The 115,343-nt window shown below is 59.3% G+C and carries 103 protein-coding genes and 4 pseudogenes (2 of these 107 running past the window's edge); 52 read left to right on the top strand and 55 right to left on the bottom strand.

All coding sequences use genetic code 11. The annotated features are described in order from the left end of the window. From lepB to lptF, 4 genes are all read right to left on the bottom strand, one after another. Positions 1–268: the start of a signal peptidase I gene (gene lepB, locus LOY68_RS05430; RefSeq protein ID WP_054054781.1), read on the bottom strand. Its footprint begins 587 nt before the window's first position; only the first 268 of its 855 coding nucleotides appear in the window; it begins with the start codon at positions 266–268; its stop codon lies beyond the left edge, outside the window. Positions 269–273: 5 nt separating this feature from the next. Beyond that, positions 274–2,073: a translation elongation factor 4 gene (gene lepA / locus LOY68_RS05425; protein WP_054054783.1), complete on the bottom strand. Its 1,800-nt coding sequence runs from the start codon at positions 2,071–2,073 to the stop codon at positions 274–276. 171 nt (positions 2,074–2,244) lie between these two features. After that, the gene (lptG, locus tag LOY68_RS05420) at positions 2,245–3,306 is read right to left on the bottom strand and encodes an LPS export ABC transporter permease LptG (protein ID WP_163908611.1); all 1,062 of its coding nucleotides are present in this window, start codon (positions 3,304–3,306) and stop codon (positions 2,245–2,247) included. After that, on the bottom strand, positions 3,299–4,417 hold the full coding sequence (gene lptF, locus LOY68_RS05415) for an LPS export ABC transporter permease LptF (RefSeq protein WP_163908609.1): 1,119 nt from the start codon (positions 4,415–4,417) through the stop codon (positions 3,299–3,301). Before lptF ends, lptG begins: the two co-directional genes overlap by 8 nt. A gap of 307 nt (positions 4,418–4,724) precedes the next feature. Between lptF and LOY68_RS05410 the strand changes: the two genes are divergently transcribed. The 5 genes from LOY68_RS05410 to rlmF all read left to right on the top strand — a co-directional run bounded on the left by LOY68_RS05410 (position 4,725) and on the right by rlmF (position 11,401). Next, positions 4,725–6,215, top strand: coding sequence for a leucyl aminopeptidase (locus tag LOY68_RS05410; RefSeq protein ID WP_163908607.1), 1,491 nt, complete (start codon positions 4,725–4,727; stop codon positions 6,213–6,215). A 60-nt stretch (positions 6,216–6,275) separates the two neighbouring features. Further along, positions 6,276–6,704 carry a DNA polymerase III subunit chi gene (locus LOY68_RS05405; RefSeq protein ID WP_265043463.1) on the top strand — a complete coding sequence of 143 codons (429 nt, stop codon included), beginning with the start codon at positions 6,276–6,278 and terminating at the stop codon, positions 6,702–6,704. 8 nt (positions 6,705–6,712) lie between these two features. Continuing rightward, the gene (locus LOY68_RS05400; protein ID WP_054054794.1) at positions 6,713–7,096 is read left to right on the top strand and encodes a hypothetical protein; all 384 of its coding nucleotides are present in this window, start codon (positions 6,713–6,715) and stop codon (positions 7,094–7,096) included. Positions 7,097–7,295: 199 nt separating this feature from the next. After that, positions 7,296–10,142, top strand: coding sequence for a valine--tRNA ligase (locus tag LOY68_RS05395; RefSeq protein WP_265043459.1), 2,847 nt, complete (start codon positions 7,296–7,298; stop codon positions 10,140–10,142). 239 nt (positions 10,143–10,381) lie between these two features. After that, on the top strand, positions 10,382–11,401 hold the full coding sequence (gene rlmF / locus LOY68_RS05390; RefSeq protein WP_163908603.1) for a 23S rRNA (adenine(1618)-N(6))-methyltransferase RlmF: 1,020 nt from the start codon (positions 10,382–10,384) through the stop codon (positions 11,399–11,401). 201 nt (positions 11,402–11,602) lie between these two features. On the opposite strand, the gene LOY68_RS05385 is transcribed toward rlmF, so the two are convergent. After that, positions 11,603–11,884, bottom strand: a complete 282-nt coding sequence (locus tag LOY68_RS05385) for an HU family DNA-binding protein (protein WP_007905514.1) — start codon at positions 11,882–11,884, stop codon at positions 11,603–11,605. A 486-nt stretch (positions 11,885–12,370) separates the two neighbouring features. Here LOY68_RS05385 and yejK point away from each other — a divergent pair, with 486 nt between their 5' ends. Together yejK and LOY68_RS05375 are read left to right on the top strand one after the other, a co-directional pair. Then, the gene (gene yejK / locus LOY68_RS05380) at positions 12,371–13,375 is read left to right on the top strand and encodes a nucleoid-associated protein YejK (protein ID WP_054049670.1); all 1,005 of its coding nucleotides are present in this window, start codon (positions 12,371–12,373) and stop codon (positions 13,373–13,375) included. After that, a complete protein-coding gene (locus LOY68_RS05375) occupies positions 13,375–13,725 on the top strand; it encodes a glutaredoxin family protein (RefSeq protein WP_265043446.1) in 351 nt (116 codons plus the stop codon). Before yejK ends, LOY68_RS05375 begins: the two co-directional genes overlap by 1 nt. Positions 13,726–13,839: 114 nt before the next feature. Here the strand turns inward: LOY68_RS05375 and LOY68_RS05370 are convergent, their stop codons facing one another. From LOY68_RS05370 to LOY68_RS05350, 5 genes are all read right to left on the bottom strand, one after another. Continuing rightward, positions 13,840–14,775 carry a glutathione S-transferase family protein gene (locus tag LOY68_RS05370; RefSeq protein ID WP_265043444.1) on the bottom strand — a complete coding sequence of 312 codons (936 nt, stop codon included), beginning with the start codon at positions 14,773–14,775 and terminating at the stop codon, positions 13,840–13,842. Between the two features lie 84 nt (positions 14,776–14,859). Next, positions 14,860–15,168: a GIY-YIG nuclease family protein gene (locus tag LOY68_RS05365; protein WP_054049676.1), complete on the bottom strand. Its 309-nt coding sequence runs from the start codon at positions 15,166–15,168 to the stop codon at positions 14,860–14,862. Positions 15,169–15,208: 40 nt separating this feature from the next. After that, positions 15,209–15,679 (bottom strand): nuclear transport factor 2 family protein, encoded by a 471-nt coding sequence (locus LOY68_RS05360; protein WP_054616063.1) that lies wholly within the window; start codon positions 15,677–15,679, stop codon positions 15,209–15,211. Between the two features lie 111 nt (positions 15,680–15,790). Continuing rightward, positions 15,791–17,098, bottom strand: a complete 1,308-nt coding sequence (locus tag LOY68_RS05355; RefSeq protein WP_265043439.1) for a CynX/NimT family MFS transporter — start codon at positions 17,096–17,098, stop codon at positions 15,791–15,793. Next, positions 17,088–17,747 (bottom strand): FadR/GntR family transcriptional regulator, encoded by a 660-nt coding sequence (locus tag LOY68_RS05350; RefSeq protein ID WP_265043437.1) that lies wholly within the window; start codon positions 17,745–17,747, stop codon positions 17,088–17,090. The genes LOY68_RS05355 and LOY68_RS05350 overlap by 11 nt, the downstream gene beginning before the upstream one ends. A 166-nt stretch (positions 17,748–17,913) precedes the next feature. Between LOY68_RS05350 and LOY68_RS05345 the strand changes: the two genes are divergently transcribed. Further along, positions 17,914–18,225 (top strand): type II toxin-antitoxin system MqsR family toxin, encoded by a 312-nt coding sequence (locus LOY68_RS05345; protein ID WP_163908592.1) that lies wholly within the window; start codon positions 17,914–17,916, stop codon positions 18,223–18,225. Next, a complete protein-coding gene (locus tag LOY68_RS05340; RefSeq protein WP_265043435.1) occupies positions 18,222–18,704 on the top strand; it encodes a type II toxin-antitoxin system MqsA family antitoxin in 483 nt (160 codons plus the stop codon). The genes LOY68_RS05345 and LOY68_RS05340 overlap by 4 nt, the downstream gene beginning before the upstream one ends. 58 nt (positions 18,705–18,762) lie before the next feature. Here LOY68_RS05340 and LOY68_RS05335 read toward each other — a convergent pair whose 3' ends face one another. The 4 genes from LOY68_RS05335 to LOY68_RS05320 form a co-directional block, all read right to left on the bottom strand. Continuing rightward, positions 18,763–19,527, bottom strand: a complete 765-nt coding sequence (locus LOY68_RS05335; RefSeq protein WP_003171943.1) for an amino acid ABC transporter ATP-binding protein — start codon at positions 19,525–19,527, stop codon at positions 18,763–18,765. Between the two features lie 10 nt (positions 19,528–19,537). Further along, complete coding sequence (locus tag LOY68_RS05330; RefSeq protein ID WP_265043393.1) at positions 19,538–20,635, bottom strand: amino acid ABC transporter permease; 1,098 nt, start codon at positions 20,633–20,635, stop codon at positions 19,538–19,540. Positions 20,636–20,645: 10 nt separating this feature from the next. After that, positions 20,646–21,827, bottom strand: coding sequence for an amino acid ABC transporter permease (locus LOY68_RS05325; RefSeq protein WP_054049690.1), 1,182 nt, complete (start codon positions 21,825–21,827; stop codon positions 20,646–20,648). A gap of 65 nt (positions 21,828–21,892) precedes the next feature. Then, positions 21,893–22,924 (bottom strand): amino acid ABC transporter substrate-binding protein, encoded by a 1,032-nt coding sequence (locus LOY68_RS05320; RefSeq protein ID WP_163908588.1) that lies wholly within the window; start codon positions 22,922–22,924, stop codon positions 21,893–21,895. Between the two features lie 468 nt (positions 22,925–23,392). Here LOY68_RS05320 and LOY68_RS05315 point away from each other — a divergent pair, with 468 nt between their 5' ends. From LOY68_RS05315 to LOY68_RS05295, 5 genes are all read left to right on the top strand, one after another. Continuing rightward, entirely contained in the window at positions 23,393–24,049 is a 657-nt protein-coding gene (locus tag LOY68_RS05315) for an alpha/beta hydrolase (protein ID WP_163908586.1), read from the top strand. 84 nt (positions 24,050–24,133) lie between these two features. Further along, positions 24,134–25,621, top strand: coding sequence for an ATP-dependent RNA helicase RhlB (gene rhlB, locus LOY68_RS05310; RefSeq protein ID WP_054049698.1), 1,488 nt, complete (start codon positions 24,134–24,136; stop codon positions 25,619–25,621). A gap of 126 nt (positions 25,622–25,747) precedes the next feature. Beyond that, on the top strand, positions 25,748–26,695 hold the full coding sequence (locus tag LOY68_RS05305) for an ornithine cyclodeaminase family protein (RefSeq protein WP_265043390.1): 948 nt from the start codon (positions 25,748–25,750) through the stop codon (positions 26,693–26,695). 150 nt (positions 26,696–26,845) lie between these two features. After that, the gene (locus LOY68_RS05300) at positions 26,846–27,973 is read left to right on the top strand and encodes an NAD(P)/FAD-dependent oxidoreductase (protein WP_265043389.1); all 1,128 of its coding nucleotides are present in this window, start codon (positions 26,846–26,848) and stop codon (positions 27,971–27,973) included. Between the two features lie 89 nt (positions 27,974–28,062). After that, positions 28,063–28,689 carry a transcriptional regulator gene (locus LOY68_RS05295; RefSeq protein ID WP_054049704.1) on the top strand — a complete coding sequence of 209 codons (627 nt, stop codon included), beginning with the start codon at positions 28,063–28,065 and terminating at the stop codon, positions 28,687–28,689. A gap of 108 nt (positions 28,690–28,797) precedes the next feature. Here the strand turns inward: LOY68_RS05295 and LOY68_RS05290 are convergent, their stop codons facing one another. The 6 genes from LOY68_RS05290 to LOY68_RS05265 all read right to left on the bottom strand — a co-directional run bounded on the left by LOY68_RS05290 (position 28,798) and on the right by LOY68_RS05265 (position 34,179). After that, positions 28,798–29,574, bottom strand: coding sequence for an ABC transporter substrate-binding protein (locus tag LOY68_RS05290; protein ID WP_265043386.1), 777 nt, complete (start codon positions 29,572–29,574; stop codon positions 28,798–28,800). 304 nt (positions 29,575–29,878) lie between these two features. Then, the gene (gene moaE / locus LOY68_RS05285) at positions 29,879–30,331 is read right to left on the bottom strand and encodes a molybdopterin synthase catalytic subunit MoaE (protein ID WP_265043385.1); all 453 of its coding nucleotides are present in this window, start codon (positions 30,329–30,331) and stop codon (positions 29,879–29,881) included. A 3-nt stretch (positions 30,332–30,334) separates the two neighbouring features. Further along, on the bottom strand, positions 30,335–30,577 hold the full coding sequence (gene moaD / locus LOY68_RS05280; protein WP_265043383.1) for a molybdopterin converting factor subunit 1: 243 nt from the start codon (positions 30,575–30,577) through the stop codon (positions 30,335–30,337). After that, entirely contained in the window at positions 30,574–31,047 is a 474-nt protein-coding gene (moaC, locus tag LOY68_RS05275) for a cyclic pyranopterin monophosphate synthase MoaC (protein ID WP_054049711.1), read from the bottom strand. The genes moaD and moaC overlap by 4 nt, the downstream gene beginning before the upstream one ends. A 266-nt stretch (positions 31,048–31,313) precedes the next feature. Continuing rightward, a complete protein-coding gene (locus tag LOY68_RS05270; RefSeq protein ID WP_123405490.1) occupies positions 31,314–32,708 on the bottom strand; it encodes a PhoH family protein in 1,395 nt (464 codons plus the stop codon). 346 nt (positions 32,709–33,054) lie between these two features. Continuing rightward, the gene (locus tag LOY68_RS05265) at positions 33,055–34,179 is read right to left on the bottom strand and encodes a polysaccharide deacetylase family protein (RefSeq protein ID WP_265043380.1); all 1,125 of its coding nucleotides are present in this window, start codon (positions 34,177–34,179) and stop codon (positions 33,055–33,057) included. Between the two features lie 275 nt (positions 34,180–34,454). Here LOY68_RS05265 and yaaA point away from each other — a divergent pair, with 275 nt between their 5' ends. The 13 genes from yaaA to LOY68_RS05200 all read left to right on the top strand — a co-directional run bounded on the left by yaaA (position 34,455) and on the right by LOY68_RS05200 (position 52,735). Next, positions 34,455–35,234 carry a peroxide stress protein YaaA gene (gene yaaA, locus LOY68_RS05260; RefSeq protein ID WP_163908572.1) on the top strand — a complete coding sequence of 260 codons (780 nt, stop codon included), beginning with the start codon at positions 34,455–34,457 and terminating at the stop codon, positions 35,232–35,234. 803 nt (positions 35,235–36,037) lie between these two features. Then, complete coding sequence (locus LOY68_RS05255; RefSeq protein WP_163908570.1) at positions 36,038–37,354, top strand: nucleotide sugar dehydrogenase; 1,317 nt, start codon at positions 36,038–36,040, stop codon at positions 37,352–37,354. Between the two features lie 183 nt (positions 37,355–37,537). After that, positions 37,538–39,019, top strand: a complete 1,482-nt coding sequence (gene alg8 / locus LOY68_RS05250) for a mannuronan synthase (protein WP_413787172.1) — start codon at positions 37,538–37,540, stop codon at positions 39,017–39,019. A gap of 36 nt (positions 39,020–39,055) precedes the next feature. Next, on the top strand, positions 39,056–40,225 hold the full coding sequence (locus tag LOY68_RS05245; protein WP_265043378.1) for an alginate biosynthesis protein Alg44: 1,170 nt from the start codon (positions 39,056–39,058) through the stop codon (positions 40,223–40,225). A 15-nt stretch (positions 40,226–40,240) separates the two neighbouring features. Then, on the top strand, positions 40,241–41,746 hold the full coding sequence (gene algK, locus LOY68_RS05240; RefSeq protein ID WP_163908564.1) for an alginate biosynthesis TPR repeat lipoprotein AlgK: 1,506 nt from the start codon (positions 40,241–40,243) through the stop codon (positions 41,744–41,746). Continuing rightward, positions 41,743–43,230, top strand: coding sequence for an alginate export family protein (locus LOY68_RS05235; RefSeq protein ID WP_265043376.1), 1,488 nt, complete (start codon positions 41,743–41,745; stop codon positions 43,228–43,230). Before algK ends, LOY68_RS05235 begins: the two co-directional genes overlap by 4 nt. Before the next feature lie 26 nt (positions 43,231–43,256). After that, a complete protein-coding gene (gene algG / locus LOY68_RS05230; RefSeq protein ID WP_163908560.1) occupies positions 43,257–44,843 on the top strand; it encodes a mannuronan 5-epimerase AlgG in 1,587 nt (528 codons plus the stop codon). Between the two features lie 10 nt (positions 44,844–44,853). Next, positions 44,854–46,314, top strand: coding sequence for an alginate O-acetyltransferase (locus tag LOY68_RS05225; protein WP_054049730.1), 1,461 nt, complete (start codon positions 44,854–44,856; stop codon positions 46,312–46,314). A gap of 11 nt (positions 46,315–46,325) precedes the next feature. Beyond that, positions 46,326–47,459 carry a mannuronate-specific alginate lyase gene (locus LOY68_RS05220; protein WP_082356679.1) on the top strand — a complete coding sequence of 378 codons (1,134 nt, stop codon included), beginning with the start codon at positions 46,326–46,328 and terminating at the stop codon, positions 47,457–47,459. A 193-nt stretch (positions 47,460–47,652) separates the two neighbouring features. Then, positions 47,653–49,218, top strand: a complete 1,566-nt coding sequence (locus tag LOY68_RS05215) for an MBOAT family O-acyltransferase (protein WP_054049733.1) — start codon at positions 47,653–47,655, stop codon at positions 49,216–49,218. An 11-nt stretch (positions 49,219–49,229) separates the two neighbouring features. Continuing rightward, on the top strand, positions 49,230–50,405 hold the full coding sequence (locus LOY68_RS05210) for an alginate O-acetyltransferase (protein WP_163908554.1): 1,176 nt from the start codon (positions 49,230–49,232) through the stop codon (positions 50,403–50,405). A gap of 14 nt (positions 50,406–50,419) precedes the next feature. Continuing rightward, on the top strand, positions 50,420–51,073 hold the full coding sequence (locus LOY68_RS05205) for an alginate O-acetyltransferase AlgF (RefSeq protein ID WP_054049737.1): 654 nt from the start codon (positions 50,420–50,422) through the stop codon (positions 51,071–51,073). A gap of 210 nt (positions 51,074–51,283) precedes the next feature. Then, complete coding sequence (locus tag LOY68_RS05200; RefSeq protein ID WP_054049739.1) at positions 51,284–52,735, top strand: mannose-1-phosphate guanylyltransferase/mannose-6-phosphate isomerase; 1,452 nt, start codon at positions 51,284–51,286, stop codon at positions 52,733–52,735. Between the two features lie 182 nt (positions 52,736–52,917). Here LOY68_RS05200 and LOY68_RS05195 read toward each other — a convergent pair whose 3' ends face one another. Beyond that, positions 52,918–55,569: an RHS repeat domain-containing protein gene (locus LOY68_RS05195; protein WP_265043368.1), complete on the bottom strand. Its 2,652-nt coding sequence runs from the start codon at positions 55,567–55,569 to the stop codon at positions 52,918–52,920. A gap of 163 nt (positions 55,570–55,732) precedes the next feature. Here LOY68_RS05195 and LOY68_RS05190 point away from each other — a divergent pair, with 163 nt between their 5' ends. From LOY68_RS05190 to LOY68_RS05175, 4 genes are all read left to right on the top strand, one after another. Next, complete coding sequence (locus LOY68_RS05190; protein ID WP_163908550.1) at positions 55,733–56,197, top strand: multidrug transporter; 465 nt, start codon at positions 55,733–55,735, stop codon at positions 56,195–56,197. A gap of 32 nt (positions 56,198–56,229) precedes the next feature. Continuing rightward, positions 56,230–57,054 carry an SDR family oxidoreductase gene (locus tag LOY68_RS05185; RefSeq protein ID WP_163908548.1) on the top strand — a complete coding sequence of 275 codons (825 nt, stop codon included), beginning with the start codon at positions 56,230–56,232 and terminating at the stop codon, positions 57,052–57,054. Between the two features lie 320 nt (positions 57,055–57,374). After that, complete coding sequence (locus LOY68_RS05180; protein ID WP_265043365.1) at positions 57,375–58,397, top strand: sel1 repeat family protein; 1,023 nt, start codon at positions 57,375–57,377, stop codon at positions 58,395–58,397. A 152-nt stretch (positions 58,398–58,549) separates the two neighbouring features. Then, complete coding sequence (locus LOY68_RS05175; RefSeq protein ID WP_265043363.1) at positions 58,550–59,548, top strand: hypothetical protein; 999 nt, start codon at positions 58,550–58,552, stop codon at positions 59,546–59,548. Positions 59,549–59,639: 91 nt separating this feature from the next. Here the strand turns inward: LOY68_RS05175 and LOY68_RS05170 are convergent, their stop codons facing one another. Further along, positions 59,640–60,521 carry a LysR family transcriptional regulator gene (locus tag LOY68_RS05170; RefSeq protein ID WP_265043352.1) on the bottom strand — a complete coding sequence of 294 codons (882 nt, stop codon included), beginning with the start codon at positions 60,519–60,521 and terminating at the stop codon, positions 59,640–59,642. A 111-nt stretch (positions 60,522–60,632) separates the two neighbouring features. Here LOY68_RS05170 and LOY68_RS05165 point away from each other — a divergent pair, with 111 nt between their 5' ends. Both LOY68_RS05165 and LOY68_RS05160 read left to right on the top strand, forming a co-directional pair. Continuing rightward, complete coding sequence (locus LOY68_RS05165) at positions 60,633–62,003, top strand: MFS transporter (protein ID WP_265043351.1); 1,371 nt, start codon at positions 60,633–60,635, stop codon at positions 62,001–62,003. Then, complete coding sequence (locus LOY68_RS05160; RefSeq protein ID WP_265043349.1) at positions 62,000–62,395, top strand: DUF4440 domain-containing protein; 396 nt, start codon at positions 62,000–62,002, stop codon at positions 62,393–62,395. Before LOY68_RS05165 ends, LOY68_RS05160 begins: the two co-directional genes overlap by 4 nt. A 94-nt stretch (positions 62,396–62,489) precedes the next feature. Here LOY68_RS05160 and LOY68_RS05155 read toward each other — a convergent pair whose 3' ends face one another. The 5 genes and pseudogenes from LOY68_RS05155 to LOY68_RS05140 all read right to left on the bottom strand — a co-directional run bounded on the left by LOY68_RS05155 (position 62,490) and on the right by LOY68_RS05140 (position 67,397). After that, positions 62,490–63,353 carry an HlyD family secretion protein gene (locus tag LOY68_RS05155; RefSeq protein ID WP_265043348.1) on the bottom strand — a complete coding sequence of 288 codons (864 nt, stop codon included), beginning with the start codon at positions 63,351–63,353 and terminating at the stop codon, positions 62,490–62,492. A 10-nt stretch (positions 63,354–63,363) separates the two neighbouring features. Then, positions 63,364–63,564 carry a DUF1656 domain-containing protein gene (locus tag LOY68_RS05150; protein ID WP_007896379.1) on the bottom strand — a complete coding sequence of 67 codons (201 nt, stop codon included), beginning with the start codon at positions 63,562–63,564 and terminating at the stop codon, positions 63,364–63,366. After that, positions 63,554–65,746, bottom strand: a complete 2,193-nt coding sequence (locus tag LOY68_RS05145) for an FUSC family protein (protein WP_265043340.1) — start codon at positions 65,744–65,746, stop codon at positions 63,554–63,556. Before LOY68_RS05145 ends, LOY68_RS05150 begins: the two co-directional genes overlap by 11 nt. 23 nt (positions 65,747–65,769) lie before the next feature. Beyond that, positions 65,770–65,889: pseudogene (locus LOY68_RS32215) on the bottom strand (metal ABC transporter ATP-binding protein); the annotation flags it as partial. Next, on the bottom strand, positions 65,886–67,397 hold the full coding sequence (locus LOY68_RS05140) for an efflux transporter outer membrane subunit (RefSeq protein ID WP_265043338.1): 1,512 nt from the start codon (positions 67,395–67,397) through the stop codon (positions 65,886–65,888). The pseudogene LOY68_RS32215 and the gene LOY68_RS05140, both read right to left, overlap by 4 nt. Positions 67,398–67,711: 314 nt before the next feature. On the opposite strand from LOY68_RS05140, the gene LOY68_RS05130 reads away from it, so the two are divergent. From LOY68_RS05130 to LOY68_RS05110, 5 genes are all read left to right on the top strand, one after another. Continuing rightward, on the top strand, positions 67,712–68,680 hold the full coding sequence (locus tag LOY68_RS05130; protein WP_123405442.1) for a LysR family transcriptional regulator: 969 nt from the start codon (positions 67,712–67,714) through the stop codon (positions 68,678–68,680). A gap of 332 nt (positions 68,681–69,012) precedes the next feature. Beyond that, positions 69,013–69,261 carry a DUF6124 family protein gene (locus LOY68_RS05125; RefSeq protein ID WP_265043336.1) on the top strand — a complete coding sequence of 83 codons (249 nt, stop codon included), beginning with the start codon at positions 69,013–69,015 and terminating at the stop codon, positions 69,259–69,261. 399 nt (positions 69,262–69,660) lie between these two features. Continuing rightward, positions 69,661–70,113, top strand: a complete 453-nt coding sequence (locus LOY68_RS05120; RefSeq protein ID WP_265043334.1) for a hypothetical protein — start codon at positions 69,661–69,663, stop codon at positions 70,111–70,113. 184 nt (positions 70,114–70,297) lie between these two features. Further along, a complete protein-coding gene (locus LOY68_RS05115; RefSeq protein ID WP_265043332.1) occupies positions 70,298–71,272 on the top strand; it encodes a 2-hydroxyacid dehydrogenase in 975 nt (324 codons plus the stop codon). A gap of 169 nt (positions 71,273–71,441) precedes the next feature. Next, on the top strand, positions 71,442–71,951 hold the full coding sequence (locus tag LOY68_RS05110) for a DUF2165 family protein (RefSeq protein ID WP_163908524.1): 510 nt from the start codon (positions 71,442–71,444) through the stop codon (positions 71,949–71,951). Positions 71,952–71,980: 29 nt separating this feature from the next. Here LOY68_RS05110 and LOY68_RS05105 read toward each other — a convergent pair whose 3' ends face one another. Continuing rightward, a complete protein-coding gene (locus LOY68_RS05105; protein WP_265043330.1) occupies positions 71,981–72,883 on the bottom strand; it encodes a DMT family transporter in 903 nt (300 codons plus the stop codon). A gap of 139 nt (positions 72,884–73,022) precedes the next feature. Between LOY68_RS05105 and LOY68_RS05100 the strand changes: the two genes are divergently transcribed. Next, entirely contained in the window at positions 73,023–73,898 is an 876-nt protein-coding gene (locus LOY68_RS05100; RefSeq protein WP_265043329.1) for a helix-turn-helix transcriptional regulator, read from the top strand. 135 nt (positions 73,899–74,033) lie between these two features. Here the strand turns inward: LOY68_RS05100 and LOY68_RS05095 are convergent, their stop codons facing one another. From LOY68_RS05095 to LOY68_RS05070, 6 genes are all read right to left on the bottom strand, one after another. Further along, complete coding sequence (locus LOY68_RS05095) at positions 74,034–76,463, bottom strand: TonB-dependent siderophore receptor (RefSeq protein ID WP_265043327.1); 2,430 nt, start codon at positions 76,461–76,463, stop codon at positions 74,034–74,036. Positions 76,464–76,663: 200 nt separating this feature from the next. Further along, a complete protein-coding gene (locus LOY68_RS05090; protein ID WP_265043325.1) occupies positions 76,664–77,653 on the bottom strand; it encodes a FecR family protein in 990 nt (329 codons plus the stop codon). Further along, a complete protein-coding gene (locus LOY68_RS05085; RefSeq protein ID WP_152981027.1) occupies positions 77,650–78,213 on the bottom strand; it encodes an RNA polymerase sigma factor in 564 nt (187 codons plus the stop codon). The genes LOY68_RS05090 and LOY68_RS05085 overlap by 4 nt, the downstream gene beginning before the upstream one ends. Then, positions 78,213–78,536, bottom strand: coding sequence for a DUF3325 domain-containing protein (locus LOY68_RS05080; protein ID WP_163908513.1), 324 nt, complete (start codon positions 78,534–78,536; stop codon positions 78,213–78,215). Before LOY68_RS05080 ends, LOY68_RS05085 begins: the two co-directional genes overlap by 1 nt. Next, positions 78,537–80,117 (bottom strand): PepSY-associated TM helix domain-containing protein, encoded by a 1,581-nt coding sequence (locus tag LOY68_RS05075; RefSeq protein ID WP_265043323.1) that lies wholly within the window; start codon positions 80,115–80,117, stop codon positions 78,537–78,539. Continuing rightward, the gene (locus LOY68_RS05070) at positions 80,114–80,419 is read right to left on the bottom strand and encodes a DUF3649 domain-containing protein (RefSeq protein WP_163908505.1); all 306 of its coding nucleotides are present in this window, start codon (positions 80,417–80,419) and stop codon (positions 80,114–80,116) included. The genes LOY68_RS05075 and LOY68_RS05070 overlap by 4 nt, the downstream gene beginning before the upstream one ends. A gap of 178 nt (positions 80,420–80,597) precedes the next feature. Here LOY68_RS05070 and LOY68_RS05065 point away from each other — a divergent pair, with 178 nt between their 5' ends. From LOY68_RS05065 to fecA, 3 genes are all read left to right on the top strand, one after another. Next, the gene (locus LOY68_RS05065) at positions 80,598–81,086 is read left to right on the top strand and encodes a sigma-70 family RNA polymerase sigma factor (protein ID WP_265043321.1); all 489 of its coding nucleotides are present in this window, start codon (positions 80,598–80,600) and stop codon (positions 81,084–81,086) included. Further along, entirely contained in the window at positions 81,083–82,012 is a 930-nt protein-coding gene (locus LOY68_RS05060) for a FecR domain-containing protein (RefSeq protein ID WP_265043319.1), read from the top strand. Before LOY68_RS05065 ends, LOY68_RS05060 begins: the two co-directional genes overlap by 4 nt. A gap of 165 nt (positions 82,013–82,177) precedes the next feature. Continuing rightward, the gene (gene fecA, locus LOY68_RS05055; RefSeq protein ID WP_265043317.1) at positions 82,178–84,511 is read left to right on the top strand and encodes a TonB-dependent Fe(3+) dicitrate receptor FecA; all 2,334 of its coding nucleotides are present in this window, start codon (positions 82,178–82,180) and stop codon (positions 84,509–84,511) included. Between the two features lie 234 nt (positions 84,512–84,745). Here fecA and LOY68_RS05050 read toward each other — a convergent pair whose 3' ends face one another. Together LOY68_RS05050 and LOY68_RS05045 are read right to left on the bottom strand one after the other, a co-directional pair. Beyond that, positions 84,746–85,153 (bottom strand): HPF/RaiA family ribosome-associated protein, encoded by a 408-nt coding sequence (locus tag LOY68_RS05050; RefSeq protein ID WP_054049780.1) that lies wholly within the window; start codon positions 85,151–85,153, stop codon positions 84,746–84,748. A gap of 213 nt (positions 85,154–85,366) precedes the next feature. Beyond that, positions 85,367–86,314 carry a LysR substrate-binding domain-containing protein gene (locus LOY68_RS05045; RefSeq protein ID WP_054049783.1) on the bottom strand — a complete coding sequence of 316 codons (948 nt, stop codon included), beginning with the start codon at positions 86,312–86,314 and terminating at the stop codon, positions 85,367–85,369. A gap of 135 nt (positions 86,315–86,449) precedes the next feature. Here LOY68_RS05045 and LOY68_RS05040 point away from each other — a divergent pair, with 135 nt between their 5' ends. The 3 genes from LOY68_RS05040 (at position 86,450) to LOY68_RS05030 (ending at position 89,858) form a co-directional block, all read left to right on the top strand. Beyond that, positions 86,450–87,826: an L-serine ammonia-lyase gene (locus tag LOY68_RS05040; protein WP_265043312.1), complete on the top strand. Its 1,377-nt coding sequence runs from the start codon at positions 86,450–86,452 to the stop codon at positions 87,824–87,826. Between the two features lie 202 nt (positions 87,827–88,028). Then, positions 88,029–89,330 carry a serine/threonine transporter gene (locus LOY68_RS05035; RefSeq protein WP_054049786.1) on the top strand — a complete coding sequence of 434 codons (1,302 nt, stop codon included), beginning with the start codon at positions 88,029–88,031 and terminating at the stop codon, positions 89,328–89,330. A gap of 210 nt (positions 89,331–89,540) precedes the next feature. Further along, entirely contained in the window at positions 89,541–89,858 is a 318-nt protein-coding gene (locus LOY68_RS05030; RefSeq protein WP_054616099.1) for a DUF3509 domain-containing protein, read from the top strand. Here the strand turns inward: LOY68_RS05030 and LOY68_RS05025 are convergent. Next, a pseudogene (locus LOY68_RS05025) lies at positions 89,855–90,118 on the bottom strand (phosphate-starvation-inducible PsiE family protein); the annotation flags it as partial. The gene LOY68_RS05030 and the pseudogene LOY68_RS05025 sit on opposite strands and share 4 nt — an antisense overlap. A gap of 209 nt (positions 90,119–90,327) precedes the next feature. Between LOY68_RS05025 and LOY68_RS05020 the strand changes: the two are divergent. After that, positions 90,328–91,458, top strand: coding sequence for a hypothetical protein (locus LOY68_RS05020; protein WP_265043310.1), 1,131 nt, complete (start codon positions 90,328–90,330; stop codon positions 91,456–91,458). A gap of 196 nt (positions 91,459–91,654) precedes the next feature. Here the strand turns inward: LOY68_RS05020 and LOY68_RS05015 are convergent, their stop codons facing one another. From LOY68_RS05015 to LOY68_RS05005, 3 genes and pseudogenes are all read right to left on the bottom strand, one after another. Continuing rightward, on the bottom strand, positions 91,655–92,518 hold the full coding sequence (locus tag LOY68_RS05015) for an RES family NAD+ phosphorylase (protein WP_265043309.1): 864 nt from the start codon (positions 92,516–92,518) through the stop codon (positions 91,655–91,657). 7 nt (positions 92,519–92,525) lie between these two features. Beyond that, positions 92,526–93,008: a phosphate-starvation-inducible protein PsiE gene (locus LOY68_RS05010; protein ID WP_265043307.1), complete on the bottom strand. Its 483-nt coding sequence runs from the start codon at positions 93,006–93,008 to the stop codon at positions 92,526–92,528. Positions 93,009–93,122: 114 nt separating this feature from the next. Further along, a pseudogene (locus tag LOY68_RS05005) lies at positions 93,123–93,371 on the bottom strand (phosphate-starvation-inducible PsiE family protein); the annotation flags it as partial. Between the two features lie 317 nt (positions 93,372–93,688). Here LOY68_RS05005 and LOY68_RS05000 point away from each other — a divergent pair. Continuing rightward, positions 93,689–93,943, top strand: a pseudogene (locus LOY68_RS05000) (YebG family protein); the annotation flags it as partial. 186 nt (positions 93,944–94,129) lie between these two features. Here the strand turns inward: LOY68_RS05000 and LOY68_RS04995 are convergent. Beyond that, positions 94,130–95,149, bottom strand: coding sequence for a Leu/Phe/Val dehydrogenase (locus LOY68_RS04995; RefSeq protein ID WP_265043303.1), 1,020 nt, complete (start codon positions 95,147–95,149; stop codon positions 94,130–94,132). Between the two features lie 183 nt (positions 95,150–95,332). Here LOY68_RS04995 and LOY68_RS04990 point away from each other — a divergent pair, with 183 nt between their 5' ends. Continuing rightward, entirely contained in the window at positions 95,333–96,136 is an 804-nt protein-coding gene (locus LOY68_RS04990; protein ID WP_265043301.1) for a SirB1 family protein, read from the top strand. A 67-nt stretch (positions 96,137–96,203) separates the two neighbouring features. On the opposite strand, the gene LOY68_RS04985 is transcribed toward LOY68_RS04990, so the two are convergent. The 4 genes from LOY68_RS04985 to hmgA all read right to left on the bottom strand — a co-directional run bounded on the left by LOY68_RS04985 (position 96,204) and on the right by hmgA (position 100,981). Continuing rightward, positions 96,204–97,559 carry an MFS transporter gene (locus tag LOY68_RS04985; RefSeq protein WP_265043299.1) on the bottom strand — a complete coding sequence of 452 codons (1,356 nt, stop codon included), beginning with the start codon at positions 97,557–97,559 and terminating at the stop codon, positions 96,204–96,206. A gap of 161 nt (positions 97,560–97,720) precedes the next feature. Continuing rightward, positions 97,721–98,356 carry a maleylacetoacetate isomerase gene (maiA, locus tag LOY68_RS04980; protein WP_265043298.1) on the bottom strand — a complete coding sequence of 212 codons (636 nt, stop codon included), beginning with the start codon at positions 98,354–98,356 and terminating at the stop codon, positions 97,721–97,723. A 12-nt stretch (positions 98,357–98,368) separates the two neighbouring features. Further along, a complete protein-coding gene (gene fahA / locus LOY68_RS04975; RefSeq protein ID WP_265043296.1) occupies positions 98,369–99,673 on the bottom strand; it encodes a fumarylacetoacetase in 1,305 nt (434 codons plus the stop codon). Positions 99,674–99,676: 3 nt separating this feature from the next. Beyond that, the gene (hmgA, locus tag LOY68_RS04970; protein WP_265043294.1) at positions 99,677–100,981 is read right to left on the bottom strand and encodes a homogentisate 1,2-dioxygenase; all 1,305 of its coding nucleotides are present in this window, start codon (positions 100,979–100,981) and stop codon (positions 99,677–99,679) included. Between the two features lie 165 nt (positions 100,982–101,146). Between hmgA and LOY68_RS04965 the strand changes: the two genes are divergently transcribed. After that, on the top strand, positions 101,147–101,935 hold the full coding sequence (locus LOY68_RS04965; protein WP_163908483.1) for an IclR family transcriptional regulator: 789 nt from the start codon (positions 101,147–101,149) through the stop codon (positions 101,933–101,935). A gap of 11 nt (positions 101,936–101,946) precedes the next feature. Here LOY68_RS04965 and LOY68_RS04960 read toward each other — a convergent pair whose 3' ends face one another. The 8 genes from LOY68_RS04960 to LOY68_RS04925 form a co-directional block, all read right to left on the bottom strand. After that, complete coding sequence (locus LOY68_RS04960) at positions 101,947–104,496, bottom strand: LuxR C-terminal-related transcriptional regulator (RefSeq protein WP_265043291.1); 2,550 nt, start codon at positions 104,494–104,496, stop codon at positions 101,947–101,949. A 233-nt stretch (positions 104,497–104,729) separates the two neighbouring features. Beyond that, positions 104,730–106,097, bottom strand: a complete 1,368-nt coding sequence (locus LOY68_RS04955) for a DUF1329 domain-containing protein (protein WP_163908480.1) — start codon at positions 106,095–106,097, stop codon at positions 104,730–104,732. 23 nt (positions 106,098–106,120) lie between these two features. Beyond that, positions 106,121–107,914, bottom strand: a complete 1,794-nt coding sequence (locus tag LOY68_RS04950) for a DUF1302 domain-containing protein (protein WP_265043289.1) — start codon at positions 107,912–107,914, stop codon at positions 106,121–106,123. Between the two features lie 683 nt (positions 107,915–108,597). Next, complete coding sequence (locus LOY68_RS04945; RefSeq protein ID WP_054049821.1) at positions 108,598–109,509, bottom strand: SDR family oxidoreductase; 912 nt, start codon at positions 109,507–109,509, stop codon at positions 108,598–108,600. Between the two features lie 201 nt (positions 109,510–109,710). Continuing rightward, positions 109,711–110,613, bottom strand: coding sequence for an alpha/beta fold hydrolase (locus LOY68_RS04940; RefSeq protein WP_163908477.1), 903 nt, complete (start codon positions 110,611–110,613; stop codon positions 109,711–109,713). Beyond that, positions 110,613–111,395 (bottom strand): class II aldolase/adducin family protein, encoded by a 783-nt coding sequence (locus LOY68_RS04935; RefSeq protein WP_054049827.1) that lies wholly within the window; start codon positions 111,393–111,395, stop codon positions 110,613–110,615. The genes LOY68_RS04940 and LOY68_RS04935 overlap by 1 nt, the downstream gene beginning before the upstream one ends. A 134-nt stretch (positions 111,396–111,529) precedes the next feature. Further along, the gene (locus tag LOY68_RS04930; RefSeq protein WP_054049829.1) at positions 111,530–112,216 is read right to left on the bottom strand and encodes an LrgB family protein; all 687 of its coding nucleotides are present in this window, start codon (positions 112,214–112,216) and stop codon (positions 111,530–111,532) included. Continuing rightward, the gene (locus tag LOY68_RS04925; protein WP_265043285.1) at positions 112,206–112,592 is read right to left on the bottom strand and encodes a CidA/LrgA family protein; all 387 of its coding nucleotides are present in this window, start codon (positions 112,590–112,592) and stop codon (positions 112,206–112,208) included. The genes LOY68_RS04930 and LOY68_RS04925 overlap by 11 nt, the downstream gene beginning before the upstream one ends. Before the next feature lie 96 nt (positions 112,593–112,688). On the opposite strand from LOY68_RS04925, the gene LOY68_RS04920 reads away from it, so the two are divergent. Continuing rightward, positions 112,689–113,585, top strand: a complete 897-nt coding sequence (locus LOY68_RS04920; protein WP_163908471.1) for a LysR family transcriptional regulator — start codon at positions 112,689–112,691, stop codon at positions 113,583–113,585. Here LOY68_RS04920 and LOY68_RS04915 read toward each other — a convergent pair. Further along, on the bottom strand, positions 113,566–114,021 hold the full coding sequence (locus tag LOY68_RS04915) for a flavodoxin (protein ID WP_163908469.1): 456 nt from the start codon (positions 114,019–114,021) through the stop codon (positions 113,566–113,568). The two genes, LOY68_RS04920 and LOY68_RS04915, sit on opposite strands and share 20 nt — an antisense overlap. A gap of 151 nt (positions 114,022–114,172) precedes the next feature. Between LOY68_RS04915 and LOY68_RS04910 the strand changes: the two genes are divergently transcribed. Continuing rightward, the gene (locus LOY68_RS04910; protein WP_163908468.1) at positions 114,173–114,649 is read left to right on the top strand and encodes a PAS domain-containing protein; all 477 of its coding nucleotides are present in this window, start codon (positions 114,173–114,175) and stop codon (positions 114,647–114,649) included. A gap of 54 nt (positions 114,650–114,703) precedes the next feature. After that, the gene (locus LOY68_RS04905) at positions 114,704–115,309 is read left to right on the top strand and encodes a hypothetical protein (RefSeq protein WP_054616118.1); all 606 of its coding nucleotides are present in this window, start codon (positions 114,704–114,706) and stop codon (positions 115,307–115,309) included. 3 nt (positions 115,310–115,312) lie between these two features. Here the strand turns inward: LOY68_RS04905 and LOY68_RS04900 are convergent, their stop codons facing one another. Further along, positions 115,313–115,343 carry the 3' end of a MerR family transcriptional regulator gene (locus tag LOY68_RS04900; RefSeq protein ID WP_163908466.1) on the bottom strand. The gene runs 929 nt beyond the window's last position, so 31 of the gene's 960 nt are visible here — the last part of the coding sequence; the start codon falls outside the window, past its right edge; the stop codon is at positions 115,313–115,315.

The raw sequence follows: 115,343 nt of genomic DNA, 5'->3' as shown, positions 1-115,343 counted from the left end.
AGCCGGAAGGAATCTGGAACGGTTCCACCAGGAACGAACGCAGTACCAGCACGATGAACAACACCGGGAAGAACGACTTGCCGTATTCAACCAGCAGCGGCTCTTTGTTCAGTTTCTCGACCACCACCCCATCAGGCTGGCTGACGCTGCCCTGATAGGAGGCAATGGCGGCACGCCGACGCGGCGCCAGGAAAACCAGATCGAGCAACGCCAACAGGCCGCAGACGAACACGGCGATGACCAGCAACAGCGGGAAATTTAGTGACATAGGACCTAACTATCCAACCTGAGCACTGCAAGGAAGGCTTCTTGTGGAATTTCCACGTTACCGACTTGCTTCATGCGTTTCTTACCGGCCTTTTGCTTTTCCAGCAGTTTTTTCTTACGGCTAACGTCACCGCCGTAGCATTTGGCCAATACGTTCTTTCTGAGTGCCTTGACGGAGGTCCGCGCAATGATCTGCCCGCCAATGGCGGCCTGGATCGCGACGTCGAACATCTGGCGCGGAATCAGTTCTTTCATCTTCTCGGTCAACTGGCGACCTTTGTAGTGCGCGTTATCCTTGTGCACGATCAGCGCCAGGGCGTCGACCTTGTCACCGTTGATCAGCACATCCAGTTTCACCAGATTAGCTGATTGATAACGATCGAAATGATAGTCCAGCGAAGCATAGCCGCGACTGGTGGACTTCAGACGGTCGAAGAAGTCCAGGACCACTTCGTTCATCGGAATATCGTAGGTCACCTGGACCTGGGACCCGAGGAACAGCATGTCGTGCTGCACGCCACGCTTCTCGATGCACAGGGTAATGACGTTGCCCAGGTGCTCTTGCGGCACAAGAATATTGGCCCGCACGATCGGTTCACGCATGTCTTCGATCGAGGACAGGTCTGGAAGCTTCGACGGGTTATCGACGTAAATCGTTTCACCGGTTTTCAGCAACAGCTCGAAAATAACCGTCGGCGCCGTGGTGATCAGGTCCAGGTCGTACTCGCGCTCAAGGCGCTCCTGGATGATTTCCATGTGCAGCATGCCGAGGAACCCGCAACGGAAGCCGAAGCCCAGTGCGTCGGAGCTTTCCGGGGTGTACTGCAGCGACGAATCGTTGAGGGTGAGCTTTTGCAGGGCTTCACGGAAATCTTCGAAGTCGTCGGAGCTGACCGGGAACAGACCGGCGTAGACCTGCGGCTGAATGCGTTTGAAGCCGGGCAGCACGTCAACGTCGGGGGTGGAGCTCAAGGTCAGGGTGTCACCGACCGGTGCACCGTGAATGTCCTTGATACCGGCGATGATGAAGCCCACTTCGCCGGCCTTCAGGTCAACGGTGGCGGTGTGTTTCGGGTTGAATACACCGACGCTGTCCACCAGGTGGATCTTGCCGGTGGACTTGACCAGGATCTTGTCGCCCTTACGCACGCGACCGTGGCGCACACGTACCAGGGAAACAACGCCCAGGTAGTTGTCGAACCAGGAGTCGATGATCAACGCTTGCAGCGGATCTTCGTAGTTGCCGGTCGGCGCAGGAATGGTGTGAACCAGGCGTTCGAGAACTTCGTCGACGCCCAGGCCAGTCTTGGCGCTGCACTCGACCGCATCGGTGGCATCGATGCCGATGATTTTTTCGATTTCTTCTTTGACGCGGTCCGGATCGGCCTGTGGCAGGTCGATCTTGTTCAGGACCGGCATGACTTCCAGGCCCTGCTCGATCGCCGTGTAGCAGTTGGCAACCGACTGCGCTTCAACGCCCTGACCGGCATCGACCACCAGCAATGCACCTTCGCAGGCCGCCAGCGACCGGCTGACTTCATAGGTGAAGTCAACGTGGCCCGGGGTGTCAATGAAGTTCAGCTGGTACTTGATGCCATCGCGAGCGGTGTAATAAAGGGTGACGCTGTGGGCCTTGATGGTGATCCCGCGTTCACGTTCCAGGTCCATGGAGTCCAGCACCTGGGCTTCCATTTCGCGCTCGGCAAGGCCGCCGCACATCTGGATGAAGCGATCGGCCAGCGTCGACTTGCCATGGTCAATGTGGGCGATGATGGAGAAATTGCGGATATGACTCAAATCACTCACGGATCAACACTCAAAAAGGCTGCAGGCATAGCCCGCCGAAAAATAGCCGGGAATTGTACCTGATCCACGGCGCAAGCGTCACGTTCGCAGGTCAGACGGCTAATACAAAAACGCCCCGGTCTTGCGACAAGGGCGTTTTTTACGAGCGGCAAGGTCAGGAAAACCCCCGAATCAACCGGCTCGACGCAACAACCAGACCCCGGCCAAGGCACAGACACTGGCCGGCACCAGCACCGCGAACAGCGGCGAGAAACCGAACACCAGGCTCGAAGGACCGAGCAGATCCTGCACGATACGGAAGGTGAAGCCCACCAACACACCGGTAAACACCCGCTGACCAAGGGTCACCGAACGCAACGGGCCGAAGATAAAGGAAATCGCCATCAGCACCAACGCGGCGGTCACCAGCGGTTGCAACACCTTGACCCAAAATGCCAGCCAGTAGCGACCGTTGGCCAGCCCTTGGTCAGCCAGGTAATGGATGTAGCCCCACAAGCCGCTGATCGACAGCGACTCTGGCGCCATTACCACGGTGCTCAGCAACTGCGGGCTCAAGGCCACTTCCCAGCGCTCGACCGGCGTGTTGACCACTTCAGTATTCTTTTCATGGAACAGCGTGGTCGTCACTTCGCTCAGTTGCCAGTGATCCTTGTCGAACTCCGCGCGCTTGGCGAAGCTCGCCGACAGCATGTGGCGCTCTTTGTCGAAGTGGTAACGGGTTACGCCATACAACAGGCCATTAGGCTGCACGGAGTTGACGTGAATAAACTCGTCACCCTGGCGGTGCCACAGGCCGTGCTTGGCGCTTTGCGCATCACCACTGCCCTGGGCCAGCGAACGATTGGCCTGAGCGGTGACCTCGGTGGCCGGCGCCACGTACTCGCCAATCAGCACACCGACCACCATCAGGATCAGCATCGGCTTCATGACCGCCCAGACAATCCGCCCGATCGACACGCCAGCGGCGCGCATGATGGTCAGTTCGCTGTTGCTGGCCAGGCTGCCGAGGCCGATCAGGCAGCCGATCAGCGCCGCCATCGGCAACATGTCGTAAAGACGCCGCGGTGCGGTGAGCAGCACGTAGCTCAGGACATCCAACAAGGTGTAAGTGTCGCTGGCGTCGCCCATTTCATCGATGAAGGCAAACAGTGTCGCCAGACCGAGAATAATCCCCAGCACTGCCAGGATCGCGACAAATACGCTGCTACCAATGTAGCGATCGAGCTTAACCACGAGCCACCTCCAGCGCGTCGCGGCGACTCGCCAGCTTCAAGCGCATCGGCTCCCAGTAGAGCAAGACCAGGCCAATGGCCAGGAAGATCCCGTGCACCCACCACAAGCCCAGCGCAGCCGGGATCTTGCCCTTTTCGAGGGCGCCGCGAGCGGCAATCAGGATGGTCAGGTAAGCCATATAAAGAAGAATCGCCGGCAGCAACTTGAGGAAACGGCCCTGACGCGGGTTGACGCGCGACAGCGGCACCGCCATCAGGGTCACGATGAAGACCAGCAACGGCAGGGACAGGCGCCATTGCAGCTCGGTGCGCGAGCGGATGTCATCACTGCCCACCAGGGAGCTGGTGGTCATGGCATCACGGTCGGTCACTTCGTCACTGACGTCAGGCTTGGGCAGCAAAACCCCGTACTCGTCGTACTTGATCTTCCGGTAGTCGGCCTGCCCCGGATTACCATCGTAGCGGTAGCCATTGTCGAGAATCAGGTAGCGGTTGCCGTCAGGGCGGATTTCCTGACGGCCCTTTTGGGCCACCAACACGGAAATCCCGCGATCCTTCTGGTCGGACGAAATATTCTTTTGCGAAATGAATACGCCACCCAGGTTGACGCGGTCATCGGTCAGGGTTTCGGTGTAGGTCACACGCGTACCGTCACGCAATGCCTGGAAGCGACCTGGCTCCAAAGTATCGAATTCGGTCAGGGCGTCCTGCTTGTTCAGCAACAACTGGAACTGATTGGCCCCTTGCGGTGCCAGACTCAGGCTCAGCCATGCAACCACCAGCGCCACCAGAGTGGCCGGAAACAGGGTGATACGAAACAGGCGCTGCTGGCTCATGCCGGTGGCCGACAGCACGGTCATTTCGCTTTCCAGGTACAACCGGCCATACGACAACAGGATCCCGAGGAACAGGCCCAATGGCAGGATCAGCTGAAGGAAGCCCGGCAGGCGAAAGCCCATGATCAGGAACAAAGAACCCGGGTCCAGTTGGCCCGAAGCCGCCTGTGCGAGGTATTTGATGAAGCGACCGCTCATGATGATGACCAGCAGCACGGCGCTGACGGCACTCAAGGTCAACAGGACTTCGCGGGATAGATAACGGAAGACAATCAAACCAGACACTCCAGGGTTGTCAGGCTAAGGCGGCCAAACAAACAAACGTATCAGCCGGCCCGCAAGGCAGGGCCGCCGAAAAAGATGGCGCATTATCCTGTGATTGGGTGCGCCTGTCACTGCGCAAGCTCAAGCGCGTGCCCAAAGCACCGAAGATCGTACAACCGAGGGTTGTCAGGCGCCGGTAGCGAGGTTCAAACTGCGGCCTTTGTCGCGGGCCGTGACCTGCGTCTTTACATCTATATAAGCAGGCGTTTGCGCACACTGTCGAACGCCGCGTGTTGACCATTAATTCAGGGACCCGGACATGGAACTGGTTGTAAAAAGCGTTAGCCCAGAAACGTTGAAAACCGCCACTCTGGTGGTCGCCGTCGGCGAAGGCCGCAAACTCGGTGCCGTCGCCAAACAACTCGACGAACTGAGCGGTGGCGCCATCAGCGCCGTACTGAAGCGCGGCGACCTGGCCGGCAAAGTCGGCCAGAGCCTGTTGCTGCACAGCCTGCCGAACCTCAAGGCCGACCGCGTGTTGCTGGTGGGCGTGGGCAAGGATGAAGAGCTGGGCGACCGCCCGTTCCGTAAAATCATCGCTGGCATCCTCAATACGCTCAAAGGCCTGGGCGGCAGCGATGCCGTACTGGCGCTGGACGAAGTCGTGATCAAAGGTCGCGACAGCTACGGCAAGACCCGCCTGCTGGCCGAAACCCTGGTAGACGGCGAATACACCTTCGACCAGTTCAAGAGCCAGAAAGCCGAACCTCGCGCCCTGAAGAAAGTCACCCTGGTGACCATCAAGGCAGCACAAGCAGAAGTTGAGCGCGCCGTGGCCCACGCCACCGCAATCGCCAACGGCATGGCGTTTACCCGTGACCTGGGCAACCTGCCGCCGAACATCTGCCACCCGACGTTCCTCGGCGAACAAGCCAAGAACCTGGGCAAGGAATTCAAAAGCCTGAAAGTCGAAGTCCTCGATGAGAAGAAGATCAAGGACCTGGGCATGGGCTCGTTCTACGCTGTGGGCCAGGGCAGCGCCCAGCCACCGCGCCTGATCGTCATGCAATACAACGGCGGCAAGAAATCCGAGAAGCCGTACGCACTGGTCGGCAAAGGCATCACGTTCGACACCGGCGGCATCAGCCTGAAACCGGGCGCCGGCATGGATGAAATGAAGTACGACATGGGTGGCGCCGCCAGCGTGTTCGGTACATTGCGCGCCGTGCTCGAACTGAAACTGCCGATCAACCTGGTGTGCATCCTGGCTTGCGCCGAGAACATGCCGAGCGGCAACGCTTCGCGCCCTGGCGACATCGTCACCACCATGAGCGGCCAGACCGTGGAAATCCTCAACACCGACGCCGAAGGCCGTCTGGTGCTGTGCGATGCCCTGACCTACTCCGAGCGTTTCAAGCCACAGGCCGTGATCGACATCGCGACCCTGACCGGCGCTTGCGTAGTTGCTTTGGGCGCTCACACGTCCGGCCTGCTGGGCAACAACGACGAACTGATCGGCCAACTGCTGAGCGCCGGCCAATCGGCTGACGATCGCGCCTGGCAACTGCCGCTGTTCGATGAGTATCAAGAACAGTTGGACAGCCCGTTCGCCGACATCGCCAACATCGGCGGCCCAAAAGCCGGGACCATCACCGCTGCCTGCTTCCTGTCGCGCTTCACCAAGAACCTGAACTGGGCGCACCTGGACATCGCCGGCACCGCCTGGACCAGCGGCGGCAAGGACAAGGGCGCCACTGGCCGTCCGGTTCCATTGCTGACCCAATACCTGCTGGACCGCGCCAAAGCCTGAAACCGATGACCCTGGGCGGCGTTGCTCTCGGGCAACGCCGCTCATGGCTCAGGAACCGCAATGACCAAAGTCGACTTCTATATCCTGCCCAGCGCCGATCCGTCAGCGCGGCTGGATTTTGCCTGCAAGCTCACCGAAAAAGCCTGGCGCATGGGCCACCGCATCTACCTGCATTGCAGCGATGTCGCCCAGCGTGAGGACCTCGATGCGCGGCTGTGGGCATTCAAGGGCGAAAGTTTCGTGCCCCACGGTCCCGCCGAAAGCGAACCGGACAGCTTGATTGTCCTGGGCCTGGGTGATGACTGCGGTCCGCATCAGGATCTGCTGGTCAATCTGGACCTGAAAATCCCGGCCTTCGCCAACAAATTCGCCCGGGTGGCGGAAGTGGTGGTGGAAGATCCGACGATCCGGGCGGCTGCGCGGGAGAGTTTCCGTTTCTACCGCGAACAGGGCTATCCTCTGCAAGATCACCGTTTACAGCGACTCTGAGCATTCCGATGGACACTCCAAAACCGCCACAAAAGTCCGCGCACCTGCTGGATGACCTTGAGTCGATCCGCCAACTGCTCGGTGATGACAACCTGCAACCGCCATTGTTGACCGACACGGTCAATGAAGACGAACAGGAACAGATTCCGATGCTGTTCGAAACGGCAGGCGCCACGCCTGACGCCGTCGAACCGCCTCCCGCCCCTGCCGCACAACCGGCAGCGGCCGCCAGCAAGGGCCCCGACGCCCTGCTGCACCTGGACAGCGAACTGCGCGCCGCCGCGCAATTGATCATGCAAGACGTGATCGACGACTTCGCCCCGCACATCGAAACCGAGATCAAGCGTCGCCTTGATGCGCGGATGGAGCGGTTGCTCAGCCAGTACGAGTAACCCTGGTATGCCTGTGTAGGAGCTGCCGCAGGCTGCGATCTTTTGATCTTGTCTTTTAAAAAGCAAAGTCAAAAGATCGCAGCCTTCGGCAGCTCCAACATTTAGATCTCCGCCCAGCCTGCCCTGCTCGCCCTCGGCCCCATGCCCCGCTATACTCGTCGGCTTTTCCTGAATTGATGCCAATAGGGTCCCGCCGCGCATGGATAAGACCTACCAGCCGCACGCCATTGAAACTTCCTGGTACAACACCTGGGAGTCCGAGAACTACTTCGCCCCGCAAGGCGCGGGCGAGTCCTACACCATCATGATCCCGCCGCCGAACGTCACCGGCAGCCTGCACATGGGTCACGGCTTCAACAACGCGATCATGGACGCCCTGATCCGTTTCCGCCGCATGCAGGGTCGCAACACCCTGTGGCAGCCGGGCACCGACCACGCCGGTATCGCCACGCAAATGCTGGTGGAACGCCAACTTGAAGCCCAGGGCCAGAGTCGTCACGACCTGGGCCGCGAGAAATTCCTCGAGAAAATCTGGGAATGGAAGGATCAGTCCGGCGGCAACATCAGCCGTCAGATCCGCCGCCTCGGCTCGTCCGTCGACTGGAGCCGCGAGCGCTTCACCATGGACGACGGCCTGTCGGAATCGGTGAAAGAAGCCTTCGTACGCCTGCATGAAGACGGTTTGATCTACCGCGGCAAGCGCCTGGTCAACTGGGACACCAAGTTGCACACGGCGATTTCCGACCTCGAAGTGGAAAACCACGACGAGAAAGGTTTCCTGTGGAACCTGAAGTACCCGCTGGCCGACGGCGCCAAGACCGCTGAAGGCAACGATTACCTGATCGTCGCGACCACTCGCCCGGAAACCATGCTCGGCGACGCCGCCGTGGCCGTTAACCCGAACGATGAACGCTACAAAGCCCTGATCGGCAAATTTGTCGAGCTGCCGCTGGTCGGCCGCCGCATCCCGATCATCGCCGACGATTATTGCGATCCTGAATTCGGCACCGGCTGCGTGAAAATCACCCCTGCCCACGATTTCAACGACTACGAAGTCGGCAAGCGCCACAACCTGCCGCTGCTGAACATCTTCGACAAGAACGCCGCCGTACTGCCGGCCTGTCAGGTGTTCAACCTCGACGGCACGCTGAACGAAAGCATCGACGGCAAGATCCCTGCCGAATACGCCGGCCTCGACCGTTTCGAAGCACGCAAGCAAATCGTTGCTGCGTTCGACGCCGCCGGCCTGTTGGTCAGCGTTGACGATCACGGTTTGAAAGTACCGAAGGGCGATCGCTCCGGCACCATTATCGAGCCGTGGCTGACCGACCAGTGGTACGTATCGACCAAGCCATTGGCCGAGCCTGCGATTGCCGCCGTTGAAGACGGCCGTATCCAGTTCGTGCCAAAACAGTACGAAAACATGTACTTCTCGTGGATGCGCGACATCCAGGATTGGTGCATCAGCCGTCAACTGTGGTGGGGCCACCGGATTCCGGCCTGGTACGACGAGTCGGGCAAGGTCTACGTCGGTCGCGACGAAGCCGAAGTGCGCGCCAAGCACAACCTCGGCCCGGACGTTGCGCTGCAACAGGACAACGACGTTCTCGACACCTGGTTCAGTTCGGGTCTGTGGACGTTCTCCACCCTGGGCTGGCCTGAGCAGACCGAATTCCTGAAGAAATTCCACTCCACCGACGTGCTGGTGACCGGTTTCGACATCATTTTCTTCTGGGTCGCCCGGATGATCATGCTCACCATGCATTTGGTGAAGAACGAAGACGGCACGCCGCAGGTTCCGTTCAAGACCGTTTATGTTCACGGTCTGGTGCGCGATGGCCAGGGCCAGAAGATGTCCAAGTCCAAGGGCAACGTCCTGGACCCGCTGGACATCATCGACGGCATCGAGCTGGAAGAACTGGTGCAGAAGCGCACCTCCGGCATGATGCAGCCGAAACTGGCGAAGAAGATCGAGAAGCAGACCCGCGACGAGTTCGCCGACGGCATCGCCAGCTACGGCACCGACGCCCTGCGCTTCACCTTCTGCTCGCTGGCGTCCACCGGTCGCGACATCAAGTTCGACATGGGCCGCGTCGAAGGCTATCGCAACTTCTGCAACAAGATCTGGAACGCTGCGCGTTACGTTCTGGACAAGGGCGAAGACTGCGGCCAGAACGGCGAAGCCTACGAGCTGTCGCTGGCGGATCGCTGGATCATCTCGCAGTTGCAACGCACTGAAGCCGAAGTCACCCGTCAACTCGACCAGTTCCGTTTCGACCTGGCGGCGCAAGCCTTGTACGAATTCATCTGGAACCAGTATTGCGACTGGTACCTGGAACTGTCCAAGCCTGTGCTGTGGGATGAAAATGCTCCGGTTGAACGTCAGCGCGGCACTCGTCGCACGCTGGTTCGGGTGCTGGAAGTCGCGTTGCGCCTGGCGCACCCGTTCATGCCGTTCATCACCGAAGAAATCTGGCAGCGCATCGCGCCGCTGGCCGGCATCGAAGGCAAGACGATCATGCTGCAACCTTGGCCAGTGGCCAATGAAGCGCGCATCGATCAGGGCGCTGAAGATGACATCGAATGGCTGAAGACGCTGATGCTCGGCACGCGCAACATTCGCGCCGAGATGAACATCGGCCCGGGCAAACCACTGAACCTGTTCCTGAAAAACGTCAGCGCCGAAGACCAGCGTCGTCTCACCGAGAACGAAGCGCTGTTGAAGAAGCTGGCGCGTCTGGAATCGATCACTGTATTGGCTGCCGGCCAAGAAGCACCGCTGTCCGCTACCGCTCTGGTGGGTGAGATGGAAGTGCTGGTGCCGATGGCCGGTCTGATCGACAAGAACGCCGAACTGGCACGCCTGGACAAGGAAATCCTGCGTTTGCAGGGCGAAGTCCAGCGCGTCGGCGGCAAGCTGTCGAACGCCGGTTTCGTTGACAAGGCCCCGGCCGAAGTCATCGACAAGGAACGCGCCAAACTGGCCGAAGCTGAACAGGCTTTGGGCAAGTTGGCCGAGCAGCACGCGCGGATTGCCAGTCTGTAACGGCACATCGCAATGAAAAAGGGAGGCCAGATGGCCTCCCTTTTTTTGTGCCACTGTCCCGTCCTGTAGGAGCTGTCGAGTGAAACGAGGCTGCGATCTTTTGATTTTGTTTTTAAAAAGCAAAGTCAAAAGATCGCAGCCTCGTTTCACTCGACAGCTCCTACAGGGGATATGCGTCATCGGGGAGCTAATGTGGGACAATGCCCCCACTTTCAGCCATACCCGAATCGATCACACCCATGAACGCCCCCCGCACACCCCGCCCTGCGCGCAAGAAGCCTGACTCCGCCACCCCGGCCAAAGCCGTGGAACCACGTCCGAAGGCCAGCCTGCACCCGCGCAACCGCCACCAGGGTCGCTACGACTTCCCGGAGCTGATCAAAAGCACGCCGGAACTGGCGAAGTTTGTGATCCTCAACCCGTACGGCAAGGAAAGCATCGACTTCGCCAGCCCCGACGCGGTGCGGGTGTTCAACCGGGCGTTGCTCAAGTCGTTCTACGGCGTGGCTCACTGGGATATTCCGGCTGATTACCTGTGCCCGCCGGTTCCGGGGCGTGCCGACTACGTGCACTTCCTGGCTGACCTGCTGGCCAGCGTCAACGACGGCGAAATCCCGCGCGGTGCACCGGTCAAGGTGCTCGACATCGGCATGGGCGCCAACTGCGTTTATCCGCTGATCGGCTACAGCGATTACCGCTGGCACTTCCTCGGTTCGGAAATCGATCCGACCGCCGTGGCCGCCGCCAAAGCCATCGTCCAGTCCAACGGACTGAACAAGGCTATCCAATTGCGCCAGCAGAGCAATCCCAAGCACATTCTGCTGGGCCTGCTGGAACCGGGTGAACGCTTTGACCTGACCATGTGCAACCCGCCGTTCCACGCCTCGATGGACGAAGCGACCAAGGGCAGCGAGCGCAAATGGCGCGCCTTGGGCCGAGCCGACCCGAAACGCAAACTGCCAGTGCTGAACTTTGGCGGGCAATCGGCAGAATTGTGGTGTGAAGGCGGCGAAGCGCGTTTTGTGACGCAACTGATCGCCGAGAGCGCGAGCTTCCAGCACAAAGTGTTGTGGTTCAGCACCCTGGTGTCGAAAGCCTCGAACTTGCCGGCGATCCAGACTGCACTGAAAAAGGCTGGCGTGCTGGAAAGCCAGGTCGTGGAAATGTCCCAGGGGCAGAAGCAAAGCCGCTTCGTGGCCTGGACCTTCCAGACCAAGTCCGAACAGCAAGTGTGGCGCGAGCGCTGGGTTCGCAAGTAACTGATAGATACAGATCAAAAAATGTGGGAGCGGGCTTGCTCGCGAATGCAGTGTGCCAGTCAACTTAAATGGTGACTGATTCACCGCTTTCGCGAGCAAGCCCGCTCCCACATTGGTTTCGAGGTGTCTGAAAGACCAAATCACAGACACAAAAAAGCCGTGCCCGGATTGCTCCGGAGCACGGCTTTTTGTTACTGCGTCTTACTTGTTAACAGCGTCGGTCAGGCCTTTGGCCACAACCAGCTTGATAACTTTCTTGGCAGCGATTTCGATGGCAGCGCCAGTCGAAGGGTTACGGCCGGTACGGGCAGGACGCTCGGTCACTTTCAGTTTGCCGATACCTGGCAGAGTGATTTCGCCGCCGTTTTCCAGCTGATCGGCAACGATTTGGCCCAGTTGGTCCAGAGCGTTACGCGCGGTGGTTTTTGGCGCGTCGATAGCTTCAGCGATGTCGGCGATCAGTTGGTCTTTAGTAAGAGCCATGTAGTGTTCCTTCCCTATCAAATTCATATGGATTGCAGAGTGCAGTGTCAGCCATCGAGCCCGATCTTCTGGATCTGGCACCCTCGGCCATAACCGCGACGAGTCGGGGTAATAGATACCGAAATCAGGGTTTGGTTCGACCTGACAAATGCTGAATGCACGCTTAACGCAGTGACTTCGCGTAAGACCGGGCAAAACTAGCACAGAGACGGGGAAATATCCGCCTCTAGCTACCCATTTGGTCAGCTTTATTGCTCTAAACCGGGAAAAAACTGCATAAGGGCCGTTCTACACCGGCGTTTTTGCCCTCCCACCCCTACAGGAGCTGCCGAAGGCTTCGATCTTTTGACTTTGATTTTAGAAACAAGATCAAAAGATCGCAGCCTTCGGCAGCTCCTACAAAGGGGGGCGTGCCGGCTTGGTTGCGGTACACTTGGCACTTTTTGGGGGAGCACGCCCTCCTCTCTTCAATCAGCCGAGAAGCCCATGCCGATCCGTCATTGCATCGTCCACCTGATCGACAAAAAACCCGACGGCACACCTGCAGTTCTCCACGCTCGCGACTCCGAATTGGCGGAGTCCACAGCCATCGAGAACATGCTTGCCGACCTCAACGAGAGCTACAACGCCAAACAAGGCAAGGCCTGGGGTTTCTTCCATGCCGAGTCCGGGGCGCATCCGTTCAGCGGCTGGCTGAAGGAATACCTCGACGGCGGCAAGGATTTCACGGCGTTCAGCCGTGTGGCGGTGGAACACCTGCAAAAGCTGATGGAAGAGTCGAACCTCTCTGTGGGCGGTCACGTGCTCTTCGCGCATTACCAGCAGGGCATGACCGATTATCTGGCCATCGCGCTCCTGCACCACAGTGAAGGCGTTGCCGTGACCGAAGAACTCGACGTGACCGCCTCGCGTCACCTGGACCTCGGCCAGTTGCACCTCGCGGCGCGGATCAACGTGTCCGAGTGGCAGAACAACAAGCAGTCCAAGCAGTACATTTCCTTTATCAAAGGCAAGAACGGGAAAAAGGTTTCGGAGTATTTCCGCGACTTCATTGGCTGCCAGGAAGGTGTCGACGGCCCCGGCGAAACCCGCACTCTGCTCAAGGCCTTCAGCGATTTCGTCGAAAGCGAAGATTTGCCGGAAGAATCCGCTCGCGAGAAGACCAAGACCCTGGTGGATTACGCCAGCAGCCAAGCCAAACTCGGCGAGCCGATGGGCCTGGAAGAACTCTCCGAGCTGATCGACGAAGAACGGCCGAAGGCGTTCTACGATCACATCCGCAACAAGGATTACGGCCTCTCCCCGGAGATTCCGGCGGATAAGCGCACCCTCAACCAGTTCCGCCGCTTTACCGGGCGCGCCGAAGGCCTGTCCATCAGCTTCGAAGCGCACCTGCTGGGCTCGAAGATCGAATACGACGAAGAAGCCGGCACGCTGATCATCAAGGGCTTGCCGACCCAGCTCACTGACCAGCTCAAGCGACGCAACTGATGCTCAACGGCATCCTGAAGAAATTCCTGCTGATCCTGCTGGTGGTCGTGGTTTACCAGAACTGGGGCAAGATCGAGCGCTACCTCCACCCGGCGCAGGTGGTGTCCGAGCAGACCCAGGCAAAGGCCAATGTCGTGCTCTACGCCACCGACTGGTGCGGCTACTGCAAGCTGACCCGGCGCTTTCTCGACCAGAAAGGCATTCCGTACAAGGAATTCGATATCGAGAAGAATGCCGAGGCGCGCAAGGCCTATGAAGCGCTGGGCGGGCGCGGGATACCGTTGATCGATGTGAACGGGACGCTGATTCGCGGGTATGACCCGGATGAAATCCTCGCCGCATTGAAATAAATCATTGCTTCACATCAAACCTGTAGGAGCGAGGCTTGCCCGCGAAGGCGTCCTCACTGGCGCTAAAAGCTTCGCGGGCAAGTCGGATCGCCGCACCGCTCGCTCCTACAGATATCACTGAGCCTCGATACGGAACCCAAATCGCGGAAAGTGCACATGCACCACACCCGCACGCTCATCCTCACGCCGCAAAATCAATTCCTCACGCCCCGCAAACACCAGCTCACCGGCCACCGGGTCGCAGCCATAATCGGTCGCCGCAATCACCACCTGCTGCCCCGCCTCAAAACCGTTAGGCTCGTCGAACGCTTCATCCGGCAACGCAGCGGGCGTGGCATTGCGCGACACCTCCAGTGCCTCTTCGGCGGTCATCTCGCTGAACGCGCCATGACCAAACCCCATCACTCGCCCGAACCACGCAGACACCGCCGGATACGCATCAACCAACGGCGCAGTGACAGGCGTTGCCTTGAGAAACCACAAACAATGCGCCAGGGAAAAATCGGCAATCGATGGCTCGCCGAACAGGAAATCACCCTGCTCACGTTGAAGCTGCAATTCGAGGCGCCCCATGATCGTCGGCCACTGGTGCAACGCCTGTTCCGCCGACAACTTCGTCGCACTGCCACCGCTGAACAACCCGGCGCGATCGGCCAAGAATGCCTTGATCGCTTCCGGCGGCAACTTGCCGAAGCGCACCGCGACTGATTCCGGCTGGAACACCAGGCTCACCGCATGCTGAAACACCACCGAATCCACCCAAGTCGCGAAGGTCGCAGCGATCATTTCCTGACCTTCCGGGAAGAACGCCGGCAAGGCTTTTTCCTGCTCCAGACGCCGGGCGATCAATGCGGTATCGCAATAAATATCGGCACCGATCTGCAACACCGGCGTCTTGCGGTAGCCACCGGTCAGCGCCGTCAGGTCAGGTTTCGGCATCACCGGCGAGATCTTCACCGAGCGCCACGACAGCCCTTTGAAGCCCAGCAGCAAGCGGGCCTTTTCGGCGAAGGGGGACGTCGGGTAGTTGTGAAGAATCAGCTCTGACATGCTCGGCTCCGCCGCTCGGATAAGGAGCTGGCAGCTTAGCGCGCAATCGGCGGGCGGCCTACGGCTGCGCCTGATGGGAACTTATCAGTCAGATTGATAAGTCAGCACCAGGCATTCCTTGGCGCTTTTCTTGAGCTTCTTGATCAACCGTTCCTGGCGCAGCGCTTCACTTTTATCGCGACAGACTTCGGTGTAGACCAGCGCCATGGCCGGGCTGGAAAGGAAAAACCGCGCGCCCTTGCCGCTTTGGTGCTTGGCAAAGCGGCGCACCGGATCGTCGCTGATCCCGCAATAGAGCGAACCATTGGCCGCGCGAACGAGGTAGACGAACCAGGGTTTGCTGGCAGGCATCGGTTCGACGGCAAGGACGGGAGATTCGCTCAGGGTGTTCATGTGACGATCAAGGCTTGAAAGGAAACAAGCCGCGATCTTATCAGCGACTGGCCTGGAATGCCTTCAGCCCCTTCAAGGCCTGGGCGCGAACGGCGTTGCGCACCAGCGGCGTCCAGCCCAACAACAGACCTTTGGTGCCCAGCGCCTGACGCGACCAGCGCCACAGGTCGAAGCTGTCGTGGTGCTCGCAGATCTTGCCATCGCGAAACACAAAACGCGCCTGGATGTCGTTGACCACGGTGTTGCCGGTCTGGCTGAACAGATACGTCGCCACCCAGTGGGCGCCGCCCGTGCGCTCGTCGCTGCGCACATTATCGAAAGTCAGGGAAAAGTCTTTCGCACGGGTCGTGAGCATGCGCCACATGTCACCGGCATCGCGGCCGCGCAACTCACCGAACGCCGGATCACTGAACACCACATCGTCGGTGTAGCAAGCGGCCATCGCCTCGGCATCCAGGCGCTGGAAGGCCTGGTAGAAACGGGTGATCAAGGCGTTGTGGGCATCGCTCATGGGCAGGCTCCCTGCATTTTCAAAATGGCTACAAAAGATTGCCTGCACGATAGTCTGCAAATACACACAAGGCCACTGGCATTCGTGGGCCGAATGCCAGCAGTGCGAAAATCAGACTTTTTCGCTGTTCACCTGAACGTACAGCGAACGCCCGGCGCCGAGGCCGGCGATGATCGCGCCGAGACCGATGATGCCGAAGATCCAGCCCAGCGCATTCCAGCCGCCGGTCAAGTCGTGCACGATGCCGACGGCAAACGGCCCCATGGACGCCAGTGTGTAGCCGAAGCCCTGGGCCATGCTCGACAGGTTGGCGGCCACGTGGGAGTCCCGCGAGCGCAACACGATCAAGGTCAACGCCAGACTGAACGTGCCGCCCTGCCCCAGGCCCAGCAGGATTGCCCAGCCCCACAGACCTTCGATCGGTGCGTAGAGGCAACCGAACAAGCCGCCGAGGGTCAGCAACATGACGATGACAATCGCCAGTCGCTGGTCTTTGCCGCGCGTTGCCAGCCACGGCGCAGCCAACGAGCTGGCCAACTGGATGATTACCGAACCCGAGAGTACGAGACCCGCCTGGGTCGGCGTCAGTCCACGGCCGATCAGGATCGACGGCAACCAGCCGAACACGATGTAGGCCAGGGACGATTGCAGGCCCATATAAAGCGTCACTTGCCAGGCCAAAGGATCACGCAGCAGACCGCGAACCCGATAGGCAACATTATGCGAGCCGTGTTTCTGCCCCACTTGCGGCAACCAGAAAATCGCCGCGACCACTGCCGGCACCGCCCAGAAACCCAGGCCCAGCACCCAGCTCTTGTCGAAATGTTCACTCAACGGCACGGTCGCCCCCGCCGCCATCGCCGCGCCCAGGCACAGGGCCATGGTGTAGACGCCGGTCATGGTGCCGGCCTGTTTCGGGAAGTCGCGTTTGACGATGCCAGGCAGCAACACGCCAATCACACCGATGCTGGCCCCGGCCAACACACTGCCGGCAAACAGGCCGATTTCACCGAAGGAACTGCGCAGGATGATCCCGCCGGCCAACACCAGCAAAATCCCCAACACCACGCGCTCAGCGCCAAAGCGCCGGGCCAGGAGCGGCGCCAGTGGCGCGAACAAACCGAGGCAGAGCACCGGCAACGTGGTCAGCAAGCCGGCCTCGGCCGCCGATAAACCGAGGGTCTTCGACACCTCGCTGAGCATCGGCGCCATGCTCGACAGCGCCGGGCGCAGGTTCAGCGCCACCAGGATCAGCCCCAGCAGCAACAGCCATGGTCGTCGCAGAATCGGGTGACTTTGCTGGACCTGTTCGTCATCGGCCTCGGCATCGATCAGCAGCTCTTCGAGCTCCGCCGTGCGCTTGGGTTGCGGGAGGTTGCTGGGATTGGCAGGCATGGATTTCTCGGTTTCAAGGTTCATTGATCAACTGCCTCGACAGGGCTTTGGCCCGTTCCGGGTCGCGTTGCTCGACGGCATCCAGCAGCTCGATATGCAGATCGAACACCTCTTGGCGTCGCGGGAAAATGTTCAGGCTCTGGCGCAATTGCGCGCCGACGATGCTCGAGAAATAGCGATACAACTCGCTGAGGGTCGGGTTGTGCGCGGCGTCCACCAGACGGCGGTGGAACACCAGGTCACAGGCGATGTAGCTGTCGAGATCGCCGTGGTAATGACTGCCGCTGACGCCCAAGGCTTCGCGCAATGCGACCAAGTCTTCGTCAGTACGGCGCAACGCAGCCAGGCCAATGGCCTCGACTTCCAGGATGTGCCGGGTTTCCCGGGCTTGTTCATGCGTGCATTGCGACAAGGCTTTCATGGTGTCGAGCGGATCGATCACCGCCCGCAGGTAACTGCCGTCGCCCTGGCGGATTTCGATCAACCCGGAAAACGCCAACACGCGCATGGCTTCGCGCACGGTATTGCGGCTGATGCCGAGCTCGGCGGACAGCTCCGGCTCGGTGGGTAAACGCTGGCCGACGGCCCAGACGCCTTGGGTAATGCGCAGGCGCAACTGGTCCAGGGCCTGATCGACCAGGGATCGCTTAACGAGTGGAGAAATGTCTGACATGGGATTCGCCCTTTCATCCAATCATAGGATGAATTTTCTGACATGTTAGTCAGCTCCGTGTAGGACGGCAACCGCCTACCGTCAAAGCAGCAACATTCAGAGGGATTTTCGATTGGTCAAAATTACCCTTTAAGGGTAATTTCAGGGATAGGGTTTACGGCTTCTTATGGAAAAGAACACACCCCACTACAACTTGGCGGTGATCAAGGAGGACGTCAGGCGGCGTGGAAAAAACGCTTTCACCATGACCGCACGCAGAAACGGCAGAGACCTGGGTTTCACCCTCGAGGAAATGCAGGACGTCATTTTCGAATTACACAGCAGGATGTTGTACAAATCGATGACGACCTATAGCAATCATCGGGTTTGGCAAGACGTTTACCACATCACTTCGCACGATCAGGAGATTTACATCAAGGTCACTTATTGCTCAGGCAGTGAACCTCCGGTGATCTCCTTCAAGGAGAAAAACCCATGAACACCAAACAATGTTTCAGTTGCGGGGCACCTGAAGGCATGCGGCACTTCGAAGGCCGCGCTGAAACCATGAGCGTGAAAGGCATGGAGCGCCGCGTTGATGATTTGTCTGGATGGGAGTGCCAGGCATGCGGGGAGGTCATACTCGACCCCGACTGCTCGGAGCGCTATTCGGATGCCTGCGACGAGTTGGTTCTTGCTGGCAGACAAATGATTGGCAGCGAGATGAAGCGTATCCGCCGCAAACTGCACCTGTCGCAAAAAGAAGCGGTTCTGCTGTTGTCCGGAGGCGGACACAACGCGTTTTCTCGTTATGAACGCGGCGAACTGCTTCCCCCCAAGGCATTGATGGTGCTGATGCGCTTGCTTGATCGCTACCCGCATTTGCTCACCGACGCGCGAAGCTTGGGCGAAGGCGCAGACTTGAGAGGTTTCAAGGACATCGTTCACAAAGAGCATGAAACGCTCACTGTGTCCTGAACAACGCACATAAAAAACCCGGCGCGTGGCCGGGTTTGTCTTACCAGTCAGCCTTGCATCAATGCAAAATCTGGCTCAGGAACAACTTGGTCCGATCATTCTGCGGATTATCGAAGAAGTCGTTCGGCGCCGCTTGTTCAACGATTTCGCCTTTGTCCATGAAGATCACGCGATTCGCCACGGTGCGAGCGAAGCCCATTTCGTGTGTCACGCAGAGCATGGTCATGCCGTCTTCGGCCAGGCCGATCATGGTGTCCAACACCTCTTTCACCATCTCAGGGTCGAGTGCCGAAGTCGGTTCGTCGAACAGCATGATTTTCGGTTTCATGCACAGCGCACGGGCAATCGCCACACGCTGTTGCTGACCGCCGGACAGTTGGCCCGGGAATTTATGCGCCTGCTCCGGAATGCGTACGCGCTCCAGGTAGTGCATGGCGATTTCTTCGGCCTTGCGTTTCGGCATCTTGCGCACCCACATCGGCGCCAACGTGCAGTTCTGCAGGATGGTCAGGTGCGGGAACAGGTTGAAGTGCTGGAACACCATGCCGACTTCACGGCGGATCGCTTCGATCTGCTTGAGGTCGTTGGTCAGTTCCACGCCATCGACCACGATGCGACCCTGCTGGTGTTCTTCCAGGCGATTGAGGCAACGAATGGTGGTGGATTTGCCGGAACCCGACGGGCCGCACAGGACGATACGCTCGCCCTGCTTGACGTTCAGGTTGATGTCTTTCAACACGTGGAACTGGCCGTACCACTTGTTTACACCCTGCATCTGAATAATGCCTTCAGGGCTCACAGGCTGTTTGATCGCTTCGCTCATCACTTAACTCCTAACGCTTGTGGCCAGTGTCCAGCTTACGTTCCAAATGCATGGAGTAGCGGGACATACCAAAACAGAAAATCCAGAACACCAGGGCCGCGAACACATAGCCTTCGGTCGCCATGCCCAACCATTTCGGGTCGGCGGCGGCTTGCTTGACGCTGTTGAGCAGGTCGAACAGGCCGATGATGATCACCAGGCTCGTGTCCTTGAACAGCGCAATGAAGGTGTTGACGATGCCGGGGATCACCAGCTTCAGGGCTTGCGGCAAAATCACCAGGCCCATGCTGCGCCAGTAACCGAGGCCCATTGCTGCGGCCGCTTCGTACTGACCTTTAGGGATCGCTTGCAGACCACCGCGCACCACTTCGGCCACGTAGGCCGACTGGAACAGGATCACGCCGATCAACGCCCGCAGCAGTTTGTCGAAGTTCATGCCTTCAGGCAGGAACAACGGCAGCATTACCGATGACATGAACAGCACCGTGATCAACGGCACGCCGCGCCAGAATTCGATGAAGGTCACGCAGACCACACGAATCGCCGGCATGTTGGAACGACGACCCAGCGCCAGGACGATCCCCAGCGGCAACGCACCGGCAATACCGACGGTGGCGATCACCAGGGTCAGCATCAGGCCGCCCCATTGACTGGTCGCCACCTGGGTCAGGCCGAAGACGCCGCCGTGCAGCAGGCACCAGGCAATGATCGGGTACAGCACCAGGAAGCTCAGGCCATACACGGCTTTATGGTGAAAGCGCGAGATGAACAACGGTGCCACGCCGATGACCGCCAGCCACACGGTCAGGTCCACGCGCCAGCGCAGGTCCACCGGGTAGTAGCCGTACATGAACTGGCCAAAACGCTGCTGGATGAACACCCAGCAGGCGCCTTCCTTGGTGCAGTCGGCGCGGGTGGTGCCGACCCAGTTGGCGTCCAGGATCGCCCAACTGAGGATCGGTGGAACCACCAGGTAAATCAGGTAGAACGCGAACAGGGTCAGCAGCGTGTTGATCCAGCTGGAGAACATGTTGGCGCGCATCCATGCCACGACACCGATGCTACTGCTCGGTGGAGGCATGTCAGGCTTGAAAGTATGAGTACTCATGCGCTTTTCCTTACCGCTCGATCAGCGCAATGCGCTTGTTGTACCAGTTCATCAGCAGGGAAATGCTGATACTGATCGCCAGGTACACGCTCATGGTGATCGCAATCACCTCGATCGCCTGCCCGGTCTGGTTCAGCACCGTACCGGCAAACAACGAGACCATTTCCGGATAACCGATACCGGCCGCCAGCGAGGAGTTCTTCGCCAGGTTCAGGTATTGGCTGGTCAGTGGCGGGATGATCACGCGCAGGGCTTGCGGGATGATCACCTTGCGCAGGGTCGGACCGTTGCGCAGCCCGAGAGAGCGCGCCGCTTCGGTCTGGCCGTGGCTGACCGACTTGATGCCCGAACGCACGATCTCGGCGATAAACGCCGCGGTGTACACGGTCAGGGCCAGGGTCAACGCCAGCAATTCCGGGATCAGCACCCAGCCACCGACAAAGTTGAAGCCTTGCAGCTTCGGCAATTCCCAATGCAGCGGAGCACCGAAGACCAGCGCGCACAGCGCCGGGATCACCAGGAACAGCGCCAGGCCGACCCAGAACTTGTGGAACGGTACGCCGGTCGCTTCGAAGCGCTTGTTGGCCCAGCGCGCCATCAGCACGATAGCGACGATAGCCACCACGACACTGACCACGAACGCCCAGAACCCGTCCGCCATTTGCGCGGCCGGCATGTTCAGGCCACGGCTGCTGACGAAGAAGGTGTCGCCGAAGTTATGGCTGGCACGCGGCCCCGGCATGGTCAGGAACACCGCGAAGTACCAGAACAGGATTTGCAGCAGCGGCGGAATGTTACGGAAGACTTCCACGTAAACCGTCGCCAGCTTGCTGATGATCCAGTTCGGCGACAGCCGTGCCACGCCGACGATGAAGCCGAGGATGGTTGCCAGGACCACGCCGATGACAGTCACCAGCAGGGTGTTGAGCAGACCGATGACAAACACCCGGGCATATGTGTCCGATTCGGTGTAGTCGATCAGGTGTTGAGCGATGCCGAACCCGGCACTGCGATCCAGAAAACTGAAGCCGGAGGTAATGCCCCGGTGTTGCAGGTTGGTTTGCGTATTGTCGAACAGATACCAGCCCATCGCGACGACCGCGACAATCGTGATGATCTGAAATAGCCACGCACGCACTTTCGGATCGCTGAGGCTGAGCCTCTGCTTTGGTGCGCCGATTGATTTTTGCATGAAGTGCCCCGGAAATAATGGAACAGAACATCACCCGGTGGTTGGCCCACCGGGTGACAGAACCATCAGCGCACTGGTGGTGCGTATTGAATGCCGCCGTTGGTCCACAGGGCGTTCAAGCCACGGTCGATTTCCAGCGGAGTGCCTTTGCCGAGGTTTTTCTCGAAGATTTCGCCGTAGTTACCGACTTGGGAAACGATCTTGACGACCCAGTCCTTCGGCAGCTTCAGGTCTTTGCCGTATTCGCCGTCAGCACCCAACATACGGGCAACGTCCGGGTTCTTGGTGGACTTGGCTTCAGCCAGAACGTTTTTCGAAGAGATACCGGCTTCTTCGGTGTTCAGCAGTGCGTAGCCAACCCAGCGAACGATCGCCAGCCACTCGTCGTCGCCGTTACGTACGACTGGACCCAGTGGTTCTTTGGAGATGGTTTCTGGCAGAACCACGTAGTCTTTTGGCGAGGCCAGTTTGCTGCGCTGTGCGTACAGCTGCGATTTGTCGGAGGTCAGCACGTCGCAACGACCGGATTCCAGCGATTTAGCGCTTTCATCGGAGGTGTCGAAAGTGATCGGGGTGTATTTCAGGTTGTTGGCGCGGAAGTAGTCGGAAACGTTCAGCTCGGTGGTAGTACCGGCTTGAATGCAGATGGTTGCACCGTCCAGTTCCTTGGCACTTTTCACGCCCAGCTTGCTGTTGGCCAGGAAGCCGACGCCGTCGTAATAAGTAATGAAGCCAGGGAATTTCAGGCCCATGCCCGCGTCACGGGAACTGGTCATTGTGGTGTTACGCGAAAGAATGTCGATTTCGCCGGACTGCAGCGCGGTGAAACGCTCCTTGGCGTTCAACTGGCTGAACTTGACCTTGGTGGCGTCGCCGAAAACAGCGGCTGCCACAGCGCGGCAGACGTCAGCGTCGATCCCGAGGATCTTGCCGGTGGCGTCCGGAACCGAGAAACCCGGCAGACCGTCACTCACGCCGCACTGAATGAAACCTTTTTTCTGCACTGCATCCAGGGTTGCACCCGCCTGAGCGAACCCACTGACACCGAGCACTGCGGCTGCAGTCACGATAGCCAGGGTGGATTTCAACATTTTCATTCAAACCTCCAGTTTTGCTCTTGTTGTGTCGGAGCGAGAGTCCCGTCGCACCCTTTTGAGGCGTTGTTGACCCGTGTTGGCTTTTTTTGGGGTCAACCGACGTAGGACCTTAGCTATGAGTCTAGTAGGAGAAAATCCACATCATGGACAACTCACTTCCCACCAATCGGCCGAACGGGCTGTAGCCCTTTCACGTTCGCTAAGCCCGTAACGGCCACTGGCGAACATCCATCACCGGATTCTTTGCTATCCCGTCGTCAGCAGTACACTGATAGTGTTACCGCCAGGCGCGAGATTGGTTGCACAGGTTTCCCCATAGCAAACCCCGTACCACACCGCTCGCTCAAGCGATTCAGCGACAGGTCAATAGCAAAACTTGTAGCCTTGCGACATCTTCTTAACTGATCAACCTGACGCGCACTCGGACCACGCACTCAATGAGAGCGCACGCACAAAATTGGAGCAGACATGACCCAGCCCTTGATTCTCCAGCCCGGCAAGCCCGTAGACGCCTGCGTTATCTGGCTGCACGGCCTGGGCGCCGATCGCTATGACTTTCTGCCGGTGGCCGAAGCGCTGCAGGAAACCCTGCTGACCACCCGCTTCGTCCTGCCCCAGGCGCCGACCCGCGCGGTCACCATTAATGGTGGCTACGAGATGCCGAGCTGGTACGACATATTGGCCATGAACCCGGCGCGTGCCATCAGCCGCGAGCAGCTGGACGAGTCGGCAGAAATGGTTATCGAGCTGATCGAAGAGCAGAAGGCCAGCGGAATAGACACCTCGCGCATCTTTCTCGCCGGTTTCTCCCAAGGTGGCGCCGTGGTGTTGCACAGCGCTTTCCTGAAATGGCAGGGAGCGCTGGGTGGGGTACTTGCTCTGTCTACTTATGCACCGACGTTCAGCGATGAACTGGAGCTTTCAGCCAGCCAGCAGCGCATTCCTGTGCTATGCCTGCACGGTCAGTACGATGACGTTGTGCAAAACGCCATGGGTCGTAGCGCTTATGAGCATTTAAAGCAGCGTGGTGTCACCGTGACATGGCAGGAATACCCAATGGGCCACGAAGTGTTACCCGAAGAAATTCGCGATATCGGCACCTGGCTCGCCGAGCGCTTGCGTTAAAACCTATCCTTTGATCATCCCGCTACGCCGCGCCTGATTCTTGCATTACACTGGCCGGCGTACATTCCTTAACCAATTGATGAGATGACCGTGCTCAAAGCACTCAAAAAAATGTTCGGTAAAAGCGAGACTGAGCAGCTCGCGCCAGTCGCCAGCGCTCCGTCTCACACCCCCAGCCACCGCACCGACGGTCGTCAGCCTGGCCGGACCGCAGCCGCAGCGGCACCGAAACAAGAGCCCGTGACCACACCGGCCGCCCTACCTGTTGAGCCAATCGCTGCCGAGCAACCGCTCAGCGAAGCGCCGAAACCTGCAAAACCGCGTCGCGAACCGAAGCCAAAGGCCCCGGTCATTCCCTGGAAGCTCGAAGATTTCGCCGTCGAGCCGCTGGAAGGCAAAACCCGTTTCCACGATTTCAAGCTTGCCCCTGAACTGATGCACGCCATCCAGGACCTGGGCTTTCCGTACTGCACGCCGATCCAGGCGCAAGTCCTCGGTTTCACCCTGGCCGGCAAAGACGCCATCGGTCGCGCCCAGACCGGCACCGGCAAAACCGCCGCGTTCCTGATTTCGATCATCACCCAGTTGCTGGAAACCCCGCCGCCCAAGGAACGCTACATGGGTGAACCGCGGGCGCTGATCATCGCGCCGACCCGCGAACTGGTGGTGCAGATCGCCAAGGACGCCGCGGACCTGACCAAGTACACCGGCCTCAATGTCATGACGTTTGTTGGCGGCATGGACTTCGACAAGCAGCTCAAGCACCTCGAAGCCCGCCACTGCGACATCCTCGTCGCCACCCCGGGCCGTTTGCTGGACTTCAACCAGCGCGGCGACGTGCACCTGGACATGGTCGAAGTCATGGTCCTGGACGAAGCCGACCGGATGCTCGACATGGGTTTCATCCCACAAGTGCGTCAGATCATTCGCCAGACCCCGCCGAAGAACGAGCGTCAGACGCTGCTGTTCTCCGCGACCTTCACCGAAGACGTGATGAACCTGGCCAAGCAATGGACCACCGACCCGTCGATCGTCGAGATCGAGTCGCAGAACGTGGCCAGCGAAAACGTCGAGCAACACATCTACGCCGTGGCCGGTGCCGACAAATACAAACTGCTCTACAACCTGGTCACCGACAACGGTTGGGAGCGGGTGATGGTCTTCGCCAACCGCAAGGATGAAGTGCGCCGTATTGAAGAACGCCTGGTGCGCGATGGCGTCAACGCCGCGCAATTGTCTGGCGACGTGCCGCAGCACAAGCGCATCAAGACCCTGGAAGGTTTCCGCGAAGGCAAGATCCGCGTGCTGGTGGCTACCGATGTTGCCGGTCGTGGTATTCACATCGACGGCATCAGCCACGTGATCAACTTCACCCTGCCGGAAGTCCCGGACGACTACGTGCACCGCATCGGTCGTACCGGTCGCGCAGGCGCCGATGGCGTGTCCATCAGCTTCGCCGGTGAAGACGACTCCTACCAGCTACCGTCTATCGAAGCGCTGCTGGGTCGCAAGATCAGCTGTGAAACGCCACCGACGCATCTACTGCGGGCGGTTGAGCGTAAGCGCCCTTAAATCAGGCGCATCAAAAAGAGGCGCAGCCGGCAACGGACTGCGCTTTTTTTACGTCTGGAGATTGCTCAAGACAACTAAAAGTCCATAATAGACAAATTAGTTTACTTTCAGCGCCCGGAGCCGAACATGTCCAGTACGCCTTACGTGATCAATCAACTTCAGGCCCGTGAGTTGCTGGCACAGGTCGATGTGCCGCAGATCCTGCGCAAGCTGTTCCGTGACCTGGCCGCCGGGCAAGCCGTGCAACCGGCGCAACAACTGGTGGAATTCCCTCAAGCTGCCGGCGATTTCATCAACTACTTGGGCGTACTGGCCGAGGACGGCGTGTACGGGGTCAAGACTTCGCCTTATATCGTGCGCGAGCAAGGTCCGCTGGTGACGGCGTGGACACTGTTGATGTCGATGCAAACCGGCCAGCCGCTGTTGCTCTGTGATGCCGGCGAGCTGACCACCGCCCGCACCGCCGCGACCACCGCAGTGGCGGTCGATGCCCTCGCCCCGTTGAACGCCCGGCGCCTGGCGATTATCGGCAGCGGCAAAGTGGCCCAGGCGCACGTGCACTACGTCAAGGATCTGCGGGACTGGCAGAGCATCAGCCTGTACTCGCCAGGGCTGAGCGAACTGGCCCCCGAAGCATTGGCGCAAATCAAAAGCCTCGATTCGCGACTGACCTTCGTCGACAGTCGCGAAGCGGCGATTCAGGATGCGGACGTGATCATGCTCTGCACCTCGTCCGCAGGACCTGTGATTGATCCATCGACGCTGAGCAAACCGGCACTCATCACCTCGATCAGCACCAACGCGCCACGGGCCCACGAAGTGCCGCCCCAGAGCCTCAACAACATGCAGGTGTTCTGCGACTATCGTCAGACCACCCCCGGCTCGGCAGGTGAAATGCTGATTGCCGGCGAACAACATGGCTGGGACAAGAACGCGATCATCGGCGACTTGCCCGACCTGCTCAGCGAAAAAGTGCAACGCCCCGGTTATGACCGCCACGTATTCTTCCGCTCCATTGGCCTGGGCCTGGAAGACATTGCGCTGGCGAATGCCCTGTATCGCCTACAGCCCTGACACCACAATTCCCATGTGGGAGCGGGCTTGCTCGCGAAAGCGGTGTGTCAGTCGACATCAAGGGTGAATGTCAGACCGTATTCGCGAGCAAGCCCGCTCCCACAAGGGGATTTTCAACATTTTGGTATTTACGCCCCACAGGAGACGTTCATGAGCCAGGCAGACTTCATCATCATCGGCGGCGGGATTGCCGGCGCCTCCACCGGTTACTGGCTGTCGCAGCACGGGCGCGTCATTGTGCTGGAGCGCGAAACCCATCCGGCTTATCACTCCACTGGACGTTCCGCCGCGCTGTTCACCGCCGCCTACGGCACGCCGCAAGTGCGCGCGCTGACCCAGGCCAGCCGCGACTTCTTCGACGCGCCGCCCAGCGGTTTCTGCGATCACCCGCTGCTGACCCCGCGCGGCGAGATGACCGTGGATTTCACCGGCGACCCGGCCGAACTGAACAATCAATACCTGAGCGCCAAAGCCACGGTGCCGGAAATGCAATTGCTCAGCGCCGAAGAAGCCTGCGCGCGCCTGCCGATCCTGCGCCGGGAAAAAGTCCATGGTGCGCTCTACGACCCGACCGCTTGCGACATCGACACCGACGCCCTGCACCAGGGTTATCTGCGTGGCATCAAGCGCAATAAAGGCGAAGTGCATACCGACAGCGAAGTGCTGAGCCTGAGCCGTGACGCCGAAGGCCAATGGCAGGTGCAAACCAACGGACGGACTTTCACCGCACCTGTGATCATCAACGCCGCCGGCGCCTGGGCCGACAAGATCGGTGAGCTAGCCGGTGCCACGCCTTTGGGCCTGCAACCGAAGCGCCGTGCAGCCTTTATCTTCGCCGGCCCCGAGGGCGTGGACATCCATCATTGGCCGATGCTGGTGGCGCTCGACGAATCCTTCTATATGAAGCCCGATGCCGGCATGTTCCTCGGTTCGCCCGCCAACGCCGACCCGGTGGAGCCCCACGACGTGCAGGCCGAAGAACTGGACATTGCCATGGGCATCTACCAGATCGAAGAAGCCACCACCCTGTCGATCCGCCGCCCGACCCGCACCTGGGCCGGTTTGCGCAGTTTCGTGGCTGACGGTGATTTGCTCTCCGGTTTCGATACCCAAGTGCCGGGGCTGTTCTGGGTCGCGGCGCAAGGTGGCTACGGCATCCAGACGTCGCCGGCCATGGGCCAGGCCAGCGCTGCGCTGGTGCGCGGTGAAGCCTTGCCGGAACAGCTGAGCCGTTTCGGCCTGGACGCCGCGATGCTCTCTCCGGCGCGCCTGGCTTGAGCGCGGACTTGGGTGACGTGCCGCCACGATTGCGGCAAACTTCCAGCGCCCTGCCTGATGGGGCGCTGACGTTGCCTGGAGCTCCCTGTATGAATGCACCTGAAAAAGATCCGGCGCTGGACAACTTCCGAGCGATCGCCGACGCCATCGCCACGCTGTTCTTTCCTCACGCCGAGGTGGTGCTGCACGATCTGCGCACGCAAAAAATCGACTACATCGCCAACAACCTGTCGAAGCGGGAAATCGGCGATGACGCGGCGCTCGAGGACATGCTCAGCGATGATGTCAGCGAACGAAATATCGGGCCGTACGAAAAGCTCAATTGGGACGGTCAGAAGATTCGCAGCCTCAGCAGCGTGCTGCGCGACAGCGACGGGCATCCGCTGGCGGTGCTGTGCATCAACCTGAATATTTCGCTGTTCGAGAATGCCAAGGCGGCGCTGGATCTGTTCCTGTCGCCGACCAAGCTGATCCCGCAACCGGACTCACTGTTTCGCGATGACTGGCAGGAGCGGATCAACACGTTCCTGCATGCCTGGCTGCGCGAACGCCAGTTGAGCCTGAATGTGCTGAGTCGCGACCACAAACGCGAGCTGGTGCTGGCGCTGCACGCTGAAGGCGCGTTCAAAGGCAAAAGCGCCTCCAACTATGTGGCCAACGTGCTGAACATGGGGCGGGCGACGGTGTACAAGCATTTGAAGGAATTGAAGGGTTAGGCTTTTAGATGTGTGTTGTTTGAGCGGGCCTCTTCGCGGGCAAGCCTCGCTCCTACATTGGAATGCATTTTTCCTGTAGGAGCGAGGCTTGCCCGCGAAGGCGATTGATCAATCGCCGTAAATGTCCGACTTGAAATACTTGTCGGAAATCTTCTGATACTCGCCATTCGCGCGAATGCCATCAATGGCTGTGTTCAGCTCACTGACCAACTCCGTATTACCCTTGCGCACCGCAATCCCGGCGCCCTCGCCCACGTATTTCGGGTCCTTGAGCTCAGGCCCGACAAACGCATAACCAGCGCCGCGCGGCATCGACAGGAAATCATTCAGCGGGATGGTGTCGGCAAAAATCGCATCGAGACGGCCGGCGGCCAGGTCCATATAGATTTCTTCGTTGTTGCCGTAGCGCTTGACGTTGATGCCCTTCGGTTCGAAAACTTCAGTGGCGTAACGATCGGTGGTGGTGGCGCGCTGCACGCCAATGGTCTTGCCCTTGAGGCTGGCGTATTGGTCATCCACCACCGCGCCTTGCTTCATGACCAGGCGTGACGAGGTGAAGTAATACTTGTGGGTGAAATCCACCGACTTCTTGCGGTCTTCGTTGATGGTCATGGACGACAGGGCCATGTCGATTTTCTTCACTTTCAGGGAAGGAATCAGGCCATCGAACTCACCTTCGACCCAGACGCACTTGACCTTCATCTGCGCGCACAGGGCATTGCCGATGTCGTAGTCGAAACCGACGATCTCGCCCTTGTCGGTCTTGGACGCGAACGGCGGATACGCTGCTTCGATGCCGATGCGCAGGGTTTTATCGGCGGCGAACGCTGAGCTGCACGCCAACAGGCTCAGGGCCAGACCGGTGATGAGGGAGAATTTCTTCATGTTCGTTTTCTCGCGGTTGTTGTTGGTTTGGCAAGACAGAAGAAAGAACGGAAACGGGAGGGACGCCTTTTTTGTACTTATAATTCCATACTGGACTTTTATGTATAAACCGTCAATCGGGCGTGAGAGGATCTTCCGAGCCTCTGGTCGGGCGGTGAGTCTGGGAGATTTTATGGGTTGCGAATGGCCTCTTCGCGGGCGAGCCTCGCTCCTACAGGGGAAACGTCGACCACGTATTTGTGGACGACTTAACCCTGTAGGAGCGAGGCTTGCCCGCGAAGGCGATCTTGAGCGCACTGAATAATTACGCCTTCCAACGATCCGCCGCCGCATGATCGCTGTCCCGCCCTTCCACCCAACGCGGGCCGTCGCTGGTGTTTTCTTTCTTCCAGAACGGCGCACGGGTTTTCAGGTAGTCCATGACAAACGCGCAGGCATCGAACGCGGCCTGGCGGTGGGCGCTGGCGGCGCCGACGAAGACGATCGGCTCACCTGGCTTCAGCGCGCCGATGCGGTGCAACACTTCAAGCTTGAGCAGCGGCCAGCGCTGTTCGGCCTCGACCGCAATCTTGCCCAACGCCTTTTCGGTCATGCCCGGGTAGTGCTCGAGAAACATCCCGGCGACGTCGAGTCCGTCATTGAAGTCGCGCACATAGCCGACAAAACTCACCACCGCGCCAACGCCGACATTGGCGGCGTGCATGGCGTTGACTTCGGCACCCGGATCGAACGCCGTGGATTGCACGCGAATCGCCATGGCTCAGCCCCCGGTCACGGTCGGAAAGAACGCCACTTCATCGCCATCGAGCACCGGCTCGTCGAGTTGGCAGAGGTCTTCGTTGCGCGCGCACATCAGGTTCTGTTCGCTCAACACATCAGCGCCATCGCGCTGGGCCAGCAGAGCACGCACGTCATCCACGGTGGCGAAATGGCCTTCGACCTTGATGGAGTCCACGCCCAGCGCCTCACGGTAGCGGGCAAAAAACCTAACCGTAATGTTCATGACGGGTCCGCCTGGAAATGCCCGCTCTTGCCGCCGAGTTTCTCCAGCAGGCGCACGCTTTCGATGGTCATGCCGCGGTCAACAGCCTTGCACATGTCGTAGATGGTCAGCGCCGCGACGCTGGCGGCGGTCAGGGCTTCCATCTCGACGCCGGTCTGCCCGGACAGCTTGCACTTCGCGACGATGCGCACGGTGTCGTCGCCTTCGGCACTGAGCTCGACTTTGACGCCGGTGAGCATCAGCGGATGGCACAGGGGAATCAGGTCGCTGGTTTTCTTAGCGGCCTGGATACCGGCGATGCGCGCCACGGCGAACACGTCACCTTTTGGGTGACCGCCGCTGACGATCATCTGCAGGGTTTCGGGCAGCATGCGCACCAGCGCTTGGGCCGTCGCCTCACGGAACGTCACGGCTTTTTCAGTGACGTCGACCATGTTGGCGCGACCTTGGGAATCGAGATGAGTCAGCACAGGTTTACTCCTGATCAGGAGCGTCGATTGTAAACCTGCGGGTCAATTTTCCGCACGTTTGATTATGTGTTCACCGCAGAACCCATGTAGGAGCTGCCGAAGGCTGCGATCTTTTGATCTTCGCCCCTTTAAAGACAAGATCAAAAGATCGCAGCCTTCGGCAGCTCCTACAGGGGATATTTGCCAGGCACAGAAATGGATGGAATGTGTGTTGGCCATAAAAAAACCGGGCGACCTGAGAAGGCCGCCCGGTTTGTCTGATGCGGTTACAGATGCGATTCGGCGTATTCGGCCAGGATCGAGCGAGGCACCCCTTGCAGGGTGATGTGCACACCATTCGGGAAATCTTTGAAGCGTTCAGTCAGGTAGGTCAGCCCGGAGCTGGTCGCGGACAGGTAAGGGGTGTCGATCTGCGCCAGGTTGCCCAGGCACACCACTTTGGAACCGGCGCCGGCACGGGTGATGATGGTTTTCATCTGGTGCGGCGTAAGGTTCTGGCATTCATCGATCAAAATCAGGCTCTGCTGGAAGCTGCGACCCCGGATGTAGTTGAGGGATTTGAACTGCAACGGCACTTTGCTGAGGATGTAGTCGACGCTGCCATGGGTGTTTTCGTCATCCATGTGCAAGGCTTCGAGGTTGTCGGTGATGGCGCCCAGCCAAGGCTCCATTTTTTCCGCTTCGGTGCCAGGCAGGAAGCCGATTTCCTGGTCCAGGCCCTGCACGCTGCGGGTGGCGATGATCCGGCGATAGCGTTTGCTGACCATGGTCTGCTCGATCGCAGCGGCCAGGGCCAGGATGGTTTTACCCGAACCGGCCGCGCCAGACAGGTTGACCAGGTGAATGTCCGGATCAAGCAAGGCGTAGAGCGCCAGGCTCTGATAGATGTCGCGCGGTTTCAGGCCCCAGGCTTCCTGGTGCAACAGGGGTTCCTGATGCAGGTCGAGAATCAGCAGACGATCTTCTTCAATCTCCTTGATCCAGCCGACAAACCCTTGTTCGTCGATGATGAATTCATTGATGTGCACCGCCGGCAGGTTGTCGATCAGCTTCACTTGGTGCCAGGTGCGGCCGTGGTCCTGACGGGTTTCGACCTTGCTCACGAGGTCCCAGAAGGAGCCGGTCATGTTGTGGTAGCCGTTAGGCAGCAGCGAAACGTCGTCGACCAGTTGGTCGGTGCTGTAGTCCTCGGCCGCAATCCCGCACGCCCGGGCCTTGAGGCGCATGTTGATGTCTTTGGTCACCAGCACCACGGGCAATTTTGGCTCGCGTGCGTGCAGGTCGATCAACTGGTTGATGATGATGTTGTCGTTCAGGTGCTCGGGCAGAATGATGTTCGGCTCAGCGCGCTTGCTCATCAGAATTGACAGCAAACCCTTGGGCCCACTCTTGCCGCGCTGGATCGGCACACCGAGTTCGACGTCCTCGGGGCTGGCATCGCCCAGGGTCTTGTCGATCAGGCGGATCGCCTGACGGCATTCGGCCGCAACGCTGTGATGCCCGCTCTTGAGCTTGTCCAGCTCCTCAAGCACGGTCATCGGGATCGCAACGTGGTGTTCTTCGAAGTTAAGCAGGGCGTTTGGATCGTGAATCAATACGTTGGTATCGAGTACATAAAGGATTGGCTGGTTGGAAGAAGAACTACGTCCGTGATCATCCATACTCGGTCACCTTTGTGGGAGCCATTCGACGCAATACCGTGACAGTGCTGCGCCTCGAAGTGGCCACCGAATTCACCTGTTGGGACTCAAGTGAACTGCTCACAAATGGGTCTTGGAAGACGCCACCTGTGTTGCAGGTTTCGGCGGTCTGTCTTCGTAATACTCCAAAACCCATGACAGAAAAAAGTACTTTGACGTTTTTTTGAAGTTTATTTTTCAGAGTGACGAATAGCCCTTGGCGTGCAGGCATTGTGCCGTTAAAGTCGGAAGTCCGCCTGCATCGAAATTCCTTTCAAATTCGCCCCGCCCTGCCCTTTGCCCCAATGATTGCGGGCTTTTGCGTATTTCAGCGAAACGCTACCTGACAGTCCTCCCAACCGATCCCGCTTTGCGCCGTTTGGCCGATCAGCCAGGGCATCGAGGTTTTCACCGCGTCCTGCTTCACATTGAAATTGATCACGCCGTGACGCCACAACAGCATCAGCGTCAGCACTCGTTGGGCGCTCTGGCTGCCCTTGAGCTTGCCCGCGCCGTCCTGGGGATCGATGTCCCACAGCGCCACCTGCAAACCCTGCGACTCAAAGAAGCCCTGCGCATCGGAACGACGCTGGCCATCCGGCGGGCGGAACAGCGGCACATAGTTTTCCGGCAGTTTGCTCTTCACCAGTTCGGCGCTGCGTTTGACCGAGTCCTGCCAGTCTTGCCAATGGCTGTGGGAGCGGAACTCCCAGCCCTGCACGCCGAGGCATTGCTGTGAATACATTGCTTGCAGACTGGCCACTGACCCGTCGGCCAGACGCGCCTGGACGTCCTTGCCGAGCACGAAGAACGTGCCGTTGATGTTCGACTTGCGCAGGTACTCGGCGACCCACCCGGTGTTGTCCGGAATGGCATTGGCCGCGCTGTCGAAGGTCAGCAGAAACAGCCGGTCATGCATCTCGTCGCCGTTGCGTTCATAGTCGCCGAAACGATCGACTTCGCTGCTGGTTTGCGGAAACAGCGCGGCTTTGCGCAATTGCTCATCTAGATACTGGGCATGGAACAGGCGGCTCGGCTCCGACCACTTGATATAGAAGCTGTCGTCACTGACCTGGAACTTGGCCGCTTGCTCGCGCAGGGTCGGCAGGTCTTCAACCAGGAAGCAGAACGACGCATCCTGATCGCAGCTCTGCTGGGCGAAGTTGTAGTTGGTCAGCAGGCGTTGCCACATCCGCTCGCGCAGGCTGTTGACCGCGTCCAGATTGATCGTGCGCAGGCCCAGGCGTCGTGCCAGGCTGACTTCATCCAGGGACTCGCTGGCCAGCAGGACGCGGGCGAACATGAGGATTTCGGCGCGCGACGCGACGTCGAACAGCGTCGGGCTGGTGAGTTGTTCCGGCCAGGTGCCGCGATCGAGCGTCGCCACATCGCCAGGCGCCGCCAGGGCACCGAAGCTCAAGAGCCAGGCCGAGAATAAAAAAACGATACGCAAAGGGATGTCTCCATAACAAAACCCGCGCGGCACTATATATCGCGATATCGCAGTGGGGCTAAAAGATCGCAGCCTCGTTTCACTCGACAGCTCCTACACAGCACCTACAAATCCGATTTCACGCCAATCTCGCGCCAACTCGGTCCGTAGGAGCTGTCGAGCGCAGCGAGGCTGCGATCTTGTTCCATGACACCACCGATCACCTATGACACCCATAGCTGGAGTCAACACGAACAACCCCCTAGAATCGCCCCACGATTAAAGGAGACGACTTCATGCTGATGGTGATTTCCCCCGCCAAGACCCTCGATTACGAAACACCGCCGGCCACCCAGCGTTTCACCCAGCCGCAATACCTGGACCATTCCCAGGAGCTGATCATGCAGTTGCGCGACCTCACGCCGGCGCAGATCAGCGAGTTGATGCACGTCTCCGACAAGATCGGCGGGCTCAACGCCGCGCGTTTCGGCAGCTGGACACCCGCGTTCACCCCGGAAAACGCCAAGCAGGCGCTGCTGGCCTTCAAGGGTGATGTATACACCGGCCTGAATGCCCAAACCTTCAGCGAAGCCGATTTCGATTACGCCCAGCAGCATTTGCGCATGCTCTCCGGTCTGTATGGCCTGCTGCGCCCGCTCGACCTGATGCAGCCTTATCGGCTGGAGATGGGCACCAAACTGGCGAATGCCCGTGGCAAGGACCTGTATGCCTTCTGGGGCACGCGGATCAGCGAATGGCTGAACGAAGCGCTGGCCGACCAAGGTGACGACGTGCTGCTGAACCTGGCCTCCAACGAGTACTTCTCGGCGGTCAAACGCAGCGCCTTGAACGCGCGCATCATCAATACCGAGTTCAAGGACCTGAAGAACGGTCAGTACAAAATCATCAGCTTCTACGCGAAGAAAGCGCGCGGGATGATGAGCCGGTTCGTTATCGAAGAACGCATCAACAACCCGGACGCTCTCAAACAGTTTGATATCCAGGGTTATCGTTACAGTACCGAACAGTCCAAACCGGACAACTTGGTATTCCTGCGCGATCACACTCCCGAGTAACGCACTCCTACAGCGCACGACCGTCGGTCGTGCGCACTGTTTAATCGTCCGACAATTCCCCGCCTGTTTCGCCATTCTCTTGGCGCCAAAAATACATCATCCAACTTCCTAACTTTTCTTTCACTCGACATTCATGATTTTTTTCAGTAGTGGCACCGAAAATTTTTATCGGTAGTGGCACATACACATCCAATTCAATAATTACCCTATATATAAAGGGCGAAACGGCAAGTGCTATCAATCTGAAAGCAGTGCCATCTTTTTCAATATTTCAGGAAATTTCAGGATTCGCGATGGGCGGACAGGAACTATGTCCAAATGCGTCGCTCATACCACCGGTAACTATTTTCCTTAAGCTTGTAGGAAATAACTTACGCAGAGACGACAACCATGTAGCGAAGTTGTCACACGAACTTCCGCTTAATGGCCTCTGATTCGGGCAGTACCGATAGGACAGGAGATACGCACCATTACTATCCCCTATACGGCCAAGGCAGCGCCCCTATAAACGTGCTCCTCCGAGCACCCAACCGCTTGATTTACGGGCCCTCAGCCTGACATCGAGCGCGCATGACCTTTGCACGATTGTCCTCTGAACAGGGGGCAGGATGCATAACAGGGCATACATAATAATAAGGCCTAGTTGCGCACATCTTGAGTGCACTTATTTAGTCACTCGGAACTTTGTTTGCCTGCACGCTGCATTGTGGCGCCTGTAAGCACGCACTTGCGAGTGCACTACGACCGCTGAACACCATTAACTCCGGCCATTTAATGGCTTGATAATTACAGAGGTAAATGCGATGCGCATCAGCATATTTGGTTTGGGTTACGTCGGTGCAGTATGTGCCGGTTGCCTGTCTGCACGTGGCCATGACGTCATTGGCGTCGATGTTGCCAAAGACAAGATCGATATGATCAACGCCGGCAAATCGCCCATCGTTGAACCGGGTCTGGGTGAACTTCTGCAGAAGGGTATCGAGACGGGCAAACTGCGCGGCACGACCAACTTCGCCGAAGCGATTCGTGACACCGACCTGTCGATGATCTGCGTCGGTACGCCAAGCAAGAAGAACGGCGACCTGGAACTGAACTACATCGAAGCCGTGTGCCGCGAGATCGGTTTTGTCCTGCGTGACAAGACCACCCGCCACACCATCGTGGTTCGCAGCACCGTTTTGCCGGGCACGGTCGCAAACGTTGTCATCCCGATTCTCGAAGACTGCTCGGGCAAGAAAGCCGGCGTCGACTTCGGCGTGGCGGTCAACCCTGAATTCCTGCGTGAAAGCACCGCGATCGCCGACTACGACTTGCCACCGATGACCGTCATCGGCGAGTTCGACAAGGCCAGCGGCGACGTGCTGCAAGCCCTGTACGAAGAACTCGACGCGCCGATCATCCGCAAGGACATCGCCGTCGCCGAGATGATCAAGTACACCTGCAACGTGTGGCACGCCACCAAGGTGACCTTCGCCAACGAGATCGGCAACATCGCCAAGGCTGTCGGCGTCGATGGTCGTGAAGTGATGGAAGTGGTCTGCCAGGACAAAACCCTGAACCTGTCGCAGTACTACATGCGCCCAGGCTTCGCGTTCGGCGGCTCTTGCCTGCCGAAAGACGTGCGTGCACTGACCTTCCGTGCCGGTTCCCTGGACGTCGATGCGCCGCTGCTCAACTCGCTGATGCGCAGCAACGTGTCGCAAGTGCAGAACGCCTTCGACATCGTGTCCAGCCACGACAAACGCAAAGTCGCCCTGCTCGGCTTGAGCTTCAAGGCCGGCACCGATGACCTGCGCGAAAGCCCGTTGGTTGATCTGGCGGAAATGCTGATCGGCAAGGGTTACGACCTGAGCATCTACGACAGCAACGTCGAGTACGCCCGTGTCCACGGCGCGAACAAGGACTACATCGAGTCGAAGATCCCGCACGTTTCGTCGCTGCTCAACTCCGACTTCGACGATGTGATCAACAACTCCGACGTGATCATCCTCGGTAACCGTGACGAGAAATTCCGCGCCTTGGCGGAACAGGCTCCACACGGCAAGCAAGTGATCGACCTGGTTGGCTTCATGTCCCAAGCCACCAGCGTTAAAGATCGCACCGAAGGTATCTGCTGGTAACAAGCAGCCCTCTGTAGGAGCCAGGCTTGCCGGCGAACCAGACGACGTGATGTGTCAGGTACGCCGTGTTCGCGGGCAAGCCTCGCGCCTACGGGTCCGAGGGAATTGACCTGGTTTTTTCGCCTGCCTTAACCCCATCGGGCCACCCCACAGGCTCGCCCGAGATAGAGACGGATGCAGATTATGCACAGGCTAAAGCACGGCCTTTTACAGGCCGCCGGTTGGCTGTTTTACCTAAGTTTATTGATGGGCATCGCCATGGCGTTGCCTTCGTCCACGTTCGACTCCGAGTCGAAGGACTTTATTTTCCTGATCGGTTTCATCGGGATCTGGCGTTACTCGATGGGTGCCACGCACTTTCTGCGCGGCATGCTGTTCCTGTACGTGGTCTACCCGCACCTGCGGCGCAAAGTGCGCAAGCTGGGTAAAGCGGCAGACCCGTCGCATGTGTACCTGATGGTCACCAGTTTCCGTATCGACGCCCTGACCACCGCCCAGGTTTATGCCTCGGTGATTCGCGAAGCGATCGACTGCGGCCTGCCGACCACCATGGTCTGCTCCATCGTGGAAATGTCCGATGAGAAGCTGGTGAAAAGCCTGTGGACCAAAATGAATCCACCGGCTCGCGTCAAGCTCGACTTCGTGCGCATTCCCGGCACCGGCAAGCGCGATGGCCTGGCCTACGGTTTCCGCGCCATCTCCCGCCACTTGCCGGATGACCGCGCAGTGGTTGCAGTGATCGATGGCGACACCGTGCTCGCTCCTGGCGTCGTGCTCAAGACCGTGCCGTGGTTCCAGCTGTTCGGCAATGTCGGCGGCCTGACCACCAACGAGTTCTGCGAAGTACGCGGCGGCTACGTCATGGCTGAGTGGCACAAACTGCGCTTCGCCCAGCGCCACATCAACATGTGCTCGATGGCCTTGTCCAAACGCGTCCTGACCATGACCGGCCGGATGTCGGTGTTCCGCGCAACCGTGGTGACCGACCCGGACTTCATCGCCGACGTGGAAAGCGACTCGCTGCAACACTGGCGCCTGGGCCGCTTCAAGTTCCTGACCGGTGACGACAAGTCGAGCTGGTTCAGCCTGATGCGCCTGGGTTACGACACTTTCTACGTACCGGACGCAGCGATCCACACCGTGGAACACCCGCCGGAAAAAAGCTTCATCAAGGCCAGCCGCAAACTGATGTTCCGCTGGTACGGCAACAACCTGCGTCAGAACTCCCGTGCCCTGGGCCTGGGGATGAAACGCCTCGGCCTGTTTACCTCGGTAGTGCTGTTCGACCAACGCGTGTCGATGTGGACTTCGTTGCTCGGCCTGACCGTAGCGATCATCGCCAGCTTCAAGTACGGCGGCGCGTTCATCCTCGCTTACCTGCTGTGGATCGGCATCACCCGCCTGATTCTGACCCTGCTGTTGTCTTGCTCCGGTCACCGAATCGGTCCTGCCTACCCGATGATTCTCTATTACAACCAGATCGTCGGCGCGCTGGTGAAGATCTATGTGTTCTTCCGCCTCGACCAACAATCCTGGACTCGCCAGGACACCAAATTGACCCGTGATCTCGCCAGCTTTCAACGTTGGTTCAACACCTGGTCGTCTCGGACCATGACCTTCTCCGCCGGCAGCGTTTTCGTCGCCGTGCTGCTGATGATGGTCTGACCGCCCCCTTATTGAATTAACCAGGAAATTGCCCCTATGAATACCGCCGTCAATGCCAACGTAGTGCACGAATCCGAAGCCCAGCGCCAACACGCCCGAGTGAAAATCCCGGCCAAGCTGCGTTTCTTCGGTCCAGACCGTACGCCGGTCGATGCCCGGGTCCTCGACCTGTCCGCTGGCGGCCTGGCGTTCAACGCCGGTCAACTGCCGCTGAAGATCGGCGACGTGCACAAGGCTCGCCTGCAATTCGTCATCGATAACCTCGGCCTGGCCATGGACGTGGAGTTGCAGATCCGCTCCTTCGATCGCCAGACCGGTCGCGCCGGTTGCCAGTTCCAGAACCTGGAAGCGCAAGACATCTCGACCCTGCGTCACCTGATCACCTCTCACCTGTCCGGCGACATCGTCAGCATGGGTGAAGTACTGGCGACCCTGCAGCGCGACAACTTCACCAAGGCGCGCAAGGTCAAGGATGGCGGCCACGGCATGACCCCGTTCGGTCGTCTGCGTGCGGTGACCTTCAGCTTCGCGATTTTCCTGGTCGGCCTCGCGGCGTTCGGCTTCATTTTCAAGTCGGTGTACAGCATGTACTTCGTCAGCCACGCCCAGGCCGGCATCGTCAGCGTACCGGGCATGAACATCACCATGCCGCGCGACGGCACCGTGCAGAGCCTGATCAAAGACGACGGCATTGCCGCCAAAGGCGCACCGCTGGCGACCTTCAGCACCAGCATGCTCGACGTACTCAAGGGCCATCTGGACGAAGACCAGTTGCAACCGGCCAAGGTTGAAGAACTGTTCGGCAAGCAAATGACCGGCACCCTGACTTCGCCGTGCGATTGCACCGTAGCGCAGCAACTGGTCGGCAACGGTCAGTACGCCAGCAAGGGCGACGTGATCTTCAATCTGGTGCCGCGTAACAGCGAAGCCAACATCGACGCGCGCTTCACTTATCGCCAGTTCGCCGACGTGCGTCCAGGCGCGCCAGTGACCTTCGAAATCGCCGGCGAAGACAAGGTCCGCACCGGCAAGATCGTCAGCAGCACCAGCCTGAAAAGCGCCGACCTGTCCTCCGACATCCGCGTACAGATCAAGCCTGACGAGCCGCTGGACACCACCTTCGCCGGTCGCCCGGTGGAAGTGAACAGCGATCGTGGCCCGAGCTTGAACTGGCTGATCGACAAAGCCATGGCCGCCGGTATTTAAGTCGAGGACATGCCTGTGACGATTATCAGTCTCCTGAAAACACCGCAAACCTTGTGGGAGCGGGCTTGCTCGCGAAGGGATCAGCGCGGTCTGCCTGATGCACCGCAGCGCCTGCTTCGCGAGCAAGCCCGCTCCCACATGGGTTTTGCATTCTGCTCGCTGGCCCTGGCAGTCAGCCTCAGCGGTTGCGCCGGCCTGCCCGACCAACGCCTGGCGAACGAAGCCCTGAAGCGCGGCGACACCGCGCTGGCGCAGCAGAACTACCAGCAACTGGCAGACCTGGGTTACAGCGAGGCCCAAGTGGGCCTGGCCGATATCCAGGTCGACAGCCGTGACCCGGCGCAGATGAAACAGGCCGAGGCGACTTACCGCGCCGCGGTCGGCGTTTCGCCGCGAGCCCAGGCTCGCCTCGGTCGCCTGCTGGTAGCCAAGCCCGGTTCTACTGAAGCCGAACAGCACGAAGCCGAAGGCCTGTTGAAAAAAGCCTCGGCCAATGGCGAAGGCAATACGCTGATCCCGCTGGCGATGCTGTACCTGCAATACCCGCACAGTTTCCCGAACATCAACGCCCAGCAGCAGATCAGCCAATGGCGCGCCGAAGGCAAACCGGAAGCAGGCCTGGCCCAAGTGCTGCTGTATCGCACCCAAGGCACTTACGACCAGCACCTGGATGAAGTCGAATCCATCTGCAAAGCCGCGTTGAACACCACCGACATCTGCTACGTCGAACTGGCCACGGTTTACCAGAAACAAGCCAAGCCAGAACAGACCGCCGAGCTGATCAAGCAGATGCAAGCCGCCCATGCACGCGGCACCGTTTCCGCTCAACGCGTGGACAGCGTCGCTCGCGTCCTCGGTGATGCGACCCTGGGCAAGACTGACGAGAAAACCGCGCAGTCGCTGCTCGAAGAAATCGCCCCTGGCTACCCTGCTTCCTGGGTCAGCCTGGCGCAATTGCTTTACGACTTTCCGGAACTCGGCGACGTCGACACGATGATGAAGTACCTGGACAACGGTCGCGCCGCCGATCAACCCCGCGCCGAACTGTTGCTGGGCAAGCTCTACTACGAAGGCAAATGGGTGCCGGCTGACGCCAAGGTCGCCGAAGAACACTTCCAGAAAGCCGTCGGCCGTGAAGTCGCCGCCGATTACTACCTCGGCCAGATCTACCGCCGTGGTTACCTGGGCAAGGTCTACTCGCAAAAAGCCCTGGATCACTTGCTGACCGCTGCGCGCAACGGCCAGAACAGCGCCGACTTCGCCATCGCCCAGCTGTTTTCCCAAGGCAAGGGCACCAAGCCCAACCCGGTCAACGCCTACGTCTTCAGCCAGTTGGCCAAGGCTCAGGACACCCCGCAAGCCAATGAGCTCGCGACAACACTCGAAGCCCAACTGCCGCCTGCCCAGCTCGCCGAGGCCCAACGCCTGTTGAAACAAGAACAGGCCGTTCGTGGTTCCTCGAGCCAGAACAAGCTGGATTTGCATGCCCTGCAAGAAGAAGACGGCGAGGAAACCCTATGAAGCTGAATCCATTCGTCAAGGCAGGTATTGGCCTGACATTCGCCCTGCTGTGGTCGTGTCCGACCCTGGCCGCGATGACCGATGCCAAGAACTACGGCCTCGAAGTTAAAGTCACCGGCCAGTCCGAAGATGACGCCGACCTCGGCACCGCCAAGGGCGGCGACGTCAATGGCCTGGGCCTCGACCTGCGTCCATGGGTCTACGGCGAACGCGGCGCGTGGAGCGCCTATGCAATGGGTCAGGCGGTGACGTCCACCGACATCATCGAAACCGACACCCTGCAACAGTCCGACAGCGACGGCACCCAGGCCACCGACAACGGTGATCGCAAGTCCAAGAAAAACTACTTGGCCATGCGCGAATTCTGGGTTGGCTACAGCGGCCTCACGCCTTACCCGGGCGAGATGCTCAAGCTCGGTCGCCAACGCCTGCGCAATGACGACGGCCAATGGCGCGACAGCAACATCGAAGCCCTGAACTGGACCTTCGACACCACCCTGTTGCGTGCCAACGCCGGTGTTGCCGAACGCTTCAGCGAATACCGCACCGACTTGAAAGAGCTGGCGCCAAAAGACAAGGATCGCCTGCACGCCTACGCCGATGCGGCGTATCAGTGGACCCCGGGCAACTGGGTCGGGATTCGCGGTCATCACACCCACGATGACGGCAAGCTCGACTACCCGGAACCGGGTGTGGCCGGCGATTCGCTGGACAAAAAACAGAATGGTGACATCAGCTGGCTCGGCCTTACCGCTGACAGCGATGCCTACAACTGGCGCAACACCAACACCGTCAACTACTGGGGCAGCATCACCGGTATGAGCGGCGACACCGACACAGTCAACGCGCTGAATGCCGACGGCACCCGCCCGACCGAAGCCAAGACCGGTGAAGACCTCAACGGCTGGGCTACCGATGTCGGCGTGCGTCTGCGCCTCGATCCGCAATGGCAAGTCGGTGCAGCGTATGCCCGCGCCAGCGCCGATTACGAACAGAACGGCCTGGAAAGCAACCGCTCGAACTACACCGGTACTCGCTCGCGGGTTCACCGTTTCGGCGAAGCCTTCCGTGGCGAAATGAACAACATGCAAACCGCGACCCTGTTCGGTTCGTGGATGCTCAACGACGAATACGACGCCAGCCTCGTGTACCACAAGTTCTGGCGCGTGGACGGCAGCAAACCGGTGGGCAGCAACGGTATCAACGCCGTCGAGAACAACACCGACGACGCCACCGGCGCGATCCTCTCCAGCACCTCGCTGCCGCTGCAGGATGGCAACAAGGACCTCGGTCAGGAAATGGACCTGGTGGTCACCAAGTACTTCAAGCAAGGGCTGTTGCCTGCCGCTTTGAGCCAGTCGATCGATGAGCCTTCGGCCCTGGTGCGTTTCCGTGGCGGTGTGTTCAAGCCCGGCGATGCCTATGGCAAAGAAGTCGATTCGTACATGCACCGCGCGTTTATCGACGTGATCTGGCGCTTCTGATGCGAGCCGCGAAAGGAGTGCCCGACATGACCTATCCGAAGAGAGGTTCGATCACGTTGCTGGCCGGTGCCATGCTGCTGGCCAGCTCGGTCGCCTTCGCCAATGCGGAGCCGGTTGCGCCTGCACAAAAAGGCCAGCCGGCCACCCTGGCCAAAGGACTGCAACAAGCCAAGACCTACACCGTCACCAGCGCACCGACTGCGCCGCTGGAGCTGGCCAAGCCGAAGCTGCCGGATACTTCCGGCTACACCGCCGAAGCCATCGCCGCGAAAATCGTGCGGACCAAACCGGGCAAGGTCAGCGTGCGCCGGATGATGCAGGAAGACGCCTTGAAGGACTTCATCGGCGGCGACAACAAGATGGCCGAGTGGGTAGTGCGTCAGCACGGCATCCCGCAGGCGATCTTCGTCGACGACGGCTACATGAACCTGAAAGACCTGGCCAAGAAAGAACCGAAGTACATCAGCGAAACCTCGCCGGGTGTTTACCTGGCGAAGTTGCCGATCGTGGTTGGCCGCAAGGGCATCCTCGAAATCGACCAGCAGACCCAGGAATTGCGCCTGTCCCAAGAGGCCGGTTCGTTCATGGTCAACGACGGCCAGTTGTTTGTGCGTGACACCAAGATCACCGGGTGGAGCGAGAAGGCCAATGGCCCGGCGCTGTTCAAGACGCCGAAGGAATTCCGTCCGTTCCTGCTGTCCTGGGGCGGCACCGAGACCTACATCGCCAACAGCAAGATCGCCAGTTTCGGCTACGCCAACAGTAAGTCCTACGGTGTGAGTATTTCCCAATACACGCCGAACATGGCCAAGGTGCTCAAGCGTTCTGAACCGACTGGCTGGATCGTCGGTTCCGAGTTCTCGGACATGTGGTACGGCTTCTACTGCTACGAAGCTCGCGACTTTGTGGTCAAGGGCAACACCTACAAAGACAACATCGTCTACGGCATTGACCCGCATGACCGCTCCCACGGTCTGATCATCGCGGACAACACCGTATACGGGACCAAGAAGAAGCACGGGATCATCATTTCCCGTGAGGTCAACGACAGCTTCATCTTCAACAACCGCAGCTACGACAACCACCTCTCGGGGCTGGTGATCGACCGTAACAGCGTGAACAACCTGATCGCCTACAACGAGATCTACAAGAACCACACCGACGGCATCACCCTCTACGAGAGTGGCGACAACCTGTTGTGGGGCAACAAGGTGATCAGCAACAAGCGCCACGGCATCCGGATTCGTAACAGCGTGAACATTCGCCTCTACGAAAACCTCGCCATGGCCAACGGCCTGACCGGTGTCTACGGGCACATCAAGGACCTGAGCGATACCGACCGGGACATCAAGCTCGACCCGTTCGACGCCCAGGTGTCGCTGATCGTGGTCGGTGGCGAACTGGCCGGCAATGGCAGCGGACCGCTGTCCATCGACTCGCCGCTGAGCGTCGAGTTGTACCGCGTGTCCATGCTCGCGCCGACCAAATCCAGTGGCATCAGCTTCAACGGGATTCTTGGCGAGCGCCAGGATGAAATTCTCGACCTGCTGGTACGCCAGCAGAAAGCCGTGCTGATCGACCCTGTCGAACGCCAGACCGAAATGCAGGACTGAGGATAATTTTATGCACCCACACTTGATCAAATTACTCAGCCTGTCGGGCCTGACACTCGGGATTCTCGCGGCCAGCGCTGGCGCCCGTGCCGACGATGCAACTGCCAGCGCAACCGCGCCGAAGTTCACCGCCGACCCGTGCTGCAACCTGTGCCCGGAAGCCCACGACGCGAAGAATTACACCACGCGCTATCAACAGAACTTCACCACGCTGGTGCAGGCCCAGGGTGATTGGTTGTTCCGTACGCAAGAAGACTTGCGCACCGAGTTCGACACCTCCCCTGCCGGCTACAAACGCATGAAAGAACTGCACGATGCGTTCAAGAGCAAAGGCGTGGAACTGGTGGTCGTCTACCAGCCGACCCGTGGCCTGGTGAACCGCAACAAGCTGAATCCGGAAGACAAGGCCAAGTACGATTTCGACAAGGCCCTGAAGAACTACAAGACCATGCTCGGCCGCTTCGCCGCCATGGGCTACACCGTGCCGGACCTGTCGCCGCTGACCAACGAGACGCTGCCCGACACCCTGCCGGCCCACGATTTCTACTTCCGCGGTGACCAACACTGGACGCCATACGGCGCACAGCGCACAGCGAAAATCGTTGGTGAGCAAATCAAGAAAATGCCGGCCTTCGCCGACGTGCCGAAGCGCGAGTTCGAGAGCCATAAGTCGGGTCGCATGGGCAAGACCGGAACATTACACAACATGGCCGGTCAACTCTGTGGCACTAGCTACGCGATCCAGTACATGGATCAGTTCACCACTGAGCCAAAAGGCGAAGCGGACGATGGCGACCTGTTCAGTGACTCCGGCAATCCGGAGATCACCCTGGTCGGCACCAGCCACAGTGGCAAGAACTACAACTTCGCCGGTTTCCTCGAAGAGGCTATCGGTGCCGACATCCTCAACGTGGCATTCCCTGGCGGTGGCCTGGAAGGTTCGATGCTGCAGTACCTGGGCAGCGAAGAGTTCCAGAAGAAACCGCCGAAAATCCTCATCTGGGAATTCTCGCCGCTCTATCGCCTCGACCAGGAAACCATCTACCGCCAGATGATGGCGCTGCTGGACAACGGTTGCGAAGGCAAGGAAACACAAATGACCGGTAGCACCACATTGAAGCCGGGCAAAAACGAATTAATGGTCAACAGCAAGAACCTGAACCTGCAAAACGGCAGTCACCAGGTCGACATCCAGTTCGCCGATGCGTCGGTGAAAGTCCTGCAAGCCACCCTCTGGTACATGAACGGTCGCCACGAGGACATCAAAATCGAAAAACCGGAAACCTCCGACACCGACGGGCGTTTTGCCTTTGAGTTGCGTACGGACGAAGACTGGGCCACGCAGAATCTGCTGGCCGTTGAAGTCCAGGGCCCTGAAGCGGGTGCCGCGCCACAAAAAGTCGAAGCGAAAATCTGCAAACGCAACGTGTTCTCCGGCAATGAGCAGCGCACCGCTCAAGCCGGACAATGAGGCTACCTCTTATGACATGCATGCAAACCCGAACTTTGAAAAAGTTGCTCGCTCCTTCCCTGCTGACGCTGGCGATGTTCGCCGGCGCCACCCAGGCCGCCGCGCCACTGCGTCCGCCCCAGGGTTACTTCGCGCCGATTGAAAAAGTCAAAACCGGCGACAACAGCGAAGGCTGTGACGCGATGCCGACGCCTTACACCGGCGCCCTGCAATTTCGCAGCAAATACGAAGGTTCCGACAAGGCCCGTTCGACCCTGAACGTGCAATCGGAAAAAGCCTTCCGCGACACCACCGCCGACATCACCAAACTGGAACGCGGCACCAGCAAGCGCGTCATGCAGTACATGCGTGACGGTCGCCCGGAACAACTCGAATGCACGCTCAACTGGCTGACGGCCTGGGCCAAGGCCGATGCCTTGATGTCCAAGGACTTCAACCACACCGGCAAATCGATGCGCAAATGGGCGTTGGGCAGCATGGCGTCGGCGTACATTCGCCTGAAGTTCTCCGACTCGCATCCGTTGGCCAATCACCAGCAAGAGTCGCAGTTGATCGAAGCCTGGTTCAGCAAAATGGCAGACCAGGTCGTCAGCGATTGGGACAACCTGCCGCTCGAGAAAACCAACAACCACTCGTACTGGTCCGCCTGGTCGGTGATGGCAACGTCCATCGCCACCAACCGCCGCGACCTGTTCGACTGGTCGGTGAAGGAATACAAAGTCGGCGCCAATCAGGTGGATGCCGATGGCTTCCTGCCGAACGAGTTGAAGCGCCAACAACGTGCCCTCTCCTATCACAACTACGCCCTGCCGCCACTGTCGATGATCGCCAGTTTTGCGTTGGTCAACGGTGTGGATTTGCGTCAGGAAAACAACGGCGCGCTGAAACGCCTGGGTGATCGAGTGCTGTCCGGTGTGAAAGATCCGGAGGAATTCGAGAAGAAGAACGGCAAGGAACAGGACATGAAAGACCTCAAGGTCGATTCGAAATTCGCCTGGCTTGAACCGTTCTGCACGCTCTACACCTGCTCGCCGGATGTACTGGCGCAGAAGCACAAGATGCAGCCGTTCAAAACCTTCCGCCTCGGTGGGGATTTGACCAAGGTCTACGACCCGGCCAATGAAAAAGGCAACAAGGGTTCTTAGGACAGATGCAATCCCCTGTGGGAGCGAGCCTGCTCGCGAATGCGGTCTGACATCCAATAAAGATGTCGACTGAAACACCGCTTTCGCGAGCAGGCTCGCTCCCACAATGAAGTGATGTTGCCCTCTAGATTTTCGTGGGGGGTTCGGGGGGGCCGTTGGCCCTTGACTGTTGGTTAAACATGGAGAGACCGGGATGGTATTTTCATCCAACGTATTCCTGTTTTTGTTCCTGCCGATCTTTCTCGGCATGTACTACTTGAGCGGAATACGCTATCGCAACCTGCTGCTGCTGATCGCCAGTTATGTGTTCTATGCCTGGTGGCGCGTCGACTTCCTTGCGCTGTTCGCCGCTGTCACGCTGTGGAACTACTGGATCGGCCTCAAAGTCGGCGCGGCAGGCGTTCGGACCAAACCGGCCCAACGCTGGTTGCTCCTGGGCGTGGCCGTCGACTTGTGCATTCTCGGCTACTTCAAGTACGCCAACTTCGGCGTCGACAGCATCAACGCGATGATGACTTCGGTCGGTCTGTCGCCGTTCATCCTGACCCACGTGCTGTTGCCGATCGGGATCTCGTTCTACATCTTCGAGTCCATCAGCTACATCATCGACGTCTACCGGGGCGATACCCCGGCAACCCGCAACCTGATTGACTTTGCTGCATTCGTGGCGATCTTCCCGCACCTGATTGCCGGCCCGGTCTTGCGTTTCCGCGACCTCGCCGACCAGTTCAACAACCGCACCCACACCCTCGACAAGTTCTCCGAGGGTGCCACGCGGTTCATGCAGGGTTTCATCAAGAAAGTGTTCATCGCCGACACCCTCGCGGTGGTGGCCGACCATTGCTTCGCCCTGCAAGCACCAACCACCGGTGACGCCTGGCTCGGCGCCCTGGCCTACACCGCGCAACTGTATTTCGACTTCTCCGGCTACAGCGACATGGCCATCGGCCTGGGCTTGATGATGGGTTTCCGCTTCATGGAAAACTTCAAGCAGCCGTACATCAGCCAGTCGATCACCGAGTTCTGGCGTCGCTGGCACATCAGCCTGTCCACCTGGTTGCGTGACTACCTGTACATCACGCTGGGCGGTAACCGCAAAGGCACGTTGATGACCTATCGCAACCTGTTCCTGACCATGCTGCTCGGTGGTCTGTGGCACGGCGCGAACATCACCTACATCGTCTGGGGTGCATGGCACGGCATGTGGCTGGCGATCGAGAAGGCCCTGGGCCTGAACACTTCGCCACGCAGCATCAACCCGATCCGCTGGGCACTGACCTTCCTGCTTGTCGTCATGGGCTGGGTGATCTTCCGCTCGGAAAACCTGCACGTTGCCGGTCGCATGTACGGCGCGATGTTCAGCTTCGGCGAATGGTCTTTGTCGGAACTCAACCAGGCCAGCCTGACCGGCCTGCAAGTCGCGACCCTGGTGGTGGCTTACATGACCCTGGCGTTCTTCGGCATCCGCGATTTCTACACCAATCGTCCGCCGGAAAAAACCAAGCCTGTGGTGAACGTCGAGGCCGATGGCCCGGCCACCGCAACGCCTGGAATGATCAAAGCCGTACCGGGCGATAACCCGGGCAGCATCCACCAGCCGGGTTACACCGTGGGCGTTGAAGCCACCGTGCAACCGGCCTACTGGTCCGCTGACTGGCCGCGCTACCTGATGCGCACGCTGGTGCTGGTGTTGTTCATTGCCTCGATTTTCAAACTCTCGGCGCAAAGCTTCTCGCCGTTCCTTTACTTCCAGTTCTGAGGGATCTGACCATGACCCGCTCATTACGCATCCTCTACATCGCCCTGTTCCTGGTGACGCTGTTGGTCCTGGGCCTGTGGTCCACGCGCAGCTTCTTCGGGTTCAGCACCAGCGCTGAAACCACGGTGCTGAATGGCCGTTGGACCAAAGCCGTGGAGACGCACTACGACGCCGAGTTCCCGATCAAGCGCCTGGGCACCAACCTCTGGGCCGCGCTGGATTTCAAACTGTTCAACGAAGGTCGTCCGGGCGTCGTGCTCGGTCGCGATCAGTGGTTGTACAGCGATGAAGAATTCAACCCGATCGTCAACGAAGAGCTGAACCTGCAAGGCAACTACGCGCTGGTCGAAGGCGTACGCCAGGAACTGAAAGCCAAAGGCGTGAAACTGGTCATGGCCATCGTGCCGGCCAAGACTCGCCTGTACCCGGAACACTTGGGCGAAGTGAAGCCTTCGAGCATTCACGCCAACCTCTATGAAGACTTCCACGCTCGTGTGGCAGCCGACAAGATTCTCGCCCCCGACCTGTACGGCCCGATGCTGAAAGCCAAGCTGGACGGTCAGCAAGTGTTCCTGCGCACCGACACCCACTGGACTCCGGAAGGCGCGCAAATCGCCGCCGAAACCCTGGCCAAGACCATTGCCGAGAAAACCCCGCTCAGCGGCGAACCGCAAAACTTCGTCACTGCCCCAGCGGAAAAAGTCACCCACAAAGGCGACCTGCGACTGTTCCTGCCGCTGGACCCGCTGTTCGAAAACATGATGCCGGCCACCGAGCCGCTGCAGAAGCGCAACACCGTGGCGGCTGATGACCAGCCTGCTGCTGACGACGCGCTGTTCGCCAACAACGAAGTGCCGGTGGCCCTGATCGGCACCAGCTACAGCGCCAACCCGAACTGGAACTTCGTCGGTGCGCTGAAACAAGCGCTGAAAAGCGACGTGGTCAATTACGCCGAAGACGGCCACGGCCCGATTCTGCCGATGCTCAGCTACCTGAAAAGCGATGCTTTCAAGAACAGCCCGCCACAGGTGCTGATCTGGGAGTTTCCTGAACGTTATCTGCCTGTGAACAACGAAATCGGTGACGCCGACCCGCAGTGGGTCGCAGAGCTCAAAGAAGCTGGCGTGCGCCAACAAAACGTAGCCGCAAACACTAAATCCGAGACGCCCGACCGGGCGCAAAACTGAAAGAGAGGTACACCATGACTTTCACTACTACTCCTCGCCGTCTCGCCAAGACCTTCGCACTCGTTGCAGGCATGAGCGTGTTGTCGATGTCCGCCTTCGCTGGCGACGCCGCACTCTATGGCCCGACCGCACCGAAAGGCTCGTCCTTCGTACGGATCTACAACGCCGGTAACGCTGAAGTCAGCGCCACCGTCGGCACCACCAACCTGAGCGATGTTGCGCCACTGGCCAGCAGCGACTTCAGCTTCATGCCGGGCGGCGACTACAGCGCCAAGGTCGGCAGCCAGACCCTGCCGGTCAAACTCGCCGGTGACCACTATTACACCTTGGTCAACAACGCCAGCGGCGCGCCACAACTGATCGAAGAGCCGCCGTTCAAGAACAAGCAGAAGTCCCTGGTTCGCGTACAGAACCTGAGCGACAAGGCCCTGACCCTGAAAACCGCCGATGGCAAGACCGAAGTGGTTCCGTCGGTAGCGGCCAAGGGTCGTGGCGAGCGTGAAATCAACCCGGTGAAAGTCAGCCTGGCCCTGTATGACGGCGCCACCAAAGTCGGCGACGTGAAACCGGTTGCCCTGGAACGCGGTGAAGCGGCCGTGCTGTACGTCACCGGCAAAGGCAGCAGCCTGTCGCCAGTGTGGGTGAAACGTCCGGTTTCGACGCGCTAATAATTTTTCTGGATTGAACCGTTTCCATGTGGGAGCGGGCTTGCTCGCGAAAGCGGTCTGACATCCACCCATGATGTCGACTGATACACCGCCTTCGCGAGCAAGCCCGCTCCCACAGTGGACCGAGGTGTCATCCGGATACGGAACAAGAACAAGAGTGAAACGACAGAACGCAGTAGCTCTAACCAATCGATTTTAAGGAGTAACAACATGATTCCGGTAATCTTGTCAGGTGGTAGCGGCTCACGTCTTTGGCCGCTTTCGCGCAAACAGTTTCCAAAACAGTTCCTGGCCTTGACCGGCGAACACACCCTGTTCCAGCAAACCCTGGAACGCCTGGTGTTCGAAGGCATGGACTCCCCGATCGTGGTCTGCAACAAGGACCACCGCTTCATCGTCAACGAGCAACTGAGCAATCGTAAGCTCGAAGTTCAGCGCATCCTGATGGAACCGTTCGGCCGCAACACCGCGCCGGCCGTGGCCTTGACCGCGATGATGCTGGTCAACGAAGGTCGCGACGAGTTGATGCTGGTGCTGCCAGCCGACCACGTCCTGGAAGACCAGAAAGCCCTGCAACGCGCGTTGGCCCTGGCCACCGTTGCGGCGGAAAACGGCGAGATGGTGCTGTTCGGCGTACCGGCCACCAAACCGGAAACCGGCTATGGCTACATCAAGTCGACCAATGATTCGCTGCTGCCTGAAGGCGTCAGCCGTGTCTCGCACTTCGTCGAAAAACCTGACGTCAAGCGCGCCACCGAATACGTCGAGTCCGGCGGTTATTTCTGGAACAGCGGCATGTTCCTGTTCCGCGCCAGCCGCTTCCTCGAAGAACTGAAAAAGCACGACCCGGACATCTACGACACCTGCCTGCTTACCCTTGAGCGCAGCGAGCAAGATGCCGACACCATCACCTTCGACGAAGCGACTTTCGCCTGCTGCCCGGACAATTCCATCGACTACGCCGTGATGGAAAAAACCCAGCGCGCCTGCGTCGTACCGTTGACCGCTGGCTGGAGCGATGTCGGTTGCTGGGCGTCGTTGTGGGAAGTGAATGAAAAAGACGCCAATGGCAACGTGTCCAAAGGCGACGTGGTCATCCAGGACAGCAGAAACTGCATGATCCACGGCAACGGCAAACTGGTGTCGGTGATCGGCCTGGAAAACATCGTGGTCGTCGAAACCAAGGACGCCATGATGATCGCCCACAAGGACTCGGTCCAAGGCGTGAAACAAATGGTCAACACCCTCAACGAGCAGGGCCGCAGCGAAACCCAGAACCACTGCGAAGTCTATCGTCCGTGGGGTTCCTACGACTCGGTGGACATGGGCGGCCGCTTCCAGGTCAAGCACATCTCGGTCAAACCGGGCGCGTGCCTGTCGCTGCAAATGCACCACCACCGCGCCGAACACTGGATCGTGGTCAGCGGCACGGCTGAAGTGACCTGCGACGAGAACGTGTTCCTGCTTTGCGAGAACCAGTCGACCTACATCCCGATCGCCTCGGTCCACCGTCTGCGCAACCCGGGCAAGATTCCACTCGAGATCATCGAAGTGCAATCGGGCAGCTACCTGGGTGAAGACGATATCGAACGGTTCGAAGATATCTACGGTCGCTCGACCCCGATCGAACGCGGCGTTTCGGTGAAAACCATCGCGCAGTGATTGATCTGTAAAACAAGAAGCCCCCGTCCAGCCCGCTGCGTTTTTCCCTATCCGCAGCGGGTTGGTCGGGGGCTTTTTGTTGTCCGTAGATTCGTCTGGAAGTGGCTTTCTGTGGATTTCCTTAACGTTTGAAGGCGTCGGGGTCTGCGGGTGAACTGACATTGATTTCACCCGTGGCCTGGTCAGATCACCGCACGCTGTGTCGCGCGAACCTGGGGCCCGTGCCAGGCAGTACGTGCAGGAGCGGCATCGGCATAACGTTGCGTTTCACCGTGGCGCAGGACTCGGCTGACCCGCTCACTGTTTTCACCCGTCCTGTACTGCAAAGGAATATCAAACGGTGTTTCGACGTAAAAAACATGCTCGTTGTCCCGACTTTTTATGACATTCAATCCCGACGTATTGATTTCAAAATAGTGGGACATTTTATCCAGCGCATTGCCGTAATAACGCCTGCCAAAAATCAGTTCCGAGGTTCGTTGAAGTGGCTGATAGGATGGATTCAGGTTCGTGAAATAATGCCGAGCCATTCCCTGTGGCAGCCGATTTCCAAGCACATTTTTTTCTGACGGCTTCAACGCCTGTGTCGCCAGTATGGCGGCATGAGCGTTTTTACCGGTGTAATGAAAAAATACATTCTTGCCCGTCTCGCCAGGACTCAGAGGACTTTTTTCTCCAGGAAAGGTCTCCACCAATCGCGGTCTTTTTTGACCACCGAAAGTGCTTGGAGCAGGTTGTTCCATACGATCCGATAACGCGCCCTGAGAAACACTGCTACGAAATACCTGTTTGCTGGGTGAAGACAAGCCCGCTTCGCCAACTCCCAGCGTTGCCGAACTGAATGATCTCTTGAAAGCCACCTTGCGCTGCACCTCTGATGCCGCCTCGGATTTTGGCTGATGGGCGATGCGTCGCCTGGGCGCGGGCGACTCTGTCTCAGAGTCTCCGTTCAATCCCCATCGATCCCTGTTGATCAGCGGACCGTTACGCACCATGGCATAGACGTTCAATCCGTCTACCTCTCCCGCCGGATCCGGATTCAACCAGCGCTGCCACTGCGGCAAGTAATACCGATACCCGTAGTAATAAAGCCCCGTCGCATCCCGTTCCTTGCCCGAATACCGCACAGTCTTGTAACTGACCTGCACCGCCTCGCCGCTCGACCAGGCCGTGCCGCCAAACGGGTAATAGCGTTCCTGCGTGATGATGTTGGCATCCTGATCCAGCTCCAGAGTGCTGGACCCCAGGTGATCCGTCAGGCTGTAGCGCTGTTGATGGTTGGCAATCTGCGTCGGACGCCCAGACTCCCAATGCAACACCCGCACGCTACCGCGCCCGGTCTGGATATCGATCACATGCAGTTCTTCGCCGGTGCCGCTATGGGTGCGGATTTCCAGGCCTGGCAAGTAACGGGCTTCAAGGGTGTTGGTTCGGGCGCTGGTTTGCAGTGAGCGGATCTTGCGCACGCGCATGCCCTCGGCATCGTAGATGTAACGCTCGTTGTCATCCGGACCAGCCTCGCGCTCCACCGGGCGCACTTCGCGAAGCTGATTACGCAGGTCCCAACTCAACGCCTGACCCGGTTGCAGGTTCAGCAAATTGCCGTTGGCGTCGAAACCGCTACGAAAGTCTCCTTCATCCGGTTCCACACCACCGCGTACGGGCAGGCACCGATTGCTGTGTGCAGCGGCGACCAGCCGATGGCCAGGGTTTTGCGCGCCGATGTGGATCAATCCGAGCAGGTTGTTGCCGTCGTCGTAGCGATAGGTCTGGCGGTAATTGGCGAGGCTTTCCGAATACTCGGACAAGGGCCCCTGCTTGACGGTCCCGGCCTCCCAACCGGTGGCCTCTATCAGTTGCGACAGGCTGTCATAGGCATAGCGATTGATCGGCTCGATGCGCTGATTGGCGAAGTAGCGAATGGGCAGCGCCGCGTCTTCGATGCTCAGCACATTGCCGGTTGGATCGTAGGCGTAACGCAGGTCCTGCAATGGACCTTCTTGTCCTGCTCGGGATAACAAGCGCTTCAGTCGTCCGTCTTCGGCGGTGTACTCAAGGACAGTGACCACGCCATTTCCCGCCACTTCCTTTTCGACCTGACCGTGGGCGCTGTAGGTGATGGCGCTGACCATCGGCAACCATTCAGTGGCATTGCTCAGGCGCAGATCTACTGCGCGTAACCGGCCATCGAGGGTCTGACGCCAGCGCTGCTGATTGCCCTGAGCATCGACCCGGAACAGCCGTTCTGCCAGCGGATTAAAGCGAGAGTACGTGATCGCGCCTGACGGTGACTCTGCCGTGAAACGCCGCTCCTGCTCATCTATTGAGCCAGTCAATCCGTAGTTGCTGAACAGCAAAACACCCGCCGGATCATCGTGACGAACCAATCGCCCGCACTGATTGCGCTCACTGAGCGACTTATCCCCATAAGCCAACTGCTCCGTACACTCGCCGTTCTCGAACACCGCAACCGGTCGCCACTGTTCGTCATAGCGAATCTGTCGTCGAGTGCCCCGCCCGTCCCATTGTTCCAGTTGTTGTTCGCCCTCCCCCCATAGACCCAACCGCCATCCGGCATCGACACTGTCCGTGCCGAGCACCTTGGCGGAGAGGGAATACACCGTCGCCAGATTGGCCTGTGCCGTTCCCCATAAACGCGGGTCCCACTGTGCAACCACTCGCCCGAACGGGTCGCGCGTCGTGTGATTGATCCGGGCCTGCGCAAGCCTGCTGTCCTCGTCGCGCCAGTAGCTCACCGCGCGAACCCCTAGCCCCCGCGAATCCAGGGCCGTCACGGTCGGGGTATGGCGGTGTACAGACAATGTGGTCGACATTGACGGGCCTTCCTTGAACAGTCCGTCCATCTAATACTGGCGACGGAATAGTTGGCTACTGTCAGAAATTACAGGGTGGACGAACGGTAAGCTGCGCCTGGCCATCGCCAACCGCACCTACGCTTAGGTAGGATGACCTTCTCCCTTCCCGAGGTTGTGCGACATGTTCATCGGCGTCCTGCTGGTCATCACCTGGCTGATCCTGTTGTTGCGCTACCCGGCCAAAGCCTTGCCGGTGTCCGTGGCTGCCGCCGTGGGTTTGGGCCTGGTCGCCACGTGGGTGATCTGGCTGGACAACCGCGAGGTCAAGCAACTGGCGCGCCTTGAATTGCGCATTACCTACGCGCCGGAACAGTGCCCGGCGGACCGTCCGTTGCAGTTAACGATGAACAACGGCAACGACGTGCCGCTCACCGAATTGCGCTGGCGCATCGCCGCTTACGCGCCCGGCGACACGGTCAACCTGGCCGACAATCAATACGCCGCCCCGCGTTATCGCGGCCCCGGCGAATTGCAGGCCGGCGCCAATTGGGAAGACTGTTTGCCGCTGCCACCGTTGCGCCCCGGTTACCGTCCGCAAACCCTGGAGTTTCGCGCCGAGCGTTTGCAGGGTAGTTTCTCCGACTGATCCCCCACTTCTTATTGCACAAGGACCGCGCCATGCCCGTTGCGTTGATTACCGGTTGTTCCAGCGGCATCGGCCGCGCCCTGGCCGACGTGTTCAAAACCGCCGGCTACGAAGTCTGGGCCAGTGCCCGCAAGGCTGAAGACGTTTCCGCTCTGGCGGCCGCCGGGTTCACGGCGGTGCAACTGGACGTCAACGATGGCGCCGCACTCCAACAGCTGAGCGAACGCATCAACCAGCAACATGGCGGCCTCGATGTGCTGATCAACAACGCCGGTTACGGCGCCATGGGGCCGCTGCTCGATGGCGGCGTGCCGGCGATGCAACGCCAGTTCGAAACCAATGTGTTTGCGCTGGTCGGCGTCACTCAGGCGTTGTTCCCGGTGTTGCGCCGGGCCAAGGGTCTGGTGGTGAACATCGGCAGCGTGTCCGGGGTGTTGGTCACGCCGTTCGCCGGCGCCTACTGCGCCTCGAAAGCCGCGGTGCATGCCTTGAGCGATGCGCTACGCATGGAATTGGCGCCGTTCGGCATCCGTGTGATGGAAGTCCAGCCCGGCGCTATCAACACCAGTTTTGCCAAGAATGCCGGGCATGAAGCCGAACAACTGATCACCGAACAATCCCCGTGGTTTCCATTGCGCGAGGGTATTCGAGCGCGGGCCAAGGCGTCGCAGGACAAACCAACGCCATCCAGTGAGTTTGCCGCTGAGCTGCTCAAAGCAGTGCAACAGAGCAAACCGCCACGGCTGATCCGCATCGGCAATGGCAGCCGGGCATTGCCACTGCTGGCAACATTGCTGCCCAAGGGGTTGCTGGAGTCGACCTTGATGAAGCGCTTCGGTTTGAATCGCCAACTCTGAGCGTGGCAAACCGGTCTATTGGCGCCAGACCGTCACGATCATCATCAGACTGAGCAGCGCCATGGTGCCCATGGCGAGGCTCAGGCCCAGAGACATCGCAACAACAACTCGATCACACCGCCGGCGCCGCATCCATACAGGTTTGTATACCCGGGTGCTTTCAGTAGAATGCGCGCACTTGAGACATTCGACGCGTTTACGCCGACTCAAACAGCATGGAATCGCTGGCATTAAAACTGAAGCACGGATTGCTTGCCTTCCCGCTCTTCCCCTGCTCGTTCCATGCGACCTTTATTCAATCGCAGATCAGGGAATATCCATTGAACATTTTCAACGTGCTGCCACTGGCCTTTGTTGCCTTGTTGGCCGGCTGCAGCGCCAGCTCCGAACAGACCGCCAGCAAAGAGCCCTCCCTCAACGACACGCTGCCCAAGCTGACCTTGCAAAGTGTGCTGCCGTCACCGTCCAGCAATGAACAGTGCAATGCGCAAATGGACAGCGACATTTTGTTCGGCCTCGGTTTTCAACTGTACGGCGATCAGGAATGGGACACCGCCAAAAGCTGCCTGGAACTGGCCGCGCCGAAACACCCTCGCGCCTTCTGCTATCTGTCGATGATCGCCGGCCAGGACGAAAGCAAAAACCCGGATCAACGCAACAGCGACGCCTTCAATTACATGGCCTATTCGGCGATGCAGAATGACTGGTGCGCAGAATTCGGTCTTTATCAGGCCTACCAATACGGCAGCAGCGGAGCCAGGCAAGATCATGCGCTGGCCAGCCGTTGGCTTGAGCGCTCTTCGGTGCATGGTTACCCCGAGGCTCAGAAGGAACTGATCGAGCAGTACGAAGAGCAAGGCAACCTGGTCGCCGCCTACGCCTGGACAAAGATCATGGCCAAGGACGATGACTCGACTGCTGCCGATGCCCTGAAAACGAAGATGACCGCCGCGCAAATCGCCGACGGTGAAAAGCGTTATACCGAGCTCGCTGGCCAGGTCACCAGCAAAAAAGCCATGTTCGCCGAAGCGCGGGAAGAAGACGTCGGCCGTTACTCCGCCGAAATCTATCAAGACTATCCGGACACCTTCAAAGGCCTGTCGTCTGCCGAGCGCTACGACTACGTAAAGCAGTCGATGTACAAAGCCATGGACCTGCCGTTCACCAAGAGCCGTGGTCACGTGCTGAGCTATATCGTGATCAATCGCGCCGCTCTGCTGAAAAAACCTGACGCGAATATCGCGAATGACCAGCGGATCGTCTCCCTTATGGAAGATAAGGAGTTGTCGGTCGCTGAAACCATCGAGCATGGCCTGCTGGTGGTCAACAAGTTCTACAGGTAAATCGATACGACGGTGGCGAGGGAGCGTGCTCCCTCGTTCCATGCTCGCGGCCGAGTCGCTGGTCATCCTCGGCAAGAGCCAGTAACAGCCTTTGACCCACGCCGTGCCTGCGCCACGGACGTAACGCCTCAACCGCGATCAAGGAATATCCAATGAAATGCAAACACCTGCTGCCGCTGGCATTGGCCGCCGCGCTTGTCGGCTGCGGCACGCCATCGCCAGACGAGGCGCTGAACGCCACCCTGCCCAAGCTCAGCCTCAAGGAACTGTTACCGCAAGCCGTCGCCAACGAGTATTGCAACCTCAACATGGACAGCGATCTGCTGTACGGCATCGGCTACCAGTTGTACAACGACGAAAAGCCCGAGCAAGCCCGCAGTTGCCTGATCATGGCCGCGCCCACCCATGACCGGGCCTTGTGTTATCTGGCAAGCATCGCGGAACACGACACGAGCAAGGACAGCGCCCAGCGCGATCAGGAAGCCTTCAGCTATATGGCGTATTCCGCAGTCAGAAATGACTCGTGCGCCGAGTTCAGCATGTTCCAGAACTTTGCCTATGGCATGCGCGGACAGACGCCGGACACCGACCTCGGTTTACGTTGGCTGGAACGCTCCGCACGCCATGGCGATCCGGACGCCCAGCAAACCATGATTCGTGTACACACCAACAAAGCCAATCTGCCCGTAGCCTACAGTTGGGCCAGAGTCCTCGACGACAAGGCACAGATCGACTCGCTGAAACAAAGAATGAACCCGCAGCAACTCAGCGAAGGAGAAAAAGGTTACGAGCAACTGAGCAAGAAAGTGACCAGCAACGACGAGGTGCGTAAAGAGGCGCGAGAGGAAAACATCGCGGTGTACTCGGCGAACCTCCATATGCAGTTCCCCGACACCTTCAAGGGATTGTCGCCGATAGATCGCCATGCCTTTATGGAGAACGCACTGGCCACAGTGAGTGCTCGTCCCGAGTTCACCACCCGTGATCAGCTTTACGCGTATGTGATCATTTCACGACAGGCTCAGTTGCACAGCAGCAATGCCGACGTCCTGAAAAATCCGCAGGTCATGGCGCTGCTCAGTGACAAAGAACTGGACGTGGCAGATGCAGTGAAGAAGGCCGAAGTCATCCTCAGCCAGGCGCAACTGTAAGACGCCTTACCAACGAAGAGACCCGGGCAAACACAAACCCTGTAGGAGCGAGGCTTGCCCGCGAAGAGGCCAGAACAATCACCACAAAACCTCAACTCCACCCCTTCATAAAATCAATAAACGCCCGCACCTTCAGCGGCAGATGCCGGGTGTCCGGGTACAACGCATACACCCCTTGTTGCGCGAATCGATGATCCGCCAACAAGCGCTGTAACCGCCCCGCCTCCAGATCTTCCTGAATCAGCCATTGCGGCAGAATCGCCACACCCTGCCCGGACAACGCAAAGGCCCGCAGCGTCGCCGAGTTGTCGGCGACAATCGCGGTTTTCCCCGGTTTGGGTTGGTACAGATACTCCGTCCCGGCCGGATCGTTCACCGTCAGTTCAGGCACTCGCCCATGCCCCAGCGTCGGCAGCGACTCCAACGCCGCCAGCGTATCGACCGTCCCGAAACGCTCGACCAACCCCGGCGCCACCACCGCAAAAATCTCGAACGTCGACAACTGCACCGCTCGCAGATTGGAATCAAGCATCCGCCCCAGACGAATCGCCACGTCGAAACGCTCGGAAATCAGATCGGCGTGGGTCGAGGAGGTGGACAGGTGAATGTTCAACTGCGGATGCTGCTCACGAAACACACCGAGCGCGGGCACCACTTGGGCCAGGGCAAACTCCACCGTGGTGGTAATCCGCAAAGAACCCTTGAGCTGCGAGTGCTCGGAACGGGCCTCCTCAATGGCCAATTGGGCCTCGTCCAGGGTGCGCAAGCAGCGCCGATAAAAACGCTCGCCAGCATCGGTCAACGCCAATTGCCGGGTGCTGCGGGTCAGCAAAGTCACGCCCAGCTCTTCCTCCAGACGCTTGAGGTTGAAACTCACCACCGCGCGGGTCTGCCCCAACGTCTCGGCCGCTGCGGTCAACGACCCGGCCTCGACCACGGCTTTGAAAGTGTCAAAACGGTCCAGGCTGACCATGCTCGCGGCGCTCCCTTGTCAAAATAATTTTGACAAACTAGCAGCCAAACCAGCGTTTTCCTAACGTCGCCAGCGCTCTACCCTGCACCTCTCATTACAGGGAAACTGGCCATGGCCTATCGCTCGAAAGTCGCGCTGGTGTATTTATTGGGGTTCGCCCTCGACCTGCTGAACATGTTCGTCGCCACCATCGCCTACCCCGACATCGCCCGGGAACTGCGTGCGTCGGTGACCGAACTGGCGTGGATCAGCAACGCCTACATGCTCGGGCTGACGTTGATCATTCCGATGAGCGTGTGGCTGGCGGCGCGGCTCGGTGAACGACGGTTGATCCTCGGTTCGCTGCTGGTGTTCGGGATCGCTTCGGCATTGGTGGCGCAGGCAGGATCGATTGAAAGCCTGATCGGCTGGCGATTGCTGCAAGGGCTCGGTGGCGGGTTGCTGCTGCCGGTCGGCCAGGCCCTGGCCTATCGACAATTTCCACCGGCCCAGCGTGCGCATTTCACGGGTGTGGTGTTGCTGGTGGCGCTGATGGTACCAGCGCTGTCACCGGCGGCCGGCGGATTGATCGTCGAGGCATTGTCCTGGCGCTGGATTTTCTACCTGAATGTGCCGGTGGCACTGCTCGCACTCGGCCTCGCCGCGCTGTGGCTGAAACCCGATCAAGCCTCCAGCGAACGCCCGACACTCGATGCTCGCGGCCTGCTACTCGCCGTCTCGGCCCTGAGTCTGTTGTTGATTGCCCTGAGCCTGTTGAGTGAGCCGGACACTCGTCTTCTCGGCGTGCTCGGACTGATCGCCAGCGCGGCAATGGCGGCGCTATACCTGCGCGACGGCTGGCGAAAACCCGCGGCAATCCTCGACCTGCAACTGATCAGAAATCCATCACTGCGCGCGGCGATGCTGATCTACCTCTGTGTGCCCGGCATTTTTACCGGCACCCACCTGATTGCCGTGTTGTACCTGCACGACCTCGGTCTCGGCGCAGCGCAAATCGGCGCGTTGATGTTGCCGTGGGCGGCGGGCTCAGGGGTGGCGATCCTGCTGGGCAAACGCAGTTTCAACCGCATCGGACCCAAACCGTTGCTGATCACCGGCATGCTGTTGCAGTGCCTGGGCATCCTCTTGCTGACACGCGCCGCACAGCCCGTCGGCCCGTTGCTGATCATCGCTTACGCAGTGATGGGCCTGGGCGGCAGCCTGTGCAGCGTCACCGCCCAGACCTTGGCGTTCGTCGGTATCGCACCGGAAAAAATGGGCCACGCCAGCGCCCTGTGGAACATCAATCGCCAACTCGGTTTCTGCCTGGGCGCGGCGCTGTTGAGTTCGTTACTCGGTGCGTTGGGCGCACAAGGTTTCAACTACTGCTTCCTCGCAGCGGCACTGCTGACCGTGATGCCAATGGCCGCCGTCCTGCGCCTCGACTCGAAGAAAATCCTCGCCCTGCTCACCTCACCAGCCCTTCAGGAAAAATCCGTATGACTGACTACACCGACTACTTTGACGAAGTGATCCAGGCCCACGTGGCGATCGAAAAATGGTTTGCCCAGGTACAGGACGAAGCTGCGCTGGACAGTTTGCTGGCGCGTTTTTCACCCCGGTTTTCCATGGTCTCGCCACTGGGTCGGGTGCTGGATCTGGAGGCGCTGAGTGCGTTGTTTCGGATGGCGGGCGGGCAGAAGACCGGGTTCAAAATCGAACTCAGCGAGCTGTGCGGGATTGCCCTGCACGAACGCGGCGCGACGGTGAGTTATCGCGAGCAGCAGACCGATGCGACAGGGTTGCACTCGGATCGACGGTCAACGGTGGTGTTTGAAAAAATCGAATCCGGCGAAGTTATTTGGCGGCATTTGCAGGAGACGTTTTGCAATTGAATGTCCCCAAAAGATCGCAGCCTTCGGCAGCTCCTACAGATTTTGTGTACACCTGTAGGAGCTGCCGAAGGCTGCGATCTTTTGATCTTCCGCTTTACTCGGAATTTGCCTCCTTCACCACCACCGTGCAGGTAATCCCCGCTGCCAACAGCACGCCCTCCGGCACTTCATCAATATGAATCCGCACCGGCACCCGTTGCGCCAACCGCACCCAGTTGAACGTCGGGTTCACATCGGCAATCAGTTCACGACTCTCCGGGTTATCCCGATCGTAGATGCCGCGGGAAATACTCTCTACATGCCCCTTGAGTACTTCGCCGCTCATCAGCTGCATGTCGGCCTTATCGCCCACTCGCACATGCGGCAACTTGGTTTCTTCGAAGAAGCCATAGACCCAGAACGAGTTCATATCGACCACGGCCATTTTCGCTTCGCCGATGCGCGCGTAATCACCGCGATGCACGTTGAGGTTAGTGACGTAGCCGTCAACGGCGGCGCGGACTTCGGTGCGTTTGAGATTGAGTTCGGCGGCTTCCAGCTGCGCTTGCGCATGTTGGTAATCGGCTAGCGCGGAGTCGGCGATGTTGCTGGCGTCGTCGCGGTTTTCCTTGGAGATCACCAGCGCGTCCATGTCGGCGCGGCGATGGGCGTTGACCTTGCGCATCTCCCATGTAGCCTTGCGCGAAGCCACTAATGATTGCGCCTGTTTGACGGCGATGCGGTAGTGCTCGGGGTCGATCTGCATCAGCAAATCGCCCTTCTTCACCAACTGGTTGTCACGCACCGGCACGGCGACCACTTCGCCGGTGACGTCGGCGGCGACGTTGATGATGTCGGCGCGCACGCGACCGTCGCGGGTCCACGGCGTGTCCATGTAATGCACCCACAGGGTCCGGCCGATCCATATCGCGAGGGCCAGTACCAGCAGGGTCGCGAGCAGGCTGAAAAGCTTTTTCATCAGTACGTTCTCAACGGTAGACCGTCAGCGCCAGGGCGCCGAACAGACAGGTAAACAGACTCAGGCGCAGCAGCGCCGGGTGCCAGAAGAAGCGGTACAGATCGAACCCGGACAAGAACCGGTCGAGCGCCCAGGCCAGTGCCGCGGCGATGAAAAACATCAGCGTCATGGTCGGCATGTACACGCCGTGGAAGGCGATTTCACGCGGCATGTTCAACTCCTTGGGACTGAGTGATTGCGTAGGCGGCAAGCGGTGATTGCGGGTCGAGCAACGAGGTGCGGATGAAGTGCAGATAGCTCTTCACACGACGCAACGCGGACGTGTCGAAGTGCGGGGCGAACGGTTCGTCGGTGGCTTGCACGCGACTGATCGCATGATCCACGGCGATCAATCCGCGTTCCAGATTGCTCTGGCTCGGTTGCAAAAACAGCCGCACCAGCGAGCGTCCCATTACGCGAATTGCCTGACGCCACGGCTGGGATTCGGCATAGGCCGGATGCACCGGCAGAATCGCCTGTTCCTTGCGCAACTCAATGATCGCGTGGCCGACTTCCAGCACCACAAACATCCAGCGCAACAAGTCCCGCTGCACCTGTGGCGAACCCACAGCCAAGCCATACGCCTGGTGCAGCAGATCCCGGGTGCGACTTTCGAAACTCGAGCCCAAACCCTTGAGTTTGCCGCTGATCGCGTACACCACTTGCTCGCGCAAATCCTGCTCCAGCCGACGCCACAACCAGCGGCTGTTCGGCGGCAGGATGATCGCGCCGGCAGCGGCACACACCAGCATGCCGAGGACCATCGCGATGTAGTCGTTGATAAAGGTGTAGGGGTTATAGACCGTGAGGTTGTCCGGCACCGAACCGGTGCTGAAGAAGATCAGCAAACCGAGGCCGACCCCGGCGTATTGCGGGCGTGACGTCAAGAACGATCCGAGCACGATCACCGGCGCAAGCATCACACACAGCAACGGAAAACCATCGATCCACGGGAAGATGAAAAACATCTCGACGAAGCCGATCAGCGCCCCGAGCAACGTGCCGCAAGCCATCTGGAACGCCATGCGTTTCGGGTTCGGTGTCGCCGCCGAAAGGCCCACGGTGGCGGCGGCAATCAACGTCATCGTCGCCCCGCTCGGCCACGCGGTGGCGACCCAATAACTGCCGAGCACCACCAGAATAAATGCCGCGCGAATCCCTGACGCCGCCGAGGCCATCCAATTGGTTTGCGGGGTGAACGGCTCGTCCCATTGCTCCCGCGCGTGACTGTGATCGGCCAGGGACGCGTGGGTCTGTGCATAACTGTGCAGGTCATCGACGAAGCGATAAAGCAGCTCGTAAGCGGTGTGAAAATCCAGCTGCTCGGCGTCGCTCGGGTCGCTCTCCTGGAAGGTCGCACGCAAGCTGCGCACCCGCGCCGGCAAACCTTCTTTGTAAGCGCTCAGCGCCGTGACCAGGCGCGCGGCATCGGCATTGGTCAGTGCCCGGCCGCTGAAGCCGTCGAGCAATTCGGCGAGGTCCTGCAAACCCGGTTTGATCGCTGCCACCACATGGTCCGCCTCACTGCTGCGCAAGCGTTCGAGCAATTGGTGCAAGGCGTTGAAGCGCGTGGTGATGCTCATGAACTCGCTGTTCAAGCGACTGAGGCGACCGTTGCGCCGACGCATGTGCGGGTCTTCGAACACCGTCACGCTGCGCAAGCCTTCCAGGCCCACTGCTTCGGCGATGAAGCGCACGTTGCTCGCTTCGAAAGCCTCGCGTTTGCTGCGACCGCGCAAGCCGTCGGTGACGAACAAAGCGAACACACCGAAGCGCTGATACAAGGCGTTGCGCATCGCGGCGCTGGCGGTTTGCGGCAGAATCGCGGCGCTGATCAGGGTCGAACAGATGATCCCCAAAGAGATTTCCAGCACCCGCCAGACCGCCGCCATGAAGGCGCCGTCCGGGTGTGCCAATGCCGGCAAACCAACCATCGCTGCGGTGTAGCCAGCGAGCACAAAACCGTAAGCGCGGAAGTTGCGATAACGCGCCGCACCAGCCGTGCACAAGCCAACCCAAATCGCCAGCGAACCGAGGAACAGTTCGGTGTTCTGCGCAAACAACGCGATCAGCAACACCATCACCGCCGACCCGGCGAGGGTGCCGAGGAAGCGATAAAAACTCTTGGCCAGCACGTGACCGCTTTGCGGCTGCATGACGATGAACACGGTGATCATCGCTGTGCGCGGTTGCGGCAATTCCAGGCGCATGGCCAGCCACAGGGTCAGGAACGCGGCGAGCAGCACTTTGAAAATGTAGACCCAGGTCACGCCATCGCTGCGTGCCCAATCGTAAAAGCCACGGCGCCATTCGAGGGAATACAGCCAGCGCAGCGGTGCGGGCAAGGGAGTCATCGAATCCTGCTCATTGATATTTCAGTCGGGCCGGGACCCTGTGGGAGCGAGCCTGCTCGCGAAGGCGGCGTGTCAGTCAATGCTGATGTCGCCTGACACACCGCTTTCGCGAGCAGGCTCGCTCCCACAGGTTTTGTGTTCAATTCGAGAGGCTCTTAAGCAGGGCCGGGGTTTTCGGGGCGGCGGTCTGGCTGTCTTTCGGCACATCGCTGCCAGCACCCAACCCACCGCCCAACGCCGTCACCAATTCCGCATGCGCACTCAACCGCGCCGCCTGCACCTGCTGCTGAACCTGTTGCTGTTTGAACAGCAACGTCTGGGCATTGAGCACGTTGAGGTAATCCGTGAGCCCGCGCTGATAGGCGATCATCGCGATGTCGTAGGTCTTCTGCGCCGTGGCTACCGACTCGGTAGCGAAGGTTTGCTGCTTGTCCATCGACTCGCGGCGGATCAATTGGTCGGAGATGTTCTTCAGCGCATTGACCAGGGTCTGGCTGTACTTCGCCACGGCGATGTCATACCCGGCGGATGCTTCACCCAGTTCCGAGCGCAAACGACCGCCGTCGAAAATCGGCAACGAGATCGCCGGGCCGACGCTGTAGTTGAGTTTCTTGCCGGTCAAAAACTCCAGCGCACCGCCGCCCGTGGCCATGTAGCCGAGGCTGCCGACCAGGTCGACGTTGGGGTAGAAACCGGCGTGCGCCACATCAATGCCTCGGGCCTGAGCCGCGACTTGCCAGCGACTGGCGACTACGTCCGGGCGTTGACCGAGCAATTGCGCGGGCAGCGACGACGGCAGTTTCAGTGCGGCGCCCAATGACAAGGTTGGTCGCTGCAACTGCGCACCCTCGCCCGGACCTTTACCGGCAAGGGCCGCGAGTTGATTGCGGCTCAGGGCGATTTCTTCGTCCAGTGCGTCGATCTGCCGATGGGTTTCCGGCAACGGCGTTTCGGCCTGGCTGACTTCGAAATGCGTGCCGATCCCGCCGTTCAAACGTTTTTGCGCGAGGTCGAGGATTTGCTGTTGCTGTTTCAACGTCGCGGCGACGATGTCCCGTTGCGCGTAATGCAGCGAGAGTTCGATGTAGGCGCGCACGATGTTGTTCTGCAATTCGAGCTGCGCCAGCCGTGCTTCAGCGGCGGTCATGTGCGCCATGTCGACGGCGCGCTCGGTAGCGTTACTTTCACGGCCCCACAGGTCGAGGGCATAGCTGAAGCCCAACGAAGCGTTGTTGTCCCACGTCGTGGTGTTGGACAGTTCGCCCGGGCCGTAGAACTGATCCGTCGGCCAGTTGTGGCGCTTGAGGGTCGATTCGCCATTGACCTGCAACGATTCGGCAGCTTCGGCGATGCCGGCCATGGACTTGGCCTGACGCACCCGGGCGGCAGCCATGGCCATGGTCGGGCTGCCTTGCACGGCGAGGTCGATCCAGCGATTCAATTGCGGGTCGCCATAGGCCTGCCACCATTGCGCGGTGGGCCAGTGAGCGTCCTGTGCAGCGTTCTGGATGGCTTCGTCGGTGGCCAGCGAATCAGCCTCCAGCGCCTTGCCCTGCGGGGCAATACCTCCGGTACCGATGCAGCCGCTGATTGCCAGGGTTAAAGCCAAAACACTGAGCGTCTTGAGCGCTCTGTTGATGCGACGCGGCACTGCTGCAAATTCCTGAGGTGGGGGGAGGCACGAAATATTGTGGGACCGGGCACTGACCCCTGTGGGAGCGAGCCTGCTCGCGAAAGCGGTTCGTCAGCCAACATCAACGTTGACTGATACTCCGTCTTCGCGAGCAGGCTCGCTCCCACAGGTATTGATGTTCCTGCGGTGGCGCAATTCTAGGGGTGGGCCTGGTTGGCGATAAGCTGGGATTCCTGTGAATCTTTGTTACCGTTACTGCGATAATCCCTTGGTCGGGGTCACTGCCCCGGTAACTTCGTGTCACAATTTGCCATCGAACCCGAGAGCACCCCATGGACACCTTGCAAAACATGCGCGCCTTCAGTTACGTGGCCGAGGCCGGCAGTTTCACCGCTGCCGCCGTGCAACTGGACACCACCACGGCCAACGTCTCGCGCGCGGTTTCCAACCTGGAAGCCCACCTGCAAACCCGCCTGCTCAACCGCACGACCCGCCGCATCGCCCTGACCGAGGCCGGCAAGCGCTACTTGTTGCGTTGTGAGCAAATCCTGGCCTACGTCGAAGAAGCCGAAGCCGAGGCCAGCGACGCCCACGCCCGCCCCGCCGGGCAACTGAAAGTGCACACCATGACCGGCATCGGCCAGCACTTCGTGATCGACGCGATCGCCCGCTACCGCAAGACCCACCCGGACGTGACCTTCGACCTGACCATGGCCAACCGCGTGCCGGACCTGCTGGACGAGGGCTACGACGTGTCCATCGTGCTCGCCAGCGAACTGGCGGACTCGGGTTTCGTCTCCCAGCGGTTGGGCATCACCTACAGCATCGTTTGCGCCTCGCCGGCCTATGTAAAAGCCAACGGCTGTGCGCAAAAACCCAGCGACCTGCTCAACCACGCCTGCCTGCGCCTGGTCAGCCCGGTGATTCCGCTGGAGAAGTGGACGTTCGACGGCCCGGAAGGCCAGGAAATGGTCACCATTAACAGCTCACCGTTTCTGGTGAACTCAGCCGACGCAATGAAAACCGCGATCACCAGCGGCATGGGTGTGGGCGTGTTGCCGGTGTACGCGGCGATTGAAGGGCTGCGCAACGGCACGCTGGTGCGGATGATGCCGAACTACCGCTCGCAGGAACTGAATCTGTACGCGATCTACCCGTCGCGGCAGTACCTGGATGCGAAGATCAAGACGTGGGTCGAGTACCTGCGCGGGTCGTTGCCGGAGATTCTGGCAGCGCATCAGGCAGAACTGACGGCGTATGAATTGAGCGGAAGTCTGGCCGGGGCGCGACTGGCGAATTGAGCTACGGACGGTCCTACAAACTGCGGATTTTCGAGGACGTTTCCGACGTGTTTTGACGGTTGTTGTGTGGGAAGGGAAGTGGATAGGCTTTGGGGGTCACTGACGCATCAGTGACCGGGTCTGGAAAACCCGGATCATTTCCTACTTCAGCACATGGCATACTGCGGCGCTTTTTTCTGCCTGCAATGTTATGGCGGCTGTGCGCGGGAGACCTTCGGGTCTGCCGGGTTTTGGTGGGATTGACCGGTTTTTCCAGTCCGCGCACGGCTGCCACCCTTCGTCTGGAAAACGAAAGTGGCAGCTCCAGTAATCCCCCATGGAGTATTGCCCTTATGTTCAAGCCAACACCGAATCCCCCTCACACGCCCAGCCACCTGTTCCAGGTCGTCCCCAACGCCACTACCGAAGCCCTGATGGTCTACGCCAGCGAATCCCTCGCCTCGGCCAGCGTCATGGCCAGTGACTTCGCCGGATTTGTCGAAGGCACCCACCGCAACACCCTGCTCGGCATCCAGCAAGTCATCATGCTGGCCGAACTCTCGGTGAACCGGGTGCTGGACAACCTCGATCCGCAAGAGTGACCAACACCACCAAACTTCCCCTGCGGGAGCGAGCCTGCTCGCGAAAACGATGACACATCGAATAGATGAGTCGCCTGAACCGCCGCCATCGCGAGCAAGCTCGCTCCCACAGGGGATTACTGTTATTCACAAGCATTGTGTTCACCGTTGTGGGAGGCGCTGGTTAACTGAGCTACAGACAGTTCTCCAAATTGCAGATCCTCAAGGATATTTCCGACGTGTTTTGACGGTTGTTGTGTAGGAAGGGAAATGGATAGCCTTCGCGAGCAAGTCCGCTCACACAGTTAAATCAAGCGCTGTTCGCGATAAATGTGTCTTCGTCAACTGTCAACTCTGACAGTTTACGACGCCCGACATCATGTTTATGTTCAGCGCAAGACCGCACGCAAGGAAAGCGTAATGCTCGCTGAAACGATCGATTCGAGTCATAAAAAACACTCTGCGCTTGGCACCGTGGACGCCATTATTCAAAAACTTGGCCGCTTCGAAGGCAACGTCACCGCATTCACCACCAATAACATTCTGGTAGGAATCAATGCTTCACACGTCAGCGCCTACCCGCATACAACAAATTTTTTATACCTGAGGTTCCCGATAAACATTCAAAACAAGCGTTATGAGTTTGTCGAAGGCGGCCCGGTAAACCCACTCATCTTTCGCCAACTCAGGAATGGCCTGGACACCCTCCATCAGCCAAAAAGTGACACAGGCCACATCACCTTCGATTTTGACCGAAAAAAAGGCACATTAAGGGCGCTGTTCAATTTCACTTTCATCGACAGTAATACTGGGGAAGAACTCATATTTACCGGCGAGATTAAGGCTGAAGGGATGAAACTTCAGCAGCGGTAAAACCCTTTTGGTAGCGGGCTTGCCCGCGAATGATTTCACAGCCAGCATTAATGGCGACTGACACACCGCTTTCGCGAGCAAACCCGCTCCCACAGGAGAGTCGTGTACACCCGGGACCTCGCATAAATCCCAAAAAGAATGTTAGCGTGCTTGGCATTCACCACTGCCCGCCGAGTCGCTTCCCATGAAAAAAACCGTCCTCGCCTTCAGCCGTGTCACCCCCGAAATGATCGAACGCCTGAAACAAGATTTCGACGTGATCGTGCCGAACCCGAAAAATGGCGACATCAACGCCCAGTTCAACGAAGCCCTGCCCCACGCCCATGGTTTGATCGGCGTCGGTCGCAAACTCGGCCGTGAGCAACTGGAGAACGCCGCCAAGCTGGAAGTGGTTTCCAGCGTATCGGTGGGCTACGACAACTATGACGTCGCCTACTTCAATGAACGCGGGATCATGCTGACCAACACGCCTGATGTGCTCACCGAAAGCACCGCCGACCTGGCCTTCGCCCTGCTGATGAGCAGCGCCCGCCGGGTCGCCGAACTGGACGCCTGGACCAAGGCTGGCCAGTGGCAGGCAACCGTCGGCGCGCCGCTGTTTGGCTGCGATGTGCACGGCAAGACGCTGGGCATCGTCGGCATGGGCAACATCGGCGCGGCCATTGCCCGTCGTGGTCGGCTGGGTTTCAACATGCCGGTGATCTACAGCGGTAACAGCCGCAAGACAGAAATTGAACAAGAGCTCGGCGCGCAGTTCCGCAGCCTCGACCAACTGTTGGCCGAAGCTGATTTCGTTTGCCTGGTGGTGCCGCTCAGCGAGAAGACCAAGCACCTGATCAGCCATCGCGAACTGGCGTTGATGAAACCGAGTGCGATCCTGGTGAACATCGCGCGCGGCCCGGTGGTAGATGAGCCAGCGCTGATCGAGGCGTTGCAGAACAACCGGATTCGTGGCGCCGGCCTGGATGTCTACGAGAAAGAACCGCTGGCCGAGTCGCCGCTGTTCCAACTGAAAAACGCCGTGACCCTGCCGCATATCGGCTCCGCTACCGATGAAACCCGCGAAGCGATGGCCAATCGCGCCCTCGCCAACTTGCGCAGCGCCTTGCTCGGTGAGCGCCCGCAGGATCTGGTGAACCCGCAAGTCTGGAAAGGCTGATAAAAAAACGGGCCGGTGTATGAAACACCTGCCCGTTTTTTATTAACGCTGACAACTTCAAGTTCGATACACACCTTGAAAACCAGTGCACCACCAAAAACTTGATACCCGCTATAAACTCCGCGCCATTCTCGACTATCACGAGTTCTGGCCACGGAGAGCATTTACATTGAACAACCTGAGCACCGACCAACTCATCAGATACAGCAAAGTCTTACTAATGGCGTCCTTCAGTTTTTTTGGACTGTTAGTAATGATCAGCAACTTTACCGACTACCCTTCAAACTATGAATATGTCGGTCATATCCTGAGCATGGACACCACCCGAGAGAACAATTACATAAGTTATCGTGCAATTACATCGCCGATGCTTCATCACCGAATTTACTGGATCATCATTACGCTGGAAGTGATCTACACCTTGTATTGCCTGATGGGCACTTATCAACTGCTCAAATATATAAATGCTTCAGCCGAAGCATTCCACGAGGCCAAAAAACTTTCTATCGTCGGTTTGTTGATTGCCCTGTTTATTTATTACGTGTGCCTGCAAGTGGTCGGTGTCGAGTGGTTCGACATGGATGAATCGCCAACGTGGAATGCCAAGGACTGGGCGCGGCATATCGTCGATTTCATCGTGCCCTTGTTGATTTTCCTGGCCCTGAAGACCGAGCGCTGACGGCGCCAGCGCTCATGCTTTAAACCGGTTCAGGCCAATTTACCGCTGCCCTGCACCAGCGCTGCCTTGGGTTTGCGGAACACCAACACGTTACCCAGCATCACCAGCACCAGCCCGACCAGCGCTGGCGCGGTCCATTGGTAGCCTTCGGCGAAGGCCGAGACGTTCAGTGCCACCACCGGGAACAGCACGGTGCAGTACGCCGCGCGCTCCGGGCCCATGCGCCCGACCAGCGTCAGGTAGGCGGTGAAGCCGATCACCGAACCGGGAATGACCAGGTACATGAGCGAGCCGATGTAGCGGGCGTTCCATTCGATGTCGAACGGGATGCCTTTGACCAGGCACCACACTGACAGCATCGCCGCGCCATAGGCCATGCCCCAGGCGTTAGTGGTCAGGGGTTTGAGCCCGGCCTTCTGTTGCAGGCTCGACAGCATGTTGCCGGCCGAGAAACACAGCGTCCCGAGCAAGGCCAAACCCAAACCGAGCAAAGTTTCAGGGCTGGCCGTATGGCCGGCGAGTTCCGGCCAGAACAACAAGCCAAGCCCCGACAGGCCAAGCGCGCCGCCCATCAACACATTGCGCGCAATTTTCTGACCGAAGAACACTCGCGCATTCAGGGCGTTCCACAGCGTGGCGGTGGAAAACACCACGGCGACCAGCCCGCTGGGGATCCATTGACTGGCGGTCAGGAAGCACATGAAGTTGACGCAGAACAGGCACAAGCCCTGGGCCAGGCAGATCAGATGCCCGCGACGGTTCATCACTTGCAGGCGACGGCTGAGCAGCAGCATCAAGAACAGCACCAGCGCGGCGAGACCGAAGCGATAGACAATCGACACCGGAATGGCCACCACGCCCAATTGCCACTTCAAGGCAATCCAGGTGGTGCCCCAGATCAGCACGGTCAACAGGTACAAAGACAGGTTCATGGCAAAGACTCCTCAATAGGAATCCAGTGTCCTGCGCCAGCACCGGGTGCACTTGCATAAACTTGCGCTTTTGTCGGCCGATGGGCTGGCAGGTCAAGGTCTACGGAGTAGGATGCAAGGCGTTGGAGAGAAAACGATCATGCCCGCACTGGAAACGTTGCAAGTCTTTCAAGCCCTCAACCGCTCGCCCAATGCTCGTCTTGAGCACAGCGCCGAGCTCGGTGACGGCATGGCTGCAGCTTTGTGGAGCAACCATCACGACGCCCAGGACTACGAAGCGCCGACTCACCACACTCTGTCCTGTTACATCGCCGGCGGCACCGAGACCTTTCGTCGTGACCAGCCCGGCAATAAGGGCGGCCCGGACAAACTGTGCATCCTGCCCGCCGAGCATCAGTCCGGCTGGGTGATCAATGGCGATATTCGCCTGGCTCATCTGTATTTCAGCCCTGAACAATTCGCCCTCGGCTGCGTCACGCTACTGGACCGCGAACCGCGCGAACTGCAATTGCGCGAAGGCACCTTCCTTGAAGACCCACAACAGGCCCGGCGTTTTCGGCAGATGCTCACCCTCAATTGGGAAGAGCCCGGCGAACGCGTGCTAACCAGCAGCCTAGCCCACGAAATGCTCAGCCACGCGCTGCTCAATCAGGTTGGCATGCGCCAGGGATTGCGGCTCAAGGGCGGATTGGCTGCGCATCTGCGGCGGCAGTTGGTGGAGTTCATCGACAGTCAGTTGGCCGAACCCATCAGCCTGGGGCAGTTGGCGGGGTTATGTGCGTTATCCGAATATCACTTTGCGCGGATGTTTCGCGAGAGCTTTGGCTTGCCGCCGCATCAATATGTGCTGGCGCGGCGCATGAGTCGGGCGCGGGAGTTGTTGCGCTCGACGTCGCAGCCATTGGGCGAGATTGCGCTGGCGTGCGGGTTTGCCAGTGCGAGTCATTTCACCAATCGGTTTCGGCAGGTATTGGGTGGGACGCCTGGGGAGTATCGGTTGGCGTTTTTGCGGTAGGACCGGAGATTATCGGTGCCTGTCAGGGCCTCTTCGCGGGCAAGCCCGCTCCCACATTTGATCGCATTCCCATGAAAGAACGCGGTCACTTGTGGGAGCGGGCTTGCTCGCGAAGAACGATGACGCGGTGCCCGATCAGAACTCCAATGTGCTGGAGAGCGAGATCTGCCGCGAATCCCCCATCGACACAAAGAACCGGCTCGCCGCCGAGGTGTAGTAAGTGCGATCAAACAGGTTCTTCACATTGAGCTGGAACTTGACCTTCTGCCCTTCGACTTTGGTGTCGTAAGTAGCAAACACATCAGCCACGGTGTAGCCCGGCAGATCGAAATCATTCGGCGCATCCCCCGCCCGCTCGCCAACATAACGCGCACCCGCGCCGACCCGCAGTTGATCGCCACCAACAATGGTGCCGAAGTCATAGACCGCCGACAGCGAGCCGGTGTTCTTGGCGACGTTTTGCAGTTTCTTGCCTTTGTAGTCCGGGTCTTCGGTGACTTCGGCATCGGTGTAGGCGTAGCTGCCGATCATGCTCCAGCGATCAGTGAGCTGACCGGTCAGGTCGATTTCCAGGCCTCGGGAACGCACTTCACCGGCGGCGCTGTAGATGGTGGTCGGGCCTTCGGAATTGGCGATCAGCACGTTGCGCTTCTTGATGTCGAACAGCGCAATGTCACCGGTGATGCGCCCCGGCATGTCGAGTCGGGCGCCGATTTCCCAGGACTTGGCTTCTTCCGGCGCGATGCTGCCGTCGAGTACCACGGTGCTGCCGCTCAACGGCGCGATGGTCGAGTTGGGTTTGAACGATTCGGTGTAGCTGCCGTAGAACGACAGTTCATCGGTGTAGCGATACACCAGACCGGCGCGCGGCACAAATTTCTGGCCGTTGTTGTCGGTGTTGGCCTTGAACGGCACGCCTTTGCCGGCGTACTGGTCGTACTCCTGGAAGCGCCCGCCCGCGACCAGAATCCACTGGTCGGTGAGGTGAATCGAGTCCTGGGCGAAGATCGAATCGCTGCGCAGTTCATCGGTCTGGGCGCTGTCGGGTGCGCTGACCGTGGTGCCGGCGACTTCGCGGCCATACACCGGATTGACGTAGCTGAAGGTGGTCCGGCTTTTCTGGCGGATCAGGTCTTCGCGGTAGATCTTGCGGTACTCGTCATCGACGCCGAACATCAGGTCGTGCTGCATACCCAATACATTCACTTTGCCTTCGAGGCTGGCAGTGGTGAAACGGTCGGTGCTGATCGCATTCTGGGTGCCGTCCATGCTGCGGGTCAGGGTGCCATTCTTGGTGTCGATGGCGGTGACGCGTACCTGGCTGGCGTCGTAGGTTTCGCGGTTCCAGCTGTAGCCGAAGTGGGCTTTCCAGTTGTCGTTGAGTTCGTGATCGGCCTCGAAGTGATACAGGTCCGAGCGCCCTTCCATGTTGTTGAACGGTTCGTCGAGGCGCTCGTTGCGCGAGATGTCCAGCGGATGGTTGGTGCGCGGATCGATGACCGTTCCACGGTCAAACGGGGTGAGGAATTCCCGGTGTTCGTAGGAGAACAGCAGCTTGGTGCTTTCGCCGAACCAGGCCAGGGACGGCGCCACCAACGTCTCGCGGTGGGTGCCGAAGTTGCGCCAGTAGTCTTCGTCTTCGTGGTCCAGGACCATGCGATAGGCCAGCCCGGAATCGCCCAAAGCACCGGTGCTGTCGAGGCTGCCGCCGCTGCCGTTCTTGCCGTCGCCGTAGGTCGAACCGCGCAGCGTCAGGGCGTTGTATTGGGTCAGTTCGGGTTTCTTGCTGACCATATTGACCACGCCGCCCGGGTCCTGGATGCCGTAGAGCAACGAGGCCGGGCCCTTGAGCACTTCGACCCGGTCGACGGTGGCGTTCATGCCACGGCCCTGCACGATCGGCATGCCGTCGCGCATGATCGAGCCGTTGCGGTTGTCGCCGAAACCGCGGGTCATCACCGAATCCTGAGTGCTCGCCAGGGTGTTGCCCTGGGTGATGCCGCTGACGTTGGCCAGGGCGTCATCCAGATTGCGCGGCGCCTGGTCGCGAATGACCTGGGCCGGAATCACGTTGATGGTCTGCGGGGTTTCCTGAAGCAACGCCGAGCTGCGCATCACCGAACTGGTGGGCGGCGGCTGATAGCTCATGGTTTGATCCATCACCGAAGTGATGGTGGTCGCGCCCAGATTAAGGGTGCCTTCGGTGGGTACGGGTTCAAGCGCCAGGGTATGAGCGTCGGTGCGGCGGAAGGTGAAACCCGAACCGCTGAGCAAACGCTGGATCGCCTGTTCGGCACTCATCTGCCCGCTGACCGCCGGGGCGTTGATGCCGTAGGGCGCTTCGTCGGTGTAGACCACGCTGATGCCGGTGATCCGGCTGAAGTCGCTCAAGGCCTGGGGCAGCGGTTTGGCGGCCAGGGCAAAGTTGAATTGCGTGCGCTGTTGCGTGCTGGCGGTTTCAGCGGCGATTGCCACGCTCAGCGGCAGCAATGCCAAAGCCGAAAAACTCAGCGCCGAGGCACCGAACCACTGTTTGACCGAACCCGATTTTGCCCTGGACTTCATTGCTCATGACCTGTGTAGAACCGCTACGGGATGCGAATGACTCGCAGTTTCAGTCACTACACGGATGGGGGTTGGGTTTACCTCACTAAAATTTTGAAATTATTTTCAGAAGATCAAAAGATCGCAGCCTTCGGCAGCTCCTACAGGGGAATGCGTACTCATGTAGGAGCTGCCGAAGGCTGCGATCTTTTGACTTTGCTTTACCGCAAAATAATCAAATGCCCCATAACGCTGTGCTGCTCAAACCCCATCACCCCCTGCAACGAACTCAACACCGCCTGCGGATCCTTGCTCGGAAAACTCCCGCTGACCCGCCGCGCCGCCAGTTCATCGTTAAGCAGCACAATCCGCCCAGGGTAATACCGGCGCAAATCCTCCACCACTTCCGCCAGGCTCGCCTTGTAGTAATTCAGCCAACCCTGGCGCCAGGCCAGTTGCGCTTCACTGTCCACGGCATGCAGTTTTTCCGCCGCACCTTCGCCGTAGGCAACCTGCTGTCCAGCGGTGAGGATTTGCTGCTCGGCATTACGATCCGCCGTCACGCCAACCCGCCCGGACAACACCGTGACCTGCGCGCCATGCGGTTGCAGGCGTACTTCGAATTGCGTGCCCAGCACCCGCGCCTGGCCCTTTTCGGCCTCCACCACAAACGGCTCGCCGGTGTGGGTCACGCTGAAAAAACCGGCGCCGCGACGCAGTTGCACATGCCGTTCGCCACGGCTGAAATCCACGGCAATCGCGCTGTCGGCATCGAGGGTGACTTGGGTTTTATCCGCCAGAGTGACCGTGCGAACTTCCCCCGGCGCCGAAACATAATCCGCGCCCAGATCATCCGCCCAACGCAGAGGCTGCCACCCCGCGCCGAGGCCGACCATCAGCAGCAGACATGCAGCCATCGCCAACGCACCGGACCAGCGCCGCACGTTGGGGCGCCGCGAGCGGTTCATCGCATTGAGATAACCCTGCAGGGCCAACGCTTCTTCGTCGGCCAGTTTTTGCGCCGGCACTTCGCTCAATTCCCACACCACTTGCGCCTGGGCATAAGCCTCGGCATGCGCAGGATCGGCCTGCAGCCAGTGGCTGAACATGAGTTGATCGCCACTGCTGGGCTGATCGTGCAACAGGCTCAGCCAGGCGAAAGCAGCCTGTTCCTGGGCGGGCGTCGGGGTGACGCGTTCGGCGTGATTCACGGTGCTTTCCTTGGCGTGCGCGGTTCGGGTTCCCGCAGGCTGGCCTTGCAGGCGTCGAGGGCGCGCATCATATGTTTTTCCACGGCACTTTGGGACAAACCCATGGCCTTCGCGATCTCGGCGTACTTGCGGCCGTGAATGCGGTTGAGCAGAAAAATCTGTCGCGTACGCTCGGGCAAAGCACGCAACGCGGCTTCGACATGGCGCAAATCGTTGCCTGCCTCCAGCGCGGCTTGCGGCTCGCTGCCCTGGCTGTCCGGCGCATCGGGCATCCAGCCTTCGTTGACCCGCACCCGCGTGCCTTCGCTGCGCAGATGATCGATGGCGATGTTGCCGGCGCAGCGCAGCAGATAGGTGCTGAGTTCTTCGACCTGCACCAACGGCCGGCGCCAGAAGCGCAGGAACAAATCCTGCACCAGATCCGCCGCCGTCGCCCGACAACCCACGCGTCGACTCACCAGCGCTTCCATCTGCGAACGCTGGGACAGAAACACCTGGAGGAAATGCGCGCGGGCGCCACGATGTTCGTCATCGTGGGATTCCGGTGGGCTGGCGAGCATCAGGTCAGCACTGCACAAACGGGGCTGGCGACCAGGCCCAACGCCGCCAACCACAAGGCCAGGCGCGGGCGATACGGCAACAGCAACACCAGCAGCAATGCGCTGAGCATCAAGACGGCGAACCACTCGACCAAGCCCAAACCCCAACCGGTCGCGGACACCGCTGCCCACAACGACAAGCCCAGCAACAGCCAGCCGCCAAGTCGCAGGTTGGATCGGCGTCGGGCCGAGGGTTTGCGCCCGAGCAGGTCGGCGTGATGCCGATCCATCGATAGGCAAAGCGCGGTGAAACCGCCGTAACAGAGCAACAGAGCGAGCAGCATTCAGGTCGCCTCGCGCTCAAGGGTGACGGGGCGGGCACGCGCTCGGGTGACCGGTTCAGTGCGTCCCGAACGCTGCATTTTCCACGCGGACCACGCCAGGAACAGGCCGCTGCCCAGGCACGTCAGGTCGAAGCCGGCCATGGCCCAGTCACCTTGGCGCAGCGACACGCCCAAGTGATGCTGCGAGGTCAACGCATTGAGCAACGGCACCAGCCCGAACAACAGCGCCGCCAGCGTCAACTGCTCGACCCACGCCGCGCGGCCACGGCGTAGCACGGCATGCAGCAGGCTCAGGCCCCAAAAGATGAAGAACACGTTCTCTTCCCAATGTGCCCGCTCCGCCATCCCAACCGGCAACAATCGATTGGCCCAGAAGAACGCCGCCACGGCGATCACCAACCCCGACATGCTGGCGACGTTCAGCACTTCCACCAGCCGCAATTCGAACGGCATCACGCCGCTTTTCGCATGTTTGAGCTGGCGCTTGCCGAGCCAGATCACTAAGCCGGTGCCGATCATCGCCGTGCCGGCCAAGCCGCAAATGAAGTACAACCAACGCAGCACCGGACCGGCGAAATGGCCCATGTGCAAACCATAGAAACCGCCGGCAATCGCCATCGGAATCGGCTGCTCCGCAGATTTGCTCAGTAGCTGGCCAGTCACGCCATTGAACGTCAGCGCGCGGCCAAAGTTGTAGACCACGCCATCGGCGCCATCGCGCTCCAGCACCACCGAGGCATTCGCATCGCCGGGATTGTTCACCACCAGGCTGCCGACTCGCCCGCCCGACCATTGCTCCCGGGTCTGGTCCAGCAATGAGGCCAACGGCGCCAACGTTCCCGGTTGGCCTGCGGCGGGCGGTGTGCTGGCCGCCGGGAACACTTCTTCGAAAAACTTCCCGGCCTGACCGTTGTACGAAGCGAGGATGCTGGCCGGCATCACCATCGACATGAAAATCACCAGGCTGCTGTAGGTGATCATCAGGTGAAACGGCAACACCAGCACGCCCACCGCGTTATGCCCGTCGAGCCAGGAGCGCTGGCCCTTGCGCGGGCGGAAGGTGAAGAAGTCCTTGAAGATTTTCTTGTGGGTGATGATCCCGGTGATCAGCGCGACGAACATCAGCATGGCGGCGAGGGTCGACAACCAGCGGCCCCACGGGTAGGGCATTTGCAGCTCGAAGTGGAAACGGTAGAAGAACTCGCCGCCCAGGGTCGCCCGGCCCTGCACTTCGGCGCCGGTCAGTGGATCGAGGGTCTTTTTGCTGAACTGGCCGCGCTTGCCCGGTTCGGCCGGGGCTTGTTGCCAGCGCACCTTCAGGCCGGGCTCGCGAGCGGTCGGCAGGTCGATGACCCAGCGCGACGCGTTGGCGGCGTGCTGCTGCAGATAGGTTTGCGCCACGCTCAGGCTGGCTTCGGAAGACACTGAGCGCGCGGGAATCTCCGGCTGCATCCAGTGAGTGGTCTCAGCCTTGAAATACGCGAGGGTACCGGTCAAAAAAATCGCGAACAACAACCAGCCGAAGATCAAACCGACCCAGGTATGCAACCAGGCCATCGCCTGACGAAAGCCCTCTTTCATGGCTGGCCCGCCCAGTACGCCAACCCGGAAATCGCGCCCAGCACCAGGCTCGGCACAAGCATGCCGACCCACGCTCGCCAGGCACTGCGGCAGGCAAAGCACCAGAGCACCGCGACCAGATAGGCGAGAAACGAGGTCATCATCCCGGTGATCACCGCTTCGGCGCGGGCCATGGGCAGCAACAGGCTGAGGCTGACACTGGCCAGCGCGGCGACGACATAGCCGCCCAACAAGGCAGCCAGCACCCGCGAGGTAACCGCCAGTCTGTAGGAAACGGGGAGCGTGCTGATCTTGCCTTTCATGTTTCGACCTTGAAACCGGGTGAGGCCCCGTGCACATCGCAGGACCAACAAGCGCGCAATATTAATGATAAATATTCTCATACGCAAAAGAGATCCGATTGCCGGATGCGCGATCACGCCATTACAATGCGAACAATTCTTGTTCTCTAACGTATCCGTATGTGTCGGAGTGCTCCTGTTGCAGCCCGCCAATCCCGTCGAAGTGCTTTATCACGACCATCACAACTGGCTCACCGGTTGGTTGCGGCGCAAGCTCGGCTGCCCGGACAGCGCCGCCGACCTGGCTCAGGACACGTTCATACGGGTGCTCACGGCCCGGGAAACGCCGCAGATCATTGAGCCGCGCGCCTTCCTGACCACCATCGCCAAACGCGTGCTGTTCAACCACTACCGTCGTCAGGACCTGGAACGCGCTTACCTCGATGCCCTCGCGCAGCTGCCGGAGTGCGTCGCGCCGTCGGAGGAAGAATGGGCGATCATCCTGCAAACCCTGATGGAGCTCGACCAGTTGCTCGACGGCTTGCCATGTCTGGTCAAGCGCGCCTTTTTGCTGGCTCAGGTCGATGGCCTGACGTATCCACAGATCGCCGCCGAGTTGGGGATCTCCATCGCCACGGTCAAGCGGCACCTGAATAAAGCAGCGATGCGCTGCTACTTCGCCCTATGAACGCCCCGCCAGATTTTTCCAACCGTGTCGCCGAGCAGGCGGTGCACTGGCTGTTGGAAATGCAGCAAGGGCCGCTGAACCCACGCCAACAACACGCCTGGCAGAAATGGCACGACGGGCACAGCGAACATCAGCGAGCGTGGGAGCATATCCAGCGGGTCAATCAGCGCTTGCGCGGGCTGTCCTCGCCGCTGGCCCACGCGGCATTGAACGCACCGAAGTCCGGTAGTCGTCGTCAGGCGTTGAAGTTGTTGCTGATTCTTGGCGCCGGGTCTGCCGTGACCTGGGGCATGCGTGAACACAATCCGCTGACGCCGTTGCTGGCGGACTATCGCAGCCCGGTGGGTCAACGGCGCAAAGTGGCGTTGGGCGATGGCAGCCAGTTGCAGCTCAATACCGCGACGTCGGTGGATGTGCGGGCGGACGGGCTGATTCGTTTGCTCGAAGGCGAGGTGCTACTGACTGCCGCTCGGAGTTTTGAAGTGCGCACGGCTCAGGGTTTGTTGAAAACCCAGGGCGCGCGGATGAACGTGCGGCAATTGGCGGATCGAACCCAGGTTGCGGTGTTTGAAGGGCGGGTCGAATTGACGCCCGACGGAGGTACTCCGCTGTCGCTGCAAAGTGCCCGGCAATTGAGTTTCGGGCCTCGCGGCGTCAGCACTCCCCTGCCCCTCGACGCCAACAGCGGCGCCTGGGCTGACGGCATGTTGGTGGCGGCACATATGCGTCTTGGGGATTTTCTGGATGAGCTGGGGCGGTATCGGCGCGGGCAGCTTAATTGCGACGCGAAGGTGGCGGATTTGTTGATTTCCGGGACGTATCCGCTGGATGACAGTGAGCGGATTCTGCAGATGCTGGAAATCAGTTTGCCGGTGAAGGTGCGGCGGTTTACGCGGTATTGGGTGACCGTTGAGGCGAAAGCCTGAAGTCAACATCAAAAGATCGCAGCCTTCGGCAGCTCCTACGCGCCTGTGGGCGCTGCCGAAGGCTGCGATCTTTTGATCTTAAAAAAAAGATGAGCCGTTTTTCAGATCTGGCGTGACAGAGAAGGAAAGCCCCCCCTTGATTCCACCTTCTCAGGATCGTCGTCCATGCAACCCACTCGCCTCACCCCGCTGGCCCGCACCTTGCGCCAACTCTTGCTGGGCGCCAGCCTGAGCTTCGCCGCCGTCTCTTTGACTCAAGCCGCCGACGCCAAGCCGTACCATATCGCTCCCACCTCCCTGGAAAACGCCCTCAACCAGTTCGGCCGTGAAGCCGGGGTGCTGATTTCGTTTGGTTCGCAAGTCACCAGCGGCGTGAAAAGCCGTGGCCTGGAAGGCAACTACACGACAGAACAAGGTTTGAATGCGCTCCTCGAAGGCACCGGCCTGCAAGCCCGGGCCGAGGGCAACGATGCCTTCAGCTTGCAACCGGCAGGCGACACCGCGCTAGAGCTGGGCACCTCGACGGTGGTCGGCGACTGGTTGGGGGATGCGGCGCAAATCAATGTGTTCGAACACCCCGGCGCTCGGGATGTAATCCGTCGCGAAGAGTTCGAACGCCAAGGCGCGACCCAGGCCAAGGACGTGCTTAACCGCATCCCCGGCGTCAACGCCCCGGACAACAACGGCACCGGCAGCCATGACATGGCGCTGAACTTCGGCATCCGCGGCCTCAACCCGCGCCTGGCCTCGCGCTCCACGGTGTTGATGGACGGCATCCCGGTGCCGTTCGCGCCTTACGGTCAGCCACAGTTGTCGTTCGCACCGATCAGCATGGGCAACATGGACGCGGTGGACGTGGTGCGCGGCGGCGGTGCCGTACGATACGGGCCGCAGAACGTCGGCGGCGTGGTCAACTTCGTGACCCGCGCGATTCCCGATGCGCCAACGGTCAAGGGTGGTTTCCAGACTGAAACCAGCCCGTCCTCCAGCCACGACGGCTTCAAGACCACCGGCAACTTGCTGGCCGGCGGCACCGCCGATAACGGCCTGGGCGGCGCGCTGCTGTATTCCGGCACTCGCGGTGGCGACTGGCGCGAGCACAGCGATACCGAAATCGACGACCTGATCCTGAAGGGTAAATACCAGCTCGACGAGGCCAACAGTTTCAACGCCATGGCCCAGTATTACGAAGGCAAGGCCGACATGCCCGGCGGCTTGAACGTCGCCGACTACGATGCCGATCCGTACCAGTCGACGCGCCCGAAAGACCAGTTCTGGGGCCGCCGCACGATGTTCAATTTCGGCTATCGCTATCAGGAAGATCGCCGCGAATTCACCGCCAATACCTTCTTCACCAAAACCCTGCGCAGCGGTTATCTGGATCAGGGCACCTTCCTTTCGTTGTCGCCTCGCGAGTATTGGGTGCGTGGTCTGGAAACCCGTTTCGCCCAGGGCTTCGACCTCGGCCCGACCAGCCATGAAGTCGGCGTCGGCTATCGCTACATCAACGAGGCCGGCCACGAACTGCGCTACCGCACGCCGATTGCCAGCAATGAATTGCCAACTACTAACAGCCGCAATGACCGCGACACCCGTGGCGGTACTGAAGCCAATGCGTTTTTCGTCGATGACCGGATCGACATCGGCAAGTGGACCCTCACCCCGGGGATCCGCTACGAGATGATCGAATCGCAACAGACCAACAACCTGACCAACGTGAAGTACAAGGGCGACTACAACACCGCGCTGCCGGCGTTGAACGTGCTCTATCACCTGACCGACAGCTGGAACCTCTACGCCAACACCGAAGGCTCGTTCGGCAGCGTGCAGTACAGCCAGATGCCCAACCGAGTGACCAGCGGCGAAGTCAAACCGGAGAAGGCGCGGACCTGGGAATTGGGCACTCGCTACGATAACGGTGCGCTCAGGGCGGAAATCGGTGCGTTCCTGATCAACTTCGACAACCAGTACGAAAGCAACCAGACCAACGACTCGGTGATCGCCCGGGGCGAGACGCGCCATCAGGGTATCGAGTCGAGCATCAACTATGCCCTTGATGACTTGAGCCCTGCATTGGCCGGTTTCGACGTGTACGCCACTTATGCCTATGTGGACGCGACCATCCGCGAAGACGGACCGAACAAGGGCAATCGTGTGCCGTTCTCCTCGAAACATAAGGGCACGCTTGGCGTCGGTTATACCGAAGGCGCGTGGAAGCTGAACCTGGACAGCAGCTATCAGAGCGACCAGTTCGCCGACAACGCCAACACTTCGAAGGAAAGCGCCGACGGCAGCACCGGACGGATTCCGGGCTACATGCTGTTCAGCAGCCGCGCGGCGTATGACTTCGGGCCGAAGTTGTCGGATTTGAATGTGGCGGTGGGGGTGAAGAACATCTTCAACCACCAGTACTTCACCCGCTCGTTTGATGACAACAACAAGGGCAAGTACGTGGGGGAACCGCGGACGGTTTATGTGCAGACTTCGGTGGCGTTCTGATCGAACAGTCGCTTCACCCATAACGCAAACCCTGTAGGAGCTGTCGAGTGAAACGAGGCTGCGATCTTTTGATCTTGTTTTAAAAAAATCAAAGTCAAAAGATCGCAGCCTCGTTTCACTCGACAGCTCCTACAAGGGGACGTGTCTTGGTTGAGATTAAGGGGTGCACAAACAAAAACGGGCCTGCATAAGCAGGCCCGTTTGTCAGTGGAAGGGTAAAAAGTGAATCAGGCCTCAGCCGTTTTGTGCAGCCTGTTCGTTCTCGAGAAATTCGTCTTCCAGCAGCGCATCGGCTGCAACTCTCTCGAATGGCACCACAGCGGCACGTGGTTTGCCCCGCAGTTTGCCGAACAGATGCTCTAGTGCGTGTTCGAGTTTTTCGGCCGCCCCGTCGATCGCTTGTTCAAGGGTATCGGCTTTATGGGTCACGGAAATTGGTTGATGGCCTTTAGGCCGCGCTTCCAGCTGGCAGCGCATGTCATGCGGTCCGGGCTTGTCGCCGTTTTCGTCCCGCAAGTGAACCTCGACGCGGGTCAGGTCCTCTTCGTAACGTTCGAGCGTGCTCTCAATGGTAGTACGTACCCACTCCTCCAGTCGGATGCTGCTTTGAATATGGTTATCACTGTTGACTTGGATTTGCATAGTTCATCCCTTATTTCAGCTAGCTCGCGAGAGGCCGATCGGCTGGCCCTTGGGCGTCATCACCGTGACCTCTTACTTACACAATCGGTGTGTGCGCAGAACATTTCAACCCCTAAAAAAAGATAAATATGGATTCGCAAAAAAAGCCGGACAACGGCCAAAAGCGCTGTTAAGGTCGGGAGTTGGGTCGCAACGCTTCTTTGTCACAATTCCTCACATCTGCTGCTCCGCCAGTGGATGCAGACTCCGAAAAATCCCCGCCTCTTCCACCAGCCAGTCATGCACCGCCCGCACGCCCGGATGGCTCAGCGCCCCTGGCGCATACAGCAGCACGTAGCGTTTGTGGTTCGGCACCGCCAGGCCAAACGGCACGATCAACGTCCCCCGCTCCAGCTCATCGTTCAGTAGCGTACGCCGCGCAATCGCCACACCCATGCCGGCAATCGCCGCTTCGATGGTCAGGTGATTGCGGTTGAAGGTGTGCCCGCGCCGTACGTCGGCGCCCTCGAAGCCGATGGCGTTGAGGTAGAACTCCCATTCCGCGTACTCGTAACTGCCGCGCCAGGCAGTGATGTCGTGCAACAAGGGAAAATGCACCAAGTCCGCCGGGCCGTGCAGCGGTGGGCGACCGCGCAACAGGCTCGGCGCGCACACCGGGAAGATCTGCTCGTCGAGCAGGGCTGTGGATAACAATCCGGGATAACTGCCGTCGTTCAGGTCGATGGCCAGGTCGAAGTCGCCCTCGTGCAACGGCACGCTGCTGTCCTCGGCCACCAGGCGCAACTGAATGTCGGGGAAACGTTGCTGCAAACGTGGCAAGCGTGGGGTCAGCCACTTGCTCAGGAAGGATGGAATCGAGCGCAAACGCAAAATCCCGCTGATCATCCCGGCGTCCAGTCGTCGCAATTCGGCGTCGATGCTGCCGTAAGCCTCGTTGACGGTGATGGCCAGTCGCTGGCCCTCAGCGCTCAATTCCACGCCACGCGCGCGCCGATGAAACAGGCGAAAGCCCAGGCGTTCTTCCAGTTGTCGGATTTGCTGGCTGACCGCACCCGGCGTGATGTGCAGTTCTTCGGCGCAACGGGTGAACGACAAGTGCCGCGCGGCACAGGAAAACACGTGCAACCAGACGTAAGTCTGGGCGTGTAATTGACGACTCATCGTTTAGTCCTGCTAAAGGCTGTCTTAGGAAGTTTCGTTGGTCACGTAGGACCGAGGTGGGCAGTATCGCCGACATTGCGCTTGTCCTACAAAAATGGCAGCGATTTCTCTTCCATTGCTTGTATAGGCTTTAGCATGGCTATCAGTGTTTTCGATCTCTTCAAAGTTGGCATCGGTCCGTCCAGCTCCCACACCGTGGGCCCGATGCGCGCTGCGGCGACCTTCGCCCAGGCCCTGATTGACCAGCATTTGCTGGCCGACGTACGGCGCGTGGAGATCCGCCTCTACGGCTCCCTGTCGGCCACCGGCGTCGGTCACGCCACCGACCGCGCCTGCGTCATGGGCTTGATGGGCGAGTGGCCGGACAGCATCGATCCGACAAGCATCGAAAGCCGCATCCAGCAACTGCGCGAGACCGGCGAACTGTCCTTGGCCGGTAAAGCGACCATCGCCTTCAACTGGCAACGCGATCTCCTGCTGCTCGACGAGAGTCTGCCCTACCACCCCAATGCCATGTCTCTTACAGCCTTTGGCGAAACCGGTGAGTTGTGGGAGCAAACGTACTACTCGGTTGGCGGCGGTTTCATCATCGAAGCGGCCGAAGCCGAGTCCGGCATCGCGCCGACCAGCGACGTGGTGCTGCCCTACGATTTCTCCAGCGCCGCCGAGTTGCTCAAGCTGTGCAACCAGCATGGCCTGCGGGTTTCCGAGTTGATGATGGAAAACGAACGGGCCTGGCGCAGCGACGCCGAGATCCGCCAGGGCCTGCTGCATATCTGGTCGGTGATGCGCGAATGCGTCGAACAAGGCCTGCTGCATGAAGGCATCCTGCCCGGCGGTCTGAATGTTCCGCGTCGCGCGGCGAAATTGCACCGCAGCCTGTTGGAAATCGGCAAACCGAATGTCATCACTTCGACGCTGTCGGCGATGGAGTGGGTGAACCTGTTCGCCCTCGCCGTGAACGAAGAAAACGCGGCGGGCGGACGGATGGTTACCGCGCCTACCAACGGCGCGGCGGGGATCATTCCGGCAGTGCTGCACTACTACATGAAATTCAACCCGGACGCGTCGGACGATGACGTGGTCGCGTTCTTTCTGGGCGCGGCGGCCGTCGGCATTCTGTGCAAGAAAAACGCCTCGATCTCCGGCGCCGAAGTCGGTTGCCAGGGCGAAGTCGGTTCCGCCTGCGCGATGGCCGCTGCGGGTTTGGCCGACGTGCTCGGCGCAACGCCCGAGCAACTGGAAAACGCAGCTGAAATCGGACTGGAACATAACCTCGGCCTGACCTGCGACCCGGTCGGCGGCCTGGTGCAAGTGCCGTGCATCGAGCGCAATGCCATAGCGGCAGTCAAGGCGATCAACGCCACGCAAATGGCCCTGCGCGGCGACGGCAAGCACTTCATTTCCCTGGACCGGGTGATCCGCACCATGCGCGATACCGGCGCCGATATGCACGACAAATACAAAGAGACTTCACGGGGCGGCCTGGCGGTGAGCTGGGTGGAGTGCTGAGGCGCACTCCCGACCGTCCCGGCGGGCCGTTTGAAACGTAGCGAGCGAAGACAAGACAAGGCAAAAACAGGCGAGGAAGCGGAGTTTACTGGCTGTAAATGAGCATTCCGAGCCTGTTTTTAACGCAGGATTGTCGAGCGCAGTAGTTTCAAACGGTCTGCCTTCGTGAGCCCGAGCAAGAACAATAACGAGGCCAAAAACGATGACCGATGTACGTACACCTGCTGCCGATAACCCTGCTGTAGACCTGACACGCAATAGCGAAATTGCCCACAAAGGCTGGAGTAAATTCGACACCACCTGGATGCTCGGCCTCTACGGCACTGCGATTGGCGCGGGGACGTTGTTCCTGCCGATCAACGCCGGGGTCGGTGGTTTCTGGCCGCTGTTGATCCTCGCGTTGCTGGCGTTCCCGATGACCTTCTTCGCCCACCGAGGCCTGACCCGCTTCGTGCTGTCCGGGCGTTCCGGTGACATCACGGAAGTCGTGGAGGAACACTTCGGCATCGGCGCCGGCAAGCTGATCACGCTGCTGTATTTCTTTGCGATCTTCCCGATTCTGCTGGTGTACAGCGTGGCGCTGACCAACACCCTGAGCAGTTTCATGGAGCACCAGTTACACATCGCCCCGCCTCCCCGGGCGATCCTTTCGCTGGTGCTGATCCTCGGGTTGATGGCGATCGTGCGTTGCGGCCAGGGCGTCATCGTCAAATGCATGAGCGTGCTGGTTTACCCGTTCGTCGCGGCGTTGCTGCTGCTCGGCCTGAGCCTGATCCCGAACTGGAACGGCGCGTTCTTCGCCACCGCCAGCGAAGGCATGCCGCTGCCGCTGTTCTTCAAGACACTGTGGCTGGCAATTCCGGTGATGGTGTTCTCGTTCAACCATTCGCCGATCATCTCGGCGTTCGCGGTGGACCAAAAGCAGCGCTACGGCGCCCAGGCCGAGCGTAAAAGCAGCGGCATCCTCGCCATCGCCCACGCGATGATGGTGGTGACGGTGATGTTCTTCTGCTTCAGCTGCGTGCTGGCGCTGTCGCCAGCGGATTTGGCGGCTGCCAAGGCGCAGAACATCTCGATCCTGTCGTACCTGGCCAACCACTTCCAGACCCCGGTCATCGCTTACGCCGCGCCGTTAATTGCGTTGGTGGCGATCACCAAATCCTTTCTCGGCCACTACATCGGCGCCAGCGAAGGCTTTCAAGGCCTGATCGTGAAAAGCCTGCGAGGCCGTGGCCGGGTGATGTCGTCGAGCTGGCTGAACCGCATCACTGCGCTGTTCATGATTCTCAGCTGCTGGGCCGTGGCCACGTTCAACCCGAGCATCCTCGGCATGATCGAAACCCTCGGCGGGCCGATCATCGCGTGCCTGTTGTTCCTGATGCCGATGTACGCGATCCGCCGCGTGCCGGCCTTGCGCCAGTACTCCGGACAGGCCTCGAACGTATTCGTGGTGTTGATCGGCTTGATTGCACTGTCTGCGATCATCTATTCATTCCTGCCCTGAATCGGGCAGATAAAAATACGGCGGGCCATGGTGCCCGCCGTTTTTTTGCCGTGATCATTGTCCGACAGTTTTCCCGGCATGGCCCTTGCTATGTCCATTACGCGACATGGACGAAAGCGCATGAACATGGAATGCCGATGGTCTGGTATTGCGAACCAACCCGATCACGGCCGGTCAACAACTGCACGTTCAATCAGGCGGTGACGCATCATGGACAACCCTTTTCAGCTCATTACCGATGCCTTTGCGCCGGACTATCAGATCAACCTGAGCATTCAAGGTCTGGACGGCAGCATCATGCTGACCCTCTCCAACAGTGGCCGCGTGGTCGCCAAACGCATGATCAGCGCCGAACAACGCAATGATCCCAAGCGCCTCAAGCGCCTGGTGCAAAGCATTCAATTCGGCATCGCCATCGAACAGGGCCACAGCGCCATGGCCATCCTCGAAGCCATGACCGACGGCGACAATCGCAACCTGCCGCCGCCTCAAGTCAAAGGTCACGCACGGCCAGCCATGCGGCTTTAGAGCTCGCCCTTCTCGACCTCGGGATGTTCACTGGAACCCGTGCCGATCTTGCGCTGCGGGTTCTCGATCTTCACCGAGGGGAATTGCGACGAGGCGTAACGCACCACCAGAATTGCAAACGCCAGCAGCAGAATCCCGCCGCACAGGTAGATGATGCCGATGTCCGGCGGGTTGTGGTGCGAGACGTTGGAAATCAGCAGTCGCGTCAACGCAGTGATCGCCACGTAGATCAGGAAGCGCACCGGCATGTGGTTGGTCTTGACCAACGCGTCGAACACTTGCGATCCATCCTTTCAGACGTCTTTTGGTGTTTTCACTCTGCTGAAGGCTTTGAATGGATACCTAACATTGCTTTCTGTGGAGGCAGGGGACGGCTTCTAAACCCCCAATGGTTGACAGGCTCACCCTCAGCCTTATGATGGCGATTAGCCTTAAATCTTGGTTGGCCATTGTATTATTAGGAGAGCAAATGAAAGCGTTTGGGGTAGGATGTTTCCACTTTTCCATAAAAGACAGTACAGAGCACGAAATATCAGTAAAGGACTACATTGACGAAATAGTAAAAACCCTTCAAAAACTTACAACCGCATCAGATGTATCTATATCTTTCGACGAAAGCATTAAGTATGAAAAAATCAACACAACTCCACCCAACCCTAGAATTAACGATGGAGAGCAATGCTATCCAACTATACCATTCCTGAATTTGACGTACAAAATTTACATACCCTCTCGCATTCAAGCAGAACTGATTGGCATACCTGAAAGGAATTTGGATACTGGCACCGAAAACTTCAAAATTACAATACGGCACGAATGGCATGGCCCTGTAAGCTATGTGGAATGTCTATCTGCCACAGAGGACACCAGACCATCCACAGCAGTTCAAGTAGTCAGAGAGTATCTAAAGAAGGAAATACAAAAACTCGAAACCTTCCTAGAATATGACTTTTTAGGGCCATCACCATTTCACGCAAACTTCTATTTAAATAAAGCCGAAATAGAAACAGAGAAAAAATCCGAAGACGCCGCCTTTACACTTAACGAGACAAAGACACCCGGATACAATATTTTAAACTTTAAATATGACCCTCACGAGTTCGGGAGTGAGAACGAAGCACTTGAAGAACTGCAAGAAACGTTAGCGGACGAGCTATCATTTTTTTACGAACTAAACAAAGAAGCCTATTCTAGCTTTAAAAAATGGATGGAAATTCAAGAAACAACCCATGCAATCCTTGACTACGAAGAAAAGAAAAACAACAAAAACGCAATAAAAAAAATCATAGAAAAGCCAAAATTATTCAGAAAGGCATTTAAAGACATCGGCCTATTTAAGGGCCACCTCATATTTATGAAAGGGCAAACCGAAAGAAATTACGCCTCAGTTTATAAGAGCGGAAAAAGAGATACATACCTACAGGAATACGTTGATCAAGAGTTGTCAGAGCACTCTGAATACCCACTTAACGAAACGAGTGAACTCATAAAATATTTCGACCAAAAGAATAGTAAAACCATCGAACTTTTGACAATTCTCTCGGCAGGCATCCTTGGAGGAATAGTCGGCTCAACGATAACAACAGCTTTTGGAAGTTAAACACTAGACAGCTCCTGCAGTAATGGCACGTAAACACGTGCCAATACAAGACCAATAATATCTTCCCTCACTACAAAAACCAAAGTAAATATCAACCAGCGACGTGCACACCCCAATCGATTATCAAAACCTCACGCACTTCGGAAACCCACTTTTTAAATCATCCTAGACACTTACAAATTTAGATATTGCAATTTTACGGGTGCCATGGCGAAATAAATAATTTTGAAACATTATCGTCCACCACGCCTTCCTCCCAAATCAACCTACCATGCTCAGCAACCCCTATAACATGCTCAGTAGATGAGGTTTCATAGTATCCACATGCTAGATGACGCACATACATGCGACGAGCACCTACAACTCCCCAAAACTTCCAAAAGTCGTCGGTCTTTACCGCAAAATTGACAGCCCCGTTCTTCCTCACGCTAGGGTAGGCAACCGCAGATACATCCCCACTTTTTTCAAAAATAGATTTAGCAACAAATGATGACACCGAGTACGGGGCTTCATCATTTACCAAGCAATCAAATAAAAAAGCATCTGCGATAAGAAGAGATTTTGCCTCATCTAACGAACAGGCATTCAACATGTCATTGATCGTGGACGAAGCATCGCCAGTAAGGAATCCTCGACCGGTACGCTGCACCCTACTCATTTCACCAATTGGAGCAATCCGGCACTTAGCATTCTCTAAAATTTGCAGCTCGGAAAGTAAAACAAAGCTTCCATCGATATGAGTCTCTGCAAATGCAGTCTCTGGTCTGTCAGCAACATACAAAACCGGATAGCCCTCAGGATTAGCCCGCCCCACTGATGCGACACCATCGAGCCGCCAGAGTAGATCTTGTACTGAAGCCGGATAATCTCGCTCCCCAATTTTTCTAGCTCGTCGGAATACGGAGCCCTTAGAAAAATCAACACAAAGAATAGGATGAACATCAATCAATTCAGTGATTATCGTGTGCTTTAAGCTTAAAGACGCTCCCTCAAACTCGTTTATACGACAAAGCAAGTATTTTAGCGGTAGAGGCGGATATGTACCGGTGATAGTCTTCATAAAGTCCTCACTTAACCAATTCCTTATCCACAATGCCCTCTCCTGAAACCCCTATGACTTTTGTAGAAGGATACCTATAGGACGCAAAACGAACTACCAAAATGGAAAAAGCGAGTAGCAAAATCCCACCACAGACATATAAAAGACCAGCATCTGGGTCTTTGTGGTGTGATACGTCACCAATCAACAATCGCGTCAAAGCGGTAATTGCTACATAAAGGAGGAACCTGATTGGCATATGGTTAGTTTTAAAATAGATACCTACCATAGCCCCTAATTCCAAGTAAATGAATAACAACAGAATGTCGTCAACACTTACACTGCCTTCGCCTAGCATCCTGATGAACGTGACAACGGCAGCGTAGGCGGTGATAGCTCCAATGCCGAACAAAGCTAGATAGTGGAAGGCCTCAACACACAAATTCCCCAGCGAATCAGCCGAGCAATGAAGGTTTTTGCGGAGCTTATCAGCCCAATTCAGGTTATCCATTTTCTACTACTCCAATCAGATACAACACCAAGACGAGAAACGCGAAGTACAAAGTCAAGCTGTGAGAAGCCCGCTTTGGCTAATTTTTGATTTTATTCCGAGTGTTAGTATCGTGTGGTTGGTCTTGAAGTAAATCCCGACCATCGCGCCCAATTCCAGGTAGATGAACAGCAGCAGGATGTCATCGATGTTGATGTGCCCCGCCTCGATCATCTGCAAGAACTCCATCACCGCCGCCCACGCGGTCACCGCACCGATGGCGAACAGCGCCAGGTAGTGGAAGGTCTCGACAAACAGGTTGCCCAGTGACTCGGCCAGTTGATGCACGTTCTGCCGCAGGTTCTCGGCCCAGTTGATTTTCACGATGATTCTTCCTTAGCTCGGTTCGAGCGGATGATGCGGGTTGGACGTGACGGTTGTTCTGCATGCAGAAAAAAGGCCAGAGGCTGCCGCAACATGATGGCGATGTGCTCTAAAACCCGCGCCGTGGCGTTTGGTCGCACCCTTGTGGGAGCGAGCCTGCTCGCGAATGAAACGACGCAGTGCACCTGAACAAATGCCAATTTCGGTCTACATTGAAATGCCACTACCCAAAGCGCAGGGATTCGCTTATCCTTTTCGCTGTATATAGATACAGTAGTCGCGAAGACAACTTAATGTGAAGGCATGTGAGGTGGTGAATGGCCGTCGAAGTGGTATACCGCAGCAGCCGAGATCTGGAGCGCTTGTTCATGGATAAAGCCGAAGCTGACCGTCATGACAAAATGCTCGAACTGGCCGAATTGCTGGCTGAAGTGTTGCAAAAAGCCGTGCCGTCCCTGAGCGAGCAGCAGGTGGAAGAAGCCGGGATTTATATGGCGAAGAACCGCGATGTGTTCGCCAAGGCGTTCAAGAGCCAGCCGGACGCCTTGTCCGAATTGCTGAGCGCGCCTGCTGAAGTGGCTGAAGTGGTGGAACCTGTAGAGGTGGCTGAAGCCGCCGAGCCGGTCAAGCCTGCGAAAGCAGTCAAAGCCGTCAAGTAAGCAATGCCCGAATTGAATAGGCTCTGAGTCGAATGGCTCAGGGCCTTTTTAATGCCCAAAAATCAAAAGATCGCAGCCTTCGGCAGCTCCTACAAAGGTCTACCGATACAAAACTTTCTCCGCCAACTCATCCGCTACCCGTGCCGGCGAGCGTTTTTCCGCTTGGGCATGGGCGAAGACTTCGGTCAGTCGCGAGGCGATTTTCGACAGGTGCGCGGTGATGGTCGACAGCTCTTCGCCACGGTGCTTGAGCGAAACGTAGATCAGCCCACCGGAATTGATCACGTAATCCGGCGCATACAGAATCCCGCGCCGCTCAAGCTGATCGGCAACATCCAGGTGCGTCAGTTGATTGTTGGCCGAGCCGGCCACTGCCGAGCAGCGCAGTTGCGTCACGCTGTGGCTGTTGAGCACACCGCCCAGGCCGCACGGCGCGAGGATGTCGCACGGGGTGCTTAGCAACGCGTCGTTGGCAATCGGATGGGCGCCGAGTTGCTCCATGGCCAGTTGCACCTTGCCGTGATCGATGTCGCTGACCAGCAGTTCGGCACCCGCCGCGTGCAGTTGCTCCGCCAAGGCAAAACCGACGTTGCCCAACCCCTGAATGGCCACGCGCAAGCCTTCGAGGTTATCGCTGCCGAGCCGGGCCATGGCGGTGGCACGAATGCCAGTGAACACGCCCATCGCCGCATGTGGCGCAGGATCGCCCGCCGAGGTGGTACTGGTGACGTGTTGGGTTTGTTGGGCGATGCAGTCCATGTCCGCCACCGAGGTGCCGCTGTCGATTGCCGTGATGTAGCGGCCGTCGAGCTGATTGATGCAACGCCCGAAGGCTTCGAACAGCGCCCCTCGGTTTTCCACATGGGCCGGCCGTACGATCACTGCAACGCCGCCGCCCTGCGCGAGGCCGGCCAGCGCCGCTTTGTAGCTCATGCCTTGGGCGAGGCGAATGGCGTCCTCGACGGCGGATTCGTCGCTGGGATAGGCAAGGTAACGACAACCGCCCAAGGCAGGCCCCAGGTGGCTGTTATGAATGGCAATGACTGCCTTCAACCCGGTGACCGGGTCTACGCTAAGGTGTAGCGATTCAAGGCGAGTGCTTTGCATGAGAGCGAACATCGTAGGGCTCCCGAATCACTTCTGGTAGTCGCCAGTATAGGCTTGCGCCTGAAAATTGCTGGAGCGCACCGGAATAAGCAGCGAGCCTTTGAGGGCTTTCGGACATAACCTGCAACCGTCCACGCGCGACACTGGACGAAAGCGTTTGGCAGGGCTAAAACGAGGCATTCCCCGGAGATTTTGATGACCCCGCGCCAACGCTTCTTCGCCTGTCTGCAACGCTCACCGCCCGCGCTGTTCGAGGCGGCGCTGTGGATTGCGGCCGAACACGATGCCGAGATGAATCCCGAGGTCGTACTGGCAGAGTTCACCGAGCTGCAACTGCGGGTCAGTGTCGGCCTGCCGATGCTGCCCGTGAGCGAACTGGCCCAGCCGTTGTTAAGGCGCATGAATGACCTGGGGTTCGCCCAGGACGATTTCACCCCGCTGCGTCCGCAAGTGGCCTTGATTCACAAAGTGCTGGAGCGCCGTCGCGGCCAACCGCTGGCCTTGGGCCTGATTGCGCTGGAGCTGGCCAGAAGGCTCGAGATCCCGATGGTCGGGGTCAACTTCCCCGGGCATTTCCTGCTGCGCGTGCAGGGCGCCGATCACCTGCTGGACCCGTGCGGCGGACGTCGCTTGTATCCCAACGACTGCCGCGATTTGCTGCAACGCCAGTACGGCCCGAACATCAAACTCAGCGCCGAACATTTGCTGACGGCCGACCCGGTGCACATGCTCCAGCGCCTGTCACGCAACCTGCGCCAGTTGCACCTCACCAACGATGACTACATCGGCGCCCTGGTGGACGCCGAGCGCGTGCTGGAATTGGGCAACGGCAGCGCCTCCGATTACCTGGCCCGGGCCAGCCTCTATCAGCGGCTCGACTGCCCGAACGCCGAGCGCTTCGACCTGGAACATGCACTGCTGCTCAGCGACGACCCGATCCAGCGGATTCGCCTGACGGAGCGATTGGGGCACCTGCCGCCTAATTCTGTGGTTCATTAAACGCAAAAGATCGCAGCCTTCGGCCATCCCAATGTAGGAGCTGCCGAAGGCTGCGATCTTTTGATCTTCAGGGTTTAACCACCATCCCCACCGGATCACCCGTCGTTGTTTCTGATGGCGAACGCACCTGGATGATGAACAACGCCGCAATCACCGCCGGTATCGCGCAGAAGAAGAATATCTGCTGCACCGGTATGTGCATCGCCAGTAGCATGCTGCCAAACAGCGGCCCGAGGATCGAACCGAAACGTCCCACACCCAACGCCCAACCGGTGCCGGTGGCGCGCACCTGTGCCGGGTAGAAATTACTGGCGAAGGCGTTGAGGGTCAGTTGCCCGCCGATGATGCAGAACCCGGCAGCAAACACGCTGGCCACCAGATAAAGCGAGTTGTCGTGATTGAGGCCCAGCAGAATCGTGCACAGCGCCGCCGCAGCCAGCACGCACGACAACAGCCGCACTTTGCTTTTGAGGCGGTCGGCAAACCAGGCCATACAGATCGCGCCGACAGTGCCGGCGAACAGGAACATCGACGTCACGAGGTTGGCTTCATTGAGTTTCAAGCCACTTTCCAGCAACAGCGTCGGCAGCCAACTGATCATGAAATACAGCAGGATCAGGCTGACAAAAAACGTTGCCCAGATCAGCAGCGTCGGGCGCGCATAACCGTTGCGGAACAACCCCAGCACCGTCAGTTTGCTGCCCTGCTCCTGCTCGTTTTGCGCGATTGATGCGGCGGGTGGCTGCCAGTCCGGCAGCATCCGCGCGGTAACTTTACGCAGGCGTGCGTAAGGAGGTGCATCGCGCAGCAGACGCGGCAAGGATTCAGGCAGAAACCAGGCGAGAAACGGGAACAGCAGCAACGGCGTGACGCCACCGGCGAGGAACACCGCTTGCCAGCCGAAGCTGTCGATAAAACCCGCCGCAACGAACCCGCCCGCCGCGCCGCCAAAGGAAAACCCGCAAGCCGCCAAGGTCACCATCAAGGTGCGCAGACGTGGCGGCGAATATTCCGACATCAATGCCATCGCGCTGGGCATCGCCCCGCCCATGCCGATCCCGCAAATGAAGCGCGCAGCCATCAAGGTATTCAGGGAATCGGCGAACACCATCAGCACCGTGAGGGTGGCGTAGATCAGCACGCAGCAGAGCAAAATCCGCCGGACGCCGAAGCGATCCGCCAACGGTGTCACAGCCAGGGAGCCGAGGGTCAGGCCCAGCAGGTTGGCGCTGAACACCGGGCCAAACGCGGCTTTTTCCAGGCCCCAATCCTGAGCCAACGCGGGCACCACGTAGCCGAGGACTTGCGCATCGTAGCCGTCGGTGACCAGCAACAATGCCAGAAGCAGCAGGAGCAACCACTGATAACGGGACACAGGACGGGCGTCGAGTGCCGCCCGGAAGCTGACAATCTGGTTGTGCATCGCAAGGTACCTGTTTTGTTTTTATGGTGTTGATGCAACCCCGAATTCCCCCTGTGGGAGCGGGCTTGCTCGCGAAGAGGGAGTGTCAGTCAGCATCTATGTAGCTGACACACCGCATTCGCGAGCAAGCCCGCTCCCACAATGGGGATTGGGGTGAAGCTTTAAGGGGTGTCGGGCTGGTTTGCCGGGTGCGCTTGTATGAACGCCGGGTGTGTCGCGGCCAGCGCTGCAACCCGGCGAATCCGCGGATACGCCTCCAGAGAAATGTTAAACCGCTCCGCCGCATACAACTGCGGGATCAGGTAAACGTCCGCCAGCCCTGGCTCATCACCGAAGCAATAACCGACATCACCGATCAACTGCTCCACCGTCGCCAAGCCCTGGCTAATCCAGTGCCCGATCCACTCCACCACCTGCGGTTCGTCGTGACCCAACTGGCGCAGTTTGTTGAGCACGCTGACGTTGTGCAGCGGATGCACATCGCAACCGATGACCGCCGCCACGCCGCGTTCGTGAGCGCGGGCGGCGAGGTCTTTCGACAGCAGCGGCACCTGTGGATAACGCTCCTCCAGGTACTCGATGATCGCCGGTGACTGGATCAGCAGCTCACCTTCGTCAGTGCGCACAGCCGGCACCCGACCTTGCGGATTGATCGCCAGATACGGCGGCTGTCGATGCTCACCACCGGGCGGTGCGATCAGGTTGATCGGCAAGGCCTGGTAATCCAGCCCCTTCAGCGCCAACGCAATACGCACACGGTACGACGAGGTTGAACGATAGTAGGTATAGAGTTCCATGCCCCGCTCCTCTTAACGCGCCGGCACGACTTTGCCACGGCATTCGCCGAAACCGATGGAGGCAAAACCGTCGCGGCTGCAACGGGCGCGCAGGATGATTTCGTCACCGTCTTCAAGGAACTTGCGCACCTCGCCCGAAGCCAGTTCGATCGGCTTTTTGCCGCCCTCGGTGATTTCCAGCAGGCTGCCAAACTGACCGCTTTCCGGGCCGGACAACGTGCCCGAACCGAACAGGTCACCGGCCTGCAATTGGCAACCGTTGACGCTGTGGTGCGCGACCATTTGCGCCACGGTCCAGTACATGTGTTTGGTGTTGCTCAGGGTCAGGCGATGGGCCGGCAGGTTTTGCTCGCGCATGGTTTCGGTGAGCAGCAGCACTTCCAGCTCGATGTCGAAGGCACCGCCATCCTGATCGCGTTTGTCGGTGAGGTACGGCAGCGGCAGCGGGTCGCCTTCCGGGCGTGCAGGTTGCGCGCGACGGAACGGTTCCAGCGCTTCAGCCGTCACGACCCACGGCGAGATGCTGGTGATAAAACTTTTCGACAGGAACGGTCCCAGCGGCTGGTATTCCCAGGCCTGGATATCCCGCGCAGACCAGTCATTGAGCAGACAGAAACCGGCGATGTGATCCGCCGCATCGCCAATCGCGATCGAGTCGCCCATCTCGTTGCCCTGGCCGATCCAGATGCCCAGTTCCAGTTCGTAATCCAGGCGTGCGCACGGCCCAAACGTCGGTTCGGTCTGACCGGCCGGCAGAGTCTGGCCTTTCGGACGACGAACGTCGGTGCCGGACGGGCGTATGGTCGATGCGCGGCCGTGATAACCGATCGGCACGTACTTGTAGTTCGGCAGCAAAGGGTTGTCCGGGCGGAACAGTTTGCCGACGTTCTGCGCGTGCTCGATGCCGACGTAGAAGTCGGTGTAGTCGCTGATTTTCGCCGGCAGGTGCATCACGCAATTCGCCGCCAGTGGCAGCAGCTTGGCGCTTTGGGCTTCGATCTTGCCGTGCAGGGTGCTGCCCTCGGCGAACAGTTCCAGCAGGCGTTCGCGCAGGGCAACGCGGGCGTCGCGGCCCAATTCGAAGAACGCGTTGAGCTGACCGCCACGGGTGGCTTCGACCGCTGTGCGCGCGACGCCGTCGAACAGACCGGCGTCCAGCGCCGCTTCCAGATCAAAAATATGTTCGCCGATGGCCACGCCGCTGCGCGGTGCCGAACCCTTCACGCTGAACACGCCCAACGGCAGGTTCTGCAACGGGAAATCGGTGTGGCCGTTGGCGGAGGAAACCCAGCTACGAGGGATGGAAGTCTGAGTCATGGGTTATCTCCGGGTCGGGTCAAAAGTGACGGGCAGCGTGGCCCAGCAGGCGTCGTAACTGGATTGCAGTTGCGGGCATTCGAGGGCGAACTGGCTCGGGCGCAGCACTTGGCTGGTCTCGAACATGAAGGCCATGGTGTTGTCGATTTTCGCCGGGGCGAGTTCGGCGTTGATCGCCTTGGTGCAGCTCTCGCCGTCCGGGCCATGAGCGCTCATGCAGCTGTGCAGCGAAGCACCGCCGGGCACGAAGCCTTCAGCCTTGGCGTCGTATTCGCCCTTGATCAGGCCCATGAATTCGTTCATCAGGTTGCGGTGAAACCATGGCGGACGGAAGGTTTTCTCGGCCACCATCCAGCGCGGCGGGAAGATCACGAAGTCCAGATTCGCCAAGCCGTGGACGCTGGTCGGCGAGGTCAGGACGGTGAAGATCGACGGATCCGGGTGATCGAAACTCACGGTGCCGATGGTGTTGAAACGGCGCAGGTCATATTTGTACGGCACGTTATTGCCGTGCCAGGCCACCACGTTCAGCGGCGAATGATTGAGCTCGCAGCCCCACAACTGGCCGAGGAATTTCTGCACCAGGGTGGTCGGTTGCTTGAGGTCTTCGTAATGCGCCACCGGGGTCAGGAAATCCCGTGGGTTGGCCAGGCCGTTGCTGCCGATTGGCCCGAGGTCCGGCAGGCGCAATGGCGCACCGTGGTTTTCGGCGATGTAGCCGCGGGCCTGCGGGTCGAGCAGTTCGACGCGGAATTTCAGACCGCGTGGCAGCACGGCGATTTCCAGTGGCTCCAGCTCCAGCACACCGAGCTCGGTGGCGATGCGTAAACGGCCCCGCTCCGGCACCAGCAGCAATTCGCCGTCGGCATTGAAGAACACGCGTTCCATGGATCGGTTGGCGCGATAGCTGTAGATGCTGATCCCGGACGGTTTTTCCGCACCCGAGTTGGCGGCCATGCTCACCAACCCGTCGATGAAATCGGTGGGCTCGCTCGGGATGTCCAGCGGGTTCCAGCGCAGTCTATTAGGGGTCACTTCACCCAAGGCGCCGCCGGCCAGTTGTCGGTCAAGTTTGACGAACGCCGGGTGATTGGCCGATGGCTGGATGCGGTACATCCAGGTGCGCCGCGCTTCGCTGCGGGCCATGGTGAACGCGGTGCCGGAGAACAGTTCGGTGTAGAGGCCGTACGGGACTTTTTGCGGGGAGTTCTGGCCGACAGGCAATGCGCCGGGCAACGCTTCACTGCTGAATTCGTTGCCGAAGCCTGACTGGTAAGCCAGCGCTGGCGCCGTTGAATCGAGGTTCATGGAGCCTCCTGAACAGGGAGTAGGCAATGGCCTGTCGCTCTGTTGCAGAGGTCTTGGCACGCCCGGGTTATTTTTATCGTAATCCAATTACGCTTAACGTAATTTGATTGGTATTGACCGTCAAGCTATAAAGACGCCCATTCGTCCCGGGATCACACCGCCTCCATGGAAAAGCCGCGCAACAACGATAAACAGAAAGTCCGCTCGGCCGAGGTCGGCACAGACATCCTCAAGGCCCTGGCCGAACTGTCGCCATCGACCTCGTTGTCGCGCCTGGCCGAACACGTGCAGATGCCGGCGAGCAAGGTTCACCGTTATTTGCAGGCGCTGATCGCCAGCGGTTTCGCCGAGCAGAACACCGCCACCAACCACTACGGCCTCGGCCGTGAAGCCCTGCGCGTGGGCCTCGCCGCACTCAACAGTATGGACGTGCTGAAAGTCGCCGCCCTGCCCCTGGCCGAGCTGCGCGATGACTTGAACGAAACCTGCTTTTTGGCGGTGTGGGGCAATCAGGGCGCGACCGTGGTGCACATCGAACCGGCGGTGCGCGCGGTAACCGTCGTGACGCAATTGGGCTCGGTGCTGCCGCTGCTGAGTTCTTCCACAGGACTGGTGTTCAGCGCGTTTTTGCCCAACCGGGAAACCGTGGAATTGCGCGAGCTGGAAATCCAGGCCAGTGCCGCGCATGCACTGGCTGACGATAAGGTCTATGCGACCTTGTGCGAGCAGATCCGTGATCGCGGCTTGCACCATGTTCACGGCTTGCTGATGCCCGGCGTCGATGCGTTGTCCGCGCCAGTGTTCAATGCCGTGGGCAACGTGGCAGCGGTGCTGACCATCGTTGGCCCGACTTCGCTATTCCACGCTGATGAAGACGGCCCGGCGGCGCAGCGTTTGCTGGCGGCGACCCGGGCCGTGAGTTGGCGAATGGGTTACGAGGCCTCCGACTTATAAACGCCGGCGCTTCACGCCCAAAGCCCCAGCACTTTTGCCTTGGCCACCGCTTCGGTTCTGCGCTCGACGCCCAGTTTTCCGTGAATCCGCCGCGCGTGGGTTTTAACCGTGTGCAAAGAGATAAACAGCTTATCGGCGATCTGTTGATTGGAGTTGCCGATGGCAATCAACGTCAGCACTTCGAGTTCACGCCGACTGAGCGGGTTATCGCCTTTCATCAACACGGATTGATCGGCGATGTCGTGTTGCGTCTCCGGCAGCAGGTCCGGCCGGCGCAATTGCAAGTCGCGCAGGGCTTGCTGCCCGTGATAACGCTCCACCAGCAGCAAACCTTCGCGCAGTAATTCCCTGGCCGATGCCGCATCACCGGAAAACCAGGCCACCTCGGCCAGTGCGAGTTGCAATTCTGTTTCAAGGGCATGCATGCCATGGCGCTGCGCCTCTTTAAGCAACGTCTCCAGCGTCGCCAAGGGACTGTGCGCTCGATGCAAATAAACCTCGGCCAACACCAACAGGTATTCAATCCGCGGAATCAACTCAAGCGTCGCGGGCGGCGCCTGCCGTGCATTCGGGCCACGGAAGTGGCGCAGCACCCGGGTCAACGCCTCAAGCACCAACTCCGGCCGGCCCTGTTGTAACCAGAACTGGCTGCTGAGTTGCAACAGACCGCCGCGATACACCGTGTCGGGAATCTGCCGCTGCTGCATCAGGCGTTCGGCATCGCGCAAGCGGATAAAGGCCTGAGCATAGTCGCCCTGGTTGGCCGCCAATTGCGCCTGGCCGAAGAACCCGTACAACACGCGTTTGTCCTGGCTGCGCAGGCAATCATGCAGGCCCGAATCAAAGAACTCGGCGGCTTGCTCATCGTGGCCTTGGCTCAGGGCCAGACGCCCCCGGCGCAAGGCAATGCGCCCCAACAGTGGTGTCGCTGGGTCGGCCTGCTGACTCAGCAGTTCGTGAATATTGGCCAGCAGCCTTTCGGCACGTCCTGCAGCGCCGCGCTGCTCCAGCAACTGCGCGTGATCGAGCTCCAGCAACCCTTCGAACAGCAGCGAATTGTGCGCCCGTGCCAGGCACAACGCTTCGCGATTCAGGGCCTGGGCAGCTTCAAGCTCGGCGTTGAGCAGCGCTTGCTGGGTCAGCCCGGACAGGCACAACAAACGCGCGGGCCAAGCCTCGGCCCCAAGGGCTGCAAGCGCTTCGAGAAAGTGCTCGCGAGCAGATTCCCCGCGTCCCTGCAAATGCAGCAACCAGCCCATCTGAGCTTGCCAACGCGCGAGCAATTGGCGCTGCAGTGTTGCGCTCGGTTGCGGAGCGAATCGCTGCAGTTGTTCGATACAGGCCGACGCCTGCTCAAAGCGACCGGCGAACAGCAACGCCGCCGTGACCAGCCCGACCAATTGCGGTGAACCGAGCATCAAGTCATCGCCATGTTGCTCATGCAAACGCAACAGCAACGCCGCGTTCTGACCGCGAAACAAATGCTCGAGATTGAAATGCTGCAGCAAGCTGACGGCCACTTCGAATTCTTCGGCCAACAACGCCTGTTCGAACGCCGCTTGCCAGTCTTCCTGAGCGCAAAACCACTGACAGGCACGCCGATGCCAGGAGCGCCCGCCCGGCCATGGCTCATCGCGCATCAACCGACTCAGCGGCGCGAACACCTGCAACCAGTCCGGCGACTCTTGCCAGGCTTCGATAAAACAGCCGCGCAGTTGTAACTCGTGCATCCAGTGCGCGCCCTCCCCGGCGCCGAACAGGTGCTCGCACAGGCTGGCATTGAACCGTGGCAGATGCGCCAGCACTTGCCAGGCTTCGATCAGTTCGGCGGGCAAGTTGCTGAACAATTCATGTTGCAGATAATCGAGCAAAGTCGCCGTGCGGCCAGGGTGATTCGGGTCCTTGGCCCATTGGCAGCCATCGAGCAGGGCGATGCGCACGGCAGCGCACCAGCCACCGCTGCGCTGGAAAATTCGCCGCGCGGTTTTCGCCGCCAACGGTGCTTCGACGTGATGCAGCAGTTGCTCGATTTCCGCCGCCGTCAGCGCCAACGTGCGACCATCGAATTCATGCAGTTCGTCGTCCAGCAACAGGCGCGGCCAGTTGCAATGAGGGCGCCGCCGACCACTCAACCACCAGGTGATCTGTGGGTTGCTGACCGCCAGTAGCTGATCGAGCAGCCCGTCCAGTTCCGGCGCGGGTACACGGCAGTAGTCATCGACAAACAACCAGATCGGCGTCTGCACACGCGCCAGATGCGCCAATAATGCCGTCTCGTTTGTCGCTGGCAGCTCAAGCGCCTCCGCCAGCCGCAGGCAAAAATCGGCTCGGCTCAACGCCACGCCGGACAACGCCAGCCACACCACCCGACACTGCGCCGGCGCCTGCAACAAACACTCGGCCAGCAACGCACTCTTGCCACTGCCCGCCGGCGCGCACAGCAGTTTTACCCGCGCGGGCGATGCCAGCAGCGGTTCGCTCAGCCGGGTTCTGGAGAGGTGATGGGACGACAGGCGAGGAAGGAATCCAGGACGGTCCAGACACGGGGTCATGGCGGTCATAGCGGCGTGCCTTTTTATAGTTGTGCCGCCACCCTAGCCCTCTATAACGCGCTTGTTGAGAAACATTCAGAACGCTGATTGCAGCCCATAAAAAAGCGCGACCCACTGGTCACGCGCCCTGACTTGTAGGAGCGAAGCTTGCTCGCGCAGGCGTCGTGTCAGCCAACATCATTGTTGACTGTACGGCCGCTTTCGCGAGCAAGCTTCGCTCCTACAGGGGGTGTGGTGTTTTCTTAGCGAACACCCTCCGCACGCAAGGCCGATGGCGTGTAGTCCGCCGCCTTGGCTTCGAAGCCGAATTCGAAGCTGTGCTTCTCTTCGTTCTTCATGCCCAGGGCGATGTAGCGACCGGCGATGATGTCGTAGAGCGCTTCGAGGGTGTAGGCCTGGGCCTGGTGATCGTAGTAGTACTGGGCGTGACCTTCGGCGACGCGCCACAGTTGGCCACGACCGTCATAGTGGTCCACCAGCGCCACTTGCCAGCTGTCTTCGTCGATGTACATGTGGCGTTTGGCGTAGATATGCCGCTCGCTCGGCTTGACCGTGCCGACCACTTCCCAGACCCGGTGCAGTTCATAGCGGGTCAGGTCCTGGTTGATGTGCCCGGCCTTGATGATGTCGTCGTACTTGAGGCTCGGCGAATCAAGTTTGTAGCTGTTGTACGGGATGTACATTTCTTTCTTGCCGATCAGTTTCCAGTCGTAGCGATCCGGGGCGCCGGAGAACATGTCGAAGTTGTCGGAAGTGCGCAGGCCATCGGCGGCGGTACCCGGCCCGTCATACGCGACTTGCGGTGCCCGACGCACTCGGCGCTGGCCGGCGTTGTAGATCCACGCCAGGCGCGGTTCCTTCACCTGGTCGAGCGTTTCGTGCACCAGCAACACGTTACCGGCCAGACGCGCCGGAGCGGTGACCGACTGTTTGAAGAAGGTCAGCACGTTGGCGGCTTTTTCCGGATCCAGGTCCTTCATCAGTTGCGGCACGGCGATCTCTTCTTCGAAGCGGATCGGCGTGTAGCTGCCGTTGGTCTGCGGGGTCACCTGGGTGATGATGCGCCTGAGGTTGCCGCCGTGATAACGGGTGATGTGGTTCCACAGCACCTCGACGCCATTCTTCGGAATCGGGAACGCGTAGTAGCGGTTGCCAGTGAAATTGGCGAGGCCATTACCGTCGTTGATGCTGTTCACGTTCAACGCACTGCGCTTGGCCGACTCGTAGATTTCCGGCGGCACGGCCACGGTGCGGTGGGTCGGGTAGACCGGGATCTTGTAGGTTTCCGGGTAGCGCTTGAACATCGCCACCTGGCCTTCCGAGAGTTTGTCCTTGTACTTGTCGACCGTAGCCGCCGTGATCACGAACAGCGGTTTTTCACTGGCGAACGGGTCGGCGAGGAAGCCTTTGCTGTCCACCGCGCCGGCGTTTTTCGGAATGCCGCCAGTCCAGGCCGGAATCGAGCCGTCGGCGTTGCCAGCCTTCTCCGCACCCAGTGGCGTGAGGCTGGTGCCGAGCTTGTTCGCTTCTTCCGGCGACACCGCCGCCATCACGTTGGCCGCCAACAGGCTCAAAGCCAGGGCGCCGCATTGCAGAATCATCTTGCGCATTAAAATCATCCTTCTCAGCCAGATCAGAAGTTCACGCCGAAGCTCAGCGCCAGGAAGTCGCGGTCAGTCAGGGTGTTGTAGTCCCCGCCAAAAAAGTCGGTGTAACTCAGGCTCGCGGTGTAGGTGTTGCGGTAGTCGGCATCGACGCCGACGCTGATCGCCTTGGCGCCTTCGTTGAACAAGCCGTTGGGGCCGTAGCCGCTGACGTCATGGGACCAGGACAGGTTGGGCTTGAGGTTGATGCCGCCGATCACGTTGGCGTAGTCGAGGATCGCCCGGGCGCGGTAGCCCCAGGAGGTCGAGGTGACGAAGCCATCGGTGTCGCCACCGAAACCGTACTGGCCGTAGACCGAGTCACGGCCGTAACGCAGCTTGTTCCGCGACTCGAGGCCACCAACCCGTACCACCGCCGCTTCACCGACCAGGGTCAAGCGCTGGGCGCCCAGCACCTGATCGAAGAAGTGCGTCAAGGTGCTCTGGAGCTGGGTCACTTCCTTGCGGCGATAACCTTTGTTGTCGGACCCCGGCCCGGAGGCAATCGGCGATGCCGCGCCGCCAGCGATCGGGTTGATCATGGCCAGGGTCAGGTCGTTGGTGTTGACCTGCACCGGCGCATTCGGCCGATAGCTGATCTCTCCGGTCCACGCGGTGCCGGTAGGCAAGGTGGTAGAGAAGCTCGCGCCGTACAGGCGAATGTCTTCCGGGTATTCGAGGTAGTACTGGCCGCGACCCAGCATCACGCTTTGAGCCAGGCCCGCACCGCTGCCCGGTGCCAGTCGGTTGGCAATGCTGACCATGCCCGGCAGGCTGGCCAGGGTCGACGCGCCGGCGGTGACGGTGCCGACCGTCGGAGTGCGGCTGTGGTAGTTCATGAAATACAGGCCGTACTCGGTATCGTCACCGAGCCAGCGCAACGCCGTACCCCACTGCCCCGAATCGCGCGCATCGCGGTCGCCGCCACGCGGCACGACCACGCCTTCGCGGGTGACCTGGATCGGCTGGCCAAAGGCTGCTGCCAGCGGTGCCAACGGTGCAATCGCCGGGCTGCCGACGGTGTAATTGTTGTTGCAACCGTCCGCCGCCACATCGACACCGAAGTAGGTGCCGCAGTTGTCGAGAACGGTCTGGTCCCATTCCAATTGGTAGAAACCTTCAACGGTCAGTTGATCGGTCAAACCCTGGGAACCGAACAGCATGTTCACCGGGATCAAGCCTTCCTTGATCTCTGCGCCGGGACGCCGGAACGCGGACACGTCGATCGGGTTGATGCTGTTGATCGAGTTGCCAATGAAGGTACTTTCGCCCCAGCTCACCACCTGCTTGCCGGCACGCACGGTGCCCGGCAAATCGGCGATGGAATAGTTGTGATAGATAAAGGCGTCGAGGATCTGTGCCCCGGACGACTTGGCGCCTTCCTTGCGGCCGCTGTCGCTGATCTGTTTGAACTCGCGGTCCTCGTCCTTCAGTTCGAAGTCGTACCAATATTTGCCGCGAACAAACACACCCGTGTCGCCGTATTTCAGCTCAAGGTCGTGGATGCCCTTGACGATCTTGGAGAAGGTTTCGCCCTTCTTGAAGTTCAGCCGCCCGTCATCACCGGTCGATGACTGCCCTGTACCGCCGTTGACCGTGCCGACCAACGACTTGTCCGCATCACGCATGCCCCAGCTCGCCCCGACGGACAGCGAAGAATCGAACGTCCCCTCGATTTCCCCGACATTGAATGCAACGGCATGGGCTTGTGCGCAGCAACCCAAAGCCACCGCAGCGGCAAGCGCCTGCGGCGTGAAGATGGCGCGCATTGTTGTTTTTGTCATGCGTCTTCCCCGGTGAGTGACAGAAGGCCCCACCCTACTGCCGTCAATGGGGAGCGATAAGCGCACCAAGGAGGTATTCGCGCTGTACCTCTAAAGGATGAATGCCCGTACGGAACGGGGTTTTGCACGGGGTATGGATGGGCTGGATGGGGGGTTATCAGTTGAACGCATGACGCCAGGCTGACGCTTGTTTATGTAGCAGCTGGCGAAGCCTGCGTTCGGCTGCGAAGCAGTCGCGAATCCAGATGATGCGCTACATCAGGATGACCACGTGCACAGGTTTTACGACCGCTTCGCTGCCGAACGCAGGCTTCGCCAGCTGCTACAAAACCGGGTGATCCCTGGTAATCCGGGACTGTTACACGCCCCGTAACAGTGCATGTCTCGAATCGCTATTTTTCCTTTGGGCTCGAACCCTTATTCTTGCCGCGCTTTCACGGGAAACCACCGGGGAGCACGAAGCCGTGGCGTGGTGATCGATCCATGCCATCGGCGAAAGATTTCAGGTGAGTTGAAGCGGTTTTTCAGGTCATCGCTATCGTGTTCACTGACGTTGATTTATTGCTCCTTGATCAATCGTCTTACTTTGGCCGCTGCGGTTGCAGCGGCCTTTTTTATGGGCGATGGTTTTTGAGCGAGGGAGTAATGGCGGGGCTCAGGCAGCCCCACCGAAGGGCGCACAATCAGAGCGAATACTTCTGCAAATTCCCCATCATTTCCTTCAGCGCTTCAATGTTGTCCTTCGGATGCGCGGCTCCTTCAAAATCACAGATCTGCTGCCAATGCGCCGCCACGTCTTCCGGCGAGAATCCCACCCGCGGATCAAACCCGGCGCCGAGGCTGCGTTCCCAACGCACTTTGCCCATCCAGCCGCCGCCGACTTCAAACAGCCCGGAGGTTTCCTGGCAGTTTTCGCTGGCCAGGTACACCACCAACGGGCTGACCAGTTCGGGTTTGAGTTGTTCGAAGACTTGCGGCGGGATCAGGCCTTCGGTCATCCGGGTGCCGCCGGTGGGGGCGATGGCGTTGACCAGTATGTTGTTCTTGCGACCTTCGATGGCCAGGGTGCGGGTCAGGCCGTAGAGGCCGAGTTTGGCCATGCCGTAGTTGGACTGACCGAAGTTGCCGTAGATGCCCGAGGTCGAGGCGGTGAAGATCACGCGGCCATAGTTTTGCTCGCGCATATGCGGCCAGGCGGCGCGGGTAACTTTGTAGGCGCCTTCGACGTGGACGCGGTAAACCAGGTCCCAGTCGGCGTCGTCCATTTTGTGGAAGGTCTTGTCGCGCAGGATGCCGGCGTTGTTGACCACGACATCCACGCGGCCAAACACGTCGAGGGCGTTTTGCACCAGTTTGTCGCCGTCGGTGACGGAGTCGTGGTTGGCTTCGGCAATACCGCCCGCCTCGCGAATTTCGGCGACCACGCGGTCTGCTGCCGAGGCGTTGGCGCCTTCACCCTGAGCCGTGCCGCCGAGATCGTTGACCAACACTTTGGCGCCCTGCTTGGCGAACAGCAGCGCATGAGCCCGCCCCAGGCCGCCGCCGGCGCCAGTGATGATCACGACTTTATCTTCGAAGCGCACAGACTCATTCATGGGGGAACTCCAGCAGGCCAAAAGGACGATGACCTCGAGTGTCAAGCACGGGGCGGCGGGTCACAATCAAGACGAGGAGGCTGAATGGTGTGCGATAAGGCTGGGGGATGATGAGGTGGAGTAAGAAAAAGATCGCAGCCTTCGGCAGCTCCTACAGGGGAACCGGATCATCTGTAGGAGCTGCCGAAGGCTGCGATCTTTTCAGGAACACGCCCGCTTGAGCGGCGTTGAAACCTGCCGATCCCGAAACTCCAGGTAATGCTTGAGCACCTGCACTGGCGCTTCGGTCTGTGGGTAGTGACCAATACCGGGCAGCAGCACGGTGTCAGGATTGGGGATCAGCTCGCGATAACGCTCGACCATGTGCGCGCCGGAAATCGGATCGACCTCGCCATCAATCACCCGCAAAGGCACTTCGCCGCGTTGCATGGCGCTGACCCAGCGATCACGCTGGACTCGTCGCTCCGGTATGTAGCCGATCAATTTATGCATGATCCGGGGCCCGTGATTGCTGTCTACCAGGCTCCAGAAATCATCCATTTCACTTTCGGTGGGCCGGGTCTGGGGACCGAAGATCTGCCGGAAGTTTTTCACCAGTGCGTCACGCGTGAAGGCGCGGCCGATCATCCAGCCCAATGGACTGAGCAAGAGTTTTTGCGTCAGCAGCGGCCGATGGGTTTCAGGGAACAGACCGCCATTGAGGAACACGCAACTGGCGATGTCCACCCGCGCTTCGTGATGCCGGGCCAGCAGTTCCTGGGCGACGCTGTCGCCGTAATCGTGAGCCAGCAGGTGCACCGGCTGCTCGATGTTCAGGTGCGCGAGCAAGGCCTGTTGCAAATCGGCTTGCTCCAGCAGACTGTACTCATGGTTCACCGGTTTGGCAGAGTCGCCGAAGCCGAGCATGTCGCAGGCAATCACCCGATAGCGCTGCAGGAGCGGCTGCCACAGGTAATGCCAGTCCCAACTGGCGGTCGGAAAGCCGTGAATCAGCAACAGCGGCTCACCCTGCCCGGCCGTCCAGTAGCGAATGGCCTGGCCACGGAATACAAACGTCTGGCCGCGTTTGCGCCAGACACACAGCGGGATCTCGGCGAGAGGCATTAGAGTTTATAACCCGGGTCTTGTTTATCGAGCTTGCGCAGCAGCGCCGGCCAGGCCAGCGCGCCACCCATCCCTTGAGCACTTTTGGTGACGCCGGCAATCATCGCCTTGGCGCCCGCCAGAATCTGCGGCTCGATGGCGATCAGTTCGGCACCACCGTTTTGTGCGAGCACCTGGATATCGCAGGCGCGTTGGAAGGTGAACATCATCAGAAAGGTGTCGGCGATGGTGCCGCCACAGGTCAGCAGACCGTGGTTGTGCAGCATCAGGAAATTGTTTTCACCGAGGTCGGCTTGCAGGCGCGCCTTCTCTTCGTGGTTCAGCGCAACGCCTTCGTAAGCGTGATAAGCCAGGCTGGACAGGACGAACAACGACTGCTGGCTGATCGGCAGGATCCCCTGTTTCTGCGCCGACACCGCCACGCCTGCAGCGGTGTGGGTGTGCAGCACGCAGACCACGTCGTGACGCACTTCATGCACGGCGCTGTGGATGGTGTAGCCCGCCGGATTGATTTCGTAGGGACTGTCCATCAGCTTGTTGCCGGCCTGATCGACCTTGACCAGGCTCGACGCGGTGATTTCGTGAAACATCAGCCCGAACGGGTTGATCAGGAAGTCTTCGGTGCCCGGCACCTTGGCGGAAATATGGGTAAAGATCAGATCATCCCAGCCATGCAGCGCGACCAGACGATAACAGGCCGCCAGATCGACGCGGGTCTGCCACTCGGCGGCACTCACCTGATCTTTGACACTGTGGGGGGATTGGACGGGGGCGACACTCACGGCAGGAACCTCCTGGTTTTTATTATTTTTGCTCACGTGTCAGCAGTCTAGTCAGCCCCCGGAATTCGTGTAGTTGCATTCGCAGCCAGCTTGATGGCCGAGCGAGTCAGCTGCGCAATGAGCTTGGATCCATGTCAAAGGATCGACGCCAACAAGGGTGCCGCGAACAGATTCAGCAACCCTGTCAGAACCATGACCAGCCCCGCCACCGAGCCTTCTTCACCGCCCACTTCATGCGCCCGGCTGACCCCGGCACCGTGCGCACCGACACCGAACAAGGCCCCGCGTGCCAAGGCGCTGCGTAGCGGCAGCCACTTGAGCAGGATGCCGCCGAGCATTGCGCCGAACACCCCGGTGAACATCACAAATACCGCGGTCAATTCCGGCACGCCGCCGAGGTCGTGGGCCAGCGGCATGGCGAAGGGCGTGGTGATCGAACGTGGCACCAGCGACATCGTCACCGAGCTGTCCAGCGCCAACGCCTTGGCCAGCCCGAACGAACTGCCGATGGACGCCGCGCTGCCCGCCAGCATCCCGAGCAACAGCGCCGACCAGTGCCGCGCCAACATCTGCCGCTGCTGCCAGATCGGCACGGCGAACGCCACTGTGACCGGGCCCAGCACCAGCATCAGCCAATGGGTGTTGCTCGAATATTCGGCATAGGCGGTGTGCAGCGGCACAGCGAGCGCCAGCAGCAACACCGGGACCAGAATCAGCGGCGACAATAAATAGCGGCCGGTTCGCCGGTAGGTCCAACGACTGAATAAATAGGCGAGCAACGTGAAGGCCAGCCAGAACATCGGCATCAGCTCAAGCTTCATGCGGCCTCCTCAAACGCACGACCAGCTCCACGGTAAACGCCGTCACCAACATCACCATCAAGGTGCTGACGCCGATCACCAGCAGAATCCGCCAGCCGTCATCGCGCAGTAGACCGCCGTAATCGAGCAGGCTCATCAACGCAGGAATAAAGAACAACAGCATCTCGGCCATCAACAACCCGGCGCCCGTCTGCAATGCGGCGGGTTTCACCCAACCGAACGCGAACGCCAGCAGCAACAACACCATGCCGATCACTCCACCTGGAATCGGCCAGGCAAACCAGGCAGCCAATTGGCAGCCGAGCAGGTAGATCGCCAGCAGCACGGCCAGCTCGGCAATCAGTCGGGCCAGGTATTTCAAGGTTGATGCGTTCATGGTTTCGATCCTCACAGGCGCTCATTTTACGGAGCGGGCTGTTATCCCCGAAACGAATTGTTAGACTCAGCCTCATTCCAAAATGGAATCCGGCCGATGGAATTCAAACAGCTACGCAGCTTCGTCGAAGTGATGCACCAGGGTGGTTTCACCCAGGCCGCCAAGACCTTGCACATCAGCCAATCGGCGGTGAGCAAGCAAGTCGCACAACTGGAGCAAAGCCTCGGCACCCCGCTGCTCGAACGCCTCGGCTCACAATTGCGCCTGACCGCCGCGGGCAGCGTGGTCTTGCAACGGGCCGAAGGCATGCTGCGTCTACGCAATGAGTTGCTCAGTGAACTGGACGATTTGAGCCAACTGGCCCGAGGAGAACTGCGCCTGGGTTTGCCGCTGTTGGGCAGCGACGCATTGTTCGCCGGGCTGTTCGCCGAATACCGGCGGCGCTACCCGAACATCAGTATTCAGTTGCTCGAAGGCGGCAGCCTGAACATCGAGCAAGCCGTGTTGAGTGGCGAACTGGAACTGGGTGGCAGCCTGTTGCCGAAGGATCCGCAATTCGCATTCCAACCGTTCTGCGATGAACCGCTGGACGCTCTGCTACCAGCCGATCACCCGTTAGCAGCGAAGACAGTGATTGGCCTGGAGGAATTGGCCGACACGCCGTTTCTGCTGTATCAGCGCAGCTTCGTGCTGAATGACCGCTTGCTCCAGGCTTGTCAGCAGATGGGGTTTACGCCCAAGGAAGGCGGGCGTAGCGGCCAGGCGGATTTTCTCGCGGCGCTGGTCGCCGCCGGGCAAGGCGTGGTGCTGTTGCCAAGTGTGGTCGCGCGCGGGTTGGTGCGGCCAGGCGTGGTGCGTCTGACCTTGAACGCACCGGCGTATCTGCGCTGGGACATTGCCTTTATCTGGCGCCAGGGCGCGTACCTGTCAAAAGCCGCCCAGGCCTGGCTCGCACTGCTGCGCGAGCGTCCGGTCAGCCCCGCAGAGCGCTGACCAGTTCCGCCAGCCAAGGCTCGGCGTCGGTTTCCGGGGTGACGCTTTCGCTGGCATCCAGGCGCAGCATCGGCAGCACTTCGCGCAGGCCCAGTTCGCCGAACAATTCGCGCATCTGCTCACCACCGCCGCAGAACGTGTCGCCATAGCTCGCATCGCCCAAACCGATCACCGCGCCGGGCAAACCACGCCAGGCGGCGGGCAGTTGGTCACGAATCATCGAGTACAACGGTTGCAGGTTGTCCGGCAGTTCGCCCATGCCTGTGGTCGAGGTCACGGCCAGAAAGGCTTCCGGGCCAAACGCCTGAACGTCAGCCAGGCTGGCGCGAGGGTTGTGCCAGGTGTCGAAACCGGCTTCTTTTAAAATATTCGCAGCATGCCGGGCGACTTCTTCAGCCGTGCCGTACACCGAGCCGGAAAGGATGGCGACTTTCATCAATCTGATCCTGAAGCTGTATAAAGACGGGCGATATTAACAGCACCGGCAAAAAACCTGCGATTGCCTCTCTATTAGAGTTGATGGCCAGTAGACAGCCCGTATTGTTCTTCTAGAATGCAGCCCTTATCAACTTGGAAAGGATTCTCGGATGATCAACGCCCAACTGCTGCAAATGGTGATCAACGCTTCCAACGACGGCATCGTGGTTGCCGAGAAGGAAGGCGAGCAAGACAACATCCTGATTTACGTCAACCCGGCCTTCGAACGCATGACCGGTTACACCAGCGAAGAAATCCTCTACCAGGACTGCCGCTTCCTGCAAGCGGGCGACCGCGATCAAGAGGGGCTGGCGAAGATTCGCCAGGTACTGGCCAGCGGCGGTTCGTGTCGGGAGGTGCTGCGCAATTACCGCAAAGATGGCACTCCGTTCTGGAACGAGCTGTCCCTTTCGACGGTTAAAAACGAAAGTGACGGACAAACATATTTTGTCGGTGTACAAAAAGATGTGACCGTTCAAGTCAAGGCACAGCAGCGAGTTGCGCAGCTGGAAGCGCAGGTGGCTGAATTGCAGGCCGAGTTGATCGCACTCAAAACGACGAGCGGCGCAAACAAATCTGCGAATTAATTGTCATTAACTACAATCACCGATGACTTTGTAACTTTTATTTACGAGCAAGCCATGCAACGCGACGCACTCTTGACCCAGGATGAGCTGGATTTCATCCAGACCATGCAGCACAACCCGCAGCTTAATGTGCGGGATGCAACGTCGAGCCTGCTCGTCAACGGTGGTTCGCAAATCCGCGATCTGCTCACGCGTCTCGCCGCCCACGAACAGGTCACCATCCAGGCCAACTTCGAAAACCAGCAAATGACCTTCCCGCTGCATCTGGTGGAGGACGAGTTCCACGCGCTGCATTTGCGCTTGGGCGTGCCGAGTATTTTTGAAGACGGGCCGATGGTCCGGCCATGGCGCCTGACACTTGAGGAGCCGGTCGCGCTGGAGAATGCCAAAGGCCAGCCCGGCACGATGTGGGTCCACGAAGTGTCGTTCAAAGGAGTTTTGCTGGAAGTTCGCAACAAGACCAAACCGCCGAAGCATTTCGCCTTGTGGTTCAGCCCGTCAGGCTATGAGCGGATCGCGTTGCGCGGGACGTTCGAACGGGAAACCGAGCAAGGCTTCTTCGCCTATCAGTTAAGTCAAAGCGACAAGGACGAAACCGAACGCTTGCGTCAGTTCATCCTGCAGCAACATCGCCTGACCCATCCTGCCCTGCACGTCTGAGCCTCAAGTATCCAGGCTACCCGCCAGGAATTGC

The organism is Pseudomonas sp. B21-053 (genome assembly GCF_026016365.1).
Taxonomy (GTDB): domain Bacteria; phylum Pseudomonadota; class Gammaproteobacteria; order Pseudomonadales; family Pseudomonadaceae; genus Aquipseudomonas; species Aquipseudomonas nunensis.
This window is presented reverse-complemented; position numbering and strand designations above follow the sequence as displayed.

Excerpts from the sequence above, each read along its gene's own strand:
- LOY68_RS04945 (WP_054049821.1), bottom strand. The coding sequence starts at position 109,509 with ATGAATGAGTCTGTGCGCTTCGAAGATAAAGTCGTGATCATCACTGGC.
- moaD (WP_265043383.1), bottom strand. The coding sequence starts at position 30,577 with ATGAACATTACGGTTAGGTTTTTTGCCCGCTACCGTGAGGCGCTGGGC.
- LOY68_RS05220 (WP_082356679.1), top strand. The coding sequence starts at position 46,326 with ATGACATGCATGCAAACCCGAACTTTGAAAAAGTTGCTCGCTCCTTCC.
- LOY68_RS05120 (WP_265043334.1), top strand. The coding sequence starts at position 69,661 with ATGCTCGCTGAAACGATCGATTCGAGTCATAAAAAACACTCTGCGCTT.
- LOY68_RS05405 (WP_265043463.1), top strand. The coding sequence starts at position 6,276 with ATGACCAAAGTCGACTTCTATATCCTGCCCAGCGCCGATCCGTCAGCG.
- LOY68_RS05015 (WP_265043309.1), bottom strand. The coding sequence starts at position 92,518 with ATGAAGACTATCACCGGTACATATCCGCCTCTACCGCTAAAATACTTG.
- LOY68_RS04905 (WP_054616118.1), top strand. The coding sequence starts at position 114,704 with ATGCAACGCGACGCACTCTTGACCCAGGATGAGCTGGATTTCATCCAG.
- LOY68_RS05130 (WP_123405442.1), top strand. The coding sequence starts at position 67,712 with ATGGACACCTTGCAAAACATGCGCGCCTTCAGTTACGTGGCCGAGGCC.
- LOY68_RS04995 (WP_265043303.1), bottom strand. The coding sequence starts at position 95,149 with ATGTTCGCTCTCATGCAAAGCACTCGCCTTGAATCGCTACACCTTAGC.
- LOY68_RS05095 (WP_265043327.1), bottom strand. The coding sequence starts at position 76,463 with ATGAAGTCCAGGGCAAAATCGGGTTCGGTCAAACAGTGGTTCGGTGCC.
- LOY68_RS05305 (WP_265043390.1), top strand. The coding sequence starts at position 25,748 with ATGTCCAGTACGCCTTACGTGATCAATCAACTTCAGGCCCGTGAGTTG.
- LOY68_RS05345 (WP_163908592.1), top strand. The coding sequence starts at position 17,914 with ATGGAAAAGAACACACCCCACTACAACTTGGCGGTGATCAAGGAGGAC.
- yejK (WP_054049670.1), top strand. The coding sequence starts at position 12,371 with ATGCCGATCCGTCATTGCATCGTCCACCTGATCGACAAAAAACCCGAC.
- rlmF (WP_163908603.1), top strand. The coding sequence starts at position 10,382 with ATGAACGCCCCCCGCACACCCCGCCCTGCGCGCAAGAAGCCTGACTCC.
- alg8 (WP_413787172.1), top strand. The coding sequence starts at position 37,538 with ATGCACAGGCTAAAGCACGGCCTTTTACAGGCCGCCGGTTGGCTGTTT.
- LOY68_RS05375 (WP_265043446.1), top strand. The coding sequence starts at position 13,375 with ATGCTCAACGGCATCCTGAAGAAATTCCTGCTGATCCTGCTGGTGGTC.
- LOY68_RS05300 (WP_265043389.1), top strand. The coding sequence starts at position 26,846 with ATGAGCCAGGCAGACTTCATCATCATCGGCGGCGGGATTGCCGGCGCC.
- LOY68_RS05175 (WP_265043363.1), top strand. The coding sequence starts at position 58,550 with ATGAAATGCAAACACCTGCTGCCGCTGGCATTGGCCGCCGCGCTTGTC.
- LOY68_RS05395 (WP_265043459.1), top strand. The coding sequence starts at position 7,296 with ATGGATAAGACCTACCAGCCGCACGCCATTGAAACTTCCTGGTACAAC.
- fecA (WP_265043317.1), top strand. The coding sequence starts at position 82,178 with ATGCAACCCACTCGCCTCACCCCGCTGGCCCGCACCTTGCGCCAACTC.
- LOY68_RS05125 (WP_265043336.1), top strand. The coding sequence starts at position 69,013 with ATGTTCAAGCCAACACCGAATCCCCCTCACACGCCCAGCCACCTGTTC.
- LOY68_RS04940 (WP_163908477.1), bottom strand. The coding sequence starts at position 110,613 with ATGCCTCTCGCCGAGATCCCGCTGTGTGTCTGGCGCAAACGCGGCCAG.
- LOY68_RS05085 (WP_152981027.1), bottom strand. The coding sequence starts at position 78,213 with ATGCTCGCCAGCCCACCGGAATCCCACGATGACGAACATCGTGGCGCC.
- LOY68_RS05075 (WP_265043323.1), bottom strand. The coding sequence starts at position 80,117 with ATGAAAGAGGGCTTTCGTCAGGCGATGGCCTGGTTGCATACCTGGGTC.
- LOY68_RS05295 (WP_054049704.1), top strand. The coding sequence starts at position 28,063 with ATGAATGCACCTGAAAAAGATCCGGCGCTGGACAACTTCCGAGCGATC.
- LOY68_RS05155 (WP_265043348.1), bottom strand. The coding sequence starts at position 63,353 with ATGAAAAAGCTTTTCAGCCTGCTCGCGACCCTGCTGGTACTGGCCCTC.
- LOY68_RS04950 (WP_265043289.1), bottom strand. The coding sequence starts at position 107,914 with ATGACAAAAACAACAATGCGCGCCATCTTCACGCCGCAGGCGCTTGCC.
- LOY68_RS05225 (WP_054049730.1), top strand. The coding sequence starts at position 44,854 with ATGCACCCACACTTGATCAAATTACTCAGCCTGTCGGGCCTGACACTC.
- fahA (WP_265043296.1), bottom strand. The coding sequence starts at position 99,673 with ATGACTCAGACTTCCATCCCTCGTAGCTGGGTTTCCTCCGCCAACGGC.
- LOY68_RS04920 (WP_163908471.1), top strand. The coding sequence starts at position 112,689 with ATGGAATTCAAACAGCTACGCAGCTTCGTCGAAGTGATGCACCAGGGT.
- LOY68_RS05400 (WP_054054794.1), top strand. The coding sequence starts at position 6,713 with ATGGACACTCCAAAACCGCCACAAAAGTCCGCGCACCTGCTGGATGAC.
- LOY68_RS04955 (WP_163908480.1), bottom strand. The coding sequence starts at position 106,097 with ATGCGCAAGATGATTCTGCAATGCGGCGCCCTGGCTTTGAGCCTGTTG.
- LOY68_RS05340 (WP_265043435.1), top strand. The coding sequence starts at position 18,222 with ATGAACACCAAACAATGTTTCAGTTGCGGGGCACCTGAAGGCATGCGG.
- LOY68_RS05185 (WP_163908548.1), top strand. The coding sequence starts at position 56,230 with ATGCCCGTTGCGTTGATTACCGGTTGTTCCAGCGGCATCGGCCGCGCC.
- LOY68_RS05070 (WP_163908505.1), bottom strand. The coding sequence starts at position 80,419 with ATGAAAGGCAAGATCAGCACGCTCCCCGTTTCCTACAGACTGGCGGTT.
- moaE (WP_265043385.1), bottom strand. The coding sequence starts at position 30,331 with ATGGCGATTCGCGTGCAATCCACGGCGTTCGATCCGGGTGCCGAAGTC.
- LOY68_RS04925 (WP_265043285.1), bottom strand. The coding sequence starts at position 112,592 with ATGAACGCATCAACCTTGAAATACCTGGCCCGACTGATTGCCGAGCTG.
- LOY68_RS05350 (WP_265043437.1), bottom strand. The coding sequence starts at position 17,747 with ATGTCAGACATTTCTCCACTCGTTAAGCGATCCCTGGTCGATCAGGCC.
- yaaA (WP_163908572.1), top strand. The coding sequence starts at position 34,455 with ATGCTGATGGTGATTTCCCCCGCCAAGACCCTCGATTACGAAACACCG.
- LOY68_RS05315 (WP_163908586.1), top strand. The coding sequence starts at position 23,393 with ATGACCCAGCCCTTGATTCTCCAGCCCGGCAAGCCCGTAGACGCCTGC.
- LOY68_RS05150 (WP_007896379.1), bottom strand. The coding sequence starts at position 63,564 with ATGCCGCGTGAAATCGCCTTCCACGGCGTGTACATGCCGACCATGACG.
- LOY68_RS05045 (WP_054049783.1), bottom strand. The coding sequence starts at position 86,314 with ATGAGTCGTCAATTACACGCCCAGACTTACGTCTGGTTGCACGTGTTT.
- LOY68_RS05410 (WP_163908607.1), top strand. The coding sequence starts at position 4,725 with ATGGAACTGGTTGTAAAAAGCGTTAGCCCAGAAACGTTGAAAACCGCC.
- rhlB (WP_054049698.1), top strand. The coding sequence starts at position 24,134 with ATGACCGTGCTCAAAGCACTCAAAAAAATGTTCGGTAAAAGCGAGACT.
- LOY68_RS05040 (WP_265043312.1), top strand. The coding sequence starts at position 86,450 with ATGGCTATCAGTGTTTTCGATCTCTTCAAAGTTGGCATCGGTCCGTCC.
- LOY68_RS05080 (WP_163908513.1), bottom strand. The coding sequence starts at position 78,536 with ATGCTGCTCGCTCTGTTGCTCTGTTACGGCGGTTTCACCGCGCTTTGC.
- LOY68_RS05235 (WP_265043376.1), top strand. The coding sequence starts at position 41,743 with ATGAAGCTGAATCCATTCGTCAAGGCAGGTATTGGCCTGACATTCGCC.
- LOY68_RS05385 (WP_007905514.1), bottom strand. The coding sequence starts at position 11,884 with ATGGCTCTTACTAAAGACCAACTGATCGCCGACATCGCTGAAGCTATC.
- LOY68_RS05245 (WP_265043378.1), top strand. The coding sequence starts at position 39,056 with ATGAATACCGCCGTCAATGCCAACGTAGTGCACGAATCCGAAGCCCAG.
- LOY68_RS05010 (WP_265043307.1), bottom strand. The coding sequence starts at position 93,008 with ATGGATAACCTGAATTGGGCTGATAAGCTCCGCAAAAACCTTCATTGC.
- LOY68_RS05115 (WP_265043332.1), top strand. The coding sequence starts at position 70,298 with ATGAAAAAAACCGTCCTCGCCTTCAGCCGTGTCACCCCCGAAATGATC.
- LOY68_RS05060 (WP_265043319.1), top strand. The coding sequence starts at position 81,083 with ATGAACGCCCCGCCAGATTTTTCCAACCGTGTCGCCGAGCAGGCGGTG.
- LOY68_RS04990 (WP_265043301.1), top strand. The coding sequence starts at position 95,333 with ATGACCCCGCGCCAACGCTTCTTCGCCTGTCTGCAACGCTCACCGCCC.
- LOY68_RS05165 (WP_265043351.1), top strand. The coding sequence starts at position 60,633 with ATGGCCTATCGCTCGAAAGTCGCGCTGGTGTATTTATTGGGGTTCGCC.
- LOY68_RS05335 (WP_003171943.1), bottom strand. The coding sequence starts at position 19,527 with ATGAGCGAAGCGATCAAACAGCCTGTGAGCCCTGAAGGCATTATTCAG.
- algG (WP_163908560.1), top strand. The coding sequence starts at position 43,257 with ATGACCTATCCGAAGAGAGGTTCGATCACGTTGCTGGCCGGTGCCATG.
- LOY68_RS05050 (WP_054049780.1), bottom strand. The coding sequence starts at position 85,153 with ATGCAAATCCAAGTCAACAGTGATAACCATATTCAAAGCAGCATCCGA.
- LOY68_RS05145 (WP_265043340.1), bottom strand. The coding sequence starts at position 65,746 with ATGACTCCCTTGCCCGCACCGCTGCGCTGGCTGTATTCCCTCGAATGG.
- LOY68_RS05215 (WP_054049733.1), top strand. The coding sequence starts at position 47,653 with ATGGTATTTTCATCCAACGTATTCCTGTTTTTGTTCCTGCCGATCTTT.
- LOY68_RS05365 (WP_054049676.1), bottom strand. The coding sequence starts at position 15,168 with ATGAACACCCTGAGCGAATCTCCCGTCCTTGCCGTCGAACCGATGCCT.
- LOY68_RS05190 (WP_163908550.1), top strand. The coding sequence starts at position 55,733 with ATGTTCATCGGCGTCCTGCTGGTCATCACCTGGCTGATCCTGTTGTTG.
- LOY68_RS04910 (WP_163908468.1), top strand. The coding sequence starts at position 114,173 with ATGATCAACGCCCAACTGCTGCAAATGGTGATCAACGCTTCCAACGAC.
- LOY68_RS05100 (WP_265043329.1), top strand. The coding sequence starts at position 73,023 with ATGCCCGCACTGGAAACGTTGCAAGTCTTTCAAGCCCTCAACCGCTCG.
- LOY68_RS05200 (WP_054049739.1), top strand. The coding sequence starts at position 51,284 with ATGATTCCGGTAATCTTGTCAGGTGGTAGCGGCTCACGTCTTTGGCCG.
- LOY68_RS04965 (WP_163908483.1), top strand. The coding sequence starts at position 101,147 with ATGGAAAAGCCGCGCAACAACGATAAACAGAAAGTCCGCTCGGCCGAG.
- LOY68_RS05035 (WP_054049786.1), top strand. The coding sequence starts at position 88,029 with ATGACCGATGTACGTACACCTGCTGCCGATAACCCTGCTGTAGACCTG.
- LOY68_RS05355 (WP_265043439.1), bottom strand. The coding sequence starts at position 17,098 with ATGAACCTTGAAACCGAGAAATCCATGCCTGCCAATCCCAGCAACCTC.
- LOY68_RS04985 (WP_265043299.1), bottom strand. The coding sequence starts at position 97,559 with ATGCACAACCAGATTGTCAGCTTCCGGGCGGCACTCGACGCCCGTCCT.
- LOY68_RS04960 (WP_265043291.1), bottom strand. The coding sequence starts at position 104,496 with ATGACCGCCATGACCCCGTGTCTGGACCGTCCTGGATTCCTTCCTCGC.
- LOY68_RS05325 (WP_054049690.1), bottom strand. The coding sequence starts at position 21,827 with ATGCAAAAATCAATCGGCGCACCAAAGCAGAGGCTCAGCCTCAGCGAT.
- hmgA (WP_265043294.1), bottom strand. The coding sequence starts at position 100,981 with ATGAACCTCGATTCAACGGCGCCAGCGCTGGCTTACCAGTCAGGCTTC.
- LOY68_RS05030 (WP_054616099.1), top strand. The coding sequence starts at position 89,541 with ATGGACAACCCTTTTCAGCTCATTACCGATGCCTTTGCGCCGGACTAT.
- maiA (WP_265043298.1), bottom strand. The coding sequence starts at position 98,356 with ATGGAACTCTATACCTACTATCGTTCAACCTCGTCGTACCGTGTGCGT.
- LOY68_RS05210 (WP_163908554.1), top strand. The coding sequence starts at position 49,230 with ATGACCCGCTCATTACGCATCCTCTACATCGCCCTGTTCCTGGTGACG.
- LOY68_RS05270 (WP_123405490.1), bottom strand. The coding sequence starts at position 32,708 with ATGGATGATCACGGACGTAGTTCTTCTTCCAACCAGCCAATCCTTTAT.
- LOY68_RS05170 (WP_265043352.1), bottom strand. The coding sequence starts at position 60,521 with ATGGTCAGCCTGGACCGTTTTGACACTTTCAAAGCCGTGGTCGAGGCC.
- LOY68_RS05370 (WP_265043444.1), bottom strand. The coding sequence starts at position 14,775 with ATGTCAGAGCTGATTCTTCACAACTACCCGACGTCCCCCTTCGCCGAA.
- LOY68_RS05330 (WP_265043393.1), bottom strand. The coding sequence starts at position 20,635 with ATGAGTACTCATACTTTCAAGCCTGACATGCCTCCACCGAGCAGTAGC.
- LOY68_RS05020 (WP_265043310.1), top strand. The coding sequence starts at position 90,328 with ATGAAAGCGTTTGGGGTAGGATGTTTCCACTTTTCCATAAAAGACAGT.
- LOY68_RS05360 (WP_054616063.1), bottom strand. The coding sequence starts at position 15,679 with ATGAGCGATGCCCACAACGCCTTGATCACCCGTTTCTACCAGGCCTTC.
- LOY68_RS05195 (WP_265043368.1), bottom strand. The coding sequence starts at position 55,569 with ATGTCGACCACATTGTCTGTACACCGCCATACCCCGACCGTGACGGCC.
- LOY68_RS04915 (WP_163908469.1), bottom strand. The coding sequence starts at position 114,021 with ATGAAAGTCGCCATCCTTTCCGGCTCGGTGTACGGCACGGCTGAAGAA.
- LOY68_RS05205 (WP_054049737.1), top strand. The coding sequence starts at position 50,420 with ATGACTTTCACTACTACTCCTCGCCGTCTCGCCAAGACCTTCGCACTC.
- LOY68_RS05160 (WP_265043349.1), top strand. The coding sequence starts at position 62,000 with ATGACTGACTACACCGACTACTTTGACGAAGTGATCCAGGCCCACGTG.
- LOY68_RS05255 (WP_163908570.1), top strand. The coding sequence starts at position 36,038 with ATGCGCATCAGCATATTTGGTTTGGGTTACGTCGGTGCAGTATGTGCC.
- LOY68_RS04930 (WP_054049829.1), bottom strand. The coding sequence starts at position 112,216 with ATGAAGCTTGAGCTGATGCCGATGTTCTGGCTGGCCTTCACGTTGCTC.
- LOY68_RS05290 (WP_265043386.1), bottom strand. The coding sequence starts at position 29,574 with ATGAAGAAATTCTCCCTCATCACCGGTCTGGCCCTGAGCCTGTTGGCG.
- LOY68_RS05320 (WP_163908588.1), bottom strand. The coding sequence starts at position 22,924 with ATGAAAATGTTGAAATCCACCCTGGCTATCGTGACTGCAGCCGCAGTG.
- LOY68_RS05105 (WP_265043330.1), bottom strand. The coding sequence starts at position 72,883 with ATGAACCTGTCTTTGTACCTGTTGACCGTGCTGATCTGGGGCACCACC.